Annotated in this window: 80 protein-coding genes, 3 tRNA genes, 3 pseudogenes and 1 riboswitch (1 of these 87 only partly in view); of the genes and pseudogenes, 41 read left to right on the forward strand and 45 right to left on the reverse strand. The window is 55.4% G+C overall.

The window, feature by feature from the left end; genetic code table 11:
• On the forward strand, nucleotides 1-1,250 hold the 3' portion of the coding sequence (locus AC2FFA_RS15515) for an ABC transporter permease (RefSeq protein ID WP_496852366.1). Its footprint begins 415 nt before the window's first position; the window shows 1,250 of its 1,665 coding nt (coding positions 416-1,665); the start codon falls outside the window, past its left edge; its stop codon occupies nucleotides 1,248-1,250.
• A gap of 73 nt (nucleotides 1,251-1,323) precedes the next feature.
• Complete coding sequence (locus AC2FFA_RS15520; RefSeq protein WP_117871396.1) at nucleotides 1,324-1,674, forward strand: DUF2794 domain-containing protein; 351 nt, start codon at nucleotides 1,324-1,326, stop codon at nucleotides 1,672-1,674.
• 3 nt (nucleotides 1,675-1,677) lie between these two features.
• Here AC2FFA_RS15520 and AC2FFA_RS15525 read toward each other — a convergent pair whose 3' ends face one another.
• The 3 genes from AC2FFA_RS15525 to AC2FFA_RS15535 form a co-directional block, all read right to left on the reverse strand.
• Nucleotides 1,678-2,559, reverse strand: coding sequence for a C40 family peptidase (locus tag AC2FFA_RS15525; RefSeq protein ID WP_496852314.1), 882 nt, complete (start codon nucleotides 2,557-2,559; stop codon nucleotides 1,678-1,680).
• Nucleotides 2,556-3,938, reverse strand: coding sequence for a leucyl aminopeptidase family protein (locus tag AC2FFA_RS15530; protein ID WP_496852315.1), 1,383 nt, complete (start codon nucleotides 3,936-3,938; stop codon nucleotides 2,556-2,558). The genes AC2FFA_RS15525 and AC2FFA_RS15530 overlap by 4 nt, the downstream gene beginning before the upstream one ends.
• Nucleotides 3,939-4,001: 63 nt before the next feature.
• Nucleotides 4,002-4,391 (reverse strand): hypothetical protein, encoded by a 390-nt coding sequence (locus AC2FFA_RS15535; protein ID WP_496852316.1) that lies wholly within the window; start codon nucleotides 4,389-4,391, stop codon nucleotides 4,002-4,004.
• Nucleotides 4,392-4,535: 144 nt separating this feature from the next.
• On the opposite strand from AC2FFA_RS15535, the gene AC2FFA_RS15540 reads away from it, so the two are divergent.
• Both AC2FFA_RS15540 and AC2FFA_RS15545 read left to right on the forward strand, forming a co-directional pair.
• Entirely contained in the window at nucleotides 4,536-5,186 is a 651-nt protein-coding gene (locus AC2FFA_RS15540; protein WP_299899906.1) for a carbonic anhydrase, read from the forward strand.
• 101 nt (nucleotides 5,187-5,287) lie between these two features.
• A complete protein-coding gene (locus AC2FFA_RS15545) occupies nucleotides 5,288-5,824 on the forward strand; it encodes an SRPBCC family protein (RefSeq protein ID WP_496852317.1) in 537 nt (178 codons plus the stop codon).
• 46 nt (nucleotides 5,825-5,870) lie between these two features.
• Here the strand turns inward: AC2FFA_RS15545 and AC2FFA_RS15550 are convergent, their stop codons facing one another.
• Nucleotides 5,871-6,788 (reverse strand): endonuclease/exonuclease/phosphatase family protein, encoded by a 918-nt coding sequence (locus AC2FFA_RS15550; RefSeq protein WP_496684880.1) that lies wholly within the window; start codon nucleotides 6,786-6,788, stop codon nucleotides 5,871-5,873.
• A 454-nt stretch (nucleotides 6,789-7,242) separates the two neighbouring features.
• On the opposite strand from AC2FFA_RS15550, the gene AC2FFA_RS15555 reads away from it, so the two are divergent.
• Entirely contained in the window at nucleotides 7,243-8,286 is a 1,044-nt protein-coding gene (locus AC2FFA_RS15555; RefSeq protein ID WP_496852318.1) for a S41 family peptidase, read from the forward strand.
• Nucleotides 8,287-8,438: 152 nt separating this feature from the next.
• On the opposite strand, the gene AC2FFA_RS15560 is transcribed toward AC2FFA_RS15555, so the two are convergent.
• From AC2FFA_RS15560 to AC2FFA_RS15570, 3 genes are all read right to left on the reverse strand, one after another.
• On the reverse strand, nucleotides 8,439-9,461 hold the full coding sequence (locus tag AC2FFA_RS15560; protein WP_496852319.1) for an aspartate-semialdehyde dehydrogenase: 1,023 nt from the start codon (nucleotides 9,459-9,461) through the stop codon (nucleotides 8,439-8,441).
• A 95-nt stretch (nucleotides 9,462-9,556) separates the two neighbouring features.
• Complete coding sequence (locus tag AC2FFA_RS15565; protein ID WP_496852320.1) at nucleotides 9,557-10,612, reverse strand: glycosyltransferase family 4 protein; 1,056 nt, start codon at nucleotides 10,610-10,612, stop codon at nucleotides 9,557-9,559.
• A gap of 19 nt (nucleotides 10,613-10,631) precedes the next feature.
• Complete coding sequence (locus tag AC2FFA_RS15570; RefSeq protein ID WP_496719035.1) at nucleotides 10,632-11,804, reverse strand: MFS transporter; 1,173 nt, start codon at nucleotides 11,802-11,804, stop codon at nucleotides 10,632-10,634.
• A gap of 141 nt (nucleotides 11,805-11,945) precedes the next feature.
• Between AC2FFA_RS15570 and AC2FFA_RS15575 the strand changes: the two genes are divergently transcribed.
• Complete coding sequence (locus AC2FFA_RS15575; RefSeq protein WP_496852321.1) at nucleotides 11,946-13,088, forward strand: DUF3095 domain-containing protein; 1,143 nt, start codon at nucleotides 11,946-11,948, stop codon at nucleotides 13,086-13,088.
• A gap of 4 nt (nucleotides 13,089-13,092) precedes the next feature.
• Here the strand turns inward: AC2FFA_RS15575 and AC2FFA_RS15580 are convergent, their stop codons facing one another.
• Nucleotides 13,093-13,863 (reverse strand): aldolase/citrate lyase family protein, encoded by a 771-nt coding sequence (locus AC2FFA_RS15580; protein WP_496852322.1) that lies wholly within the window; start codon nucleotides 13,861-13,863, stop codon nucleotides 13,093-13,095.
• 231 nt (nucleotides 13,864-14,094) lie between these two features.
• Here AC2FFA_RS15580 and hpaR point away from each other — a divergent pair, with 231 nt between their 5' ends.
• Complete coding sequence (hpaR, locus tag AC2FFA_RS15585) at nucleotides 14,095-14,529, forward strand: homoprotocatechuate degradation operon regulator HpaR (protein WP_496852323.1); 435 nt, start codon at nucleotides 14,095-14,097, stop codon at nucleotides 14,527-14,529.
• A 251-nt stretch (nucleotides 14,530-14,780) separates the two neighbouring features.
• Here the strand turns inward: hpaR and AC2FFA_RS15590 are convergent.
• Together AC2FFA_RS15590 and AC2FFA_RS15595 are read right to left on the reverse strand one after the other, a co-directional pair.
• Nucleotides 14,781-15,111, reverse strand: a pseudogene (locus AC2FFA_RS15590) (transposase).
• Nucleotides 15,112-15,378: 267 nt separating this feature from the next.
• Nucleotides 15,379-15,455: transfer RNA gene (locus AC2FFA_RS15595), tRNA-Arg, on the reverse strand.
• 115 nt (nucleotides 15,456-15,570) lie between these two features.
• Here AC2FFA_RS15595 and AC2FFA_RS15600 point away from each other — a divergent pair.
• The gene (locus AC2FFA_RS15600; protein ID WP_299643949.1) at nucleotides 15,571-16,596 is read left to right on the forward strand and encodes a LacI family DNA-binding transcriptional regulator; all 1,026 of its coding nucleotides are present in this window, start codon (nucleotides 15,571-15,573) and stop codon (nucleotides 16,594-16,596) included.
• Entirely contained in the window at nucleotides 16,593-17,813 is a 1,221-nt protein-coding gene (locus AC2FFA_RS15605; protein ID WP_496673481.1) for a winged helix-turn-helix domain-containing protein, read from the forward strand. Before AC2FFA_RS15600 ends, AC2FFA_RS15605 begins: the two co-directional genes overlap by 4 nt.
• A 3-nt stretch (nucleotides 17,814-17,816) precedes the next feature.
• Here the strand turns inward: AC2FFA_RS15605 and AC2FFA_RS15610 are convergent, their stop codons facing one another.
• From AC2FFA_RS15610 to AC2FFA_RS15630, 5 genes are all read right to left on the reverse strand, one after another.
• Nucleotides 17,817-18,515 (reverse strand): fumarylacetoacetate hydrolase family protein, encoded by a 699-nt coding sequence (locus tag AC2FFA_RS15610; RefSeq protein WP_496673741.1) that lies wholly within the window; start codon nucleotides 18,513-18,515, stop codon nucleotides 17,817-17,819.
• A 376-nt stretch (nucleotides 18,516-18,891) separates the two neighbouring features.
• Nucleotides 18,892-19,230: a transposase gene (locus tag AC2FFA_RS15615; RefSeq protein WP_496852367.1), complete on the reverse strand. Its 339-nt coding sequence runs from the start codon at nucleotides 19,228-19,230 to the stop codon at nucleotides 18,892-18,894.
• A 158-nt stretch (nucleotides 19,231-19,388) separates the two neighbouring features.
• On the reverse strand, nucleotides 19,389-19,754 hold the full coding sequence (locus AC2FFA_RS15620) for an SPW repeat domain-containing protein (RefSeq protein WP_117872928.1): 366 nt from the start codon (nucleotides 19,752-19,754) through the stop codon (nucleotides 19,389-19,391).
• Between the two features lie 111 nt (nucleotides 19,755-19,865).
• Nucleotides 19,866-20,816 (reverse strand): AraC family transcriptional regulator, encoded by a 951-nt coding sequence (locus tag AC2FFA_RS15625; protein ID WP_117871423.1) that lies wholly within the window; start codon nucleotides 20,814-20,816, stop codon nucleotides 19,866-19,868.
• Between the two features lie 108 nt (nucleotides 20,817-20,924).
• Nucleotides 20,925-21,791 (reverse strand): branched-chain amino acid aminotransferase, encoded by an 867-nt coding sequence (locus AC2FFA_RS15630; protein WP_117871424.1) that lies wholly within the window; start codon nucleotides 21,789-21,791, stop codon nucleotides 20,925-20,927.
• A gap of 160 nt (nucleotides 21,792-21,951) precedes the next feature.
• Here AC2FFA_RS15630 and AC2FFA_RS15635 point away from each other — a divergent pair, with 160 nt between their 5' ends.
• The 6 genes from AC2FFA_RS15635 to dxs all read left to right on the forward strand — a co-directional run bounded on the left by AC2FFA_RS15635 (nucleotide 21,952) and on the right by dxs (nucleotide 27,208).
• Nucleotides 21,952-22,464 carry a MarR family winged helix-turn-helix transcriptional regulator gene (locus tag AC2FFA_RS15635; RefSeq protein WP_299899934.1) on the forward strand — a complete coding sequence of 171 codons (513 nt, stop codon included), beginning with the start codon at nucleotides 21,952-21,954 and terminating at the stop codon, nucleotides 22,462-22,464.
• The gene (locus AC2FFA_RS15640) at nucleotides 22,461-23,162 is read left to right on the forward strand and encodes a response regulator (protein ID WP_152459691.1); all 702 of its coding nucleotides are present in this window, start codon (nucleotides 22,461-22,463) and stop codon (nucleotides 23,160-23,162) included. The genes AC2FFA_RS15635 and AC2FFA_RS15640 overlap by 4 nt, the downstream gene beginning before the upstream one ends.
• 68 nt (nucleotides 23,163-23,230) lie before the next feature.
• Nucleotides 23,231-24,157, forward strand: coding sequence for a histone deacetylase family protein (locus AC2FFA_RS15645; RefSeq protein WP_496852324.1), 927 nt, complete (start codon nucleotides 23,231-23,233; stop codon nucleotides 24,155-24,157).
• Nucleotides 24,154-24,396: an exodeoxyribonuclease VII small subunit gene (locus tag AC2FFA_RS15650; RefSeq protein ID WP_117871432.1), complete on the forward strand. Its 243-nt coding sequence runs from the start codon at nucleotides 24,154-24,156 to the stop codon at nucleotides 24,394-24,396. Before AC2FFA_RS15645 ends, AC2FFA_RS15650 begins: the two co-directional genes overlap by 4 nt.
• Nucleotides 24,397-25,263, forward strand: coding sequence for a polyprenyl synthetase family protein (locus tag AC2FFA_RS15655; RefSeq protein WP_496852325.1), 867 nt, complete (start codon nucleotides 24,397-24,399; stop codon nucleotides 25,261-25,263). It begins immediately after the preceding gene.
• Between the two features lie 16 nt (nucleotides 25,264-25,279).
• Nucleotides 25,280-27,208: a 1-deoxy-D-xylulose-5-phosphate synthase gene (gene dxs, locus AC2FFA_RS15660; protein ID WP_496852326.1), complete on the forward strand. Its 1,929-nt coding sequence runs from the start codon at nucleotides 25,280-25,282 to the stop codon at nucleotides 27,206-27,208.
• A gap of 62 nt (nucleotides 27,209-27,270) precedes the next feature.
• On the opposite strand, the gene AC2FFA_RS15665 is transcribed toward dxs, so the two are convergent.
• A tRNA-Thr gene (locus AC2FFA_RS15665) sits at nucleotides 27,271-27,346 on the reverse strand.
• 238 nt (nucleotides 27,347-27,584) lie between these two features.
• On the opposite strand from AC2FFA_RS15665, the gene AC2FFA_RS15670 reads away from it, so the two are divergent.
• Genes AC2FFA_RS15670 through arsB form a run of 4 tightly spaced genes read left to right on the forward strand, consistent with a single transcriptional unit; the run spans nucleotide 27,585 to nucleotide 31,694 of the window.
• Entirely contained in the window at nucleotides 27,585-28,418 is an 834-nt protein-coding gene (locus tag AC2FFA_RS15670) for an arsenate reductase/protein-tyrosine-phosphatase family protein (RefSeq protein WP_496852327.1), read from the forward strand.
• Nucleotides 28,415-29,413, forward strand: coding sequence for an ArsJ-associated glyceraldehyde-3-phosphate dehydrogenase (locus AC2FFA_RS15675; RefSeq protein ID WP_496852328.1), 999 nt, complete (start codon nucleotides 28,415-28,417; stop codon nucleotides 29,411-29,413). The genes AC2FFA_RS15670 and AC2FFA_RS15675 overlap by 4 nt, the downstream gene beginning before the upstream one ends.
• Entirely contained in the window at nucleotides 29,410-30,675 is a 1,266-nt protein-coding gene (gene arsJ / locus AC2FFA_RS15680; RefSeq protein WP_496673460.1) for an organoarsenical effux MFS transporter ArsJ, read from the forward strand. The genes AC2FFA_RS15675 and arsJ overlap by 4 nt, the downstream gene beginning before the upstream one ends.
• Nucleotides 30,672-31,694 carry an ACR3 family arsenite efflux transporter gene (gene arsB / locus AC2FFA_RS15685; protein ID WP_496852329.1) on the forward strand — a complete coding sequence of 341 codons (1,023 nt, stop codon included), beginning with the start codon at nucleotides 30,672-30,674 and terminating at the stop codon, nucleotides 31,692-31,694. The genes arsJ and arsB overlap by 4 nt, the downstream gene beginning before the upstream one ends.
• Before the next feature lie 72 nt (nucleotides 31,695-31,766).
• Here the strand turns inward: arsB and cobO are convergent, their stop codons facing one another.
• The 5 genes from cobO to AC2FFA_RS15710 all read right to left on the reverse strand — a co-directional run bounded on the left by cobO (nucleotide 31,767) and on the right by AC2FFA_RS15710 (nucleotide 35,685).
• Nucleotides 31,767-32,366, reverse strand: a complete 600-nt coding sequence (cobO, locus tag AC2FFA_RS15690) for a cob(I)yrinic acid a,c-diamide adenosyltransferase (RefSeq protein ID WP_117871446.1) — start codon at nucleotides 32,364-32,366, stop codon at nucleotides 31,767-31,769.
• 56 nt (nucleotides 32,367-32,422) lie between these two features.
• Nucleotides 32,423-33,358 carry a DMT family transporter gene (locus AC2FFA_RS15695; RefSeq protein ID WP_496852330.1) on the reverse strand — a complete coding sequence of 312 codons (936 nt, stop codon included), beginning with the start codon at nucleotides 33,356-33,358 and terminating at the stop codon, nucleotides 32,423-32,425.
• A gap of 45 nt (nucleotides 33,359-33,403) precedes the next feature.
• Nucleotides 33,404-34,066 (reverse strand): HD domain-containing protein, encoded by a 663-nt coding sequence (locus AC2FFA_RS15700; protein ID WP_496852331.1) that lies wholly within the window; start codon nucleotides 34,064-34,066, stop codon nucleotides 33,404-33,406.
• Entirely contained in the window at nucleotides 34,050-35,150 is a 1,101-nt protein-coding gene (aroC, locus tag AC2FFA_RS15705) for a chorismate synthase (protein ID WP_299899999.1), read from the reverse strand. Before aroC ends, AC2FFA_RS15700 begins: the two co-directional genes overlap by 17 nt.
• A 94-nt stretch (nucleotides 35,151-35,244) precedes the next feature.
• A complete protein-coding gene (locus AC2FFA_RS15710) occupies nucleotides 35,245-35,685 on the reverse strand; it encodes a 6,7-dimethyl-8-ribityllumazine synthase (RefSeq protein WP_496673443.1) in 441 nt (146 codons plus the stop codon).
• A gap of 117 nt (nucleotides 35,686-35,802) precedes the next feature.
• A riboswitch (FMN riboswitch) is annotated at nucleotides 35,803-36,002 on the reverse strand.
• 54 nt (nucleotides 36,003-36,056) lie between these two features.
• Between AC2FFA_RS15710 and AC2FFA_RS15715 the strand changes: the two genes are divergently transcribed.
• The gene (locus AC2FFA_RS15715) at nucleotides 36,057-36,668 is read left to right on the forward strand and encodes an FMN-binding negative transcriptional regulator (protein ID WP_496852332.1); all 612 of its coding nucleotides are present in this window, start codon (nucleotides 36,057-36,059) and stop codon (nucleotides 36,666-36,668) included.
• 19 nt (nucleotides 36,669-36,687) lie between these two features.
• Here the strand turns inward: AC2FFA_RS15715 and AC2FFA_RS15720 are convergent, their stop codons facing one another.
• Nucleotides 36,688-37,134 (reverse strand): c-type cytochrome, encoded by a 447-nt coding sequence (locus tag AC2FFA_RS15720; protein ID WP_496852333.1) that lies wholly within the window; start codon nucleotides 37,132-37,134, stop codon nucleotides 36,688-36,690.
• Between the two features lie 463 nt (nucleotides 37,135-37,597).
• Between AC2FFA_RS15720 and petA the strand changes: the two genes are divergently transcribed.
• The 3 genes from petA to AC2FFA_RS15735 are packed head-to-tail and all read left to right on the forward strand — an operon-like array spanning nucleotide 37,598 to nucleotide 40,338.
• Nucleotides 37,598-38,182 carry a ubiquinol-cytochrome c reductase iron-sulfur subunit gene (gene petA, locus AC2FFA_RS15725; RefSeq protein WP_117871462.1) on the forward strand — a complete coding sequence of 195 codons (585 nt, stop codon included), beginning with the start codon at nucleotides 37,598-37,600 and terminating at the stop codon, nucleotides 38,180-38,182.
• A gap of 15 nt (nucleotides 38,183-38,197) precedes the next feature.
• A complete protein-coding gene (petB, locus tag AC2FFA_RS15730; protein ID WP_117871464.1) occupies nucleotides 38,198-39,529 on the forward strand; it encodes a cytochrome b in 1,332 nt (443 codons plus the stop codon).
• A gap of 17 nt (nucleotides 39,530-39,546) precedes the next feature.
• Nucleotides 39,547-40,338, forward strand: a complete 792-nt coding sequence (locus tag AC2FFA_RS15735; protein WP_496852334.1) for a cytochrome c1 — start codon at nucleotides 39,547-39,549, stop codon at nucleotides 40,336-40,338.
• 142 nt (nucleotides 40,339-40,480) lie between these two features.
• On the opposite strand, the gene mtaB is transcribed toward AC2FFA_RS15735, so the two are convergent.
• Both mtaB and dapF read right to left on the reverse strand, forming a co-directional pair.
• A complete protein-coding gene (gene mtaB, locus AC2FFA_RS15740) occupies nucleotides 40,481-41,737 on the reverse strand; it encodes a tRNA (N(6)-L-threonylcarbamoyladenosine(37)-C(2))-methylthiotransferase MtaB (RefSeq protein WP_496852335.1) in 1,257 nt (418 codons plus the stop codon).
• On the reverse strand, nucleotides 41,734-42,576 hold the full coding sequence (dapF, locus tag AC2FFA_RS15745; RefSeq protein ID WP_496852336.1) for a diaminopimelate epimerase: 843 nt from the start codon (nucleotides 42,574-42,576) through the stop codon (nucleotides 41,734-41,736). Before dapF ends, mtaB begins: the two co-directional genes overlap by 4 nt.
• A 211-nt stretch (nucleotides 42,577-42,787) precedes the next feature.
• Between dapF and AC2FFA_RS15750 the strand changes: the two genes are divergently transcribed.
• Nucleotides 42,788-42,863: transfer RNA gene (locus AC2FFA_RS15750), tRNA-Lys, on the forward strand.
• A 428-nt stretch (nucleotides 42,864-43,291) separates the two neighbouring features.
• On the opposite strand, the pseudogene AC2FFA_RS15755 reads toward AC2FFA_RS15750, so the two are convergent.
• A pseudogene (locus tag AC2FFA_RS15755) lies at nucleotides 43,292-44,197 on the reverse strand (esterase-like activity of phytase family protein).
• Between the two features lie 975 nt (nucleotides 44,198-45,172).
• Between AC2FFA_RS15755 and AC2FFA_RS15760 the strand changes: the two are divergent.
• A complete protein-coding gene (locus AC2FFA_RS15760) occupies nucleotides 45,173-45,427 on the forward strand; it encodes a hypothetical protein (RefSeq protein ID WP_496852337.1) in 255 nt (84 codons plus the stop codon).
• Between the two features lie 376 nt (nucleotides 45,428-45,803).
• Here AC2FFA_RS15760 and AC2FFA_RS15765 read toward each other — a convergent pair whose 3' ends face one another.
• Genes AC2FFA_RS15765 through AC2FFA_RS15775 form a run of 3 tightly spaced genes read right to left on the reverse strand, consistent with a single transcriptional unit; the run spans nucleotide 45,804 to nucleotide 54,558 of the window.
• On the reverse strand, nucleotides 45,804-46,829 hold the full coding sequence (locus AC2FFA_RS15765) for an adenylate/guanylate cyclase domain-containing protein (protein WP_496852338.1): 1,026 nt from the start codon (nucleotides 46,827-46,829) through the stop codon (nucleotides 45,804-45,806).
• Nucleotides 46,822-47,163 (reverse strand): Hpt domain-containing protein, encoded by a 342-nt coding sequence (locus AC2FFA_RS15770; protein WP_117871494.1) that lies wholly within the window; start codon nucleotides 47,161-47,163, stop codon nucleotides 46,822-46,824. The genes AC2FFA_RS15765 and AC2FFA_RS15770 overlap by 8 nt, the downstream gene beginning before the upstream one ends.
• Nucleotides 47,164-47,166: 3 nt before the next feature.
• Nucleotides 47,167-54,558, reverse strand: coding sequence for a GAF domain-containing protein (locus AC2FFA_RS15775; RefSeq protein WP_496852339.1), 7,392 nt, complete (start codon nucleotides 54,556-54,558; stop codon nucleotides 47,167-47,169).
• Between the two features lie 697 nt (nucleotides 54,559-55,255).
• On the opposite strand from AC2FFA_RS15775, the pseudogene AC2FFA_RS15780 reads away from it, so the two are divergent.
• A pseudogene (locus tag AC2FFA_RS15780) lies at nucleotides 55,256-55,399 on the forward strand (integrase); the annotation flags it as partial.
• Between the two features lie 134 nt (nucleotides 55,400-55,533).
• Here the strand turns inward: AC2FFA_RS15780 and AC2FFA_RS15785 are convergent.
• Nucleotides 55,534-57,003 carry a di-heme oxidoredictase family protein gene (locus AC2FFA_RS15785; protein ID WP_496818367.1) on the reverse strand — a complete coding sequence of 490 codons (1,470 nt, stop codon included), beginning with the start codon at nucleotides 57,001-57,003 and terminating at the stop codon, nucleotides 55,534-55,536.
• A 366-nt stretch (nucleotides 57,004-57,369) separates the two neighbouring features.
• On the opposite strand from AC2FFA_RS15785, the gene AC2FFA_RS15790 reads away from it, so the two are divergent.
• The 4 genes from AC2FFA_RS15790 (at nucleotide 57,370) to AC2FFA_RS15805 (ending at nucleotide 59,363) form a co-directional block, all read left to right on the forward strand.
• Nucleotides 57,370-57,891 carry a hypothetical protein gene (locus AC2FFA_RS15790; RefSeq protein WP_496852340.1) on the forward strand — a complete coding sequence of 174 codons (522 nt, stop codon included), beginning with the start codon at nucleotides 57,370-57,372 and terminating at the stop codon, nucleotides 57,889-57,891.
• A gap of 77 nt (nucleotides 57,892-57,968) precedes the next feature.
• Nucleotides 57,969-58,349, forward strand: a complete 381-nt coding sequence (locus tag AC2FFA_RS15795) for a hypothetical protein (protein WP_496852341.1) — start codon at nucleotides 57,969-57,971, stop codon at nucleotides 58,347-58,349.
• Nucleotides 58,350-58,402: 53 nt separating this feature from the next.
• Nucleotides 58,403-58,882 (forward strand): helix-turn-helix transcriptional regulator, encoded by a 480-nt coding sequence (locus tag AC2FFA_RS15800; protein ID WP_480642060.1) that lies wholly within the window; start codon nucleotides 58,403-58,405, stop codon nucleotides 58,880-58,882.
• 124 nt (nucleotides 58,883-59,006) lie between these two features.
• On the forward strand, nucleotides 59,007-59,363 hold the full coding sequence (locus tag AC2FFA_RS15805; protein WP_496852342.1) for a hypothetical protein: 357 nt from the start codon (nucleotides 59,007-59,009) through the stop codon (nucleotides 59,361-59,363).
• Nucleotides 59,364-59,473: 110 nt separating this feature from the next.
• Here AC2FFA_RS15805 and AC2FFA_RS15810 read toward each other — a convergent pair whose 3' ends face one another.
• The 5 genes from AC2FFA_RS15810 to AC2FFA_RS15830 all read right to left on the reverse strand — a co-directional run bounded on the left by AC2FFA_RS15810 (nucleotide 59,474) and on the right by AC2FFA_RS15830 (nucleotide 64,035).
• The gene (locus AC2FFA_RS15810; RefSeq protein ID WP_496852343.1) at nucleotides 59,474-60,460 is read right to left on the reverse strand and encodes a zinc-dependent alcohol dehydrogenase family protein; all 987 of its coding nucleotides are present in this window, start codon (nucleotides 60,458-60,460) and stop codon (nucleotides 59,474-59,476) included.
• Between the two features lie 81 nt (nucleotides 60,461-60,541).
• Nucleotides 60,542-61,387 carry an enoyl-CoA hydratase/isomerase family protein gene (locus AC2FFA_RS15815; protein ID WP_496852344.1) on the reverse strand — a complete coding sequence of 282 codons (846 nt, stop codon included), beginning with the start codon at nucleotides 61,385-61,387 and terminating at the stop codon, nucleotides 60,542-60,544.
• A gap of 92 nt (nucleotides 61,388-61,479) precedes the next feature.
• A complete protein-coding gene (locus AC2FFA_RS15820) occupies nucleotides 61,480-62,268 on the reverse strand; it encodes an SDR family NAD(P)-dependent oxidoreductase (protein WP_496852345.1) in 789 nt (262 codons plus the stop codon).
• Nucleotides 62,269-62,280: 12 nt separating this feature from the next.
• Nucleotides 62,281-63,246 (reverse strand): LLM class oxidoreductase, encoded by a 966-nt coding sequence (locus tag AC2FFA_RS15825; protein ID WP_496852346.1) that lies wholly within the window; start codon nucleotides 63,244-63,246, stop codon nucleotides 62,281-62,283.
• A gap of 12 nt (nucleotides 63,247-63,258) precedes the next feature.
• Nucleotides 63,259-64,035, reverse strand: a complete 777-nt coding sequence (locus AC2FFA_RS15830) for a CmcJ/NvfI family oxidoreductase (protein WP_496852347.1) — start codon at nucleotides 64,033-64,035, stop codon at nucleotides 63,259-63,261.
• A gap of 107 nt (nucleotides 64,036-64,142) precedes the next feature.
• Here AC2FFA_RS15830 and AC2FFA_RS15835 point away from each other — a divergent pair, with 107 nt between their 5' ends.
• The gene (locus AC2FFA_RS15835; RefSeq protein WP_496852348.1) at nucleotides 64,143-65,054 is read left to right on the forward strand and encodes a LysR family transcriptional regulator; all 912 of its coding nucleotides are present in this window, start codon (nucleotides 64,143-64,145) and stop codon (nucleotides 65,052-65,054) included.
• Between the two features lie 384 nt (nucleotides 65,055-65,438).
• Here AC2FFA_RS15835 and AC2FFA_RS15840 read toward each other — a convergent pair whose 3' ends face one another.
• Nucleotides 65,439-66,449 (reverse strand): LacI family DNA-binding transcriptional regulator, encoded by a 1,011-nt coding sequence (locus tag AC2FFA_RS15840; protein ID WP_496852349.1) that lies wholly within the window; start codon nucleotides 66,447-66,449, stop codon nucleotides 65,439-65,441.
• A 211-nt stretch (nucleotides 66,450-66,660) separates the two neighbouring features.
• Here AC2FFA_RS15840 and AC2FFA_RS15845 point away from each other — a divergent pair, with 211 nt between their 5' ends.
• The 6 genes from AC2FFA_RS15845 (at nucleotide 66,661) to AC2FFA_RS15870 (ending at nucleotide 72,721) form a co-directional block, all read left to right on the forward strand.
• Entirely contained in the window at nucleotides 66,661-67,929 is a 1,269-nt protein-coding gene (locus AC2FFA_RS15845; protein ID WP_117871519.1) for an ABC transporter substrate-binding protein, read from the forward strand.
• Nucleotides 67,930-68,005: 76 nt separating this feature from the next.
• The gene (locus tag AC2FFA_RS15850; RefSeq protein WP_496677405.1) at nucleotides 68,006-68,851 is read left to right on the forward strand and encodes a carbohydrate ABC transporter permease; all 846 of its coding nucleotides are present in this window, start codon (nucleotides 68,006-68,008) and stop codon (nucleotides 68,849-68,851) included.
• Nucleotides 68,848-69,684 (forward strand): carbohydrate ABC transporter permease, encoded by an 837-nt coding sequence (locus AC2FFA_RS15855; RefSeq protein WP_117871523.1) that lies wholly within the window; start codon nucleotides 68,848-68,850, stop codon nucleotides 69,682-69,684. Before AC2FFA_RS15850 ends, AC2FFA_RS15855 begins: the two co-directional genes overlap by 4 nt.
• Nucleotides 69,685-69,707: 23 nt before the next feature.
• Nucleotides 69,708-70,748, forward strand: coding sequence for an ABC transporter ATP-binding protein (locus AC2FFA_RS15860; protein ID WP_117871525.1), 1,041 nt, complete (start codon nucleotides 69,708-69,710; stop codon nucleotides 70,746-70,748).
• Nucleotides 70,749-70,760: 12 nt separating this feature from the next.
• The gene (locus AC2FFA_RS15865) at nucleotides 70,761-72,038 is read left to right on the forward strand and encodes an amylo-alpha-1,6-glucosidase (RefSeq protein ID WP_496852350.1); all 1,278 of its coding nucleotides are present in this window, start codon (nucleotides 70,761-70,763) and stop codon (nucleotides 72,036-72,038) included.
• On the forward strand, nucleotides 72,035-72,721 hold the full coding sequence (locus AC2FFA_RS15870) for a D-lyxose/D-mannose family sugar isomerase (RefSeq protein ID WP_496852351.1): 687 nt from the start codon (nucleotides 72,035-72,037) through the stop codon (nucleotides 72,719-72,721). Before AC2FFA_RS15865 ends, AC2FFA_RS15870 begins: the two co-directional genes overlap by 4 nt.
• A gap of 362 nt (nucleotides 72,722-73,083) precedes the next feature.
• On the opposite strand, the gene AC2FFA_RS15875 is transcribed toward AC2FFA_RS15870, so the two are convergent.
• Both AC2FFA_RS15875 and AC2FFA_RS15880 read right to left on the reverse strand, forming a co-directional pair.
• Complete coding sequence (locus AC2FFA_RS15875; RefSeq protein ID WP_496852352.1) at nucleotides 73,084-74,190, reverse strand: alkene reductase; 1,107 nt, start codon at nucleotides 74,188-74,190, stop codon at nucleotides 73,084-73,086.
• A 122-nt stretch (nucleotides 74,191-74,312) separates the two neighbouring features.
• Complete coding sequence (locus tag AC2FFA_RS15880; protein WP_496852353.1) at nucleotides 74,313-75,047, reverse strand: TetR/AcrR family transcriptional regulator; 735 nt, start codon at nucleotides 75,045-75,047, stop codon at nucleotides 74,313-74,315.
• Nucleotides 75,048-75,478: 431 nt separating this feature from the next.
• Between AC2FFA_RS15880 and AC2FFA_RS15885 the strand changes: the two genes are divergently transcribed.
• A complete protein-coding gene (locus AC2FFA_RS15885) occupies nucleotides 75,479-75,898 on the forward strand; it encodes a hypothetical protein (protein WP_496852354.1) in 420 nt (139 codons plus the stop codon).
• A gap of 329 nt (nucleotides 75,899-76,227) precedes the next feature.
• On the opposite strand, the gene AC2FFA_RS15890 is transcribed toward AC2FFA_RS15885, so the two are convergent.
• The gene (locus tag AC2FFA_RS15890; protein WP_496686149.1) at nucleotides 76,228-76,998 is read right to left on the reverse strand and encodes a lysophospholipid acyltransferase family protein; all 771 of its coding nucleotides are present in this window, start codon (nucleotides 76,996-76,998) and stop codon (nucleotides 76,228-76,230) included.
• A gap of 545 nt (nucleotides 76,999-77,543) precedes the next feature.
• On the opposite strand from AC2FFA_RS15890, the gene AC2FFA_RS15895 reads away from it, so the two are divergent.
• Nucleotides 77,544-79,646, forward strand: a complete 2,103-nt coding sequence (locus AC2FFA_RS15895; protein ID WP_496852355.1) for an alkyl/aryl-sulfatase — start codon at nucleotides 77,544-77,546, stop codon at nucleotides 79,644-79,646.
• Nucleotides 79,647-79,817: 171 nt separating this feature from the next.
• Here AC2FFA_RS15895 and AC2FFA_RS15900 read toward each other — a convergent pair whose 3' ends face one another.
• The 4 genes from AC2FFA_RS15900 to AC2FFA_RS15915 all read right to left on the reverse strand — a co-directional run bounded on the left by AC2FFA_RS15900 (nucleotide 79,818) and on the right by AC2FFA_RS15915 (nucleotide 83,249).
• Nucleotides 79,818-80,744, reverse strand: a complete 927-nt coding sequence (locus tag AC2FFA_RS15900; RefSeq protein ID WP_496852356.1) for a DMT family transporter — start codon at nucleotides 80,742-80,744, stop codon at nucleotides 79,818-79,820.
• A gap of 625 nt (nucleotides 80,745-81,369) precedes the next feature.
• Nucleotides 81,370-81,906, reverse strand: a complete 537-nt coding sequence (locus AC2FFA_RS15905; RefSeq protein WP_496677391.1) for a hypothetical protein — start codon at nucleotides 81,904-81,906, stop codon at nucleotides 81,370-81,372.
• Entirely contained in the window at nucleotides 81,890-82,660 is a 771-nt protein-coding gene (locus AC2FFA_RS15910) for a hypothetical protein (protein ID WP_496852357.1), read from the reverse strand. The genes AC2FFA_RS15905 and AC2FFA_RS15910 overlap by 17 nt, the downstream gene beginning before the upstream one ends.
• Nucleotides 82,661-82,733: 73 nt before the next feature.
• A complete protein-coding gene (locus AC2FFA_RS15915) occupies nucleotides 82,734-83,249 on the reverse strand; it encodes a DUF805 domain-containing protein (protein ID WP_299900044.1) in 516 nt (171 codons plus the stop codon).
• 568 nt (nucleotides 83,250-83,817) lie between these two features.
• Between AC2FFA_RS15915 and AC2FFA_RS15920 the strand changes: the two genes are divergently transcribed.
• The gene (locus AC2FFA_RS15920) at nucleotides 83,818-84,117 is read left to right on the forward strand and encodes a hypothetical protein (protein WP_117872929.1); all 300 of its coding nucleotides are present in this window, start codon (nucleotides 83,818-83,820) and stop codon (nucleotides 84,115-84,117) included.
• Nucleotides 84,118-84,334: 217 nt separating this feature from the next.
• Here AC2FFA_RS15920 and AC2FFA_RS15925 read toward each other — a convergent pair whose 3' ends face one another.
• A complete protein-coding gene (locus AC2FFA_RS15925; protein WP_496852358.1) occupies nucleotides 84,335-85,021 on the reverse strand; it encodes an SdiA-regulated/phytase-like domain-containing protein in 687 nt (228 codons plus the stop codon).
• A 374-nt stretch (nucleotides 85,022-85,395) separates the two neighbouring features.
• On the opposite strand from AC2FFA_RS15925, the gene AC2FFA_RS15930 reads away from it, so the two are divergent.
• The gene (locus tag AC2FFA_RS15930; RefSeq protein WP_496852359.1) at nucleotides 85,396-86,928 is read left to right on the forward strand and encodes a phospholipase D family protein; all 1,533 of its coding nucleotides are present in this window, start codon (nucleotides 85,396-85,398) and stop codon (nucleotides 86,926-86,928) included.
• A 104-nt stretch (nucleotides 86,929-87,032) separates the two neighbouring features.
• Here the strand turns inward: AC2FFA_RS15930 and AC2FFA_RS15935 are convergent, their stop codons facing one another.
• On the reverse strand, nucleotides 87,033-87,533 hold the full coding sequence (locus AC2FFA_RS15935) for a CIA30 family protein (protein ID WP_496852360.1): 501 nt from the start codon (nucleotides 87,531-87,533) through the stop codon (nucleotides 87,033-87,035).
• 65 nt (nucleotides 87,534-87,598) lie between these two features.
• A partial coding sequence (locus AC2FFA_RS15940) for a TspO/MBR family protein (RefSeq protein WP_496852361.1) occupies nucleotides 87,599-87,838 on the reverse strand: 240 nt, incomplete at its 5' end.

Below are 87,838 nucleotides of genomic sequence, written 5' to 3' on the forward strand. Positions count from 1 at the left end.
GGGGCCCGCGCGACTACTGGTTCCCGGAAATCCGCTCGACCGAGGGCGCAGCGGTCATGTTGATCCTTGTGCTCTATCCTTATGTCTATCTGCTTGCGCGGGCTGCGTTCCTTCAGCAAAGCGCGACCGCATTTCTGGCGGCGCGGGCGCTGGGTAACAATCCATGGCTGGCGTTTCGGCGCGTTTCACTCCCGATGGCGCGGCCTGCCATTGCAGGCGGTGTACTGCTGGCCGTCATGGAGACCATCGCGGATTTCGGAACCGTGTCGTATTTCGGTGTGCAGACCTTTGCCACCGGGATCTACACAAGCTGGTTTTCTATGGCCGACCGGGCTGCGGCTGCACAACTTGCGCTGTGCCTGCTGGGCTTTGCCCTGATCATGGCCGTGGCCGAGCGCACCCAGCGCGGCAAGGCAAAATACTATCAGGCCGGGAAACAGCATTTGGCGCAACCGGCGGTACATCTGACGGGCCTGCGGGCCTGTGGCGCATTCTTGCTTTGTGCGATACCTGTTCTTTTCGGGTTTTTGCTGCCTGTTATCATTCTGGTCGAGATGGGCCTGGAATCCGAACAGAACCTGTTTTCGCAGCGCTATATCGGCTTCATTCAGAATTCGCTGATCCTTGCTGGTACGGCGGCGGTCATCACCGTTTTTGCGGCGATCAGTGTCGGGTTCTTTCAACGCCTCAGACCGGGGCGCGCCTCGTCTGCGACTGCTTATATGGCGCGTCTGGGATATGCGGTGCCCGGCGGCGTCATCGCGGTTGGCTTGATCGTCCCCTTCGCGAGCTTTGACAACGCGCTGGACGTTTGGATGCGTCAGACCTTCGATGTGTCCACGGGGCTGTTGGTTACAGGTTCGATCTGGCTGCTGGTCGCTGCCTACATGGTGCGGTTCCTGGCTGCTGCGCTCAGCGCATATGAGGGTGGCCAAAGCACGGTACACGCCAATATGGATGCCGCAGCCCGCTCACTTGGTCAGACGCCGTTGGGAACTCTGCGGCGTGTTCACCTGCCCATTCTGACTCCGTCTCTGTTGACGGCCCTTCTGATCGTGTTCGTTGACGTGATGAAGGAACTTCCGGCCACTCTGATCATGCGGCCGTTCAATTTCGACACGTTGGCGGTGCAGGCATATCGATTGGCCTCGGACGAGAGATTGGAGGGCGCAGCTGTGCCTTCGCTGGTTATTCTGGCCGTAGGTCTGCTGCCTGTAATCCTGATCTGCCGTCAGGTCGGCCGACGGTAACACTTGTGTCGTAATTGTAAGACAACAGCGCATCAGGCTTGATTCAAACGCGAATTCCGGCAAGGCTGGAGGTATGAATATGCAGCCTCCCAGCCGGTTCTCGGCAAGCGCAGCGCAGATGCCCGTGGCTTTCGACCGGCATGAGATGTCTCAAATCCTATCCGTTTATGGTCGGATGGTCGCCGCCGGGGAATGGCGCGACTATGGTATTTCCAACCTGCGCGACATGGCGGTGTTCTCGATCTTCCGGCGCACCGCAGAACACCCGATCTACCGCGTCGAAAAGCATCCGCGCCTGAGATCGAGACAGGGAATGTATTCTGTCATAGGTATGGATGGCCGCATCCTGAAACGCGGCCACGATCTGCGCGCGGTTTTACGGGTGTTGGAACGCAAGCTGATCCGGGCCGTGAACCCGGATTAGAGCCTAAGACGCAGGATGTCGCCCATATCCTGTTACAGCCCCGAACTCTTTTCGGCCGATACGAGAGACAGCGTCCTCCAAAGGTTCTTTGGCAACAGCCATGTGATGTGCGTTTGCATGCACAAGCGTGTCCTGATCCAGCATCATGCCTACGTGACCTTTCCAAAACACCAGATCACCCCGGCGAAGCTCGGGGTTTGGGATTGGCTTGAAGAACTCTGCTTGCATGTCGCTATCGCGAGGGCAGGGTAATCCGCAGGAATGAAAAGCGATTTGAATCAGGCCCGAACAGTCAAGTCCAAGTCCGGTATCGCCACCGTAGATGTAAGGGGTGGTAAGAAACTGTTCTGCAATGGCTGCAGGATCAGAACCCACCCAGTTTTTTTCGACCAGCTGTGTTTCGCGAATGTATCGCGGCGTTGGAATGTGGCCCTCTTCTTTCACGCAAACCCATCCGGTCGAACGAATGGTGTTTTCGCGTTCTGAATCACGGCGTGGCCAGTATTCTATACCAGCGCCAAAAGGCAGAATCCGTTCGTTCGCGTTTTTGGTCACATCGGGGTGTTCCAATGAAACTGCTCTTGGCACGGAAACGCGGTGCGTTGGCTGAAGTGGCCGTCTTTCTATTTCCTGTCGCACCCACCCGACATAGCCATCTTTTTCGCGAAACCCGAACAGGTGGTTCTGCGCCCGCTCCAAGATGATGAATACTTCTCCGCACACCATCTGGCACTGCCGACTACCATTGGGTTTGTCTAGAACGTCCCGCACAACCGATTGAATATGATATGTTTCACCATCCAAAAAAGCATCAGCTTCGACCTGACCTTTCAGCGATGAATGCGCCACCCGTCCGTTGAAGCGAAGCAACCTGCGATCCGTCATAGCTCCAATATCTCCGGCAATGCGTTTAACACGGCGCGCGGCCCCTGACCCAGACCACCTTTGGTGCGACCGGGCTCTTTACTGGGCTGCCAGGAGTAGATGTCGAAATGGACATAGCGGTGCGCGCCCACGAACCGTCGCAGAAACAAAGCGGCGGTGATCGATCCAGCAAATCCGCCCGATGGTGCGTTGTCCAGATCGGCAATACCGGGTTCGATCATCGCTTCGTAAGGCGTGTGGAACGGCATGCGCCAGACCGGATCAGCCGAAACCTCTGCCGCGTGTGAAAGGGAAGACGCGCATTGCTGGTCGTCTGTGTAGAACGGTGCCAGATCCGGGCCAACGGCCACCCGTGCGGCACCGGTCAGCGTCGCCATCGAGATCACCAGATCGGGCTCTCCTTCAGCCGCCAGCGCCAGCGCATCAGCAAGCACCAGACGCCCTTCGGCATCCGTATTGTTGATCTCGACCGTAAGTCCCTTGCGGGAGGTCAGGATGTCGCCTGGACGGAAGGCATTTCCGGCAAGCGCGTTTTCGACCGCCGGGATCAGAACCCGCAGTTGCAGCGGAATACCCAGCGCCATGATCATCCGGGCCAGTCCCAGCACATTGGCCGCACCCCCCATATCCTTCTTCATCAGACCCATGGACGCGCCCGGTTTCAGGTTCAGCCCGCCTGTGTCGAAACACACACCTTTGCCGACAAGCGTCAGTTTGGGGCCGCTGCTGCCCCAGTTCAGTTCGATCAGCCGGGGGGCCTGTTCCGCAGCGCGTCCTACCGTGTGGATCATGGGAAAATTCTGATCCAGCAGGGCCTCGCCGGTGATCACGCTGCAGGAGGCACCGAATTCGCCAGCCAGAACCTCAGCCGCCTGCTGCAACTGCTCAGGACCCATATCCGAGGCTGGCGTATTCACCAGATCGCGGGTCAGAACTTCGGCATTGGCCATGGCTTCGATACGGTTGGCATCCACACCTACAGGTGAAATCAGCGCCGCCGATCCACCGGATTGAGACGCGTAGCGATCGAAGGTGTAGCCTGTCATCAACCAGCCAAAACACTCCATCTCCAGCCGATCAGCGGGAATGCCGGACGCGATATGATAGGTTCCTTCCGGCAGTGTCATGGCTGCGGCGGCCAATAGGAACCTTTGTCGCGCACGCGTGACTTCTGTTCCATAACCGGCCAGTACAAAATCAACCGCGCCATTCGCACCTGGTACCAACAGTGTCTGCCCCATCGCACCTGTAAACCCGTTTGCGGCAACCCAGGTCTGGACGGTATCCGGTTGATCCTGCAACCAATTGTCCAAATCCGGCTGCGCAATCACATGAAGCGGTATGGACGGGTCAGAGGGTGGGGCGAAGGACAGGGTCATGGGCGTCTCGGCTGATGGTTTCTGCGCACAGACTAGCCGCGCATGATCTGCCCGCAACCCCTGTCAGACGGAAAGGTCCTGCTGGTCCCAGACGGCGGTCAACGATCGTTCCCCGACACGGATCAAACGCCCTAGCGTCGCACCCGCCGCAATGGCGTCACCGGCATCGACGGTGTGGGCCACGTCACCCGCCACCCGGGCCAGGGCCGTCATCCCGATCTGTTCGGATATTGCGACCAGTGACTTGGCACATTTGCGCAAGTCCGCCCATTCGCGCTGCCGCCAGTAGCGTTCGCAGTTTGACAGGCGCACGGCAAGCTCCTCGACCGTGCGGCACAGAACGTCCAGCGCATTCTTGTCGCCAAGTTGCCGGTACAGTCCGCTCAGTTGATCCGAGTCCAGACGGACGGATTCCTTGTGTTCAAGCGTGATAATCTTTTCCACCACATTCACCCTAGTTCAAACGCCCCCACGGCGCGGTCTTGATCCTGGCAGCAAATTCCTTTGCAAAACCTTGCAGGGAAACCGGATAATGGCTCGAATTTTCCTTGAATTCGGTTTAGATCATCCGTCAGCGACAAGAACGGGAACATTGAAATGGACTTTGCCAAACCTCTGCCGAGCTACCTTTTAAAACGGTATCACGGATGGAAGGCCACGACATATTCGGAAAACCAGGTCTGGTATCGCCGTCTTGCCGATGAGGGACAACGCCCCCGTGCCATGGTCATATCCTGCTGCGACAGCCGGGTTCACGTGACATCCATGTTCGGAGCCGACCAGGGCGATTTCTTTATTCACCGAAACATCGCCAACCTGGTGCCGCCCTATGCACCGGATGGGGACCACCACGGCACCAGCGCTGCCATTGAATATGCCGTAACAGCGCTCAAGGTCGCTCATTTGATCGTTCTGGGGCATTCGCAATGCGGCGGCGTGCAGGGCTGTATCGACATGTGCAAGGGGCAGGCGCCGCAGCTGGATGCCAAGGACAGTTTTGTTGGTCGCTGGATGGATATTCTCAAGCCGAAATACGAACTGGTCGCGGATATCGAGGACAGTGTCGAACAGGCCCGACAGTTCGAGCGTCAATCGGTTGTCGCATCACTGGAAAACCTGATGACCTTCCCCTTCGTCTCGTCAGCCGTTGAGCAGGGAGCGCTGAGCTTGCACGGCTTGTGGACGGATATCGGTGCAGGTGGGTTGGAAAGCTATGACCCTTATCAAAAAAAGTTCGTCCCGGTCTGACGACGACACATCGGCAAGTCCGAAACGATAAAGATAGCGGCTCTGATTCAGAGCCGTTTTTGGTATACTCCACTCATCGCATTTGAAGATCGGAGCCTACCATGAAAGTCATCAAGCGCATCTTCGCAGGATTGGTCGTTTGCATTCTGGTTCTGGTCGCGGCTTCCTATCTGTTGCCAGGAAAGGCAGAAGTTTCGCGTAGCATTGCGATCGACGCTCCGGCGAGTGCCATCTTTCCTTATGTGAATTCGATGCAGGAAACCGAAAAGTGGTCTCCTTGGCTGAACCGGGACCCCGAAACCAAACTGACGTATTCCGGCCCTGCCGCCGGGGTCGGGAACGCTCTGAACTGGGATTCGGATCACCCGCAGGTCGGCACGGGCTCACAGGAAATCGTCGAGAGCGTGGAAAACCAACGGGTCAGAACGGTGCTGGATTTTGGCCCGATGGGTACTGCCGCTGCGTCATTCACCCTTGAGCCTGACGGGGCGGGAACCAAAGTTACCTGGGGGTTTGAATCGGATCTGGGTCTCAACCCCATGTCCCGCTGGATGGGGTTGATGATGGATACGTGGGTGGGCGAGGACTATGAACGTGGTCTGACCAATCTGAAAGAACTGGTGGAAACTCAAAGCTAGCCCTGTGTTTCTACAGAAGCGTGCGGCAGTGTGCTTGACGGAAATCCTAGCCCAGTCGAAACCGGGCAAGCTTTCCCAGGTGATCGGATCCCATGAAGGGGCGCAGCTCAACCGTTCCTGTTGTTCCTTTGGGGAACAAAAGGTTGTCTATCGGCAATGGGATCTTCCAACTGCCGAGGTTGTGAGTGTTCAGGACGGTTCCAAAACTCTGATTGTTTGCGGCCGCTCCGATCCGTCTGACGCTTTCGCCCCAGGGCACCATGTTGAAATCTCCGGCAATCAGAACCGGTCCTTCAAGTTGGCTGATGCGGTCGGCAATCACCTGGCTTTGCCTGGACTGGTCGTAAGGAAATGGCCAGTTCAGATGAACTGATACGACCCAGACCAAATCACCGCCGGGCGCTTTGACCTGTAACCCCACAAGCCCATAACCTTGCAGACAGAATTCGGAATTCTCGACAATCGGCAAGGTCGTCAGGATGGCGACGTTTTGTTCAGGGCGGAATTCACAGACCGCCTTTTCGGGGTAATGCTCGAACAGATTGCTCATGTACTTGCGATTGTGGCTGGATACTTCCTGCAACGTCACGATCTGTGCATTTGACTCAATGATGTCTTCGGCCAGTGAATACCGGGGCCAGGCTTTGCTCATGAGATTCTTCTGGTACAGCGTCAAGCAGGAGCCATTGCAATCGTCCGAGGGCGCGGCAACGCTGGCTGCGATGGATCCAATGGCCGCCCCCGCAAAGACCAAGGTGGTCAAAGCAAGAAATCTGGCGCGCATGAATAGAAGTATCACGGCGCAGGGCAGGAGCAGAACACCAGCCTGAGGACGAAGCAGAGCGATTGAATCTCCCACGGCAAAGACCTGCCCCGTAAAGCCGATGACGACCAGTGCCATCAGAACGCATGTGCATCCGATCGTCAGGGACTTGGCAATCCTGCGTTTGGTCGAAATGTGCATTCCCTGCCTCTTCCGCCTTGCACGGAATACTGTTTGTAATCGGGCGTGTCGCATCCGCTCCGCCACGAACAAGGTTCAGTTTTTAGGTGGCAAGCGCGTTGGGTTTTGTCAACAGGTTGGCGACCTTCACCGCGTGCTAGACTGTGCGGCTGCACTGGTTTCTTTTGAGGTTTGACGGGTGCGGATGAAATACGTGGAGGTGAAGTTTGACTGTCAGACAAGAAAGAGAGCGAATCCGTTTTAGTTGTTGAAAGTCCTCTGTGGGCCCAATCTGGACATTGACGAGCGGCTATGCGCACCGTGAAACATGTCACTCGCGGAAGACCTGAAACAAATTTTGGAAACTGTGCTGCCAACCGATCCCAGCTTTGGGAAGATCGAAAAGGCCGTGATAGACAGCTGTATTGGTGAAACCCGGCGATACGCCTTGGAGGGCTCCATCGAAGCCTTCCTGATGTCAGCGATGCGTCTATTGGCACTTCCCGATAATGGGCATACACGGCTGATCCCGAACGATGCGATCGAGGTGCTGCCGCTGAGGTTCGTGAGCGTAGGGTGTTCCGTGCAATTCATCGGCGCGGTACCAGAGATAACTGCACCACGAGGAGAGCTGATAGCGGTCAATGGCGCAGATTTGAGCTATATTGAAGCCACCGCTGAGCAGTTTCTAGCGGGAAGGCGACAAAGGAAACGGGTTATCGGACCGATTTTTTTGGCTTGGCCGTACGCTTTGGCACGTTTGGGTTTTTCGTCAAGCGGCGGAACGACCGAGTATCGTCTGCGGGACGAAAATGGACAGATAACGAATCTGAAAGTGGCCAATGAACATACCGTTCCTGGATCTGTGCTATACCCGAGAAACGAGCACGGCAAGGATGATCCAACCTGGCAGCCCGAGGCTTTTGTGGAGATAAAGGACTGGCAAGACCTTGGGCTATCAATAGCGTTACCAAGCTTCTTTGATTCGAACGAAAGTGCGCTGCTTGCAGCCATCTCAGCCGCAGTGGAACGAGTGCGCGCCTGTTCGAACAAACCGCTCTTGATTGACGTTCGCGGAAACACGGGGGGCGACTTTCTTCTAACGATGCCCTTGATCGACGCGATCTCGGAAAGCGCAAACAAGCAGGTTGTCGTGCTTGTCGATAAATTCACGTTTTCCGCAGCGATCGTGTTCGTAGCCATCCTCAAACATCGATTGGGAAACAGGCTCAAACTCATTGGGGAGGAGATGGGCGATGGCTTGACGTTCTTTGCAGAGGGCGGGTTGCTCGATTTGCCGGCCAGCAAAGCCGTCGTTCGATACTCATCAGCCTTTCACGATTGGAAGGACGGAACGACTGACGAAACCACCCCGCCCGAAGTTGCGCGGGAAATCGTACCTGTAGGAGCACTGAATTTGGATTTGGAATGGGTCCAAGGGCCTGCAGTTGAGGATGCACACGGCGAGTTCCATCAACGTGTTCTCAAGAGCATGAGCCATTGGATAAACGACCGTTGAACTCGCACGGCGGTCGTCCAAATTGCCTTCCAATACTGCGCATTGGCGAATGCCAAGTTTCTCCCGCAAACTTGGCACTGACAAATAATCAAAAAACCCGCTGAACAATCAGCGGGTTTCCTGGTTTTCAACCTTTGGCGAAAATCGGGATGTCAGCCCTTTTTCAGGACCTCGCGGCCCAGAAGTTCCGCGATCTGCACGGCGTTCAGGGCGGCGCCCTTGCGCAGGTTGTCGCTGACGCACCACAGGTTAAGACCGTTTTCGATGGTCGAATCCTGGCGGATACGGCTGATGAACGTGGCGAAATCGCCCGCGCATTCGATCGGTGAGACGTAGCCACCCGCTTCGCGTTTGTCGATCACCATGATACCAGGTGCTTCGCGCAGGATGTCACGGGCTTCGTCTTCGTCCAGGAATTCCTCGAACTCGATATTCACGGCCTCAGAGTGGCCAACAAAGACTGGAACGCGGACGCAGGTGGCTGTGACCTTGATCGACGGATCGACGATCTTTTTAGTCTCAACAACCATCTTCCACTCTTCCTTGGTCGAGCCGTCTTCCATGAAGACGTCGATCTGGGGAATGACGTTGAAGGCGATCTGCTTCTGGAACTTGTTTGGTGGCACGTCCGTAGTGGGATTATAGATCGCTTTGGTCTGATCCCACAGCTCGTCCATGCCTTCCTTACCGGCGCCAGACACCGACTGATAGGTCGACACGACAACGCGCTTGATGCGCGCGCGGTCATGCAGCGGCTTCAGCGCGACAACCATCTGCGCGGTCGAGCAGTTGGGGTTGGCGATGATGTTCTTGTTTTTGTAGTCGTGGATCGCCTGCGGGTTACATTCCGGCACGATCAGCGGAATGTCCGGGTCATAACGATAGAGCGACGAGTTATCGATCACCACGCAGCCAGCTTTGGCCGCCTTGGGGGCGTAGACCTTGGTCGCCTCGGACCCTACGGCAAACAGCGCCATGTCCCAGCCGGTGAAATCGAACGTGTCCAGATCCTTGGTAGTGAGTGTCGTGTCGCCAAAGCTTACTTCGGTGCCCAGCGAACGACGGCTTGCCAGAACAGCAAGTTCATCGACGGGGAACTGGCGTTCAGCCAGAATGTTCAGCATTTCGCGGCCCACGTTACCCGTGGCGCCGACGACTACGACGCGATAGCCCATTTCATGTCTCCAATGTTAAGGACGCGCGTTCATAGCCGCGTTGCAGCGAAGAAAAAAGAGCTATCACGGGAGAATTGGCCGAATCGACGTCGATTTTAACCCGAATGCGCGTTTTCACCTGTGTTCAGCAAAGAACGATAGACACGCACGATGGCTTCCGCTTCGCCTTCGATTCGAAAAAGCTGCTCTACACGCTGTCTTGCGGCCTGACCGGATTGCACAAGCTTGTCCGGATCACCCAACATCTGTTCCAGTGCTTCGGCCAGTGCCCCGGCGTTATCCTTTTCGATCAAGCGGCCTGTCTCCCCGTCCTCGATTTGGGCGCTGAACGCCCCAACCCCGCGGCAGGCGATTGCGGGCACGCCGGAGGCCATCGCCTCAAGCGGTGTGAGGCCGAACCCTTCGTGACGGGCCGGGGCCACAAACAGGTCAAGGGCGCGGTAGGTTTGAACGATTTCCTCCCAAGGACGCTCGCCCAGAAAGTGCACCCGTTCCGATAGCCCGGCAGCGTTGAGCTTGGCTTCCTGTTCCTGTTGGAACGATTCAAATTCTTTGGTGGCGCGCCCGGTAAAGACTATGCTGGCGTCGGGATGGTTTGGCAGAACCTCAATCGCCGCATCCACCAAGAGGTCGACACCCTTCTGAGGTCGAATACGCCCGAAACACCCGATCAAAGTCCCATCAGGCAGCCCCAGTTTCTTTCGCAGCAGCGATTTGTCCTCGGCCGGGTGAAACAGTTCGGTATTCACACCATGCATTATGACAGTCGCGGGATGTTCAAGAAACGATGCCGCTTCCGGAGTTGTGGCGATCAGGCCGTCCATCTTCGAGATCAGCCATTTCGTGAACCCGGAGTGATTTCGCTGCGCAGCCGATGTAAACAGCAGTTTCAGATTACGCTGCAGCACATGTTTCAAAAACAGGCCCATCAGCATTTCGGTATTGCGCCGCGCATGCCACACCCGGGGCGTCCTGTTCGAAATGAATGGAACTTTGATCAATCGGATGTGGGGCAGATCATCCGGCAGGCCGGGTCCTGTGGCAACGATCCCGATCATATGCTTCTGGATCGGCAACAGGCGGATGACGGTTGTTGTGACACCGGAGAGGCTGTGTTTCAGGTTCGGCGCTATAACCTCGATTTCCTGCACGGCTTGCTCCGCAATTGCTTTAATCCACACTATCCCGGCTGAATAGATAAATCACGCAACCGATGGCAAGGGTTACGGCAAAAAACGCGAAAATTGCTGTGTAAGGCGCGGTTGTCCCGTTCTCGGCGGTGGCCGCATGAACGCGCCCGGTGACAAATTGGGCAATGCCGACACCTCCGATTCCGAAGAGATTCAACAAGGTCACACCACGACCCACCAGATGTGGCGGGACGAAGGCCCGTCCATGGGCCATGATGACCGGAAAGCTGGCCCCGGCAAAACCGATGACGGCCAACAGCAGAACGGACAGCCATGTGGCATAGTCAATCCACACGCAAAGCAGGGTCAGTGCCACTGCACCCAGCACGTTGCCTGCTAAGATAACCCACTTCCTGGTGCCAAAAACGCGATCCAGCGGCCCGTAGACAAAGGTACCGACAATCATCGCAGACCCCATAACCAGTGTCGCGGTGCCGATCTGTGTAGTGCTGAGCCCGAAGACATCGTTCAGATACGGCCCAGCCCACAGCCCGCGCAGGGCGGCAGAGGGCGCATATGCCACTAGCATCAAAGGCATGATCAGCCACAGCGCAGGTTCTTTCAACAAGTCCAGCAGCGTACCCTTGTGTTCCGTTCCAACCTTCGCGGGATCGCGTACGCTCAGCCAAATACCAAAAGCAATCGCAGCAGATATCGCGGCCAGCCCAACCATCGTTGCGCGCCATCCGATCCATTCAACAGCAAGCGCAGTCGGATAGGAGGCCACAAGATTGCCTACCGAGCCGACACCCAGCATGACGGCGGCCAGCGTCGCGAACCGGGCCGGAGGATATTCGTGGGCAAAGATGAAATAAGATGCCATCAGAACCGGAGAGCATCCGACGCCGATCAGGCCCATGGCAACGCTGACATGCAAAGGTGAGGTCGCGACCGCAAAAATCGCGGATCCTCCTGCACCACCAACCAGAAGAAGCGCGGCTGCGGTCAGCCGCGGACCGACCTTGTCCAGCGCCCAGCCAACTGGAATTTGCATTGCTGCGAACACCAGGAACCAAAGGCCCGACGCAAAGGCCAGATCTTCGGGTGTGGCGCCGATGTCGCGTTCAAGATCCAGACTGAGCACAGCCAGAAATGCACGGAAAAACTGGCTGAGCACATAGCCCAGGCACAAAACCACCAAACCCGCCTGCATAGCCCGCCTCTTTTCCGCTCATCCGAAGGGAATGCTTGGCACGCAATGATGCAACGCACAAGCATGTGTACTATGTTTCAGTAACAGGACTTGGGCCGCATTCCGGCTATCTTTGCCGGAAGTTTGATTCCGAGGGGGAAAATGAAAGACCTCCATTCTGCGTTTTACGAAAACCTGCCCCTGTTGCGGGATTTCACCCGTCTGGCAGACCCGGCGAAGTTTTCTCCGGTGCCCGACGACTGGTTTCTGGGGGTCGCCGATATTGTCGATTCAACCGGGGAAATAGCGCGAGGGCGATACAAAACCGTCAACACCGTTGGGGCCGCCGTGATCTCGGCGATGATTAACGCGATGGACGGCAAGTTGTTTCCCTATGTCTTTGGCGGCGACGGAGCGGCGTTTGCGATTCCTCCCGGCGAAGTTGAAGTAGCTCGGGATACTCTTTCAGCCTTGCGGCGCTGGTCGGAAGAGGAGTTTTCCATGCCGTTGCGTGCGGCGCTGGTGTCGGTGGCAGAAATCCGAAAAGCAGGCAGGGACTTGCGTGTCGCCCGTTTTGCTCCGTCCTCCGGCGTGGATTATGCCATGTTTTCTGGCGGGGGATTGGCCTGGGCCGAGGCAGAGATGAAAGCGGGTCGTCATATGATCGCGCCTGCCGAACTGGGTGCGCAGCCGAACCTGACAGGCTTGTCGTGTAGATGGTCCAACAGCCTGGCGCGGCACGGTCAGATCGTTTCACTGGTCATTGAACCCACCGCGTCAGCAACTGAACGTGATTTTGCCGATCTTGCGCAATCGGTTCTGTCCGCGTCAGAAGAGCTGGAGCGCGCCGGACATCCGGTGCCGGAGAATGGTCCACCCATGAGGTGGCCGCCTCCTGGCCTTGACATTGATGCGCATGTTTCGCGCAACGGGCGGAATTTGATTTTGCACAAGCTCGTTCTTCTGGTTCAGAACCTGCTGATCGCGATACTCTTCAAGACCGGTAAAAAGCTGGGACAGTTTGAGCCTGAACACTACAGGATTATGGTCAGCAGCAATGCCGATTTCCGCAAGTTTGATGACGGTCTGAAGATGACATTGGATTGTGATACGGCCACTTTGCGACAGATCGAACAAATGCTGGAAGAAGCGCGCGGGCGCGGCAAAATCCGATACGGTTTGCACGTGCAGGACGAGGCGATGACGACGTGTTTCGTCCCGTCGGCCACACGGGACGATCATGTGCATTTCGTCGATGGTGCCTCCGGCGGATACGCCCAGGCCGCAGCGGCCATGTACCGTTGAACGGTTAGCCGGCTTTCCATCGCGCGGCGAGATCACGTGCCGTTTGCGCCAGCAGCATCACATCAATACCAACTGCCAAAAACTGTGCGCCCATATCCAGATATGCCTGCCGGGCCTCGTCATTTGTTGCCAAAATGCCAGGCGCTTTGCCTGCAGCTTTGATCCGGGTCAGTGCATCGCCGATAACCTCTCGCACCTCGGGCGCCGCACTGTTGCCCTGATGGCCCATATCAGTCGACAGATCGGCAGGTCCGATGAATACGCCATCCACGCCGTCAACTTCCAGAATTTCGTCCAGAGCAGCCATTCCGGCGCGGGTTTCAACCTGTAACAACAAGCAAATCTCCTGATCTGCGGTCTGAATGTAGTTTCCGACCGATCCGTAAATCGTCGCCCGCGATGCCATCGCGCCCACACCGCGGACACCGGCAGGGGGATAGCGGCAGGCCCGGACCAGCTCTCGCGCCTGCTCGGCGCTTTCCACTATCGGAACCAGTACGGTCTTAGCACCCGCATCCAGAACCATCTTGATCAGCCAGGTCTCTCCCACGGGGACCCTCACAACCGCATGAGAGTCGCTTGCTGCAAGGGCTAGGAGCTGATCCCGGATTGACCGGATGTCGTTTGGGGCATGCTCTCCATCGATCACCAGCCAATCGAAACCTGCCGTTCCCATTATCTCGGCCGTGATGGATTCAGCAAAGCTCATCCAGCAACCAATCTGCGTTTTTCCCTGTAATAGAGCCTTTTTGAATGAGTTTCGTGGCGCAGTCATGCTGTATCCCTTTATGCAAAGCCTTCGGTGCACGGTGACCGTGAAATTGGACGTTTCCACATCATCTTCTGCGGTGCCGAATTGTCCAGTCTGAATGCGGCTGTGCGCCATGAGATTGAAGGTGGGGTTGGCGCATCTCTCATGGTTTTCTACGGTTCAGGGGTTTTTGTGTTTCAATTGGAAACCAAGGGTTCCCTTGCGTAAATCACGGATTTCGGTGATAATTTTTTTATGACCGACGACCTCCCACTGACGTCGCGATCTTTGCCTATTGCGCTTTTGCGGGCGCGGGAAAAGGTTATGGGGCCCATACGAGCAATGCTGGCCGACGCCGGTGTCACGGAACAGCAGTGGCGCGTGTTGCGGGTTTTGAACGAAGAAGGCCCGCAGGAACCGACGCATATTGCCGAACGCGCCTGTCTGCTATTGCCAAGCCTGACGCGTATATTGCAAAAATTGGAACACCGCGACCTGATCTCCCGACGATGCCATCCCGCGGACCGTCGCCGCCAGATTGTCGAGATCAGTGAGCGCGGTGTTCAGATCATTCACGCCAATCTAACCGCCAGCATGGCGCAGGCGGAACGCATTCGTTCCCAGTTGGGGCCGGAAAAACACGAACTGTTGCTGGATCTATTGAATGAGCTGAAAGACCTCAAAACCTGACGTTGGTCGCGCACATCAGTATCTTGTGCAAGGACCCCGCCGGAGATTTTAGAGGGTATCTCAGACGGGGCGGCCAGACTGGGGTTTGGGTTAGGCCTGGCCTGAGGCCGGTTGCCTCACGCCTAGCCTGACGGTCCGTCCCGCGCATCGGAATATATGACGAGCCTGATATGTGGCTCTGATTAGGGTCTTCTAGCCTTTGGGGGAAGGCCATGCACCTATGCTCTCCGAAACAGTCTTAGGGTCAGTATTCATAACCAGCAGATGGCGGTTGCCGCGAGTGCGATTGCTGAGATGAAGACCTTGGGACAACGGTCATAGCGTGTCGCCACGCGCCCCCAATCCCTGAGCCTGCCAAACATAATCTCGATGCGATTTGTATCTGCGCTTGTCGTACTTGACCGGCGTCTTGTGAGGCCCGTATTCTCCAGAGGCATCTCGCCAGCGCAAATCATTGCGATTGATGAAGGTAAATCTACTCAATACACGCCGGTCATCAACGCTTCGCTTGCCATGAGACTTGGGAAAGAAAGGTTCAAGACGTGCCATCTGCGCATCGGTCAGCCAGAAAAGATCAGACATGTTCATCGCTCGTTTTCGAACCGTGAATCACGAGGCTAAGAGAAAATCAATGGGTCCTGAGCCTAGCCAAGAACAGGCAACTCAGCTTTTCTTGAGTCTGAACGCTCGAAAACTTGCGCTTGCAGGAAAAAACTCCAAACGTCAGGTCACGAATCTAAATTGCGAGCTTTTTGCGCCAGTTAATTGACAATCGTTGGCAAAAGCGTGGGGTAAATCCGCCAAGAATGGTGATTACCCGTTTTAATTTAACGTGTTATCATTTAGGTATGGCGACCCCGGCAGGATTCGAACCTGCAACCTGCCCCTTAGGAGGGGGCTGCTCTATCCAGTTGAGCCACGGGGCCGCGTTTTGCCTTCTGTAACTGGGTTTTTCCGGGTTGTCATCGCCTTTGCACAATTGTTGTACACACCGACGTGTTCACGCTACCATCGGACAAAACAACAACGCAGGTGCCTCCCGTGAACAGTGAAACCAAACGCCCGCTTACCCTTCGTGATGTGTCCGAGGCATCCGGTGTCTCAGAGATGACGGTGAGCCGGGTTCTGCGTAACAGGGGGGATGTGTCCGACGCCACCCGCACCCGCGTTCTGGCCGCCGCCAAAGATCTGGGATACGTCCCCAACAAGATCGCGGGCGCGCTGGCATCCAGCCGGGTCAACCTTGTCGCGGTGATCATCCCTTCGCTTTCGAACATGGTGTTCCCCGAGGTGATGACCGGCATCAATCAGGTGCTCGAAGATACCGAGTTGCAGCCTGTGGTTGGCGTGACGGATTATCTGCCCGAGAAAGAGGAAAAGGTGCTGTACGAGATGCTTTCGTGGCGACCCTCGGGCGTTATCATTGCAGGGCTTGAACACACTGACGCGGCCCGCGCCATGCTGGATTCGGCAGGTATTCCCGTGGTCGAGATCATGGATACCGATGGCAAACCTGTTGACGCGATGGTCGGCATTTCACACCGCCGGGCCGGACGTGAAATGGCGCAGGCGATCCTGAAGGCCGGGTATCAGCATATTGGCTTCATGGGCACCAAGATGCCGTTGGATCACCGCGCCCGGAAGCGCTTTGAAGGTTTTACCGAAGTACTGGGCAAACACGGGATCGAGATCGAAGATCGCGAGTTCTATTCTGGCGGCTCTGCCCTGGCCAAAGGGCGCGAGATGACGCAGGCCATGCTTGAACGCTCGCCCGAACTGGATTTCCTGTATTATTCCAACGACATGATCGGCGCTGGTGGTCTATTGTACCTGCTGGAACAGGGCGTAGATATTCCGGGGCAGATAGGTCTGGCCGGGTTCAACAACGTCGAGCTTTTGCAGGGTCTGCCGCGCAAATTGGCGACGATGGATGCCTGCCGTCTGGATATAGGCCGTCAGGCCGCACAGATCATCGCTGAACGCCTGAAGGATCCGGATTCTGAAATCGAGACACGGGTCACCCTGACCCCCAAGATCAGCTATGGCGATACTCTGAAACGGCGATGAGCGCCCCCCTGAAACGGCTCGACAACCGGACGGCCCGGGCTATTTTCATGGATCGTCACGCCTTGGCCGAACAACCCTCGGGGGCGGCCAAGGGTGCCGAGCTTCTGGACCTCATCCAGCGGCTGGGGTTCGTACAGCTCGACAGCATCAACACGGTTGCCCGCGCCCATGATATGATCCTGTTTTCCCGACGGCCTGCGTATCGCAGCGCCAACCTGAAAAGGCTCTATGAAAGGGAAAAAGCGCTGTTCGAACACTGGACACATGATGCGGCCGTGATCCCGATGTCGTTCTATCCGCACTGGCACCTGCGCTTTCAGCGAGATGCGGATCTTTTGAAGGCCCGTTGGAAGAACTGGCGGCGGGATGGGTTTGAACAGCAGTTCGAGACGGTCTTGCAACATATCCGCGACCATGGACCAGTGTGTTCGTCAGACGTTGGCAAGGATGAAAAGAAAGGCTCGGGCGGTTGGTGGGATTGGCATCCGTCAAAAACCGCTTTGGAGTTTCTGTGGCGTTCCGGGGCCCTGACCGTTGTGGGCCGCGATGGGTTCAAGAAACGCTATGACCTGACCGAGCGCGTGATTGAAACCCGGTTATGCCCCGGAAACATGCCGTGTGATGCAAAATCGACCGTGGATTGGCTGTGCAACGCGGCACTGGACCGGTTGGGGTTTGCAACGTCCGGAGAGCTCGCCGCATTCTGGGATACGGTCAGCGCTGCAGAGACCAAAAACTGGTGTGCCACGGCGTTGGCTCAAGGAAATATCGAAGAGATCGAAATCTCTTGCGCCGATGGACGCCTGCGCAAAACCTTTGCCCGCCCGAATTTGATGGATCGGGCAACCGACTTGCCGCAACCGCCCGGACGGATCCGAGTGCTCAGCCCGTTTGATCCGATGCTTCGGGACCGAAACCGGGCCGAGCGGCTGTTTGGGTTTCACTATCGCATCGAAGTTTTCGTGCCCGAAGCCAGGCGGACATATGGGTATTACGTCTTCCCCTTGCTTGAAGGTGATCGATTGATCGGCCGGATCGACATGAAGGCACATCGCGATCGCGACCTGCTGCATGTCAAGGCACTCTGGCCCGAACGCGGGGTGCGCTGGTCTGACGCCCGCAGCCGACGCCTGAACGCCGAGCTGGATCGGATACGCCGGCTGGCAGGCGTTGAACAGGTCAAGTTTGCAAGGGGTTGGCTGAAAGACCCTAAATAGGGCCTATTCCGCGTCAGTCAGGGTCAGTTTGATCGGTTCCAGCCCATCAATCTCTCCGGCTATCATGTCCCCGGCCACAACCGGGCCTACGCCGGCCGGTGTACCTGTCAGGATCAGATCGCCGGGGCGCAAATGGTAGAAACCGGACAGATGGCTGACAATTTCATCGATCTTCCAGATGAGCTCTTTCAGAGTAGCGTCCTGGCGCAGTTCGCCGTTCACACTCAAGCGGATGTTTTTGTCATCGTCCGGTGACCAGGCCGCCGCAGGGGTCAGCGGCGCGAAGACTGCTCCGTTTTCGACATCTTTACCTAGGTCCCAAGGCCGCTGTTTGTCCCGCTCGCGGAATTGCAGATCACGGCGGGTCATATCGAGCGCACAGCCATAGGCATAAACCGCATCCCACGCCTGCGCACTCGAGGCGCTAAACACCGGCTTTCCGATGGCCAGCGCCAGCTCCATTTCGTGATGGTAATTCGTCGTCCCCGCCGGGTACGGAACCGTCGCGCCGGACAGGATCGCGTTTGGCGCGGATTTGGTGAAATAGAACGGCGCATCGCGATCCACTTCATTTCCCATCTCTGCTGCATGCGCGGCGTAGTTTCGCCCGACGCAAAAAATGCGTCCGACAGGATACCCGGCCGTCTCGCCAACGACAGGGATGGTTACGGGATCGGGTAGGGAAAACAGGCTGTTTGACATCGTGGTTCCTGAATTTTTCATCGCTGCCATCTTACGCCTGCCAGAGCTGCCAGCAAGCCGGGAATGCACGCTGGATTTCGCCAATATCCAAGAGTTGTTTCAGCGCGAACCTGCTCCATTCTGACCTGAACGCCCAGTGCCATTTGAATGCAGTTTCACATCCGCCTTTGTTGGCGCATCGGGGCTCGGCAGGTCGGAACTTTTCTTGGCCCAGGCTCAAGTCGGGTTAAGCTCTTAATCAGTGTGACGGGGCGAATCCATCTTCCGGGGTGTAATGACATCAAAACAGCGCGGCTAGAAAAACAATCAGCCAGAATGACGCGAGGAAACCACTTGCGGGCTCAGTTGTCGTTCGGCAAATGCCTGAGGTCAGTATTCATAACCAGCAGATGACGGTTGCCGCGAGTGCGATTGCTGAGATGAAGACCTTGGGATAACGATCATGGCGTGTCGCCACGCACCTCCAACCCCTGAGCCTGCCAAACATAATCTCGATGCGATTTCGCCGCTTGTATCTGCGCTTGTCGTACTTGACCGGCGTCTTGTGAGGCCCGTATTCGCCAAAGGTATCTCGCCAGCGCAAACCATTGCGATTGATGAAGATAATCCCACTCAACACCCGATTGTCATCACCTCGAGGCTTGCCGTGCGACTTCGGGAGGAAGGGGGCGCGCTTCGCCATCTGCTCGTCGGTTAGCCAATAAAGGTCGCTCAGGTCACCGCTCGGTTTTGAGAGCCCTGAATCACGCAGCGCACCGAAAATCAATCCAGCCTGACCCTGGCTGCTTGCAAAAGAGGACCGCCGGTTAGAGATCCCGGCGGCTCAGACTTTGAGGCGTTACTGTTAAACCGGGATACCCGCAGGCAACGGTTTTAGGCGACGACTTCCTGCTCGGGCGCGCTGAGTGAGATGACGAGCACGACAGCCGCACCATTCAGCCAGTAGAACACCGCATCCAGCCCTGAGAAACCCAGAACGCTGGGAGCAAACAGGAAGGTGATGCCGACGATCAAGTCTACGGCCAGATGAAACTTGTAGGGAAGGACCCGCCAAATCCCAAGATGATGATCGGTCAGAACCGTCAGAACAAACGCAGCGGCACCGGTGACAACGGAAAGCCACAGGGCCAGTGGGTTGGACTGACCCAACCCCAGCAGGAACGGCAACGTCATGAGGGCAATGGCAACAGGGTAGTCGAGGTAAGCATGGACAGAGCGAGTAACGAAACGCAGGGACATGAGATCTTCCTTTTCTCAATCAATGATAAAGGGAAAGTAGGACGCCGAAGCTGAACGCTGAATTCCTGATCGTCTCTGATACCATGCAGATCGTTCAGAATACTTGGTGGATCAATGCATCGCCCGGTACGCAGCCGGCGATAGCCCAACCTGTTTCTTGAACACACGTGAGAAAGCTGCCTCAGAGGCATACCCAACCTCGGCGGCTGCATCTGCCACGTTCCATCGTGCCTCGGTCAGACCATGGCACGCGATCTGCATCCGCCAATCTGTGAGGTACTGCATCGGCGTTGTACCCATCTTTTCAGCAAAAAGCTGAGCAAAGGCAGTGCGCGACATACCCGCCACACGTGCCAATGACGCAACGCTCCAGTCATTGGCCGGGGCCTGGTGGAACGCGGTCAACGCCCGCGAGATACGCAGATCAGCAAATCCTGCCAACGCAGAATCCTGCGGGCTCTGACGTTCCAGATAGGCCCGGATCGCCTGTGCAAACAGGACCTCGGACAGTTTCAGCGCGATCAGGTCGCCACCGATTCTTGCGCCTGAAACCTCAGAGCCAATCATGCGCAGGGTGGATTCCATCCACGATCCGGCCTCTTCGCCATAATTCTCGATCAGGATATAGGGCGGCAGGCGGTCGATCAGCATATGCCCGGTGCCGTTTCGGCCGGCCGGGCCGGTAAAAGAGAAATGACCGCAGATCAGCTGCGTATCCCGTTCCTCGTCATCACCGCCATAGACCAGCACGCCCTCGCCCTTGTAGCCCGCACGCTCCAGCACCTGCTCCAGAGGCAGTGCATCCAACGGCTTTACCTCGGCACAGAGCAACGCGTGCGGCGCCCCGTGGGGTATCAGGATCAAGTCCCCCTGCCTTAACCGCAGGGTTTCCCCCGTGGTCGAGACATGTACCTTGAGCTCGCCACGCTGCACAAAATGAAACCGGGCCACGTTTTCGAACCCCGGCACCTGAATTCCGAAGGGCGGCGTGAACGACGTGCGGAAATAAAATGTGCCACGCAGGGAAAGGCGGGTGAGAATATCGCTGAGAAGGTCCAACATATGCTGAAGATACGCAATCTGTGCAATCCGTCCAGACGACTGAACGATTTGCACAATAATTTGCACGTTTGGTAACAAACACACCCCGACAAAGCAGAGCGCAAAAGCTTACGAGCGGACCAGTTTCTCGTAGTCTTCGGCGATTTGGCGGGTCAGGTCGCCGACCTCGAATGTGTATGCGCCGATCTGCCCGACAGGCGTTACCTCGGCCGCGGTGCCGGTAAGCCAGCACTGTTCGAAGTCAGCCATTTCTTCGGGCTTGATGCGGCGTTCATGCACGGTAATGCCGTTGTCTTTCAGCATCTGGATCACCGTCTGGCGGGTGATGCCGTTCAGGAAGCAGTCTGCCAGCGGGGTATGCACCTCGCCATCCTTGACGAAAAACACGTTCGCACCGGTGGCCTCGGCCACGTATCCGCGCCAGTCCATGAACAAAGCGTCCGAGCATCCTTTGGCTTCGGCCTTGTGCTTGGAAATGGTGCAGATCATGTAGAGACCTGCTGCCTTGGCGTGAACCGGGATGGTTTCCGGGCTGGGGCGTTTCCATTCGGCAATGTCCAGCTTGGCACCCTGCATCTTGGCATCGCCGTAATAGGCACCCCAGGGCCAGACCGCGACCGCCATGCGAACAGGGTTGCGGGCCGACGCGACGCCCATATCCTCACCCGAGCCGCGCCAGACCAGCGCCCGCACATACGCGTCCTGCAAACCGCTGGCCTTCAGCGCTTCTTCCTTGGCGGCTTCGATTTCATCAACCGAATAAGGCATTGGCATATCCAGCGCCTCGGCCGAGGCGATCAGACGCCGGGAATGGTCGCGGCTTTTGAAGATCTTACCGTTGTATGCGCGCTCGCCTTCGAATACCGATGACGCATAGTGCATTGCGTGGGTCAGAATGTGCACGTTGGCCTCACGCCAGGGCACCAGTTTGCCATCCATCCAAATGGTGCCATCACGATCATCATACCCCGCCATGCGAAACCTCCTGAACCGGGTTGGGTTTTCGATTATTGCGTCAATTAGGTCCGATACGGACACAATATTGCGCAAAAACTGCGATTCGATACCGCTCTCCTCTTGGAATGTCAATAACGCTGACATAAACTCGACCCCGGAGTAACGAATGAGGCATGATATGTCCGACATCCGCCCGACCCCGCGTTATGGGGGCGAGAGCCTGTTGTTTTTGACCGATGAGCAATTGCGGCAGGGGATCGAGGCCATGTTCTTCGCCTATCGCGGCTTTACCGCTGATCCCGATCGTATCCTCGCGGAACTGGCCTATGGCCGCGCCCACCACCGGGCAATCCACTTCATCAACCGCGCGCCGGGCACGACGGTCAACAACTTGTTGGCCATCCTTGGCGTGACAAAGCAGTCTCTAAACAGGGTTTTGCGAACCTTGATCGAGGATGGTCTGGTGGAAAGCCGCGTGGGGACAGTGGACAAACGCGAACGCCACCTATTTCTGACAGAACAGGGGAAGGTGCTGGAAACCACGCTGTCTGATGCCCAGCGGGCCAGAATGCGTGCCGCCTACAAGGATGCCGGTCCCGAAGCCGTGGCTGGCTTTCGCAAAGTGCTTGAAGCAATGATGGATGCTGATATGCGTCATGCCTATACGAAACTTCGGGATACGACCTCATGAGCGATATGGATGCCCATCTGCTGATTGTCGACGATGACGAGCGCATTCGCGATCTGCTCAAGAAGTTTCTGATGCGAAACGGGTTTCTGGTTACAGCGGCACGGGATGCGGCCCACGCGCGGCGCGTATTGTCGGGGTTGGATTTCGACATGATCGTCATGGACGTGATGATGCCGGGCGAGGATGGTGTCAGTCTGACCCGTGCTTTGCGGGAAACGCATACGACACCGATCCTGCTGCTGACCGCAAAGGGTGAGACGGAACATCGGATCGCGGGCCTTGAGGCCGGGGCGGATGATTACCTGGCAAAACCGTTCGAGCCGAAAGAACTGCTGTTGCGGATCAACGCGATCCTGCGCCGGATGCCGGAAACGCCGGCAGAAGAAACCACGGCGAAGATCCTGAACCTCGGGCCCATCCGCTATGACATTGAACGCGGTGAGATGTGGCAGGGCGAAGACCCGGTCCGTCTGACAGCAACCGAAAGCCAGTTGATGAAGATATTCTCGGCCCAGCCCGGAGAGCCGATCAGCCGTGCCAAGCTGGTCGAGGATCTGGGTCGCGACAAGGGCCAGGCGCAGGAGCGCGCGGTGGATGTGCAGATCACGCGCCTTCGACGCAAAATCGAACAGGACCCCAAGCAGCCACGCTATTTGCAGACTGTGCGGGGCGCAGGGTATATGCTTGCGCCGGATTGAGGTGCCGCTACGCGGCCTATTTCGGCCTTCGGCGAGGATATTATTAGCCAGATGAAGATGGGATCCCAATGACGACTGCACTATTGACCCATGCCGATTGTCTGAGCCATGTGACGCCTGACGGGCACCCGGAGCGTGTGGCGCGGCTGGAGCACGTTTTGCATGCATTGGAAGCGCTGGACCTGGAGCGGGTGACGGCTCCGCTGGCTGCGGATGACGATCTTCTGCGCATTCATCCAGAGAGTTATATTCGAGACATTCGATCCGCGCGCCCTTCGAATGGGTTCGCACAGATCGACGGGGATACGTTCCTGTCTCCGGGATCGGTGGACGCAGCCTACCGCGCGGCGGGTGCGGTGGTACGGGCGGTTGACCTGGTATTGAGCGGTGAAGCCTCGAATGCGTTCTGTGCCGTTCGCCCGCCGGGGCACCATGCGGAAACCGAAACGGCAATGGGCTTTTGCCTGTTTGGAAATGCTGCATTGGCGGCGAAACACGCGCTGGACCATCACGGTTTGAATCGTGTGGCCGTAGTCGATTTCGACGTACACCATGGAAATGGAACCCAGGACCTGTTGTGGGATGAAGCACGGGCATTGGTGATAACCAGCCAGCAGATGCCTTTGTGGCCCGGATCGGGCCGGCCCGAGGAAACGGGTGTTCATGATACGGTTGTCAACATCCCTCTGGCGCCAGGCAGTGGCGGAGCCGAGATGCGGGCCGCCTATGAAACAAAGGCCTTTCCCCGCCTGCGGGCTTTTAGGCCGGAACTGATTATCATTTCCGCCGGGTTCGACGCCCATCAGGACGACCCGCTCGCCAATCTGAACTGGGCTACCGATGACTTTGCCTGGATCACCGCAGAGCTGTGCAGAATTGCCGACGAGGTCTGTAGCGGTCGTATCGTCTCGACTCTGGAGGGCGGGTATGATCTGAACGCACTGGCTGAGGCCACACGCGCCCATGTGGAAGAATTGATAAAGGCAGCCCGATGACTGAGACCTCCGTAGACCAGATGACATTCGAACAGGCGATGAAAGAGCTTGAGGCCGTAGTTGGCCAGCTGGAACGTGGCGACGTCGCGCTGGATCAATCAATTGCGCTCTATGAACGCGGCGCGGCGCTGAAGAAGCGGTGCGAGGATGAGTTGAAGCGCGCAGAAGAAAAAGTCGCAGCGATCACTCTGGATGCCAACGGTCAGCCAACTGGTACGACGCCCGCCGAAGGTCTGTGAATGTTCCCCGAAAGACTTGCGCAGGATGCAGCCAGCATTCAATGCCAGTTTGATCTGGTTCTAGGCGCATTTGAAGACGTCGATGTGACCCGGGCCATGGCATATGCCACCCGAGGCGGCAAACGATTGCGCGGGTTTCTGGCTTTGGAAAGTGCCCGACTTCATGATGTCGAAGAGAGTCGTGCGATCTGGCCTGCAACGGCTATAGAAGCGCTGCACGCTTATTCTTTGGTGCATGACGACCTGCCCTGCATGGATGACGATGACCTGCGCCGCGGTCGTCCCACTGTTCACGTGGAATGGGATGAAGGGACAGCGGTTCTGACCGGCGATGCCCTTCACACGCTTGCTTTCGAGCTGTGCATGCATACAGAGGTGGGAGGAGCAGACATTCGTGCAGATCTTGCCCTGACGCTGGCCAGAGCCAGCGGCGCACAAGGGATGGTGCTGGGACAGGCGCTGGACATTGCAGCTGAAACCGCCGCCGAACCGCTGTCGCTGGACGAGATCACGCGTCTTCAGGCCGGCAAGACGGGCGCTCTGGTCGAGTGGTCTGCCTGCGTTGGAGCAACTATGGCCCATTCAGACCCGGAACCGTTGCGCCAATATGCCCGGGCACTGGGCCTTGCTTTTCAGATCGCCGATGACATCCTTGATATTGAGGGCGATGCCAAAAAGGCAGGCAAACGTTTGCAAAAGGATACCGAGGCAGGGAAAGCCACCTTTGTTTCGCTTTTGGGTCTGCCCGCTGCCAAAGCCCGCGCAGGTGAGCTGGTGGATCAGGCCTGTACAGCTTTGGATGGGTATGGTCCAAAGGCAGAAACCTTGAAGGAAGCCGCCCGCTTCGTTATTGCCCGGGACAGCTAAGCCAGGAACGCGCCACATGTCTGACCGCCCAAACACGCCAATGCTGGACCTTGTAAGCCGCCCTGCGGATCTCAAGCAGTTCTCGGACGCGCAACTGCACCAGGTCGCTCAGGAGCTGCGGGCGGAAACGATCTCGGCTGTTTCCGTCACCGGTGGGCATCTGGGGGCTGGCTTGGGTGTCGTTGAGTTGACCACGGCGTTGCACGCTGTGTTTGATACGCCCCGAGACAAGATCATCTGGGATGTGGGTCATCAGTGCTATCCGCACAAAATCCTGACCGAGCGACGTGATCGCATCCGAACTCTGCGCATGAAGGATGGTCTCAGCGGCTTCACCAAGCGCAGCGAGAGCCCCTATGATCCATTTGGCGCGGCGCATTCCAGCACGTCGATCAGCGCTGCCCTGGGTTTTGCTGTCGCACGGGATCTGGGGGGCGTAACGCCTGAAGGGTTGGGTGACGCAATTGCAGTGATCGGCGATGGCTCGATGTCTGCGGGCATGGCTTTTGAGGCGATGAACAATGCAGGCCACCTGAAAAAGCGTCTGATTGTCATTCTGAACGACAACGAGATGAGCATCGCGCCCCCGGTTGGTGCCTTGTCCAGCTATTTGTCGCGTATCTATAGCGAAGAACCGTTTCACGATCTGAAAGCTGCTGCCAAAGGCGCTGTCTCATTGTTGCCTGAGCCATTCCGAGAAGGCGCCAAGCGCGCCAAGGAGATGCTAAAAGGCTTGGCGGTGGGCGGCACGCTGTTTGAAGAGCTTGGGTTTTCCTATCTCGGCCCGATAGATGGCCATGATATGGACCAGCTGCTGCCGGTTCTGCGCACTGTGAAATCGCGGGCAACCGGGCCGATCCTGATCCATGTATTGACGAAAAAAGGCAAGGGCTATGCCCCCGCCGAGCAGGCACGCGACAAAGGGCATGCCACGGCAAAGTTTGATGTGGTGACTGGGGAACAGAAGAAGGTGCCCTCAAACGCGCCATCTTATACATCTGTATTTGGCAAGGCGCTGGTGGACGAGGCCGCGCGAGACGACAAGATCGTCGCAGTGACTGCTGCAATGCCGGACGGTACCGGTCTGAACCTGTTCGCTGAACGCTATCCGTCGCGTTGCTTTGATGTGGCGATTGCCGAGCAGCACGGCGTGACGTTTTCGGCTGCGCTTGCAGCAGGAGGAATGAAGCCGTTTTGCGCTATGTATTCGACGTTCCTGCAGCGGGGCTATGACCAGGTTGTACATGACGTGGCAATTCAGCGCTTGCCCGTACGTTTTGCAATCGACCGGGCAGGGTTGGTCGGGGCCGACGGCGCCACCCACGCAGGGTCGTTCGACATTGCCTATTTGGCCAATCTTCCAGGTATGGTCGTCATGGCTGCCGCTGATGAGGCCGAGCTGATGCATATGGTGGCAACTGCTGCCGCACATGACGAAGGCCCCATCGCCTTCCGCTATCCGCGCGGTGAAGGCGTCGGAGTTGATTTGCCCGAGCGTGGAGAGATTCTTGAGATCGGCAAGGGCCGCATTCTCCAGAATGGCGCGCGGGTGGCTCTGCTTTCCTTTGGTACACGTCTGGCCGAGGTCCAGAAGGCGGCGGAATCCCTTTCAGCCAAGGGCATAACGCCCACGATTGCCGACGCTCGTTTTGCCAAACCTCTTGATCGCGACCTTATCCTGGATCTGGCGTCCAGCCACGAAGCTTTGATTACCATCGAAGAAGGGGCTGTTGGTGGATTCGGCAGCCATGTCGCGCAATTACTGGCGGAAGAAGGTGTATTTGATCTGGGGCTGAAGTACCGCTCGATGGTTTTACCTGATATCTTCATCGATCAAGCGAATCCTGCGGACATGTATTCTGTGGCCGGCATGAATGCCGAACATATCGAGGCGAAAGTACTGGACGTTCTGGGCGTCGCTTCGATCGGAGAGAAACGCGCTTAGCGCGCCTGTCAGTGGGGTAGCGGGCGTCTGGAACGCCGACCTCTGTTTGATCAGGTTTTTTCTGGTGCCGCTGAAGGGACTCGAACCCCCGACCCCATCATTACGAATGACGTGCTCTACCAGCTGAGCTACAGCGGCACCTTAAGCCATACGGATCTGGTTATGACCGGATGCGAAAGGTCGTTTAAACTGTCACTCTGCCGTCTGCAAGCCCGGTTGTAATCGGTTTAGTGTCGCCTGGCTCGGCGACCGATCTCAACCTGTGAGCCGTCAGCCTGTAACCAACCTGTCGAATTGGAATTTTGGTTTGTGAATTTATTGTAACGTCGCGGATTCAAAATTGACTGAATTTCAATAATTCCATATTTCATGAAATATGACAAAAGAGATAATCGATCAACTTGCTATCCTTGGCCACTCGCAACGTATCACCGTGTTTCGCATGTTGATGCGACGGTTTCCTGACAGGGTTCCCGCGGGCGAGCTGGCGACAGAGCTGGGTGTCAAACCCAGCACCATGTCGAACTACCTGAATGCGCTGCTACGGTCGGGGCTTGTTAAGCAGGAACGATCCGGGACGTCTCTGCTCTATTCGATTGAAATGAAGAACGTGCAGCAAATGCTCGATTTCCTGATTGTGGACTGCTGCCGCGGCCGACCTGATCTTTGTTTACCTTCGACCAAGGGAAGTGAGACTATGACTGACCGGAAGTTCAATGTGCTGTTCATTTGTTTCGGCAACTCTGCCCGCTCTATTTTTGCCGAATCCCTGCTGCGCGAGATCGGCGGAGATCGGTTCAACGCGTATTCAGCCGGGACACAACCAAGTTCGGAGCTAAACCCCTTTGCGGTGCAGGTTTTACGCGACAAAGGGCACGATACCTCGATCCTGCGGTCAAAGAATCTGTCCGAGTTTTCGGCACCGGACGCGCCTGCCATGGATTTTGTCTTCACCGTCTGCAACCAGGCGGCCAACGAGGAATGTCCGGCATGGGAAAGCCAACCGATAAGTGGCCACTGGGGTATGGAAGATCCGGTCAAGGCCGATGGCACCGACGCCGAGAAAAGCCTGGCCTTTCAAAACGCCTATGGCGCACTGAAGCGACGGATTCAGGCCTTTACATCGTTGCCGGTCGAAAGCCTTGACCGGATCGCCTTGCAATCCGCCATTGATGAAATCGGGCGCGCTTCACTCGAGGAAACGAAATGACAACCTACGCACTGAACGGCCTCGGCCGGATGGGAAAACTGGCCCTGAAACCTCTGCTTGAACGAGGCGCAAAGATAGCCTGGATCAACGATGCCGTCGGTGATCCCGAGATGCATGCGCATCTGCTGGAATTCGACACGGTGCACGGGCGCTGGGACGAAGAATTTGCCCATGATGCCGACAGCATTTCGGTTAACGGAACCCGCCTGCCTTTTATTGGCACCAATGACCTGAGCGCGTTGCCGCTGGACGGTGTTGACGTGGTGATCGACTGCACCGGCGTGTTCAAGACCGAGGCGAAGCTGGCACCATATTTTGACGCTGGGGTGAAGAAGGTTGTTGTCTCTGCTCCGGTCAAGGATGGTCCGACAGCCAATATTGTCATGGGTGTAAATGACGGAACCTACGACCCCGCGGCGCATAGGATCGTGACGGCGGCCTCGTGCACGACAAACTGTCTTGCGCCTGTCGTAAAGGTCATTCACGAGAATCTAGGCATCCGCCATGGATCGATGACGACGATTCACGACGTAACGAACACGCAGACAATTGTGGACCGGCCTGCCAAGGATCTTAGGCGCGCACGCTCGGCCCTGAACTCTTTGATCCCGACGACGACCGGCTCGGCCACGGCCATCACTCTGATCTATCCGGAACTCAAAGGTCGTTTGAACGGCCACGCGGTTCGGGTGCCGTTGCTGAACGCCTCGCTGACCGATTGCGTATTCGAGGTTGAACGCGAAACCACGGTTGAAGAGGTCAACGCCTTCTTCAAAGCCGCAGCCGAGGGTGAACTGAAGGGCATTTTGGGATATGAGACGCGCCCGCTGGTGTCCACCGATTATACTAATGACGAACGCTCTTCGATCGTCGATGCACCATCGACCATGGTTGTGAACGGGACGCAGGTGAAAATCTACGCGTGGTACGACAACGAGATGGGTTATGCGCACCGGCTGGTGGATGTCGCGCTGATGGTCGGGGCATCGTTGTGACGCATCGGCCCGAAGGACTGTCGGCCTATATCGCGGTCACGGCTGCCTATTGGGCCTTCATGCTGACCGACGGGGCGCTCAGGATGTTGGTGCTGTTGCACTTTCACACCCTGGGCTTCTCGCCGGTGCAGCTTGCCTATCTGTTTGTGCTCTATGAAATCGCCGGGATTGTCACCAACCTGTCCGCCGGTTGGATCGCCGCACGGTTCGGGCTGACCTCGACCCTCTATGCTGGGCTGGGGTTGCAGATCGTCGCGTTGCTCGTCATGACGCAGCTTGACCCGAACTGGACCGTCGCAGCTTCGGTCACATTTGTCATGATTGTGCAAGGGGCCAGCGGAGTGGCCAAGGATCTGGCCAAGATGTCTTCGAAATCGGCGGTCAAGTTGCTGGCTCCATCCGAAGGAGGCGAGTTGTTTCGATGGGTTGCGATTCTGACAGGTTCCAAAAACGCCGTAAAAGGGCTGGGATTCCTGTTGGGGGCCGCCATGCTTGCAACGCTGGGCTTCATACCGGCAGTGCTTGCCATGGCCGCCGTTCTGGCGGTGATCCTGGTCGCATTGAAGCTGTTCATGCCTGCGGGCCTGCCGAAGGGGCGCAAGGATACCAAGTTCTCTGAGGTTTTTTCAAAATCCGCAAATGTGAACTGGTTGTCTGCAGCACGTGTCTTCTTGTTCGGCGCGCGGGATGTCTGGTTCGTGGTCGGCATCCCGATCTATTTCTATGCTGTTCTTTCAGATGGCACCGAAGAGGGTAATCGGGTCGCGTTCTTCATGATCGGAACATTCATGGCGGTATGGATCATCCTCTATGGAGCCGTGCAAGCCAACGCGCCAAGGATTCTTCGTGCGTCAGATCGAACCGAAGGTGATCTGATCCGCGCTGCACGCAGCTGGGCGGCGATCCTGTTCTGTGTTCCTGCGGCTCTAACACTGGGTGTGTTGATTTCGGATGGTCCCGAGACCTGGCTGACCCTGACACTCATCGCAGGCTTGCTGATCTTCGGTGTGATCTTCGGGGTCAACTCATCGCTGCATTCCTATTTGATTCTTGCCTTCACCCGGTCCGAGCGTGTGACGATGGATGTCGGCTTTTACTACATGGCCAATGCGACAGGGCGGTTGGCCGGCACCGTTTTGTCTGGCCTGACCTATCAGGTCGGGGGGCTGCCCCTGGTGCTGGGCACGGCGGCCGTGATGGTTGGCCTCGCTGCTCTGACTTCCGGCAAACTTACGGATCAAACTTCTGAGGCGCTATTATGAGCATTTTTGAACGGTATCTCACGATCTGGGTTGCGCTTGCGATGATCGGTGGCGTCCTGATCGGACTGGCCGCGCCGGGTCTGGTGCAGCTGGTGGCAAAAGCGGAGATTGCCAGTGTCAACCTGGTCGTGGCGGTGCTGATCTGGGCAATGGTTTACCCGATGATGGTCAACGTCGATTTCGGCGCAGTCGCCGGGGTTGCCCGCCAGCCGCGTGGTCTGATTGTGACCCTGGTGGTGAACTGGCTGATAAAACCTTTCACCATGGCACTGCTGGCCGTTCTGTTTTTTGACTATGTCTTCGCGCCCTGGATCGCGCCCGAAGATGCTGCGCAATACACTGCCGGTCTGATCCTGCTGGGTGCAGCCCCTTGCACCGCCATGGTGTTTGTGTGGTCGCAACTGACCAAAGGCGACGCGACCTACACGCTGGTTCAGGTCTCGGTCAATGATCTGATCATGGTCGTGGCATTTGCGCCGATCGTGGCCTTTTTGCTGGGGGTCACTGACATCGAAGTGCCGTGGCAGACTTTGGTTTTGGCCACAGTCCTTTATGTGGTGCTGCCGCTTATCGCAGGGTTGATCACTCGCCAAAAACTAGGCTCTAAAACGGCTATGGAAGCCTTTTCGGCGCGGGTGAAACCGTGGTCCGTCATGGGATTGATTGCAACTGTAGTTATCCTGTTCGGCCTGCAAGGTCAGACCATTCTGGCGAAACCTGCGGTCATCGTTCTGATCGCCGTTCCCATTCTGATCCAAAGCTACGGTATTTTTGCCATTGCCTATGGCGCCGCTTATGCGCTGAAGGTTCCCCACCGGATCGCAGCGCCATGTGCCATGATCGGGACATCGAACTTCTTCGAACTGGCCGTTGCCGTTGCAATCAGCTTGTTCGGCCTTCATTCCGGCGCTGCACTGGCGACGGTTGTGGGTGTCCTTGTCGAAGTGCCGGTGATGCTGTCGCTTGTGGCATTCGCCAACCGAACCCGCCAGCGTTTTCCGGAACCTGCGACACGATAGGATTGGTCAACGCAGCAGAACGACTGTCATATCTGGCGGCTGGGCGCCGCCAGAGTCCCGTCTCACGATGCTTCAGAAATCCACGCCACGCTGGGCTTTGATACCGGCCTGGAACGGATGTTTTTCCTCGGTCATTTCAGTAACCAGGTCGGCATAGTCACGCAGCGCTTGCGGTGCATCACGTCCGGTCAGGAATACGCTGGTCTTGTCCGAGCGCGCGTTCAAACCCTCGATGACCTGTTCGACCGTCAGGTATTCGTAACGCAAGGCGATGTTGATCTCGTCCAGTACAACCAGATCGTATTCGCCACTGGACATCAGGGCACATGCCTTGTCGAAGGCTGCATTGGCAGCAGCTATGTCACGCTCACGATCCTGCGTGTCCCAGGTAAAACCTTCGCCCATCGTATGCCATGTCACCAGATCGCGCTCTTCGAAGAAACGGCGCTCGCCGGTTTTCCACTTGCCCTTGATGAACTGCACCACACCAACCTTCTGGCCCCAGCCCAAGGCGCGAATGACTACGCCGAACGCGGCCGAGGACTTGCCTTTGCCTTTGCCGGTATTGATCAGGACCAGACCACGGCTTGGATCCACGGCCTCGGACACTTTCTTGCGGTGCTGGGCCTGCACCTTCTGCATCTTTTCCTTGTGATCCTGCGCGTTGCTCATTTGGGAACCTCTTTGACTGTTCGGCCCAACCTAGGGGAAGATTACAAAAGGTAAAGTCACGCTTTGGGGTCAGTAACCGACCGGGCCTTGCCACGCTCCAGCCCCAACTGGTGTTCGCGCCAGATGACAACAACATTGCCTGCGATCACCAGTGCGGCCCCGATCAAGATTGCAAGCGTTGGCAGTTCGTCGAACCAGACATAGCCGATCACAATCGCAAAAAGCATGGTTGCATAGTCATAAGGTGCCAGCATCGAGGCCTGACCAAACCGATAGGAGGAAGTGACCAAAATCTGCGCGGCGCCGCCGATCAGGCCCATCATGACCATGATCAGAGCCTGATTCCACGTTGGCATTGACCACCCCCAGAATGCTGTCAGGGCAGACAAAAGCGTCGCGGTCATCGAGAAATAGAACACGATGGCCGCAGGGTGATCGACCTTGACCAATTGCCGGATATGGATTTGAACGAAAGCACGGGCAAGGGTAGCACCCAGCACACATAAGGCGCCGATAGTGGCGGCGACCTCCATCTCGGTTGTGCCGAGGCGCGGCCAAGTCATTATCAGGACCCCCAGCAAACCCAGCACCACTGCACCGATGCGGATAAGCCGAATGCGTTCACCCAGCATCACGGCGGCCAGAATCAGGGTGAAGATCGGCGTCGCATACCCGATTGCAGTGACTTCGGGCAGCGGCAGCAGGCTGAGGCCGGTAAAGGTAAGGCCCATGGCGCTGGTCCCCAGAACGCCACGCCAGAAATGGCCCATGGGTTTCTTGACCACGAAACCCTTGGACAATTCCCCACGCGCAATGAGCCAGAGAATAATGACAGGTATCGCGAACAAGGACCGAAAGAACACCAATTGGCCCGGTGGGAACTCATCCGACAGTGCTTTGACCAGCGCGGACATCGATGTGAACAGGAACAAGGCGCCAAGTTTCAGCGTTACTGCAAGCAGAGGTCGATGCGATGTTAAGGGTTTTGTCATCGGCGCGAACCTGCGCCTTTGACAGGCAAAGATCAACGGGTGGGTTCAGCAATTCACCCAGGATTGAGGCAAGGAGCAGCCGATCTCCTCGGCGAAGTCTTCTAGAAAGCGGATCATGCGCGCGGTGCGTTGCTCGGCAATCAGTCGGCCGGTTTCGGTTAGCATGTCACCCGGCAGCCGCAGCAGTTTAACCTTCCAATGGTCGAGCGAGAAATGAAGGTCGTCCAAAGGTCGGTTTTTGGCAAAAGGATCTGCCGGGTCATAAAGAGTGCGCCCCAAAGCACCGGAAACGGAAAAGTTGCGGGCGATGCCGATGGCGCCCAAAGCGTCAAGCCGATCCGCATCGCGCAGAATGCGCGCCTCGATCGTTTCAGGGTGGATATCGGCCGAAAAGCTATGGGCTTCGATCGCGTGCCGGATAGCGCGGACCTGAGCCGTATTAAACCCGATTTCCCCAAGAATAGGCTCTGATTCCATCGCGGACCTGCGCGAGGCAAGATGCCGGTTGGGATCGTCCTTGGGCAGATTTACAAGATCGTGCAGATAACTTGCGGCCAGCAGCACGGACATATCGGCTTGATCATTCGCGATGGCTTGGGCGTTGGTCCAAACACGATCCAGATGGGCCAGATCATGGGCGGGATCAGTTTCCATGCGGTGTGCGACCACAGCACGCAGACGTGCGCGCAGATCAGCCGATCCGTCCACGGTTCTCTCCGATCTGGCCGCGATGCAGCAGAAGGTGGTCGAGGATCACGCAGGCCATCATTGCCTCACCCACTGGAACGGCGCGGATACCGACGCAGGGGTCATGGCGACCTTTGGTGATGATCTTGGTTTCTTCGCCGGATTTGGTGATCGTCTTGCGGGTGGTGAGGATCGATGATGTTGGCTTGACAGCAAACCGCACGACAACGTCCTGCCCGGTCGAGATTCCGCCCAGAATGCCTCCGGCGTGGTTCGAGCTGTATTGCGGGCCATTCTGACCCATGAAGATTTCGTCGGCGTTGGCCTCGCCCGTCAGTTCAGCGGCGGCCATGCCTTCGCCAATCTCGACGCCCTTTACAGCGTTGATGGACATCATCGCGGCGGCCAGATCAGTGTCTAACTTGGCATAAACTGGCGCTCCGATCCCGGCGGGGATACCGCGAGCAACGACTTCGACCACGGCCCCGACCGAGTTGCCGGACTTGCGCAGATCATCCAGGTACGCGGCCCAGTCTTCTGCGGCGGATGCATCAGGTGTCCAGAACGGATTCTGTTCAATCTGGGACCAGTCAAAGTTGCCGCGATCTATTTTGTGCGGTCCGATCTGGGTCATGTAGCCAGTGATCTGCACGTTTGGAGCGATTTGTCTGATGGCTTCGCGCGCCAGACCACCCGCCGCAACGCGAGACGCCGTTTCACGGGCCGAGCTACGCCCGCCGCCGCGATAATCCCGGATGCCGTATTTCTGCCAGTAGGTGATATCGGCATGACCCGGGCGGAACTTGTCCATGATATCGCCGTAGTCTTTCGAGCGCTGATCGGTGTTTTCGATCATCAACTGCACAGGCGTGCCGGTGGTTTGCCCTTCGAACACGCCGGACAGGATTTTCACCTGATCTGGTTCGCGCCGCTGGGTGGTGAACTTGTTCTGCCCCGGTTTGCGCTTGTCCAGCCAGTGCTGGATCATGCCCTCGTCGATCGTGACACCCGGCGGGCAGCCATCGACGGTGGCACCCAAAGCGGGTCCATGGCTTTCACCCCAGGTGGTGACACGGAAAAGATGGCCAAAACTGTTCATCGACATGGGGCGTGCTCCTTTGAGCGTCGTGATTAGCGGGCAAGGCCTTTGGCCTCAAGCGGATTTGCGGTTGGGGCGTGTTTACCCCAACCTTACGAGCTTATGCAGCCTCAGCCAGTTGGGCGCGCGTGGCCATGATTTTCAGCGCAGCTTGTGCGGCTTCGCGGCCTTTATCCACAAAATGCGCGCGGTAGATGGCGTTGTGGTGATCAGTTTCCTGGTATTGGTGCGGGGTCAGCGAGACCGACAGTACAGGAACACCGGTATCGAGCCCGGCGCGCATCAACCCATCGACCACCGCTTGCGCGACGAAGTCGTGCCGGTAAATGCCGCCATCCACGACAAATGCGGCGCAGGCAACTGCGGCGTAGCGGCCGGTTTGGGCCAGATCGCGGGCCATCAGCGGCATCTCGAACGCGCCGGGAACGTCGAAAACATCGACCTGATCGGCCGGGATCAGTTCTAGAAATCCATCGAGCGCGCGGTCAACGATGTCGGAATGCCAGTTTGCTTTGACAAAAGCATAGCGGGTGTGTGTCATAGTTATCTCCTTTCAGTTTGGTGGCCTGCTGGCGGTCGCGAAAACCTTCGCTGCCAACCCGGCATGACACGTCACCCAAGGCGATCACGAGCAGGCGCGCCGTATCACCGGCGCACTGCACGTTCTCTTCCATCCGGACTTTAACCGTCGGCTCTGGCCTCTCACCAGATCTGCTGACACTCTTTCGTGGTTCCACATTTTGTCCGAAAACCGGTTCCCACTTTTCGGATCGTGGACACGGCAGAGCCGCTCGCGGGCTTGCGGGTCATGGCCCGCATACCGCCGGTGGGGAATTCCGCCCCGCCCTGAGAACAAGGCGGACCTTGCCAAGAACCGACCCCATCTGCAAGAGATTTGGCAGGAGGTCGTTCATGCACCCAAATCCAGCCTACCGCGCCGAAGACAAAGCGCGTCATATCGAATTCGCCCGCGACCGGGCATTCGGCGTTCTGGCGATTTCTGGCGACGGCGCGCCATTGATCAGCCACGTGCCGTTTCTGCTGTCGGAAGACGGTGCGGTGGCCGATCTTCATTTGGTACGATCAAACCCGATCGTTCGTGTGCTGCGGGGGCCGAAAGAGGTCAGGATCGCGGTGCAGGGGCCTGATGGGTATATCTCGCCCGACTGGTACGGTGTCGCAGATCAGGTTCCGACATGGAACTATGTTGCCGTGCACCTGACCGGAACGCTTGAGCTGCGCTCGCAGGACGAGCTGCGCGAATTGCTGGACCGACAATCTGCATTCTATGAAAATCGACTTCTGCCCAAAGCGCCATGGGTCACTGGGAAAATGTCTGATGACGCGTTGGCCAGAATGATGCGAATGATCGTACCATGCCGGATGCAGGTAGAGGATATCCAGGGCACCTGGAAACTGGGCCAGAACAAGCCGGACGATGTAAGGATCGCTGCCGCCGATCAAGTGGCCAGCGGGTTTGGCAATGAAACCGGTCAGCTGGCCGCCTTGATGCACAAGGCGTAGCCAGCACCGGGAAACAGGATTACTCGGAACTGAATGTTGCCAGATAAGCGGCGATATCTTCCGCACCCTTCTTCAGTTTGACGCTCATGTTAGGGCGGGCGGTTTCGTCATCCAGATACTCTTTGATGAAACCGATGGGGTCTTTGGAATAGGCGGCGATGTTATCTTCGGTCCAGATCAGACCTTCTTCGCCAGCACGGATCATATCGTCAGTGAACATGCCGATGGGCAGGCGTTCGCTGCCATAACGATAGTCATTTTCTGATCCGGCGACGCGTCCGACGACGCCGTAGAGATTCGGGCCGGTGATTCCGCCTTTGACCAGGACTTCACCGTCCTTGATGATCGCATGACACGAGTAGCAACGGTTATACATTGCTTCACCTTTCACCGGATCGCCTGCGGCAAAGGTTTGCGTGGCCAAAGCCAATGTGAACATCGCAGCGGCCGGGGTGACTTTTGACATAGGGGGTCTCCTTGCTGGAGTTCGCGCGTTTTTTGCGCTGTCCGGCATTCGCGCAAAAAGTGCAACGGTGTATTTGCGCTCAATTTGCAATTTAAATCATCTATTTGGCGAATATGATTTCCCTGAAAACAATCTGCGTTTGGCGTTGCTGATTGTCGAGAATGCACGCGCGAATAAGACGCTGCCCAGGTGGTCTGAAACCGACTAGATGGGGCCCGCAAAGCAGAGTTCTGAGCTCGAATCAACAACCGCTGATTCGAAGCCGGAGGCAAAGTTGTGGGCAAGATTCACCAAAAAAAGCCCTTCGGCAGGTGCATGAAGCGACACATGCGGCGTATTGCGCGTTTATGAACGCTGGACGAACACTATTCTCCCCGATAGTAAGCGCGGTTAAGACGCCGCATTCATGCGGTGCGCGAGCTATTTGCCCGTCCGCGGGCGCCAGACAATCGGAGATAACCTCGTGTCCCACGCAGAAGACCACGAAGGCACCCGCAGAGATTTTCTGTATTACGTCGCAGGCGGCGCAGGTGTCGTTGCAACGGGTGCAGCTGTATGGCCCCTGATCAACCAAATGAACCCATCGGCAGACGTTCAGGCGCTGTCCTCGATCCGTGTGGATGTGAGCGGCGTCGAACCGGGCACACAGCTGACGGTAAAATGGCTGGGCAAACCCGTTTTCGTCCGTCACCGCACCGGTGCCGAGATTCAGGAAGCCCAGGATCAGGACGCCGAAGGCGTTGATGCGCTGCCAGATCCGCTGGCGCGTAACTTCAACCTAAGCGCTGATGCGCCCGCGACTGACGCAAACCGCGTCATGCCGTCTCCGGAAGGCGAAGCGCCGGGTGCTTGGATCGTTCAGATGGGCGTATGTACGCACCTTGGCTGTGTACCTCTGGGAGACGCCGGTGACTTTGGCGGCTGGTTCTGCCCCTGCCACGGCTCGCACTACGACCTCGCCGGTCGTATCCGTAAAGGCCCCGCGCCTGAGAACCTGCCTGTCCCGCCCGCAGAATGGGTGGACAACAGCACAATCAAACTCGGCTAAGGGAGACCCAAACTTATGTCCGGAATTCCCCACGATCATTACGAGCCGAAGACAAACGGCGAGAAATGGCTGAACAGCCGTCTGCCGATTGTCGGCCTTCTGTATGACACACTCATGATTCCAACCCCCAAGAACCTGAACTGGTGGTGGATCTGGGGCATCGTTCTGGCGTTCTGCCTGGCGCTGCAAATCGTCACCGGCATCGTATTGGTGATGCACTATACCCCGCATGTTGATCTGGCCTTCGCCAGCATCGAACACATCATGCGTAACGTGAATGGTGGTCACTTTATCCGCTATGTGCACATGAACGGCGCGTCGCTCTTCTTTGTTGCGGTTTACATCCACATATTCCGCGGCCTGTTCTACGGCTCGTATAAAGCCCCGCGCGAAATCACATGGATCATCGGTATGCTGATCTATCTGATGATGATGGGCACCGCCTTCATGGGCTACGTTCTGCCCTGGGGCCAGATGTCCTTCTGGGGTGCGACCGTGATCACCGGCCTGTTTGGTGCGATCCCGTTTGTTGGTGACGCGCTGCAAACCTGGCTGCTGGGCGGACCCGCCGTGGATAACGCGACGCTGAACCGCTTCTTCTCGTTGCACTACCTGCTGCCGTTCATCATCGCGGCACTGGTTGTCGTGCATATCTGGGCCTTCCACACCACTGGCAACAACAACCCGACAGGTGTTGAAGTGCGTCGTGGTTCCAAGGACGAGGCGAAGAAAGACACGCTGCCGTTCTGGCCGTATTTCGTGATCAAGGACCTGTTCGCACTGGCCGTGATCCTGGTCGTGTTCTGGGCCATTGTCGGCTTCATGCCGAACTATCTGGGCCACCCGGACAACTATATTGAGGCCAACCCGCTGGTCACACCTGCACACATCGTTCCTGAATGGTACTTCTTGCCGTTCTACGCGATCCTGCGCGCCTTCACCGGTGAGGTCTGGGTCGTTCAGTTTGCCAGCTTCATCACCGGCGGCATCATCGACGCCAAGTTCTTTGGTGTGCTGGCGATGTTCGGTGCGATCCTGGCCATGGCACTGGCGCCCTGGCTGGACACGTCGAGCGTGCGTTCGGGCAAGTACCGTCCGATGTTCAAATGGTGGTTCTACCTGCTGATCATCGACTTCTTCGCCCTGATGTGGCTGGGTGCGATGCCCGCGGAAGAGCCCTATGCGACTTTCTCGCTGATCGCATCCGCCTACTGGTTCGCCTATTTCTTCGTGATCCTGCCGATCCTTGGTGTGATCGAGAAGCCTCTGGCACAGCCCGAGACGATCGAAGAAGACTTCAACGCGCATTATGGCAAGGCTGACGCCGAAGCCACGCCGGCCGAGTAAGAAGAGGGACCGGAAACATGTTCAAGAAACTTGCAATCGGCGCCGCGTTTGCCTTGGCCCTGACCCCTGCTGCATCCATTGCAGCAGGTGGGGGTGAGCAGCATATCGAAGACTTCGACTTCTCGTTCGAAGGCCCGTTCGGCACATGGGATCAGCATCAGCTGCAGCGCGGCCTGCAGATCTATACCGAGGTTTGCGCAGCCTGCCATGGCCTGCAATATGTACCTCTGCGCGATCTGACAGCGCTGGGCTATTCGGAAGAAGAAGTTATCGCTTATGCGGCGGACAACTTCGAAGTGTTCGACCCTGAGCTGGACGACTTCCGCCCGGCGATCCCGACCGACCATTTCCCGGCCAATACCGGTGTCGGCGCGCCGGACCTGAGCCTGATGGCCAAGGCCCGCGCGGGCTTCCACGGGCCTTACGGTCTGGGTATCAACCAATTGGTCAAGGGCATGGGCGGTGCCGAATACATCGCCTCTCTGCTGGACGGCTACACCGGCGAAGAAAAAGAAGAAGCAGGTACCATCCTGTACGAAAACAAAGCCTTCCCTGGTGGCTGGATTTCGATGGCACCGCCGCTGTCGGACGAACAGGTCGAGTTTGCTGACGGACATTCTAACTCTGTCGAACACATGTCGGAAGACGTTTCAGCCTTCCTGATGTGGGCGGCAGAGCCGAAGATGATGGAGCGTAAGAACGCTGGCTTTGTTGGCGTGATTTTCCTGACCGTTCTGTCGGTGCTGCTCTATCTGGTCAACAAGCGCCTCTGGGCTCCACATAAGGGCAAGCTTCGTAAAGAAGATTGACCTTTCTCAAGATGAAGAAATTGAAACCCCCGCGCCATCAGGCTGCGGGGGTTTTTGTTTCTAGAACGAGTAAAAAGGTCCGAACCCCTTCTTGGCCTTTGAGCGGTTCTTCCTCGAGGTATTTTTTCCGGATGACGGGGGATCAGGCCGTGAGTTGGGACATGGTCTGCCCCGTGATCGCAGCGCGCACAATCTGCCCTTCGGGTTGCGCGGTTGCGAATGTCACCTCGGTGAATTGCTCGGTCCGGCCCATATGAGGATTCTCCATCAGGATGTGATGGGTCTTGCCGATTTGCTTCGACAGGTGTGTTGCGACCTGAGCGTCCCCCGCCGCACGCAAGCGGGCAGCGCGATCCTTGATGACTGTTCCATTCACCTGCTGCGGTATGCGCGCTGCCGGGGTGCCTTCTCGCTTGGAATAGGGGAAGACATGCAGCCAGGTCAGATCGCAATCGGTGATCAGTTTCAGCGAGTTTTGGAAATGCGCTTCCGTCTCGGTCGGGAAGCCTGCAATGATATCCGCACCGAAGGTCATATCGGAGCGCAGTTTCCGTGCGTCCTCGGTAAAGCGGATTGCATCGTCGCGCAGGTGGCGGCGTTTCATGCGCTTCAGAATCAGATCGTCGCCATGCTGAAGCGACAAGTGCAGGTGCGGCATCAGACGTGGCTCGGTCGCGATCGCCTGCATCAGATTTTCATCGACCTCGATCGAGTCGATTGAACTGATCCGCAGGCGTGGCAAATCTGGCACCAGCTTGAGAATCCGCATCACCAGATCGCCCAGTTTGGGCTGCGCGGGCAGGTCGGCGCCCCAGGAAGTCAGGTCGACCCCGGTCAGCACGACTTCGTTATAGCCGCGATCCACCAGCCGCTTGATCTGGTCCACCACCACGCCTGCGGGGACGCTGCGCGAGTTGCCGCGGCCGTAGGGAATGATGCAGAAGGTGCAGCGATGGTCGCAGCCGTTCTGGACCTGCACGTAGGCGCGCGAACGTGTACCGAACCCGTCGATCAGGTGTCCGGCCGTTTCCGTGACCGACATGATGTCATCGACCTGCACCGCCTCGGTCTCACCAATAAAATCGGCCGCCATGCCTTTCCAGGTCTCAGGCTGCATCTTTTCAGCGTTACCGATGACCGCATCGACCTCGTCCATCCGTGCAAAGGTTTCGGGCTCGGTCTGAGCGGCGCAACCAGTGACGATCAGGCGAGCATTCGGATTCTCGCGCCGTAGCTTGCGGATTTCCTGCCGGGCCTTGCGCACCGCCTCAGCCGTCACTGCGCATGTGTTCACCACCACAGCGTCTGTCAGACCTGCCTGTTGCGACAGCTCTTTCATTGCCTCGGTTTCATAGGCGTTCAGGCGGCAGCCCAATGTGGTGAACTTGGGCGGGTTCATCCCAGTGACCTCAGAAATTCAGGCGTCAGAGTGCCAGAAAAGACGTGGCACGTTGGGCCGGTCATCCAGACACCGTCGTCGCGCCAGTCAATCCAAAGCGTGCCGCCATCCAGATCAATCTGCACCTTGCGCCCGGTTAGCCCGCGACGCGCGGCAGCAACGGCAGTTGCACAGGAAGACGACCCGGAGGCCAGAGTGATGCCAACTCCGCGTTCCCATACACGCATACGGATGTGATCCGGGCTGATGACTTGTGCCACCTGCACATTCGTCCGTTCCGGGTAAAGCGGGTGGTATTCATAACGTGCACCGAACTCCGCCAATGGGATCGCTTCGGCGTTCTCAACGAAGAAAGTGCAATGCGGGTTGCCCATTCCTGTTGCCGTTGGGGCGCCTTCGATTGGCAATTCCAGCGTGTCCATCTCTTCTGCCAGCGGAACTTCGCGCCAGTCCAACTGCGGGTGACCCATGTTGACCGAGGTGCGCCCATCGCCAGCATCCCGCGCATGAAGTGTTCCGCGTTCGGTGGTGAGCGTCAGCGCAGAGCGACCCGTCTCATTCATAAGCAATCGCGCAATACAGCGGGTGGCGTTGCCACAGGCAGCAGAGGTTGATCCATCGGCGTTGTAGAACACCAGATGCGCGTCAGCTTCACCATTTTCAATAACGGCCAACTGATCGAAACCCACACCAATTTGCCGATGCCCGATTCCTTTGGCCAGCGCCGGCGTGATCGGGGCATCGTGCGCGCGTGCGTCAACGATGACAAAGTCATTGCCCAGCCCGTGCATCTTGATGAAGGGCAATCCTGTATCGAGTCTCTGTTGCATGGCGGGCATATATCGTTGGTCGGAACATGAATCCACCCTGTCGCGAAGATTCCTTAAAAAAGGGGTTGACCCTCCTGCGCCTCCTGCCTAATTAGGCCGCCTATCGGGTCGCCGGAAACACTTGATGTAACGGCGAAACGAGGCGCAAAATAAGGGCTTGAACCTAGTTGGGGAATTGCCGTAAAGAGCGCCACGGATCATCAAGATCCGGCAAAAGAGTGGGCCGTTAGCTCAGTTGGTAGAGCAACTGACTTTTAATCAGTGGGTCGCAGGTTCGAATCCTGCACGGCTCACCACTTTTTTCAGATAGAAACCAATTTGTTAGCTATCCTTGCGCCAACATGGCGGCTAGTTTAGCTGGTTACCTGGATACTTTTGGGGGACAAAACCCTAAGGCAAATGCGTCAATGAGTATGCTGTTTGCTTCGACCAGTACACTTGCGGCAATGAGGGCTTCACGTGTAAATCCAATTTGTCTGATCTAGCTACCGAGTACGATGACTTGGTCTACGACTACAATAACCTAATGAGCTCGTATAACGCGCTTCGCTATGAAGCTGAGGAACAAGTTTAAAACTACCAGCGACTATTCTCAGAATACGAAAGTGTGGTTTCAGAGAGAGACAATATCGTGTCGTGCGTTGACTCCGCCTCTTCGATTTCGGAAGCTCGATACTGCTTTTAGTTGAGGTTTTTTTATTGAAGCCTCAACTTCGAACGGGAATTAGCGACGCTGTTCGTTCCAGCGGTATTCGACGATTTCGGTATCCAAGAACATGCGGAAATTGTCATCGGATACCATTGTCAATCTGATTGCATTTGAAGCGTTGGACCATACTGCAATGCCCTCTAAGTTGCCGTGGGTGCGTATCTTGTTCTGTAGAAGAATGTCGGTTTCGACAATTCTGTCTTCCACGAATGCGAAGCGCCTCTCCCTATTTGAAAAACCAATCCCCCAAACAAATCGTCGTTCCAGCAAATACAAATGACCATCAGGTCCAGTGTCAGCTCCCACCGGCACGTAAGAACCACTTTTCCGAATCTCGCTTGATACAGACCATTCACCTTTCTCTAGGCGAAATACAGGAAAGGAATTTTCCGGCCATGTCTCTGGTATCGCAATGACCCGGCCCTGTGGGTCAAGTGACAGCGCTTCTAGTCCCTGATTGTAACGCAACGACTTGAACGCTTGGGTTTCGGTCTCGTAGTCGATATGGTTTGCCGTGTATTCGCCGGGGTTGAAGTACTCAACGTCGTGGTAGTTTTAAGTGCTGACCCAAAGCCTACCATTCTTCTGCAACGCGAGCGCTTCCAGGTCACTGTTTACTTCATCATGGTAATTCATCGAGCCCGGAGTTCTGGGGCGAACAATCTCCATGTGTTGAATGCCGACAATTGAGTCACCTTGCCTTCGTACTTTGGCAAAAACCAGCATCGGCCTATCTGACACGGCAATCAGCTTTGTTCCGTCTTCACTTATTTCCAAACCAGATTGGCCACCAAATCTTTCTTCTCCCGGCCATCTCCAACTTAGCTCACTCAACAACTCCAATTGCGAAGCAGCACCGTCATTTAAGTGAGCAATATATGCTCTCAGGGAAGTAAGGCTGACCAAAACAAAGCAAATCACAAGAAGAAGCGAAGTACGTTTCAAAGGAATTTTCCGAACAAGTCACATTTCTCGCATGACAATGACGAAACGAACAATAACGTCGCAACAGAATCCTGCAATCGTTCGCGCCAGAAGTGGTAACCACTGATTGAGCATACTCAGCCCAAGTCTGAACCTACTATCACGATACCAGAGGATGCGCTCAAATTTGAATAATCCCCAAGAAAAAAACTACACCGAGCGGAATCGGTGCAGGGCCAAGCCCGACAAGGGTCAAGTTGCATTGGTGGTCTTCCCTTGAACGGCAGATAGCCGACTTACATTCACGGCGCTATACAGCTGGACCACAGGACCACTGGGCAGCAATGCGTGATTGGTTAGTTCACAATGACGTCCCTGCTCCAAGAAACCTTCCTGGATGGCCGGAACATTTATAGAGGCTGGCTGAGGGGGTCGAGGCCAGCCTCTATCTTCGTCACGAGGGGGTAAGTGGTTATTCTGATCCCAAACTACTCAGTATGAGCGAAGCCCGAAATTGGGGGATTCCCGTAACGGCGCTGTTTCGGTCAAAAAGGTTCGTTTCCGGAGGATAAACAGTCAGTTGCCGAACGAGCTATGGACACAACTTTGCCACAATGCGATCCTCTTGACGTGGGTGGCATGCTTTTATTTTAGCACTTTCTGGTTTTTCTGACTGGATTTGAGGGGGTTACCTAGCACGGTGTGCCACCCCACGAGTTTTTCGTAAAACAGACCGAAGCAAGAACCGCGCTTTTCAAATGTCATTGCGCTTTCGTAATCTTCATCGAACGGTCGCAATCAGAACACTTCGCTCCCATATCACTTATATGCGGCGCGTCATGACGGGGTTTAGCGATTTCAATGAGGGGGTACGAGTTCGGCGCGTCGCAACCCCGACATGTTTTTCTGGCAAAAAACACCGGCTGTCTTGATATCAGAGTGACTGAATAAGAACGCGGGTACAGAGCACCAATGAATATCGATGAACCTAAACTAGTAATGTCAGACAAGTGCAAGTCCGTGCTTGTTGATGGGTATCGGTTTGAAATCGAAATCTACCGCCTGGACAACCAGAACAAGTGGACGTTGGAAGCGGTGGACTGCAAAGATGCCAGCTATGTCTGGGACGACAAGTTTGTTTCGGATCAGGAAGCCTTGGGTACTGCAATTGAGATTCTGAACAATGAAGGCGCTTTGGGCTTCATGGGTAAGGACACGAAGCCTTAGGGCAATTCCTTTCGGAGGATCTCTACATGTCGACTATCATGCGTTCGAGTTGGCGTGAAATACGCACCTGTTCAGTAACGGCCTTCCTCATCTCCTGAGCTTCTCTGGTGCGCATTCCGTGCTTGTAGGCGGGGTTGACTGACCCAGAACCATGCCTGCCGCCTGCGACATGCATACGGCAAACCGACCAACCCCTTACAGCAGGATTTTTGCATTGAACGCCACTACGTTTGGACGTCGCCGTGCATCGGGGTGCTGCATGTGCTCTTTGCATGGGGTTGGCGAATCCAAATTGAGCGGCTGCGACGACGGGGAGTTTAGTAGGAAGCGATCTTTCAGGAAATGATATCGGAGAAACGATACTCGTGTCGGAAAATTACAAAGCGTGAATGTCCAATGGATCGGAGAAGCCCTTGATCTGGGTCCCGCCAAATGTCTCCTGAATATCAACTCCGTCGAGCAGATCCAGGGTCTCTTGATCAACCAAAATCCGGCTTCCGGTGTTCTGGGTTTCCGCTTCCAATCGGGCTGCGAGATTTACTGCGGATCCGATACAGGTATAGGTCGCCCGATTGTCAGTGCCGGCATAGCCCGCGACGACTTCGCCTGTGGCGATACCGATCCCAATCCTGAGACTCCGTTCTCCATCCGCGAGCCGGTCATGATTCAGCATCTCTATCATGCTATGCATTTCATGCCCCGCAGCTACAGCACTTTGCGCAGTATTGTTCAGAGATTGTGGAACACCGAAGAGAGCCATCAACCCGTCACCCAGCATCAGGCTGACAATGCCGCCATTGCTGGTCACCGCCTCGAACATCAACGTGTAGAAGGTGTTGAGTAGATCAATTGTTGCCTCGGGCGCTAAGTTTTCTGAAAGGGCTGTGAAACCGCGAATGTCGCAAAAAAGAACCGATGCGTTTGCACGTTTGCCACCGATGGCAAACCCAGACTCTTGCAGGTCTTGCGCAACCTCGGTGGTTGCGAAGCGTTCGAGAAGGCGTCTTTGTTCGTCCCGCAGTCGCTTTTTTTCAAGGCAGCTGGAGACGCGGGCGCTGAGAAGCGTCTTGTTCACCGGCTTGGGCAAGTAGTCTTCTGCGCCTAACTCGATGCAGCGCACAATATTGTCGAGCCCTTCGACCGAAGAAGTCACAATCACCGGCAATTCGCGCAGGTCGGGGTCCGCATTGATTGCCTCCAGAACCTGAAATCCGTCCATTTCCGGCATTTCGATATCGAGTAGAAGCAGGTCATAAGACTGACTCGACAACATCTCCATCGCAACGAGGCCGTTCTCCGCGACAGAGGCTTTGTGCCCCAACAGTTCAACGTTGCGAGACAGGAGTAGTCGATTGACTTTGTTGTCATCAACGATGAGGAGATGGCCGGGTGCATCAGTCATTGTTCAGGGTCCGCAGGGCCACAGCAGCTTTGGCGAAAGCGGCCTCCAGGGCTTTCGCATCTGTAAGGTCGCCAGTCGCGGGTATGTCCCCGAGCTCGATTTTTCTTGCCAACTCGGCCAGTGCAGTCGCACCAAAGGTGTTTGCATTCGATTTAATGGAATGAGCCGCGCGGCGATACCCATCAGCATCGGACACGTCGGCAGCCGCTTTCAATTCGGCAATCATGCCGGGGGCTTCGTCGAGAAAGGTGTTTACAAGCTCGGCGGCGAATTCGTCGCCAGTCGCGTCCTTGAGTTCAGCGAAGATATCAAGATCAATTGGGCCGTTTGTCATGGATTACTTGCTTTTCCTGGGAACATTCAAAAGGGCTTCGATAAGAATAGGCAGGCGTATCGGTTTGGCGATGTAGTCGTCCATCCCGGCATCCAAACACATCTCGCGGTCGCCTTGCATGGCGTTGGCAGTCATGGCGACTATACGCGGTCGGTCTTCTTCGGGGAAATCTTTGTTTATGCGGCGTGAAGCTTCGAGCCCATCCATTTCGGGCATCTGCACGTCCATCAATACGATATCGTATGTTTGCCGGTTCACACTTTCGACCGCCTCAGCGCCGTTGCTGGCCAAATCAGCGCGATAGCCCATCTGTTCCAGCAGGCGAAGCGCAAGTTTCTGGTTCACCAAATTATCCTCAGCTAGCAGAATACGCAGAGGGTGGCGTTTTGCCATCTCTGGATCGGTCTGGGGTTTGTCTGCGGGCTTGGTCGGTTTCACGGGGATATCTTCGGTCGAAAACAGCGTGACCAGCGTGTCGAAGAGATGCGACTGACGCAGCGGCTTGGTGAGGTTGGCAGCAAAGAGGCCGCCTTCGAGGTCAATTTCACGTGGACCAAGAGAACTAAAGAGGATCAGCGGCAAGTCCGGATGCTTGGCCCGAATTTTCTGGGCAAGTTCCTCGCCATCCATTTCTGGCATGTGCATGTCGAGAATGGCCAGATCGAACTTTCCAGCCTTCTCGAGAGTCGCTAGCGCCTCGGGTGGGGTTTCACAGGTGGTGGTTTGAGTGCCCCATTTCTCGGTCTGAAGGGACAGGATTTTTCGGTTGGTGGCATTGTCATCCACCATAAGAATACGTTTGCCGTCCAGTTCGGACTGAACACCTACCAGATCGCGCGAGGATGATTTGACCGGTTTGGAGGGTTTGGCCCGGATCGTAAACGTAAAGGTCGAACCATGCCCTTCGCCGTCACTTCGTGCCCACATGGTGCCGCCCATGAGTTCCGCAAGACGCTTGGAAATTGCCAGACCAAGACCGGTGCCGCCATATTTGCGGGTAGTTGAGCTGTCTGCCTGACTGAAGGACTGGAACAGACGGCTCATCCCCTTGTCGGACAGGCCGATGCCGGTGTCACGGACTTTGAAAGTCAGCTCAAGCGATCCGCGCTTTTTGGCAGTTTGTTTAACTGAGAGAACCACTTCACCGCTTTCTGTGAACTTCACCGCGTTGGAAAGCAGGTTCAGCAGGATCTGCCGCAGCCGGGTCAGGTCAGCACTGATTGCAAGGGGCAGAGCGTCGTCAAGCTCATAAGCCAGATCAAGCTGCTTCTCGGCGGCTTTGCCGCTGATCAGATCTAGCGCGCTTTCGATACATTCACGCAGGTCAAACGGATGGTTCTCGATGTCCATCTGCCCGGCTTCGATTTTTGAAAAATCAAGAATTTCGTTGATTATGCCCAGTAGTGCGTCGCCACTGTCGCGGATCGTGTTGGCATAATCGCTTTGCTCGGCATCTAACTTGGTATCAATCAGGAGCCCACTCATCCCGATAACGGCATTCATCGGTGTGCGGATTTCGTGGGACATGGTGGCGAGGAAGGCACTTTTGGCCTCGTTGGCAGACTCGGCCGCTTCACGTGCCTCTTGAGCCTCCTGGAATAGGCGCACGTTCTCGATGGCAATAACAGACTGATCTGCAAAAGACTCAGCCATTGCAATATCGTCGTCCGAGAACGGTGTTTTTGATTTCCTGATGAAATAGAGCCCGCCCAAACACTTGTCTCCGCGCATTAACGGTGTGCCAAGGAAAGCTTCAAATCCGTTTTCTTCGTGAAGCTTCTTTGCCAAGCGCGGCAAGCCCTGCGACGTCAAATCGTGGACATGCATAGTTTTCCCGGACAGTAACACGGACGACAGAAAATTATCTTTCGGGTCCAACGGGTGTCGGGTTCGTCCGAAATCACGTAAAAGGCCTTTTGGCGTCGCCAAAGCCACTTGCCACCAGAAACTGTCCTCTGACAAAGCGGCGCCTGCCATGTCACATGAAACAAGCCGTGTCGCGGAATTCACAATCGCCTCAAAAACAGGTGTGGTATCTGAAGGCGATTGGCTGATCACCCGCAGTACATCAGCACTGGCAGTCTGTCGCGCTAAGGAAGCCTGAGTTTCATTGAACAGACGTACGTTTTCCAGCGCGATGATAGCCTGATCCGCGAAAGATTCGGCAATGGCTACTTCGTCATCACTGAAAGCCTTCGACGTTTTCCGAATAAAGGCGAGAGTGCCGAAACAGTCTTTCCCTCGCATCAAGGGTACCATCAAGAACGACTTGAATCCTTGCCGCTCGACGATTTCCGTGTCCCGCGGAGATAGTTCATCAAAGCGCGAGTCATCCAATTGCAGCGTCTTGCCTCTCTGGATGACGCGGGATGGCAGGTTGTCGTCGGGATCAATTGGCAGGCGCTCAGTCCAAGTGATTTCCTCTAAACCATCCGGAGTTGCGGCCGCCACTTGCCAGTATTCAGTTTTGTTAGCCTGCATGGCAATCGACAAGTCGCAATCGATAAGAGCCGTAGCCAGTCCGACAATCTTCTCAAAAACCGGTTTGGTATCTGTCGGGGATTCCGAGATCACTCTGAGGACATCCGCACTTGCCGTTTGGCGAGAGAGTGCGACTTGCGTATCGTTGAACAATTGAGAGTTTTGAATCGCTATGATCGCCTGCGAGGCAAAGGTCTCCATTTGCTTGACTTGCTTGTCCTCAAAGGCGGCTTTATTTCGGCTGCCCATACTGATGACACCTATCGTGTCACCGTCGCGTATCAAAGGTACAGAGAGAACCGACCTGTATCCATGCAAGTTGGTCCTAAGGACTGGATCATAATTAGGGTCCGCTTGAGTATCCTCAACGTAATCGGCGCGCCCATATAAAAGCGCCCGGGCGGTCGCCGACGTTTCCCCCGGTTCAAATGGATGCGACTCGAGAAATTTGGCAAAACTCTCTGTGAGATTGTGCCCGGCAAAGAAATGAAATTTTCCGTCCTCGGGTTTCTTAAGCGCCACAAAAGCATCTTGCAGGCGGCAGATGCGCGACGAAACCGCCACCAACGCTTCCAAAACCGGCTCTAAAGCGTCAGGGGAACGGGAAATCACCTCAAGCACTTCGGATGTGGCTTTCTGATACCCCAATGCCTCTTCAACTTCTGCGGTGCGGGCCTGCACTTCTTTGAACAGTCGCGTATTGTTGATGGCGATCACGGCCTGGGATGCAAAGGTTTCCAGCAAGCTGACTTGTTTGTCGCTAAAAGCTGCCGCTTGCCGATGCGCCATAACAATAACGCCAACGGTTATGCCATTGCTGACCAAGGGGACACCAAGGGTGGTTAGGTAGTCCCCGATCTCAGCCGCTTTTTTCCATGTGTAAGACGGATCCCCGCGGGTGTCTTTAATATAGACTGTCTTGCCATGCAGGGCCGTGCGCCCGATGCAAGAACCTTCCTCTGGCGCGATAGGGTTATCGGACAGGAATTTGAGAAAAGCACCACTGACATTGTGGGACATGGCCACACGGTAAAGGCCATCGTCAGCATCCTTCATTGCAAAGAACGCGTATTCCGGTGAACAGATACGCGACGAAACCTCCAGGATGGCGTCCAAAACCGGTGGAAGATCGTTCGGTGAGCGGGATATGACGCCGAGCACTTCGGACGTGGCTGTCTGGTACTTCAGCGCCTCTTCGACTTCTGCGGTGCGAGCCTGAGTTTCTTGCATCAAACGGACATTTTCGATGGCGATACTCGCTTGGGCAGCGAAACTTTGGACCAACTCGATTGTTTCAGGTGCTGGCTCTTCTGTGCCTGGCCAGCCAAGGTTGATGCAGCCCCACACTTTGCCGCCTGCCTTGATTGGCACGCCCAGCATACGACGCCATCCAACAGCTGCGGCGAACTCCGGGGCGTAGTACGTCGATTTCTGTGCATCTTCGATTTGAACCGGGGCACCTGCTTCGACAACAAAAGCCGACATGTGCCCTTCTGTATCAGAGACCGGGTAATCCGACATCAGCTCCGAAAACAACTCCAACGGAAATCCGTGTTGCGCACAGTAATAGAATTTGTCGTTTTTATATTGATCCAACACGCAGAACCGCGCGCGGCTGAGTTCGGCTGATTTTTTGACGATAAGGTCAAACACCGGCTGCAAATTGGAAGTCGCTTCGTTGATAATATGCAGAACTTCTGCACTTGCTTGTTCGCGCACCAGTGCTTCTTCAACTTCGGCGGTACGGGCCTGAACTTCTTCAAACAACCGGGTGTTGTTGATCGCAATTACAGCTTGGGCCGCGAACGTTTCCAAGAGGGCGATTTGTTTTGAATCGAATGGTGCGACTTTGTCGTGGCAGAGCACGATCACACCGACCACGACCTTATCCTTGACCAATGGGACACCCAGAAGCGAGCGATACTTGCCAATACGTGCGGCTTCCTTCCAGGCGTATTCGTTAGCTTCAGTGTCCTCGTAGTAGACTGTTTCGCCGCGTGCAGCTGTTTGGCCAATACCGCTCCCATGACCTGCCGGCACTGGGTGTGCCTTCATGAACTTCATGAAATCACTGTCAAAGTCGAGCATGATGTTAGTATGGTAAAGGTTGTCTTGGGGATTCAGAATCGAGATTGCCGCATATTTTGGCTCGCAAATCCGGCTGGCGACTTTCAGTATCTCCTTCAGCACCGGCTCCAGCTCATTCGGAGATCGCGAAATCACCGACAATACGTCTGAAGTGGCAGTTTGATACTCCAGTGCCTGCGTGACTTCTTCTGTCCGCTCCTCCAACTCGTGGAAAAGGTTTGCGTTGGTAATCGCGATAACGGCCTGATCCGCAAAAGTTTCCAGCAGTTTGATCTGTTTGGCGGAAAAACCCAAGACCACTGGCGCCCCAAGAGAGATAACGCCTACGACTTCGCCGTTTTTGACAAGCGGAAGTCCAAGCAATGATTTGTAATCACCTACGCCGCTTTCTTCCAACCAGGTGTAGGTGTCATCCGCTTCGACATCTTCGACATAGCTTGTGCGTTTCGACAAGATCGCACGCCCACTTACACCGTTCTCCGTTGGCGAAATCGGGTGAGCTTTGACGTATTCTGTAAAGGCCGTGTCCTGTGTGAGCGTCGAGTGCACATGAAAAAGCCCATCGTCCGGGTTCAGCATCGCGACATAGGCATCCTGCAATTCGCAGATGCGCGACGCTTCTTTAAGAATGGCGTCCAGAACGGGCGACAGTTGATTGGGAGACGCTGAGATCACACGCAGCACTTCGGATGTTGAAGTCTGATACTCCAAGGCTTGCGTGACTTCCGCGGTACGGTCCTGCACCTCTCGGAACTGGCGTACGTTATCCATTGCGATCACGGCTTGGGCCGCAAAGGTTTGGACCAGAGCGACATCATCATCCGAAAATGGCGAAACTTCACGGCGATAGAGAACGATCACCCCAAGACCCGTGTCGTCTTTCATCAACGGCACCGCAAGGACCGAGCGAGCCCCTTCGACTTCAACCATCTGAACCCGTTTTGGATCGCGATCCCGATAATAAAGCGGATCATCTGCAATATCGTCTTGCCGGATGACCTGGCCATCGATCATAGGGCGGATTGCAACGAGTTCCGTACGGGTCAAGGGCTCCACGAACCCCTTCAGGGCCTCATCAAAATCCGTTCGCGCACCGATATTGGCCGGAATTGTTGCAAGGCCACGTTCGTGATCGGCGACACACAGAAAGGCCAGCGGCGCTTTGCACAAACGGCTGGCATTTTCGAGTATGCTATTGAAAACAGGGCTATCGTCATCGCGACTGCGGCTGATGACTTCGAGGATTTCGCGCGACGCTTCTTCCCGTTCAAGCCGTTCCTGAACTTCACGAAACTGGCGCGTGTTTTCGATGGCAATAACTGCATGTTTGGCGAATTCTTCAATCAACTTTACGTCAGGGTCAGCAAATGGCCGTACCTCACGGCGGCTGACCGCGATGGCTCCGATAGCCTGATCTCCTTGCATCAGGGGGACCGTAACGCGTGACCGAATGCCTTCGATCTCAACCATCATGGCGGCTGTAGGATGGCCCGAGCGATAAAAATCCGTGTCGGTCAAATCATCGATGCGACCAACCTTACCTGTTCGTATCGCAGTGGCTATGGGAATCGATTCGTCCAACTGCCACTCGTCTCCGACATCAAATTCGGTTCTCTGATGCCCCCAATTCGCCGCCAACCGCCCGTGGGTCCCTGCAGCGTTGATCAAAATAAGGACCGCCTGATCTGCATCACATACCCTGGTGGCCTGCTGAAGCACTGAATCAAAGACGCGCGCATCGTCATCACGGCTTTGGCTAATGACCGTCAGAATTTCCTGCGTTGCCGTCTGACGCTCTAACTGCGTGTGCAGCTCATTCAATTGTCGCGTGTTATCCAAGGCGATCACAGCTTGGGCGGCAAAGCCCTCAACCAGAGAAATCTCGTCGTCTGTAAAGGCCCGAACCTCACGTCGGTAAATCCCGATGACGCCCACGGGCGTGCCATCTGCCGACATTAGTGGGACCGTAAGAAATGACCGGACACCTTCTTCGTCTACAAGTTGACGGCGCCATTGGTCGCCTTTGATATACTGGTCAGTCAGGCGCAAATCGACATTGTGAATAACGCGCGCCTCGCGCACGGACTCCGCAATCTGGAGATATGAGTCCAGCGACCAGCGATCTACGCCTACCTCGTAGGTCGCCAACTGATCACCGAAGTGGGCCGCATATTCGAGGTGGGTTCCTGCCTCATTCAAAAGGCTTAGTGTGGCGACATCCGTTTCGCAAAGCCGGGCGGTGTTTTCCAGGATTGTCTGGAACACCGGCGTCTCATCTTCCCGCGATCGACTAATTGTCTCGAGAACCTCACGCGTGGCACCTTCGCGTGCCAGACGGATCTGCAATTCGCGAAATTGGCGAACATTCTCAATGGCGATTACTGCCTGGGCGGCAAAGGTTTCGACGAGCTTGACCTGATCGTCGGTATAGGGCCGCACCTCGTCTCGCGCCAACATCAAGCATCCGATTGCACCGCCATCCAGCTTTAACGGAACAAACAGATTGCTGCGGCACCCATGCTTGTCGACAATCAGCTTGAACCGCTCATCGCCGGACTTGTGGAATTCAGTGTCTCCCATATCCACAACACGTTTGGTCTCGCCGCTGAGGATTGTTTCAGTCACCAGAGAATTGCCCGGCTCCATCGTGTATTTTCCGTCGCACCAGAGCTGCTGAATGTCAGGGTGCAGGTTAACACTGGCCACGAGCCGCTGAAGTGCGTCGCCTTCCTGTCCAAGAACCAGACCAGCAAAAACAGCGTCGCAAAGGTCTTTGGCAAGCGCAACAATCAGATCGCAAACCGGCTGAACGTCGTCCTTGGTCACAGAGATCGCCTGCATCACCTGAGCGGTGGCTTCAAACCGCGCCTGTTGATCAGCTGCGCTTAACTCCGAACTTGGCGCAGATGATGGCGCGGGACTTATCGGGGTCCCTGATGCCTTTTTGTCGCCCAACTGAGCCCAAACTCCCACGTCAATTCTGACTAACAACTGCCCGGAGTTTAGAGAGCATGTTATAGAAGTCACTGGAATTCTTTACGGATGATGCCCTTTGCATTCATGCACGCGCGAGCACGGCCCACTTAGCTCGGATCATCTGACTGGTCAGCGCGATGAATCAACAGAGTAGTGCCAAGGCGCTGGATAGCCTTATAGGCCTTACCGTTCTGGCACTCCATATGCGCCTCGAAATCGTCAGGCGTTCGATCTCTGAGACGCTCCACCGAGCGTCATTGCTTAAACCCAGACTTCTGTTGGCGAAAGGCAGCATGTGCTGGGCACGCAAGCCCCTGTAAACTCTCTGGGCAGATGCACTGCGAAGTGTACTGCTCGCTTAACAGGACGGCGGACATGTTCCCATCTCGGCCATCGAAGCAAAGGAAATGTTGCAAATGTCGGAATGGCCGCTTTCAGGAAGCTGATTAGTTAATCATGGTTCAAGCTCAATGTCCGGCCCATACCTGCCGTTGGCCGATGGGCGTCTTTTCTGCTGTGCGGACCGCCAAACCAGTCGTTCACTCCAAAAGTTTGCGGTATAACCAAGAAGCGTGGCAACTTACGTACGGTTTAACTTCTGCTGGGTCATGCGAAAATGGTCAGTACAGTTAGGTATCTGGACGCTGAGTTGGAAGACGCGCTTGTGATTGCAGAAGCTATTGAAATCTAATGACGCGGGCCGTCACACTCTTATAAAGCGATCAATGCCCGCGTTCCAGATATTCACTCAACGCGCAGTATTCAGGCAACTAGAATTCAATCGGCACCGGCCAAATCTGCCGTTCTACTTTTCTCAACCAGCAACTATTCTTCGACTGTCTTGTAAATAGTTAGATTCTCCAGAAAGGCGATGATTTTTGTTTGTTCACTTTCGCTGAGGTGGTTGTAGGCAGTGGCGCTGTCTGAGGCTTCGCCCGCATGACTCACAATTGCCTCTTGCAGAGTGGTCGCCCGACCATCGTGCAGCCAGGGTCCAGTTGCTCCGACACCCGCCAGTGATCGCGTCAGAAACATAGAAGCCCCCAACCCAAGAGGGTCATCGGGATCTGCCAAGTCGGAACCCATATCGTGTCGTTTGAAGTCTGTGTACCATCGGGCCACTGGCTCACCTTCGGCGTTCCGCGCCATTGCACCTAGATGGTGGACTGAACCGTCCAGCAGCTTAATCGAGTTGTTGGGCTGATCTCCGGCCAGATTGAATTTGATTGCACTGGCGACGTTCAGTCCATGAATATTCGGGTCAGATCCATCTGGAAACCTGGCATCGTAGAAACCCGGAATCTCGCTGGGTTCTTTAAACATTGCGTCCCGAAGGCTCATCGCTGGCATGTGACAACTGGTGCAGCCGGTTTGAGCAAAAAGCGCCTCTCCTGCCAGAATACTGGTTCTTTCGGATCCAGAAAGGTCGATCAAACCCAGATCGGCCAGTTCAATCTTGGTTACCGGCCGTTCGAGGGCTGCCATGTATACTGTAAGAGCCGTTACGTCGCCGACGGTCAACTCATTCACCACACCATCGAAATCGCCATCCTGATCTCCGACAAGCTCGACGGCCTGTAATCCCAGTTCATTGTGCGCAGCATTCCTGGTGAATGCTCTGATCGTTGCATGATTACCCTTCCATCCAAACGGTTTGATCACGAGGTCCGGGTCTATACCACTCAACCCACTGGAATCCGTGTCGACGGAACAAGGGTCTTGCGAAATACGCGTCAGTGTCAACGTTCCAAAGTCAACGCCCTTGGACTCTAACTGAACTGAGGCGCGACCCGAATTACAGGCAACCTGATGGGCTGCATCACGCTGTTGATATAGGTCCGTGCTAATTTCTTCTGCAAGCCGCTGAGGGATACCAAGCGCAAACAAGGGGAGTGTATTTCTCTCAAGATATCTGGCTGCGTCGCCCGTATGCGCAGGATCCACAAGAACGTTCATTGCAACGTCACCCGCCCCATTGGCAATCGGCGCGTTGTGACAGGCAATACACGATGTCGCGTTAGCCCCTCCTTCGCGCTTTGGAAAATGCGAAGCCCACTCCGATGGGTCGGCGAGATCAGCCCGGGGAATGCGCGTAAAACGACGACCTTCGCCGATATTGGCACCGACCCCGCGCGCTGCGTCAAAGCTGAACTCGGTCAGTTCATCCCCTGCCTCGAAGGCCTCTAGAAACGCCTTGGTTGCCTCTCCGTTCTGTATCATGCGCGATAATTCGTGCTGATCGACGGGCGCAGGTTCCTCCTCAGCATAGGCCGACAAAGGCATCAGGCTTGCCATTATAAAGCTCAGGGTGCTTGGTCGCATATCGTGTCCACTTCTTGGTCGCGAGGTTCGTTTTGTAGTGACGGCTGAAGGGACTTGGGTGACATGTTTTCCGATCAGAAAGCCATTGTACCTAGGCTGCGAAAGGACGTTCTAAGCCAAAATCATATAGACCTTTGACACCGAAAATCTCATCGTGAAGAACGCCTTATGAACGCGCCAATCTTGAGCATTTCGGCCATGCTGGGCGCTTTTATGACTTTAGCTTATACCGCCAAAAATCAGGCTCGCGTCCAGTATTCCAATCGATGTTTTCACTGCATCTAGGCTTCACGGCACCAATCCAAGCCGCGCTAAATCTTACAAACAGGAAGACTAAACATGCGTACTCTCTCACTCCCTCACAGCCCGTTGATCCTTGCAGCCCTGATCACCGCAGTGTCGTTCCAGCCGCTACTTGCCCAAAGCATTTCGGTTGTTGACCCGAGTACAGGGGAAACCGTCGAGCTTTCGGAAGTGGATTTCGAAGCATTGTCCGAGGAAGAACGTGCCGATATTCGGGATCAGCTGAAAGAACAGGGAGTCCAGCCCCGAGGCGGTGATCGGAACGCCCTCGACATTTCAGAGGTTGAAGTCGTCGACCCTTCAACCGGCGAAACCGTGGCGCTGGGGGATATCGACCACTCAAGCTTGAGTCCCGAAGATCGGCGGAACATCGGCGATCAACTGGCCGAACAAGGGGTCCCAGCAGGTCGCGGCGGGCGTGACGATGCAGGCCGAAATCCGGATTCCGGCACCGAGACGGTTGACTCTGGCGAAAGGGGCGGCAGTGGCGAAGGTCGTGGAGATCGCGGCGGCGAAGGTCGTGGCGGTCACGGCGGTCGGGACGGTCCTCGCGGGTAACATAAAGCCACCGCGCACCGGTTGACACGGTGCGCGGTAACCCCTTAGCCAAATTGCAAAGGTACGGGAACTTTATGATGTTTAGATCACCTATCCTCGCAAGTTTTGCGGTGGTCATGCTCTTGCACTCGCCGGTGCAGGCTCAGGTATCCGTTGCGGATGACGTCATCGCGCGGATTGAGGCCGAAGGTTACACGGTCGAGGAAGTAAAACGGTCTTGGCTGGGCCGCATCGTCATCACCGCGAGTGATCAGAATGAGCTGCGCGAGGTGGTGTTGAACCGTACATCCGGAGAGGTTTTGCGAGACCAAAGTTTCTCGAAGAAATCACATGGCGACGGGCGCCCTGCACCGCCAGCCAACAAACCAGACAAACCTTCCCAGCCGAGCGAACCAAATGTGCATGGCGGTCCCAAAGGGGGTGGCGGACAAGGCGGTAAAGGAAAAAACGGTGGGTAATCCGACATGAGAGAACCTGCTGAAACAGAATTTACCAGCGCACGGTGCCGCGCATGATGAACCGCGCATGGGTCGTTTGGACCCTTGTCCTTATCCAGTGCCTATGTGGTGCTTATTTCCTGTGGGAAATTCTGGCATCTATTTTGGGCATTCCATCGGTTCCGCTACGTTGGAATGTGCGAGAGCTTGTCGAAGCGGGCGCCAGTATCGGGCTGATACTTGGTGCATTTCTGGGTGTCCGGCTTGCGCTCGTGGCCCAAAAAGCGACACACCGGGCCGAAACCGCCCGCCGGATCACGTCCGGCGAGTTCACAACAGTAGTAGAGGCGTATTTCGAAAAGCTCGGCCTGACTGGCGCGGAAACAGAGATCGCATGGCTTGTTCTGAAAGGGATGTCTATGGCTGAGATCGCCAATCTGAGGCAAACCCGAATTGGAACCGTTAAGGCTCAATGTACTGCGATTTACAGAAAGGCGGGAGTGTCTGGCAAAAGCCAATTGATCTCACAGCTCGTTGAGGACCTCTTGTTCTAGGCACAACTTAGATCAGATGGCGCTATGGCATTCACCCGATACAGTGTACAAAACTTGCGTTTCAATTGCCGTTGCCGTCTGGGGGCTAGTCCGACCCGAGCGAACAGTTTCACTCTTGGAGTCATTGGAAAAGTTTCTCGCGTCCGGCCCCAAAAAAAACCAAGGCTACAACCGGTTCGGGCACCTGACGCTGCCATATCTAGAAAAACTCCCAGAATCTTGGGCCCAGGAACTCGATTTGTTCTGGATTGAAGCCAAAAAGGATGTCAGCCACCGAAGTGCTGATCAGCGAGAGATCCCGGACTATCTGGGTATCGACGCCATTTATGGTTTCTTTGAGCAGCAGCCGTCGATGACGCTCTCTGAAGTACGCACCCGAATGGAAGAGTTGCTCGACGCGGCAGAGCAGCCGTCACGAAGCGCAAACAAACTAATCTTGGATCGGATTGCTGTTATATTCCGTTCAAAACGACCATACTGAGTTGTACCAAACCGCAAACGCGCTCACGGCCTACAGACGACATCAATTGCAACTCAAACTGAGTTGGTGCGCAAGGTCATTATGCGCGCACCAAGCCCAACCGGATCAGATCATAGTTCCACAACGACTTTTCCGACCGCACCTCCATGAGTCAGATGCGCATAGGCGGCATCGACATTGTCCCACCCAAACTTCTGTTCGTCGACAATTGGCTTGAGCCTGCCAGCATCCACCAGATCTGCCAACGACCGCAAGATGTCCCCATGGGTTTGCCGCCCAACATCGTGCATCATCGGAATCAGCATGAAGACGACATGCAAAGACAGGCCCTTGAAATGCACAGGCGTCAAATCAATCTCGACCATCGCGACCGTCGTGGCAACATGCCCATTGAGCTTGGCCGCGGCGAAAGAGTTTGTCATGTTTGGCCCACCAACGCTGTCAAACACCACATCGAAGCCTACGCCATCAGTATGCTCGGCAACATAGTCCTCGACTGTTTCCGTTGTGAAATCCAAGGGACGCGCACCAAGACCCTCGATCAAGGCCAACTGATCTGCACCACGACCTGTTGCGGACACGGCCGCGCCAAGGTGGCGGGCTATTTGAACGGCGACATGACCAACGCCACCTGCGCCGCCATGAACCAATAAAGTCTGCCCTTCGCCAACACCGGCGCGGGTCAGCCCTTCGTAGGCGGTGATGCCGACGAGAGGCAGCGCTGCGGCTTCCCGCATGCTCAGCGTCTTGGGTTTGTGGGCAATCAGGCGCGCATCTGCGTTAATGTGCTCTGCCAAAGCGCCCGTGAGATCCATCAATCCACCAGAACAACCGTACACCTCATCGCCTATCGCAAAACCTGTCACACCGTCGCCAATCGCAACGACCGTGCCAGCGAAATCCATGCCAAGCACGGCGGGCAATTGGGGGGACAGAGGCAGGTCCGCGCCCATGCTTCGGATCATTGTGTCGACGGTGTTGACGCTGGTCGCGGCCACTTTGACGACCACATGTCCAGAAGTCGCGACAGGGTCGGATATTTCAGCAAGATCGAACAGCGCATCGGGTCCGTAAGAGTTGAGAACCATTGCTTTCATTGAGATTTTCCTTTTGTGAACATGGTGTCAGGCCTACGTGGAAATCACGCACGCCTGACGAGACTATTGTCTTGGGGGTGGTCAGTTGATGTCCTGCACCTGCATCACCAGATCGCCCCAATTGCGCTGGTTTTCGATGTCGTGTTCCAAACCTTGTTCATCCGCGATGGTGAACCGTTTGACGGCCGGAGTTTTGCTGGTGGCCTGATAAAGCCAATAGGCTTCGGCTTTCAGCGCTTCATCAATTGGTTTGTCGATCGATTCATAGACCATCTGTTTGCAGGCATTGATCGACTCTGCCGGGAACTGTGCGATCCGTTCGGCCAGTGCGGTCACATAAGCGCCAATTTCTTCCGGCTCCAAAGCCTTGTTGATGGTGCCCAGACGCTCGGCATCATCCGCATCGTAGTCTTGCGCGCTCAAAATGATCTCAAGCGCTTTTCCAAGGCCTGTTTGGCGCGCCATGCGCGAGGCGCCGCCGCCACAGGGCAGGATGCCCATTCCGACCTCCATCTGCATGAACTTGTACTTGCCCCGCGCGGCAAACCGCATGTCGAGCGCCAACGCCAACTCATGTCCACCACCGCGTGCAGACCCTTCCAGCTTTGCGATTGTGGCCTGCGGCACCTTGCTGATCCGCTCGCAAACCGACTGTAGATCCAAAAGCCGTGCATCCTCGCGGGATACGGCCTCAGTCGACATGTCCTTGAGCAGTTCGGTGTCGTAGTGGCAGACCCAGATTTCCGGGTTTGCAGATTGAAAGATCACGACCTTGGTGTCGCGGTCTCGCTCTAAGCGCATGGCCAGACTGTTGAGATCGGCCAGCATTTCCTGGCCTTGCACGTTCACAGAGCCAAAGTTGAATGTCGCTGTAGCGATACCGTTCTCAACGGCTACGTCAAAGGTTTGAAAGTTCTCGTATTTCATCGGGCAGTCCTTTCTTGGGCCTCGACGCATCACGCGTGAGGGGTCAGGGAGTGTTAAAGGTGGAAGTGCGTGGCGTTTTAGCGCCACGCGGGTCAGTTGGTCTGGTTAACCAATTCTCTGATGGTTTTCATGACGTCGGCAGCGTGGCCTTTGTCGAGTGCCGCTGCGTGTGGATCTGAGAATGCCCCACTGTCATTGTCAAAATAGGCGCCCGACGCATCAGCGAACCGCTCACCTAATGCCGCATCAATCAAGATATCAGCGCCGATGTTCATATCGTTCCCGGCCAAGCCAAAGCCGTCTTTCACCATTTTTGAGGCCAAAAGCGATCCTGGATTTACTGCGACCATGACAGGCGCATCGGATAGCGATTTGGCCCATTCCCGGGTCCAGATGGTGAGGGCCAACTTGCTCTGAGCATAGGCTTCCATATCCGCCAGCGGAACATTGCCCTGCATGGCCCGGATGTTCACCGGGGCCTGCGCCGCCGATGACAGGTTCACGACGCGCCCGTCAGCAGGAACGATAGGCAGCAGCAACGCGGTCAGCAGATAAGGTGCAAGCGTGTTCACGACAAAGCGGATGTCCTGCCCATTCTCAAGCACCGATTGCGGGGCTTTCAACACACCCGCGTTGTTGATCAATACATCCAACCTGTCATGTTTGGCCCGCACGTTCTCGGCCAGTTCCTGCACCGCGGACAGGTCGCTCAGATCAGCGGCATAGGTTTCGACCTTTTCACCGACTTCGGCAGCTGCGCTCTCCAATTTGGGTATACTGCGGCCATGCAACAGCACGTTGTGCCCGTCAGAGGCCAGCTTCTTGGCCGTCAGCAAACCAATGCCGTCGGTTGAACCTGTAATAAGAATGGTCTTGGTCATCGGTCTGATCCTTTACGAAAAGCTAGGCAGCACAGTGTCTGCCAAGTGTTCAAGGGTTGCGTCGATAGGCGCTTGATTGAGCCGAAGATTCAGGGCGACGTGGTTGATCCCGAGCGTTTCAATCTCGCGCAGATAGCTGCGCAGAAAATCGGTGCCAGACTGAAACCCAAGATGGATCGGGCGCGGGCGCGCGGCGGGGTCCGCAATGACATCGACATAAAGCGACTGCATGACAGGCTTATCACGTTGGCCCGCCTCCCTAACGCGTCGTCGGTAATCCGCGATGACCTGCCCTTGGGCAGACGCATTCCGCGGATAGGTCATCCAACCGTCGCCGTTCTGCGCCACCCAATCGGGGGATTGCTGGCTACCGCCGGTAATAAGCATCGGCAGTCGTGTGCCATGCGGCTTCGGCAATAGGTCAATTCCGCCAGACAGCTTGCCCTGAGCGCTTTCATAATTGGGATAGGCCGTTCCAACCGCGCGAATGTAGTCAATGCTGTCGCGGAAACGTGCCCCTCGGTCGTCAAAGCTGTGGTTCATCGCCGGGTATTCCTCGGGGCGGTCACCTGAAGCAACGCCCAACAGCAACCGTCCGCCCGAGAGTACATCAGTCGTCGCCGCTGACTTGGCCACATGCGCGGGGTGACGCAATGGCAGGATGATACTCGACGTTCCAAGCGCAATCCGGTCTGTCGCTGTTGCCAGAGCACCCAGATAGACGAATGGATCCAAAACCTGTCCCGGATCACCGAAACTTGGCACATTAAAAGGCACGTCGCGCAGCCAAAGTGCCGCAAACCCAAGTTTCTCTGCCCTTTGAGCCGCTTCCAGATGACCGCGCAGCGTCGGTTCTGCGCCGACTGCGTATGCCTCAAGCGGCAGCACAAGGCCAATGCTCAAACGCTCGGGACGGAACACCCGGTTATAAGCCACGTTGATCTGGGTAAACTCGTTAGGCTGCATTTTATCCAACATCTCGGGACCCCATTAGTAGCGCACCAAGGTGCGACTCTCGATGCTTTTGCGAATGGTGGAGATGCTTGGATCTTCGACCATATCGAGCGCGCTATGCGCAATCGAAGGTAGTCCTTGATTGTCATAGATGTTGAAAATCGCGACCTCATCCGGCGCCATCTTGGATTGATAGATCCATTCATGCTTGGGGTTTCCCACCAGCCCCATGATTTGCCCTTTGCGGTCAGGATAGATCAGATCCAGCAGGATCCAGTCAGACGCGTCAACCGATGACGGGCGAACAAAGCCAAGCGGCGCTGAATTGATCGGATGCTCCACGGGACGCCACACATTAATAAATGCATAGTGACCTTGCGCCCATTCCGATGCGACATCGGCACCCAACAGGTCGACAAGCCGCTGTTCGGCTCCGTCCTTGCTGTAGTCACTGTGAACGTTGCGCGCAGGTTTGCGCGTCGCACTCGGGTCATCTGTCCGAACCGTATGGTCAAAAACCACAACCTCGCGCGCGCCCAGCCTGTCCGACAGCATCGCTGTCAACTCAGCATCGTATATCGATTTCCATGCGGCACCAGCAAAGCCCCGAACCTGCGTTTCCAGCGTCGTGAATTCAACAGCATCAGACGCAAATGTAACGGAGTTGGCCGCTGCGCGGGCGTCCTCCAGTGCAACAGCCGTGGAGGCTAGTTTGGGGGAAACCAGGTTTCCAGCAATCCCGCCGGCATCCAGTTCAAAAGCTTGCCGGTGCGGCTTGTGAACGTGGTAGTTGACTGTGGCTGTTCGCGTCATATGCGCCTCCTTCCTATGCTGTGTTGCATCGATGGAAGGGATTTAACGTCAATCCAATTGCATATAAACTGCTCATTGATGGAATGATAATTCGGGTTTGCGATATAATGGGGCTTGATACAGATGCGCTGCGATTGTTTGTCAAGGCAGCAGAAATGCTGAACATAAGCGCGGCAGGACGCGCATTGGGTATGGCCCCGGCCGTGTCCAGCGCAAAACTCGCGAAGTTGGAGCAGAGCCTGGGTTCCGAACTGTTACATCGCACAACACGCAAAGTGTCGTTGTCGGTCGAAGGTGCTGACTTCCTGCCCTTCGCACGCGAGATCATCGCACAAGAAGAGGCCGCGCTTGCTGCTCTGGGCAAGCAGACAACAACCATAAAGGGCACGTTGCGCTTTGCTGCGCCAAGCAGTTTTGCACAGCTCTACATCGCGCCAATCCTTCCTGAGTTTCTTAAACAGCATCCCGATCTCACAATCGATCTGCGTCTGTCGGATGTGCAGTTCGACCTGATCGAGGGAAGCTATGATCTAGCACTCAGGAACGCGCCGCTTTTCGACACCAGCTTAAAAGGTCGAAAGCTGGCCGTTGACCGCCGTATTCTATGCGCCGCGCCGCATTATCTCGATGAATACGGCACGCCCAAGACGCCTGACGATCTGAAAACCCACCATCTGATAGCTTTCCAAAACCGCCAACCGCGGCCATTGACAGGACCGGCGGGCAAGAACGCCATTTTCGATCCCGCATCAGCCAAAGGCCAATTGATTATCGATGACGGTCAAAGCCAGGTCCGCGCCACGCTGGCCGGAGCCGGTATTTCCTTGAACGCTCTATGGAGCGTGCATGACCAACTGAAGTCAGGTCGTTTGATACGGGTTCTTCCAAACTTTGAGGCCAGTGAAGACAATGTCTTGTGGCTGATCTATCCCAAGTCCAACGTGCTGTCCCCAAAAGTGCGGGTGTTTATTGATTTTTTGATCGCAGAGATTGGCGCAAAGCCACCTTGGGAAACGTAAGCTCAAATAAAGCTTAGCGCGCTGTCAGACATCCTGACGTCAATGCCAGGGACCAGGCGTTGAGCGGGCATGCCTTGTCCAGTCCAAATGTCTGGTTTGGTGTCCTCATTGCGGTCGTCGCCGAACGGAGGTTCGATTAGCAGATTACCGCACCATTAGATGATTGACCACATCACAACAACCACTAACACCGCTGAACCGGATTTATGTGAAGCTATCTCTGGTTGAGTGGTCAGCTCATCAGCGGACCCAACGCACCTTCACTTGACTCGCCCGATAGAAGCCGTTGTTCGTGTATGCAGAAAACGTCAGCGATGAGCCCAAAGTGTCAAATATCGCATGGTAGTGCAATAAACGCCTGCGACAGCAACTGAGATATACACTTTAGTGGTCAGGGGCTGCTCCTGATGTTCCTCGAATTGTCAGGGTCGCAGAATACTCGAAATGACAGACTGGCAGATCGGGTGTTCGCATCCGGTTCAGAAGGATCTCGGCCAACCGCTTGCCTAACTTCTTCGGGTCGATCGCCATGGTTGTTAGGCCGGGCGTCGAGACGGCCGCATCCTCGATGTCATCAAAACCCACCACCGAAAAATCATGCCCTGGTTTACAACCGGACCGGATCAATCCGAAGCAGGCGCCAAGCGCCACAACGTCTCCGTTGCAAACAATACCCGTCACCTCGGGGTGTTGGTGACGGAGTGCGGCAATAGCGTCAACGCCAGCACTCTTATTCTCATCGCATGGCCAGACAATTGGCTGCACGTCATCCATCTGCTTTAAAGTGCCAAGGTAACCGGCAATGCGTTCTTCACGCACGGACGATTGCTCGGTGCCGCCAAAATAGGCGATGTGCTTGTGCCCTAAATCAATCAAGTGCTGCGTGGCTTGTGCGAGGGCTTCGGTATTAAGAATGCCGACATGGTCGAAAGACTGCGACACCTTTCGCATGAATGTCACAGCGGGAACACCGTGAGCATTCAGAAGCTCCATAGATACTTCGCTTGTGTCTAGTGCCGGAACCCAGATCAAACCACGTCGGCCAAATCTGATGCAGGCTTCCAGAAGGCGGTCCTGACGTTGAAGATCGCCTTGCGCATCGAGGATCGACACCATGAACCCTTCGGTTTCGAGCAAGTCGACGGCGCCACTCACAACCTCTGCGTTAAACGGGTTGGCCAATTTGTTAAGGATAAAACCGATTTCGCGATTGTCACCTGATCGCATTGTGGCCGCCGCTTGATTTGGGACGTAGCGCAGACGCTTGGCTGCGCTCAGGACTTTCTGACGTGTCTTCTCTGAAATTCGGCCGGTGTCACGCATAACCTGGCTGACGGTTGGAACCGACACGCCCGCTTCTTTGGCAACGCTGGATAAGGTGGGTTTTTTCGTCATGGGTCACAGTTTAGATATAACGTTTGCCTAAAATCGCAAGTGGTTTTGCAAATGGCAAGCAAATTATAGCAAAAGCTTGGCGGCAACAGGCTTGACTCAAGATACAACGATATACCATATTAACTGCATTCGCCCGCGGACTGACCCAAAGGTGTCGGCGAGGGAGAGAGGTTGTCGGGTTTCGGTCAGCCTCAGACATAGGGAGGAAATCATGTCGATTCATCTGAAACTGTCGGTTGCCGTGTCCGGTGTTGCCATGCTTGCTGGCGCTGCTGCCGTGCAAGCTGAAACTCTGTTCTGGTCGACCCAGGCCCGGCCCGCCGAAGAAGCGCAGGCTATGCGAACCGAGGTTCTTGGTGGCTTCGAGGGCGGGGTTGACTACCAACCGAACGAAGATGGCCCCTGGCTGACTCGCTTGCAAGCCGAGCTGCAAGCCGACTCAGGCAGCATCGACTTGCTGGGCTCCTTGCATGGCAACTTCTCGGCGATGAATCCTGATGACCTGATGGACCTTAGCGAACTTGGCGTCATGTCGGCGTCGGGCACTTTCAATGATCTCGCTAAGCTGGGTACTGACAGCTTGCAATATATGCCGTGGATGCAAGCGAGTTACATCATGGCCGCAAACACGGAAGCACTGCAATACCTGCCTGAAGGTGCGGATATTGATGCACTGACCTATGACCAGTTGATTGCGTGGGCGGCGAACGTTGAAGAAGCGACGGGTCAGAAGAAATTCGGATTTCCGGCAGGTCCCAAGGGTCTGAAACACCGCTTTTTCCAAGGTTATCTTTACCCGTCCTACACCAACGGTGTTGTGCGGACCTTTGCTTCGCCCGAGGCTGTGACGGCATGGGAAAAGTTCAAAGAGCTGTGGAGCCATACGAACCCTGCCTCGACCAACTTTTCATTCATGCAGGAACAGCTGTTGAACGGGGATGCTTGGATCGTCTTTGACCACACGTCGCGTTTGGCGCAGGCATTCAATGAACGCCCAGATGATTTCGTTGCCTTCCCAGCACCTGCAGGCCCAACTGGCCGTGGCTTCATGCCCGTTCTGGCAGGTGTTGCCATCCCACGCACCGCGCCGGATGCCGAAGGTGCCAAAGCTTTGGTGACTTATCTGATGCAGCCTGAGACACAGATCGCGACCCTGAAGGCAACAAACTTCTTCCCTGTGGTTGATGTTGAGCTGCCCGCCGATTTACCGCCTTCGGTCAAAGCTGCCGGCGAAGCGGTTGCCAAGATGAGCAGCTCGGCTGACGCAAATCCCGGCCTGTTGCCTGCAGGTCTGGGTAGCATGGGCGGAGACTTCAACCGTGTATATGTGGATGCGTTCGAACGCATTGTTTTGGCTGGTCAACCCATTGAGCAGGTTCTGGAAGATCAAAAGAAACAGCTGGAAAAGATCATGAACGAAACCGGCGCGCCTTGCTGGGCACCAGATGCGCCTTCGGAAGGTGCCTGCCCCGTCGAATAAAACCTTCCATGACTGCCGGGCCGCAGAAGCTGTGGCCCGGTTCCCCAGCATAATCCCAACTTAAAGGAGCGGTCCGATGGAAGCGCGGCTATTGCCTTACTTTCTGATCCTCCCGGTGACGCTGTTTCTCTGCCTGTTTTTCCTCTACCCGTTTGCGCTGGTGGCGCAGCAGGCTTTTGGAACAGGAGACGGCTTTTCACTGGATAACTTTCGCGAGGTTGTGAGCTACTGGAAGTTCCCGATCTCGATGAAAAACACCTTTCTTCTGGCCGCGGCCGTGGTACCGATCCAGCTGGCGCTGTCACTTCTGATGGCCACGATGGTCACGAAGATGCAAAAGGGCCGCGATCTGGTTCTGTACATCTGGACCATTCCTTTGGGGATTTCTGACCTTGCAGCCGGTATCATCTGGCTGGCGATCTTCGAGCAGTCGGGTTTTCTGAACTCGATGATGGTCGGGCTTGGTGTCACTGACCAACCTGTAAGTTTGCTGAGTTATCAAACGCCGTGGGTAGTGTTCCTGGCGATTATGCTTGCTGAGATTTGGCGCGCAACTGCGATCATGCTTGTGATCCTTGTGGCGGGCATTGGCCTGATCCCCAAGGAATACTACGAAGCTGCGGAAGTGTTTGGCGCCTCGCGCTGGAAACAGTTCACCCGGATCACTTTGCCGCTTCTGCGTCCATCGCTGCAAACGGCCTTGGTCCTGCGCGTCATCCTGGCCTTCGAGGTCTTCGCCGTGGTTGCAGCTCTTGGGGGCACGATCTTCCCAGTGCTTATGGGTGAGATCTACGCCTATCAGTTTGACTTGCAAAATGGTGGGGCAGCAGCAGCGCTGGCAATCATCGTTCTGATTATCTCGATCGTGTTTACGCTAATCATCATGCGCGCTCTGCGCGTCCCGAAAGGAGCGACGATATGACGGCTGTAGCAGACGTTGTGGCCCCTGACGCCCGCAAGGCGGGAAGGGGGCTCTACCGAGCTGGCGTGATCCTGCTGTGCGCCTGGGTGATTATTCCGCTCTACCTACTGTTCGTGAATACGATGTCCTCACCAGACACCGTGAATAGCTTCCCCAAGAGCTTCATACCGGAGTTTAATATGGGATCCCTGGAATTCTTTATGGGGTTCCAGGGGATGCTGAGGGCGCTGTGGAACTCGGTTGTGGTGGCTTTGATGACGATGGTGATGTCCATCGCCATAGGCGCCCCCGCGGGCTACGCGCTATCGCGGTTCGACTTCCGAGGGAAAGAACTGTTCCGACTTCTGATCCTGCTGACACGGGCCTTCCCGCTTCCGCTTTTGGCACTACCCTTGGCAGTTCTCTTCATCCGCACGGGCTTGGATGATACGGCTTTTGGTCTGGCGCTAGTTCACACTACGTTGGCGATCCCCTTCGCGGTGCTCATCACCTTTTCGCTCTTCTCGGGTATCCCGCTTGAGCTCGAAGAAGCAGCCTGGACATTGGGCTGCACACGGCTGACCGCATTCACCAAGGTGATCCTGCCTCTGGTGCTACCAGGGATTACAGCCTCGGCGATTTTCGCCTTTGTGATCTCGTGGAACGAAGTATTCGCGGCTGCCGTGCTGACTATCGAGAACCGGACGCTTCCCGCGTTCCTATTGCAGACATTGGGCGAAGCTCCGTTGCACCTGAAATTCGCAGGCGGCTTCATTCTCGTGGTGCCTGCGCTGATCTTCATCTTCGCCGTGCGCAAATATCTCTTTGCGATGTGGGGCATCGCCAACCGCTGAGCGGGGGCTGAAAGGAAACTGAAATGGCTGAAATACAGATCAAAAACGTTGCCAAGAATTTTGGGTCTTATCAGGCTCTGCACGATATCAACCTGACCATCGCAGACCAGGAATTTATGGTCCTTTTGGGCGCCTCGGGCTGCGGTAAATCCACGCTTCTGCGCATCATTGCAGGGCTTGAGACAGCGACGACCGGTGAGGTCTGGATCGGTGGGCGTCGCGTAGATCACCTTTCTCCCAAAGATCGGGGCATCTCGATGGTGTTCCAGAACTATGCGGTGTTTCCGCACCTGACCGTGTTCGAGAACATTGGCTTTGGTCTTCGGATGCAAAAACTGCCCGATGATGAGGTCAAACGTCGGGTCGAACGAACCGCTGGGCTGATGCATATCGAACAGCTTCTAAAGCGCTATTCGGGTGAGTTGTCAGGCGGTCAACGCCAACGGGTCGCTGTCGCCCGCGCGTTGGCAATGGAGCCGGACGTGATCCTGATGGATGAGCCGCTGTCGAACCTTGACGCGCTGTTGCGGATGGAAATGCGCGCCGAGCTGAAGGGTGTTCTGGCCGAAAGCAAGACCACTGCCATCTATGTGACACACGATCAGGTCGAAGCCATGTCCATGGCCGATCGGATCAGCGTTATGCATCAGGGCAAGATTGTTCAGGCAGCCTCGCCCATCGAAGTTTACAGGGATCCAGCGGCCGAGTTCGTGGCCAGTTTCATCGGCAACCCCCCGATGAATTTCCTCCCCGCTGAAGCTGCGGGCTCTGGTCGTTGGACTGTTGCCGGGCAGAACTTCGATGGGCCGGCAAATGGCAAGGACCTGAAATGGGCCATTCGCCCGGAAGATTTGCGTGTTGCTGATCAGGGTTTTGGAGCGCGAGCCAAGGTTGTGGAACCGCTTGGCGCGCATTTGTTGGTGACTTGTGATGTCGAAGGTCACCAGTTCCGCGCTGTGCTGGATAGCGAACTCCACGTGAAACCCGGTGACGTACTTACGTTAGCGCCGCAAGAAGGCCGGGGACGCTGGTTCGACCCCGAAACCACCTTGGCTGTCGCGTAAAGGAGAAACAAGATGAGCCAAGCGTTGATCGATCAGGCACGCAAGGTCATGGAGAACAATGACCGGGGCACCTACACAGTGCCCACCCATGGCCTCTATCCCTTCCAGTGGAACTGGGATAGCGCCTTGTCCGCACTTGGCTTTTCGCATTTCAACATGGAGCGGGCCTGGGTCGAGGTCGAGACTCTTATGGCCCATCAGTGGGTCGACGGTATGGTGCCGCATATCATTTTTCACGAACCTGATGATGGGTATTTCCCTGGTCCTGACGTTTGGCAAACTGGACGCGTATTGCCGACGACTGGAATCACCCAGCCAGCGGTTGTGGGCTTTGCTTTAAGCAAGCTTTACGATCGGGCGGAAGACAAGGCCGCAGCCCGCGTGCGGCTGGCCAAGCTCCTGCCCAAAGTCCACGCGTGGCATCAGTGGTTCTATCGCAACCGCGATCCGAACGGCACGGGGCTGGTTGCGATCATCCACCCTTGGGAATCTGGTCGAGACAACTCGGTGGATTGGGATGAAGGGCTGGACGCGGTGCCGATCGAGGGGGTCGCGCCATTTACGCGGCGCGATACGACACACGCCAACCCAGATCACCGCCCGTCGGACGAGCAATACAAGTGTTATATCTGGTTGGTCGAGTACTTCCGAGGACTTGGATGGGATAATGCGAAGCTCCACGATGCCTCGCCCTTTTGCCTCGTTGACCCAGGATTTAACGGCATCCTGATACGGTCCTGTGACCAAGTTGCGGATTTGGCGGAAATCTTGTGCGATACGTCAATCGCTTCTGAAGCGCGTGAGATGGCCGCAAATGGCCGCGCGGCGCTGGAAAGCCTCTGGAACCCGGCGCTTGGGCAATACACGTGTTACAACCGTGCCGCTGGTCGCCTGCAAGACACACCAACGATTGGTGGGTTGCTCGCGGCAATTGCTGATGTACCTCATGGCCGTGCTGATGCGCTCGCACGAAGGATCGCTTTATTGGGCGAGCGTTGCGGCTATCTGGTGCCCAGTCACGACCCGGCAGATGGCGCTTTTGATAGCCTGCGCTACTGGCGCGGGCCCACATGGTTAATCGTAAATTATTTGATTGCCGAAGGTCTAAGTCGGTCTGGGCAGAGGGAAATGGCGCAACGGATCCTCGCCGACAGCCTAAAGCTTATTCAGAAAAGCGGCTTTGCGGAGTATTATGACCCGATAAGCGGCGAGCCTTGTGGCGGCAGTAGCTTTACGTGGACCGCAGCCATGGTAATCGAAATCCTCAAAACCAAAAGAGTGCCGGCATGAAGCGCTCGCGCATCAATGAAATCATGGCCCAAGCAGATGAGATGATCCGCTCTCACGGGTTCACGTTGCCGCCCTTTGCCTATTGGACACCCGAGGAGTTTAAAGCCCGTAAAAGTGATGCCCGTCACGTCATTGATGCAAGGTGCGGATGGGACATCACCGATTACGGTGACGGTGATTTTGACAAGATGGGCCTGTTCCTCTTTACCCTGCGCAACGGGTTGCAGAGTGATTTGGCCAAGGGCGGCGGCATGTGCTACGCCGAGAAGCTATTGATTTCGAGGCGGGACCAGCTATCGCCAATGCACACGCATGTTCTGAAAGCTGAGGATATCATCAACCGCGGTGGCGCAATTCTGGTGGTCGAGCTTTTTGGCTCAGACGACGCGGGTGGATTCGCAGAGGATCGCGGCGGTGTGGTCTGGCTGGACGGCATCCGACATTATTGCCAACCGGGCGAGAAGTTGCGCCTGGCACCGGGTGAAAGCGTTACCCTGCGTCCTGGTGATTGGCACGCGTTCTGGGGCGAAGGAGGGGATGTGTTGATCGGTGAGGTCTCAACGGTCAACGATGACGAGACCGACAATATCTTTCGTGAACCCATCGGCCGCTTTGCCGAGGTTGAGGAGGATGTTGCTCCGACACATCTGTTGGTCAGCGACTATTCCAAATGGCTGGGTTGATCGAAGAAACCAGTGGTGGATTCTTGGCAGACCTGTCGCAAACTTTGATCCCCATAGCCGCGTTCAGGCAGTCATCCTTCATTGAATAATTTGGCAATGTTGTATGGACCTCATCTGGCCGTTCTCTACATTGTGCCTCAACTCGCAGAGTATAACCCAAGCGGACCTTCACCCAACATCTCGCAGCGGCGGCTTGGTGCTGACGTCAGGCAATTCATGCCACTACGTGGGTTCACGCCTTTGGTTATGACCTTTCCCCGCTTCAAGAGTGGATATTGCCGTAACCGCTAGGTGAGCGCGTCCGATCCGGCGCGCTCACTTTGCTTGGTATTGCCTATCACCATGGAGTTAACAACGATGTACTACTCCGCGGCGATCGCTTCCTCTTCCAGCGACTGGTAATCGGTGTACCCTTTTTCGTTCCCGCCGTAGAGAGTACTTGGATCGAGCTCATTCAGCGCGACGTCTTTCTCCAGCCGGTTGACAAGATCCGGGTTGGAAATGAACGGCCGGCCAAAGGCCACCAGATCGACGGCGCCGGTATCAACCGCTTCAATCGCCATGTCTCGGTCGTAAGCGTTGTTGCCCATTTTCGCACCGTCAAACAATTCATAGAGCGCCTTCAGATCGCCACCTTCCGGAATATCGCGCGGGCCGCCGGTCTGTCCCTCCACAAGATGAAGATAGGCCAGCCCAAAGCCATTCAGCAATTTGACCGCATGGGTGAATGTCGCCTGCGGGTCGCTGTCGGAGATGTTGTTGGCGTACGAGAATGGGCTGAGGCGGACACCGACGCGGTCGGCGCCCCAGACATCGACAACCACGTCCATGACCTCTTTCAGGAACCGTGCTCTATTCTCGACTGGACCGCCATATTCGTCTTCACGCTTGTTGGATTCGTCCCGCAGAAATTGATCGATAAGGTATCCGTTGGCTGCGTGGACCTCGACACCGTCGAAACCGGCCTCTTTGGCGTTTTCTGCGGCCCTCCGGTAGTCGGCAACGATGCCAGATATTTCATCGATGGTCAGAGCCCGCGGTTCAGATGTTTCAACAAACTGCTCACCATCAAACGTCTTGGCCTTAGCGCCAATTGCGGATGGTGCAACAGGGGCGCCACCATCGTGCTGTATACTGGTATGCGAAATCCGGCCCACATGCCAAAGCTGGATTACGATCTTCCCGTCCTTGGCATGGACGGCCTTAGTCACTTTTTTCCAGCCGTCGATCTGTGCTTCTGAATAAATGCCGGGCGTCCAGGCATAGCCTTTTCCTTGGGGCGAAATTTGCGATGCTTCCGTGATGATCAGACCAGCACCTGCCCGCTGCGCGTAGTACTTGGCCTGCAATTCATGGACGCTGTCATCCTCGGCTCTTGCCCGGTTGCGGGTCAGTGGCGCCATGACAATGCGGTTTTTCAGCTCGATTGCACCAGCTTTGATGCCGGAGAACAGTTTTTCATCAGCCATTGCTGCTTCCTTCTTTGGTAAACTTCGTTCAGATATTATTGGACTAATTGGTCCAATATTAGGGTCACTGTCTCTTGTTTGAGTTTGTGTTAGGTTTCATTTCCTTGTGGTGGCGGGGGGCCTTATGGCGAAATCACCATCCGGGCTTGTTTCAGGGTTTGCGATATCTGCTCATCGGGAACGCCCGCCTTGCGCAAGGCTAGCGTGCCAATTGCAAGGGAGGCAAAGGCGCGTGCCTTGTCGAGTACCTGTCCCGGATCCGAAGGCTCAAGCGCTCCCGCAATAATCTCGTCAATACTCTCCAAATGCTGTCGCCCGAGAGCCGCCACTTCATCATCATGAGGAGCAAGCTCCGTAAGGCAATTGATCAGCATACAGCCGTCACGACCACCTTGTGGGTTCGCCAAAGCTTCCATTATCGCACCAACGGGGTCATTTCCGCCCGCATCTGCAACGTCACGCAGATTTTTTAAACCACGCCTTGAATAGTGGCTGAGGGCTTTGTGAAACAAAGCCTGCTTGTTGCCGAACGCTCCATAGAAGCTGGACCGGCTCAAACCCATGGCCTTGGTCAGATCATCCACAGATGCGGTCTCGTAGCCCTTGTGCCAAAAAACGCACAAGGCTTTCTCCAAAGCCTCAGCTTCGTCAAAGGCGCGAGGCCTACCCGGGCCTGCGGGTGATTTGATGTCGCCATTTGGGAGAGTTTTTTTGCTCATGCGTATGATTTGGAATGATTGGTCCAGAAATTCAAGGTGGCGGTAGGAAATTTTTGGAATGGTCAGTCCGTATTGTGACCAGAGAAAGGAATTTAGGTCGGTAGAAATACAAAACCTCCCCATCACGCTTGGTGTCACGCTAATCTTAGGATCAGGACTGTTTGTCTTTTTGCGGGAGTGTCAGACGAGGAGGATCGTGATCGTAGAAAAGAGAGCCCGCGCTCGGTACTAGTTTCCAACACTGGACAGAATGATTGGCGGCTTGGTCCAACGCGTTGATGTTGATCACTAACAAACCAGAGATTGGTTCGGTAGATTCATGGCCAATGCCCTCAGCTTGTGAGGATTAATACTCCAATGAGTAACAAAGCCAAGAATTCAGAACTGGTTTTACGAGCATCAGAACGGCGGGTCATCGTAAGCAAACCAACAATAATTTCAGCGCACTAGGTAAAAAAACGAGGTTAGCTGAAGTTTAATTTGCCCAATGTGAACTTCTTAACTTTGGTTAGAACGGTTTTTTGGCAGTATCGTTTCATGAGTTGTTAGTGAGTTCAGTGAGTAAGTAGATGTATTTGCATAATTTCGAGGGGCATTGTTGCGCGGTCAATGACATCCGGATGGATGATTTTGCGCGTGAGTATCCGTTGCTGGACGATGTAGGCGTGCACGCACAATGGCAGAAGGGCTCCTGGCAGATCACGCGGATAGCCGACATCTGGACACGAACCGGGAAGGTGCTTTCCTTGCCTTACAATGGGGCCAACGCCTATCCATCTTTCCAGTTTGCTGAGGATGGAACCCCGCTTCCTTTGATGGAAAAAGTGTTGAAAGCCCTGCCACGTGAAATGACCCCGTGGCAATGCGCGTTCTGGTTAACCTCACCCAAACTGGAACTCGGAGGGGAAAGCCCGGCAAATCGCATTCAGATCGGCGATGATTGCATAGTCGGTATCGCAGGCGATGCTGGTGGTCTGATGGCAGCTTAGTGTTAGCTTTTGATCACTCATACATCGTACAACATCTGGCAAATTCGTGTCTTCCCTGCTTTTTCTGCCAGCGGCAAGAATAGCGAGATCAGGGCACTTAAATGTCCATTCTCTTCTGAAAGTTCAGAGACAATACCAAGCAGCCCATCCATAAATAGGAATGGCCAAGAGCATACTGAAATGCGGGTACTAACTAGGTTTTCGCATATCGATGCCCGTTGGAGAAAACCCCACCGACAAGTACAACTGCTCCGCAAATCTGTTATCTGCCGCTACGCGTAGCCGAAACTCAACAAACTCGGTTTCTGCATATTTCTGTCAAACAGACTTCACCGCTCAAACACAGCCATCATCTGCCTGCGCAATCGCGCCAGATCCTCATCCACACTAGCGGCAGGATCGCACGCGAATGTTGGCAATGCCTCCACACGGATCGTCCCGCTGCGCGGTAAATGTTTGCCGCGTGGAAGTAGACTATCGCTGTCATGGATGACAATGGGGGTGATCGTGCGGCCGGTTTCTCGGGCGACTAAGACAGCACCCGCTTTAAAGTCCCCAAGCGACTCTGTTTTGGATCGGGTGCCTTCTGGGAATAGCACGATGGAACAGCGGGCAGGCATTTCCCTGACAGCCTTTATCAGCGTATCCATGGCCGTTGAGCCGGAGTCTCGGTTGATAGGGACGAGACCCGCTCCATCAAAACCAGTGCGCAGGAGTTTGCTGTTCCAGAACTCTGACTTCGCCGCGAAAGTGAACCATTTGGTGTCGGGCACCACGTGCATGAGACTGAAGCCATCGAGATGGCTACGGTGGTTGACCACGATGATGCTGTTGGTGTCGGCGGCGAGGGCATTCTTTTCCTCAGGACGCATCTCGACGCGGATGCTGAGGAGCCACAGCAGGCGTGAACATGACCGTTTCACCAGGCGCCAATACCAACCCCGAAACCCTCTGCGCCGAACGCAAAGAAGAGGGGCAAAGGCCACGAAGAGGAAATAAAACAGGCCGATAAGAACCAGTATAGCGCGCTTGATAAGGCGTATCGGCAAAGGGTCGATGGCGCGAGTGGCGTTGTCTTGACGGTCAGGTGAAAGGGGCATGACGTCCTCTGAATAGGCCTGTGGCATGTTTGTAAGCCGTGAATAAAGGCCACCGGAGATCCTCCGGCAGCGCTTTGAAATGCGCCACTTGCGAAGGAAGACAGCCACCGCACACCTCTCTATCTGTCGAAGCCAGTCCCAGATCAATGAGAAAAGACGACGTAGGGGAGTGTATCTTGGTGCTTCAGTGTGACTTGAGTGCCAACTGACCGGCCTTGGCATAAAATATCAGTAATAGCCCTTACCAGACATAGCCGAGTGATCTGGTAGCTGCGAGTGCACAAGGCTGCTTACAGCACTTTGCCGACCTTGACCCCTTGGTGCCCGTCAATTGTCTGAGTGAAATGACCGAATGTCGGCTGCGAGCCCAAAGCGGTCTTTTAACTTAGGCATCGCCTGCGCAGGCGAGTGTTACATTTCTACTATTTTCGCTTTGTTCTGGATCACTACCCCGGCTCAGAATTTAACTAGAGTCATGATATGCTGGAATCATGATATGTTGGAATCTTGATATTTTGGAGATCTATAAGAGGGGAGAAGATCAAATGGCCACCAGACGTGATGTATTAAAAGCGCTTCCAACAGTCGGAACAGCATTTGCAGTTTCCGGAAGCGTTTTGCTGGATGAAGCTGCAGCCCAGACTCAGGAAGCGGCACCGCTTGAGGGACATTTCCACCCAAAGGGCAAGGCACCGTCCCAACATACGCTGAAGGTATTGGACGAGGCCCGCCGAACCCTGCCGTTTTCCGACACGGAAGATTTTGAAGAGCAGCAGCGCGGCCTGATTGCCGAAATGCCTGACAAGAAGATCATGGCCGACGCGGGCCACGTCGCTTGGGACAAGGAACGTTTTGACTTCCTGAACACCGACACTGACTTCGACAGTATTCACCCTTCGATGCAGCGTATTTCGCGCCTGAACCAGAACTACGGTTTGTACGAAGTGATCCCCGGCATCTACCAAGTGCGCGGTTTTGACCTGTCTGATGTGTCATTTGTTCGGGGCAAGACGGGCTGGATCGTGATTGACCCGCTGGTGTCAGCAGAGCCTGCGCGTGCAGCACTCAAATTGCTCCGCGAACATGTTGGCGGCGATCTTCCGGTGACCGCAGTGATATACTCACACAGCCACGGCGACCATTGGGGCGGTGTGCGCGGCGTCGTCAACGAGGAAGATGTGCGAGCCGGGAAAGTCGAAATCATCGCGCCGCGCGATTTCATGGAACACACGATTTCAGAGAACGTGTATGCCGGTAACGCTATGAACCGGCGCCTGTTTTACCAATATGGCTTGCTCCTGCCTGCAAGCCCGCACGGCTATGCTGGTCAGGGTCTCGGTCAAGGTGTCTCCTCTGGTCAGGTCGGCCTCATCGCGCCGACACGCGTTGTCGAAGACGATATCGAGGAGTTCGAGGTCGACGGTGTTCGTATGATCTTTCAGAACACGCCGGGCACCGAAGCTCCGTCTAACATGAACACCTATTTGCCGGACATGAAAGCGCTCTGGATGGCGGAGAATGTCACTGCGACGGTTCATAACATATACACGTTGCGCGGTGCGCCTGTGCGGGATCCGCTACGTTGGTCGAAATACATCTCGAGGGCGCTGCACCTTTATGGGGAAGAGGCGGAGGTGATGTTCTATTCGCACCATTGGCCGCGTTGGGGAAATGATCGTATTCAGTCCATCCTGCGCGACCAACGCGACGTTTACGCCAACTTGAACAATCAGGTCCTGCATTTTGTGAACAAGGGAGTGACGATCAATCAGATTCACAACGTTTATGAGTTTCCCAAGGGGCTGCAGGATAAATGGCATTGCCGCGGCTACCATGGATCTGCAGCCCACAACAGCCGGGGCGTCGTGCAGCGCTATATCGGGTTTTGGGATTGTAACCCCGCAACCCTGATCCCGCACTCACCGGAGGACAGCGCGCCGCTCTATGTCGAGATGATGGGCGGTTCGGACGCGATCATCGCTCGTGGAGCCGACTTGCATGACAAAGGCGACTACATGCTGGCGACAGAAATCCTGAACAAACTGGTTCAAGCTGAACCTCGCAACATGGCGGCCCGGAATTTGCTCGCAGATGTGTATGAGCAACTGGGCTATCAACAGGAAAACCCGGGGCTGAGAAATTCCTTCTTGTCCGGTGCCTTTGAACTACGGTCTGGCATTCCCGAGGGTGACATACCGGATACATCCAGCCCGGACGTGATCCGCGCCATGTCGACAGAATTGTTCCTGAATTTCCTCGCGATCAAGATGGACGGCCGCAAGGTCGAGGGGCATGAGTTCACCATGAATCTCCTAACTCCAGACAATGGCGAGAAATTCCTCGTCGAATTGCGCAACGGCACTCTGACAAATGTCGAAGGGTTTGTCTCTGATGCTCCAGATGTAACACTCACGATCAACCGCTCGGATTTGGAGCCGGTCATGGCTGGGGAGAAGTCGCTGGATGCCCAGATCGCGGACGGCGCTGCAACGCTCGATGGAGACCCGACAATCTTGGGCGTACTGGCGCAGGCGATGGTCGATTTCGATCCCTTCTTCGAAGTTCTTCCAGGCACACGTGATCCACATCATGTCGAAGCACATTCCGACGCCTTTGAAGCCGTGACAGGGCTACCCGCCATCGAGTAAATGTTTGAAGGGTCAATTGAGAACAAAGTATAGGCGGCAAAACCGCCTGTGCCACTCCCGCATTCTCGCAAGACACCAAATGTCCGCTTCGTCCGCTAGGCCGACCTTGATGTCGTCTGAACGGACCCGATGAACAACTGAAACCGTCAGATGACCGGTTCGAGCCCAGTACTACCGCCTTGGTGATTTTGCGAGTACGGTAGATACGGTGCGCGTCTTCTTACTTCTTGTGATCGCGATTGCGCCCAGCACTAAGGCACATGCCAAAGCTTGAGGTAAAGAGATGGCTTCGCCAAAGGCAAGATATCCCACGGCAAACATCGTGGGTAATTCGATGCTTCCGACGACCGCAGTTTGGGAAGCCCCAATAACAGGTGAGCAAATCGTGTAGATAAGCTGGGGCACGAAAGCGGTAACCAGACCAATACCAACAATGAAAAGCCAATCGGATTGTTCCCTTGGGAGAAGCTCTCCAACCTCAGCTCCAAGGATGAGCGGCGCGAGGCCCAGTACAGACCCCAGAGAAACTGACGCGATACGTGCCAACGGTGCAATCCGTGACAACCTGTGTACCAGTACGCAAATTCCGAAGCCAAACCCAAATGGGGCGGCAAGGGATAGCAGCAGCGTTGGTAGGTTTTCCGCAGCCACTGACGCAGGCGAGCCAGCAATGACAGCTGCCACCACAATCAGACCAGCGGCCAACATGGCGCGTCGCGTGGGTGCATCGCCAAACACTGCCCAAGCAATACCTAAGGTGAACACCGGATAGGTCATGTAAAGCACACCCACTGTCGATGCGGGCAGCTTCTCCAGCGCCGTTACATATCCGATCCAACCAAGCCCCATTACGGCTCCGGCGGAGAGACCCCAAGTGATCTCTCGCCATTCTTTTCGGTGCACAATGAGAACAGGAAGCAGAAGAAGAGCCGCAACAATATAGCGGTAGAATGCGACCGCATAGGGTGCAACACCCTGTTCGGTCAGGCTGCGGCTGAAGTAGGGAACCAGCCCGAAACAGATTGAAGCAAAGAGAACACCAATACCCGCAAATGCGTAAGGTATGGGCGTTCGATTTCGCGCAGATGTCGTGGCCATAATCTGGAGCTATCACGCATTTGCATCTTCGTCTTTAGAGATTCTACGAACGACTGCTTTGTCCCACATAGCTGCTGTCCAAGAAAAAAACATTGCATCTTAGATGAAAAGTCCGCTTCCTGTGCATTGCCGCCGTCACTGAGTCCTAGTGCTGCGCTAGCAGCGAAGGTCTGCTTGGTGGCTGACTCCACGAACTCTGATCCTTGCAGGAACGTCTGTTTTATCCGAGGTAGGATGACGGTGGAATGTTCGCATCGGGATGGGTGCCGTCATTTGTCGCGTTTGGCATCAACCCTGCTTCTTGAAAATACTCGTGATTGCCCTTGAGCTGGCACCAATCCAACCGTCAGATTGGTTCCAGACTTACAACGCAAAACTATGGGCAAACTACGCAAACCTATGGGGTGCGCGAAGTGTTATGCGCAAACCTACACCTGATGTAGGTGCGCACATAACACTGCGTTTTCGACATTGATTTCATTAAAGAAAATCTTGGAAGCTTGCCCATAACCTCTGTGCGGTATTTGCGCATAAATTTGCACAATTCGCCCAGAAGTTTGCATGCGACAGAGAACCCATCGAGCTAACGGCGTCCTCTGGCACATTTGCTACGCACATATGCAGTTTACTCCCAATCGCCAGCAGACGAGCGCCACGTCTTAGTTTCCGCATCCCAAACACTGGCTGTGACGCAAGGCGTCGGGTTTATTCCGTCGCAATTGGAGCCATGTATATCTGCGACAACAACTCGTTGACGCCCAAAGTCAACGACCGTCCAGCCTTTGTTGAGCAAGGAGTGCACCTCTTCGCCAACCCAAAAGTGCGACATGCATCCGCCAGTGCCGCAGTAAAGAGAAGCGGCGCTCGAACACGCAAAACCAGACTCATTCAGAACCCAGTCGCGTTGTAGATCTCCGTCAAGATCCACCCTTTCAACCGCGCCCCAATCTAAGCCAAACTTACCGTTGTTGAACTCTGTGCAGGCCTGTGCCGCCAGATCAACCTTCGCCCGCAAACCGGTTGGAAGTTGCGAAACGTCAGCCGCGAAAGCTGATGAGGTCCAAACTAGACCCGAACCCAGCACAATCGAGGAAACCAAGCATTTAAACTGGCTTACCAATTGGGAAATCGGTTGGAGGGGGGAATCAATTGCATTGATCATACCTATAGTCCCCGTATTCCAGCCAGTTTGCCGAGCCTTCGCTAAAAATCAGAAATTCGGACCTGTCTTCCCCAAGCAGGGCCACGACAAATCCGGTCGGCGGCTCAGAGTTTCCGAAGTAGCTGTAGGCCGTCATGGCTCTGATCGACTCGCCGTTAACCGTTACTCGCGCGTCCCACTCTCCGTCCGGGTTGTCCAAAATTACGGGTTCGATTACGCGTTTTATCGCTCCGCCACCACAATAGACGATGCCTTCGGGTGCTTCGTAGGAGGTCCCCTGGCTAGCATCTGAATCGCACGCGGAACGAAGGGACCGAATTGCCGCGCCGGAACCTTTCAAGTCAAAGATTCCATAGCTGATATCTTGATCAACCATCGACAGGTTTACCGATGCATTGGCCGCAAGTTGGTCTAGTACAAAACCATAGTCCTGCTGGCTATTGAAACTGATCTCGACGGGATAATTGTCAACGATCTGCAAAGCAGCGTTTTCAGCGCCAACCTGAAATGCGCCAACCTCGGTGTTGCCGTTTTTCAAAAAACGAATTGAAAGCCCTTGCTTCTCCACAATGTCCTGGCTGTCCTCGTATCCAGCCGGAGCAAAGCGGATACGGTTACACTGAAGTTCCAGCGTCATGTTTCCGGTCTGAATAAAGGCATTGGGGTTGGGCCCGGAACTGAACGACCACTCCGCTGATGCTGTGGTTGCCATTGCCATCATTAGAATTCCAATGGAAATCAGCTTGAAACTCATTTTCACTCTCCATGGTATTAGGACTCGTACTGTCTTTCAGCAGAGATTCCGGCCCGTTGCCTGGGCAACCTGGTCAGGAAACAGGTGCGCCGTATTCGTTTGCACCTTCTTGGGAAGGTCGTGTCAGCCACCAGATCATCAGGATGGACAGAACCAATTGAAGAATTGAGACAACAACAATACCGGTCACGCCCAAGACTGCCGCGGGTCCTCGCAATGCATCGGGGTTTTCCGTCCCTTGCTCCAATACCGAGAAGAACGCCACGCCACCCAGCATAACAAAAAGCGTTGTAATGCTGAGCGCCATCGGCAGCAGCAAATACCAGCCAGGTCGTCCTGTATCATGCAACCTCCGCCAACCTGCTGCGAGCATAGGTATGAGAACGGCCAGTTGAAAAACAGAGGACATGACGCGAGATCCTTGCCCAGTTTCTGGGTTGGTCCCGAATATGATAGTATCCAGCACAGCTAAAACGGCACTTACGAGAACCACAAACAAGAAGAACCACCAGTATTCTGAGCGTAAAGCCCGACCGGAGAACTGGAAGTATTTCGAGAAACACGTTTTAACTGCTTCACCAAATCTCATATTTCACTCCATTCTTACTTTCTTTGCGGCCTCAAACGCTTCGCCGCTCAGGAGAACGCACTCGCCCCTACGGATGCTCCCACTTACCTTATTGTTTGAAAGTAGAAGCCTATCGCATGAGAGCGTAAAGAATTTTACGCGCGGAAAAAATATTGATTTATGAAAAATTAGATTCAAACATGCGAATTCGACTCAACTTTATTTTACCTCCGTTGTTGTCGGTGTCGCCCGATTTATCGGGCCCTTCCGACTGCTAGAGTGAGTGCTGGCGGTCGGAAGGCCTTTAATAATGATCGAGCGTTGGGAGGACGCGATGCTTAGACTCAACGAACTAGCCCTCCCTCCAGAGTTCGCTCTAGCTTTTTGCAGTGACGCCATTCAGCCATCACGCGTTGTAGGCGGTCTCGGTAGTCAACGAAAAATCGTTCCGCCGACCAAGCCCTCCGCGGCAAGTTTTGGGCAAGACAGTCACAGGATCGAGGTATGTTCTATTGGCTGCACAGACGCGAGAGCTTCAAACAAGCGCATCCAATTTTACCAATTTCAAGGGAACCAAAGGGAGAAGAAAATGTCTAACAAGATAGTGATGATTGCAGGCGCGACATGTTTCGCACTGCTTGCGGCCTGCGACGACACGAGTACATCAAGCGCGTCCGCCGAGCTCACACCGGCTCAACAGGCATGTTTGCGAGATGTAGCCAACACGACGAACAATTCGCAAGTCGTGGTGCTCTCATCCGCGTTTAGCGAGGCGGGAACACAAGTCACTGTCGGCGTTGGCGAGGATCGTGCTCCTTGGAATTGCATAGCCTACAGTGATGGCGCGACAGCTGGTATCGAGTTCCTGGGCGACGAAGGCGCATTGTAACCTTTTTGCTGTGTAGCTGAAAGCGGCTGCGCAGCACTGGCTTGATCTGCTGAGGTTCGACTTGGTTTGTAGAAAACAGAATTAGCCAACGCAGCGCATAACTCAGAACTTGTGTTTGATGACCCCGTTTCCTCGCTTGATCATCGTTGGCGTACGAAGGTCGCCAAACACCTAGAACATCATGCAATCCGCGCCCGAGGCCAGCAACGTTGATCCTTCAGGCAAGGTGGGTGTGTAGTCGAACGTGACAATCTTCGCTCCGCTGTCGAACGCCACGAACAATTGGTTGGATCCAGGCCTTATGGCAATGCCTTCCGGGTCTGTTCCAAACTCCAACAAGCTTTGCTGGGGCAAGCAGCTGGCCATCAGCCGTGAACTCGTACAGGCTGTTTGACCCTTCCCAATCATCAACAATCAACATGTGGCCTGTGCGTGGATCAATCGCGATACCCTGTGCCTCACTCAAGGGAGGAGAGAGCTTCATTGTATCCAACCTCGCTGTCAAAGCATCCTCTGACGTGAACCACGACAACCGTTCGGGATCATCCTCTACGGTCACGATTTGTCTTTTGGCGTTGATCGCGATTCCTTCCGTGTCCACAAATCTACCTTCCAGTTCAAAGGGCGCTCCTAAAGGCTCGACGTCCTTTGTGACTCGTTGAAGGCTGCCAAGGCCATCTCCCAGCAACAAGTGATCCCGTTCAATAGCAATTGCTTTGATCCGGAAGAGATCGCTGGATATGCGTCTCAACTCATTGCCTTGCAATGTGACAAGAACTGCCTCGGGCCCCTCGTTCGCGATCCACAACCCACAAAAGGTTGGGTCGTAATCGAGACTTGCGGGTTGATTTAGCTCGTAGCGCCCGGTTTCGCTGAGCTGCAATGCCATGGCCGGGGAAAACACGGTGCAGATCAGTAAAGCTGTGGTCCTCGCAAACACTCAGGATGCTCCTAAAATTTGCACCAGAAGGGTGGGGCGGTATCGCGATAGGTCAATACAATGAGTACCTACACTCCATAAACCAGAGAGCATCACATTATCAGAACAGAGAGACTTAGAACGCGGAAACTGGTTGCGAACGGTTTGGTTCGACGCAATTGGGTTGTGCGAGAGTACGTTTGAACTGAGGTTGCGACAAATTCGCGAACCGACATCGTGGCGATTGTTGGATTTGCGAAATCAACACTAACAAACGAAACAACCTCAGGCTTCATAGAACAAACTTGCAATCGCGTGCTCCGGCGTAGTCACTTAGGACACAGGGTTGGAGGAAGCCGATGGCGAAATGGAAGTTCGTGATTTGTGTTTGTTGCGCGCTGGCTCTTGTCGCTTGCGCTCCAAAAACCCGCAAATATGAAAAGACCGTATCGGCTTCGCTGCCAGCGATTTCGGGCACAGCTCTGGGCCAGGCGGCCAATCGCCTTGGGGACCCCAAAGACGGTCGGTCAGGCGTCAAGCTGATCAGTGATGGCGAAGAAGCGCTCGTCTCAAGGCTGTTGTTGGCGGCTGCGGCCGAGCGAACGATAGACGCGCAATACTACCTTCTGCACAACGACCCAACGGGTCACCTCTTTGCAGCCAGTCTTTTGCAGGCAGCAGATCGGGGTGTTCGCGTCCGATTGTTGCTGGATGACATGGATACGTCCAGCTATGACGCGATGACAGCCGCATTGGACAATCATGAGAATATTGAAATCAGGCTGTTCAATCCGTTTTGGCGCGATCAGAGCCTATTGTTCGCGGGTCTGACAGACTTCAAACGCATCAATCGCAGAATGCACAACAAGTCCATGACGGCGGACAACGTGTTCACGATTGTGGGTGGGAGAAACATCGGCGCCGAGTATTTTCTGGCGCGGAAAGAAATGAACTATGCCGATCTGGATGTGCTGGCCGCAGGCCCTGTTGTACGCGAGGTGTCGCATAGCTTTGACGCTTACTGGAACAGCGAATTCGCCGTTCCGGCTCATGTGGTCGTTGGAGAACCTAAGGAATTTGACCTTGCTGATGCGCGAGTCCGGTTAAACGAACTGGTCGAGGAAGCGAAGCTAACCCAGTACGGAGCTGCCCTCAGAAAGTCAGCGCAAGAGAACTTCGCGGATGGAGCCCTGTCACTGGATTGGCTGCCTGCGAAGCTTTATGCTGATCCGCCCGCAAAAGCCGCGGGTCTCGAGAACTCAGGTCCCGTTCTGGCATCTCAATTGTTTCCGTACTTTGAGAATGCCAACAGTGAGGTGAACATCGTGTCCGCCTATTTCGTGCCGCGCAACAACGGTGTGAAATGGCTTACCGAACTTGAGAGCCGCGGTGTTAACGTGAAGGTCGTGACCAATTCGCTTGCGTCTAACGACGTCGCACCCGTTTACGCACACTACGCTAAAAAACGCCGAGCACTTTTACGCGGTGGAGTAGAACTCTATGAGTTGCGACCCGACGCCTATCAGGTCCAACGCCGGGGTATAAACTGGGCTCAATCAAGGTCAGGCCTACACTCCAAGGCATTTGCAGTTGATGACCGATACTTGTTCGTAGGGTCGTTCAACTGGGACCCACGATCTGTCAATATCAACACCGAGATGGGAATTTTGATTGACTCGCCAGCACTGACTGCACAGACCATGAGCGCTTTGGACGACGCTTTACCTGCATACACATATAAAGTAGCGCTCGAGCAAGATGGTCAGCTTAAATGGACGACAAAAAATGATGATGGCAACATCCTTGAATATCGATCCGAGCCGACAGGATCAACCTGGGATCACTTAGTTTCTGGTTTTCTAAGTGTTTTACCAATTGGGTCCCAGCTTTAGGTTTATTGGGAGAAACACTGACGGCTTTTCGCCCCACTTGGGGGCGCGACTACACTGAATGGGTTTTCACCCTAGTGTTTTTTAGCCCATCGCTTGGGCGACCTTCAGTAGAAATCAATCTCGCTGACGTCTACGCGGACCTCATGATCGCGCCCGTAGGCAACAACTCCAATTGACGTGATTTCGTCAGCGACGGGAATAGCGCGCAACATGACACCTGAAGCCTTAAAGCCTGACAGGGGTAAACTGATTTTGGTCCATTCTTCAGAAGTTGGAAACTCGGCCTGATAGTATTGCCATGGAAGCACTGTGCCACGTGTTCTGAGGTGAACGAAGTATTGCTCGCCGTTCCCTCGGACCAACAGTCTGACGCCTGATACACCCTCATCTGGCCGATCAGGCAACTTGCGTCGGAACTGGATGAAGCCTCCGTTGTTTTCTGTACTCACGGTTCCGGTCAGCCGCGCGAATGCAACATTACCTTCCGAACTAAACTGCACCTGCCCTGAAGAAACTCCGCCCATGACAGTGTCGGCAACGTAGTCCCAACGCGTCTCCGGAGACTTGGAGAAGTCTTCAGTTAAATTTCCATCAGCCTGAGCCATTGTGCATCCGATGATTACAAGACCTGAAACAAGCCCAGTGAAGTTGGCACGCATATCGTTCTTTCTCAGTTCAGTATCGCGATAGAAAAGTTCAAGGCCGTGGCAAATGCGACCCATGCAAAGTAAGGCAAGAAGGCCAGTGCGGAGACCCGATCCGAGTTCCTGACCCGAGCGATGAACACGACGATGACAATCAGCAACGCGAGAATGACCACAAGGGCAAACCATGGCAGTTGCAGTACAAAAAAGGTTGGGGACCACAAAAAGTTCAGAGCCATCTGTGCCCACCACAGCTTCATGGCAGC

It is taken from the genome of Ruegeria sp. YTSB088 (assembly GCF_059609825.1).

Excerpts from the sequence above, each read along its gene's own strand:
- AC2FFA_RS15520 (WP_117871396.1), top strand. The coding sequence starts at position 1,324 with ATGAATATGCAGCCTCCCAGCCGGTTCTCGGCAAGCGCAGCGCAGATG.
- AC2FFA_RS15525 (WP_496852314.1), bottom strand. The coding sequence starts at position 2,559 with ATGACGGATCGCAGGTTGCTTCGCTTCAACGGACGGGTGGCGCATTCA.
- AC2FFA_RS15530 (WP_496852315.1), bottom strand. The coding sequence starts at position 3,938 with ATGACCCTGTCCTTCGCCCCACCCTCTGACCCGTCCATACCGCTTCAT.
- AC2FFA_RS15540 (WP_299899906.1), top strand. The coding sequence starts at position 4,536 with ATGGACTTTGCCAAACCTCTGCCGAGCTACCTTTTAAAACGGTATCAC.
- AC2FFA_RS15545 (WP_496852317.1), top strand. The coding sequence starts at position 5,288 with ATGAAAGTCATCAAGCGCATCTTCGCAGGATTGGTCGTTTGCATTCTG.
- AC2FFA_RS15550 (WP_496684880.1), bottom strand. The coding sequence starts at position 6,788 with ATGCACATTTCGACCAAACGCAGGATTGCCAAGTCCCTGACGATCGGA.
- AC2FFA_RS15555 (WP_496852318.1), top strand. The coding sequence starts at position 7,243 with ATGTCAGCGATGCGTCTATTGGCACTTCCCGATAATGGGCATACACGG.
- AC2FFA_RS15560 (WP_496852319.1), bottom strand. The coding sequence starts at position 9,461 with ATGGGCTATCGCGTCGTAGTCGTCGGCGCCACGGGTAACGTGGGCCGC.
- AC2FFA_RS15570 (WP_496719035.1), bottom strand. The coding sequence starts at position 11,804 with ATGCAGGCGGGTTTGGTGGTTTTGTGCCTGGGCTATGTGCTCAGCCAG.
- AC2FFA_RS15575 (WP_496852321.1), top strand. The coding sequence starts at position 11,946 with ATGAAAGACCTCCATTCTGCGTTTTACGAAAACCTGCCCCTGTTGCGG.
- AC2FFA_RS15580 (WP_496852322.1), bottom strand. The coding sequence starts at position 13,863 with ATGACTGCGCCACGAAACTCATTCAAAAAGGCTCTATTACAGGGAAAA.
- hpaR (WP_496852323.1), top strand. The coding sequence starts at position 14,095 with ATGACCGACGACCTCCCACTGACGTCGCGATCTTTGCCTATTGCGCTT.
- AC2FFA_RS15605 (WP_496673481.1), top strand. The coding sequence starts at position 16,593 with ATGAGCGCCCCCCTGAAACGGCTCGACAACCGGACGGCCCGGGCTATT.
- AC2FFA_RS15610 (WP_496673741.1), bottom strand. The coding sequence starts at position 18,515 with ATGTCAAACAGCCTGTTTTCCCTACCCGATCCCGTAACCATCCCTGTC.
- AC2FFA_RS15620 (WP_117872928.1), bottom strand. The coding sequence starts at position 19,754 with ATGTCCCTGCGTTTCGTTACTCGCTCTGTCCATGCTTACCTCGACTAC.
- AC2FFA_RS15625 (WP_117871423.1), bottom strand. The coding sequence starts at position 20,816 with ATGTTGGACCTTCTCAGCGATATTCTCACCCGCCTTTCCCTGCGTGGC.
- AC2FFA_RS15630 (WP_117871424.1), bottom strand. The coding sequence starts at position 21,791 with ATGGCGGGGTATGATGATCGTGATGGCACCATTTGGATGGATGGCAAA.
- AC2FFA_RS15635 (WP_299899934.1), top strand. The coding sequence starts at position 21,952 with ATGTCCGACATCCGCCCGACCCCGCGTTATGGGGGCGAGAGCCTGTTG.
- AC2FFA_RS15640 (WP_152459691.1), top strand. The coding sequence starts at position 22,461 with ATGAGCGATATGGATGCCCATCTGCTGATTGTCGACGATGACGAGCGC.
- AC2FFA_RS15645 (WP_496852324.1), top strand. The coding sequence starts at position 23,231 with ATGACGACTGCACTATTGACCCATGCCGATTGTCTGAGCCATGTGACG.
- AC2FFA_RS15650 (WP_117871432.1), top strand. The coding sequence starts at position 24,154 with ATGACTGAGACCTCCGTAGACCAGATGACATTCGAACAGGCGATGAAA.
- AC2FFA_RS15655 (WP_496852325.1), top strand. The coding sequence starts at position 24,397 with ATGTTCCCCGAAAGACTTGCGCAGGATGCAGCCAGCATTCAATGCCAG.
- dxs (WP_496852326.1), top strand. The coding sequence starts at position 25,280 with ATGTCTGACCGCCCAAACACGCCAATGCTGGACCTTGTAAGCCGCCCT.
- AC2FFA_RS15670 (WP_496852327.1), top strand. The coding sequence starts at position 27,585 with ATGACAAAAGAGATAATCGATCAACTTGCTATCCTTGGCCACTCGCAA.
- AC2FFA_RS15675 (WP_496852328.1), top strand. The coding sequence starts at position 28,415 with ATGACAACCTACGCACTGAACGGCCTCGGCCGGATGGGAAAACTGGCC.
- arsB (WP_496852329.1), top strand. The coding sequence starts at position 30,672 with ATGAGCATTTTTGAACGGTATCTCACGATCTGGGTTGCGCTTGCGATG.
- cobO (WP_117871446.1), bottom strand. The coding sequence starts at position 32,366 with ATGAGCAACGCGCAGGATCACAAGGAAAAGATGCAGAAGGTGCAGGCC.
- AC2FFA_RS15695 (WP_496852330.1), bottom strand. The coding sequence starts at position 33,358 with ATGACAAAACCCTTAACATCGCATCGACCTCTGCTTGCAGTAACGCTG.
- aroC (WP_299899999.1), bottom strand. The coding sequence starts at position 35,150 with ATGTCGATGAACAGTTTTGGCCATCTTTTCCGTGTCACCACCTGGGGT.
- AC2FFA_RS15710 (WP_496673443.1), bottom strand. The coding sequence starts at position 35,685 with ATGACACACACCCGCTATGCTTTTGTCAAAGCAAACTGGCATTCCGAC.
- AC2FFA_RS15715 (WP_496852332.1), top strand. The coding sequence starts at position 36,057 with ATGCACCCAAATCCAGCCTACCGCGCCGAAGACAAAGCGCGTCATATC.
- AC2FFA_RS15720 (WP_496852333.1), bottom strand. The coding sequence starts at position 37,134 with ATGTCAAAAGTCACCCCGGCCGCTGCGATGTTCACATTGGCTTTGGCC.
- petB (WP_117871464.1), top strand. The coding sequence starts at position 38,198 with ATGTCCGGAATTCCCCACGATCATTACGAGCCGAAGACAAACGGCGAG.
- AC2FFA_RS15735 (WP_496852334.1), top strand. The coding sequence starts at position 39,547 with ATGTTCAAGAAACTTGCAATCGGCGCCGCGTTTGCCTTGGCCCTGACC.
- mtaB (WP_496852335.1), bottom strand. The coding sequence starts at position 41,737 with ATGAACCCGCCCAAGTTCACCACATTGGGCTGCCGCCTGAACGCCTAT.
- dapF (WP_496852336.1), bottom strand. The coding sequence starts at position 42,576 with ATGCCCGCCATGCAACAGAGACTCGATACAGGATTGCCCTTCATCAAG.
- AC2FFA_RS15760 (WP_496852337.1), top strand. The coding sequence starts at position 45,173 with ATGAATATCGATGAACCTAAACTAGTAATGTCAGACAAGTGCAAGTCC.
- AC2FFA_RS15765 (WP_496852338.1), bottom strand. The coding sequence starts at position 46,829 with ATGACTGATGCACCCGGCCATCTCCTCATCGTTGATGACAACAAAGTC.
- AC2FFA_RS15770 (WP_117871494.1), bottom strand. The coding sequence starts at position 47,163 with ATGACAAACGGCCCAATTGATCTTGATATCTTCGCTGAACTCAAGGAC.
- AC2FFA_RS15785 (WP_496818367.1), bottom strand. The coding sequence starts at position 57,003 with ATGGCAAGCCTGATGCCTTTGTCGGCCTATGCTGAGGAGGAACCTGCG.
- AC2FFA_RS15790 (WP_496852340.1), top strand. The coding sequence starts at position 57,370 with ATGCGTACTCTCTCACTCCCTCACAGCCCGTTGATCCTTGCAGCCCTG.
- AC2FFA_RS15795 (WP_496852341.1), top strand. The coding sequence starts at position 57,969 with ATGTTTAGATCACCTATCCTCGCAAGTTTTGCGGTGGTCATGCTCTTG.
- AC2FFA_RS15800 (WP_480642060.1), top strand. The coding sequence starts at position 58,403 with ATGATGAACCGCGCATGGGTCGTTTGGACCCTTGTCCTTATCCAGTGC.
- AC2FFA_RS15810 (WP_496852343.1), bottom strand. The coding sequence starts at position 60,460 with ATGAAAGCAATGGTTCTCAACTCTTACGGACCCGATGCGCTGTTCGAT.
- AC2FFA_RS15815 (WP_496852344.1), bottom strand. The coding sequence starts at position 61,387 with ATGAAATACGAGAACTTTCAAACCTTTGACGTAGCCGTTGAGAACGGT.
- AC2FFA_RS15820 (WP_496852345.1), bottom strand. The coding sequence starts at position 62,268 with ATGACCAAGACCATTCTTATTACAGGTTCAACCGACGGCATTGGTTTG.
- AC2FFA_RS15825 (WP_496852346.1), bottom strand. The coding sequence starts at position 63,246 with ATGTTGGATAAAATGCAGCCTAACGAGTTTACCCAGATCAACGTGGCT.
- AC2FFA_RS15830 (WP_496852347.1), bottom strand. The coding sequence starts at position 64,035 with ATGACGCGAACAGCCACAGTCAACTACCACGTTCACAAGCCGCACCGG.
- AC2FFA_RS15835 (WP_496852348.1), top strand. The coding sequence starts at position 64,143 with ATGGGGCTTGATACAGATGCGCTGCGATTGTTTGTCAAGGCAGCAGAA.
- AC2FFA_RS15840 (WP_496852349.1), bottom strand. The coding sequence starts at position 66,449 with ATGACGAAAAAACCCACCTTATCCAGCGTTGCCAAAGAAGCGGGCGTG.
- AC2FFA_RS15845 (WP_117871519.1), top strand. The coding sequence starts at position 66,661 with ATGTCGATTCATCTGAAACTGTCGGTTGCCGTGTCCGGTGTTGCCATG.
- AC2FFA_RS15850 (WP_496677405.1), top strand. The coding sequence starts at position 68,006 with ATGGAAGCGCGGCTATTGCCTTACTTTCTGATCCTCCCGGTGACGCTG.
- AC2FFA_RS15855 (WP_117871523.1), top strand. The coding sequence starts at position 68,848 with ATGACGGCTGTAGCAGACGTTGTGGCCCCTGACGCCCGCAAGGCGGGA.
- AC2FFA_RS15860 (WP_117871525.1), top strand. The coding sequence starts at position 69,708 with ATGGCTGAAATACAGATCAAAAACGTTGCCAAGAATTTTGGGTCTTAT.
- AC2FFA_RS15865 (WP_496852350.1), top strand. The coding sequence starts at position 70,761 with ATGAGCCAAGCGTTGATCGATCAGGCACGCAAGGTCATGGAGAACAAT.
- AC2FFA_RS15870 (WP_496852351.1), top strand. The coding sequence starts at position 72,035 with ATGAAGCGCTCGCGCATCAATGAAATCATGGCCCAAGCAGATGAGATG.
- AC2FFA_RS15875 (WP_496852352.1), bottom strand. The coding sequence starts at position 74,190 with ATGGCTGATGAAAAACTGTTCTCCGGCATCAAAGCTGGTGCAATCGAG.
- AC2FFA_RS15885 (WP_496852354.1), top strand. The coding sequence starts at position 75,479 with ATGTATTTGCATAATTTCGAGGGGCATTGTTGCGCGGTCAATGACATC.
- AC2FFA_RS15890 (WP_496686149.1), bottom strand. The coding sequence starts at position 76,998 with ATGCCCCTTTCACCTGACCGTCAAGACAACGCCACTCGCGCCATCGAC.
- AC2FFA_RS15895 (WP_496852355.1), top strand. The coding sequence starts at position 77,544 with ATGGCCACCAGACGTGATGTATTAAAAGCGCTTCCAACAGTCGGAACA.
- AC2FFA_RS15900 (WP_496852356.1), bottom strand. The coding sequence starts at position 80,744 with ATGGCCACGACATCTGCGCGAAATCGAACGCCCATACCTTACGCATTT.
- AC2FFA_RS15905 (WP_496677391.1), bottom strand. The coding sequence starts at position 81,906 with ATGATCAATGCAATTGATTCCCCCCTCCAACCGATTTCCCAATTGGTA.
- AC2FFA_RS15910 (WP_496852357.1), bottom strand. The coding sequence starts at position 82,660 with ATGAGTTTCAAGCTGATTTCCATTGGAATTCTAATGATGGCAATGGCA.
- AC2FFA_RS15915 (WP_299900044.1), bottom strand. The coding sequence starts at position 83,249 with ATGAGATTTGGTGAAGCAGTTAAAACGTGTTTCTCGAAATACTTCCAG.
- AC2FFA_RS15920 (WP_117872929.1), top strand. The coding sequence starts at position 83,818 with ATGTCTAACAAGATAGTGATGATTGCAGGCGCGACATGTTTCGCACTG.
- AC2FFA_RS15930 (WP_496852359.1), top strand. The coding sequence starts at position 85,396 with ATGGCGAAATGGAAGTTCGTGATTTGTGTTTGTTGCGCGCTGGCTCTT.
- AC2FFA_RS15935 (WP_496852360.1), bottom strand. The coding sequence starts at position 87,533 with ATGGCTCAGGCTGATGGAAATTTAACTGAAGACTTCTCCAAGTCTCCG.